Consider the following 111212-nt stretch of genomic DNA (forward strand, 5'->3'; position numbering starts at 1 on the left):
TTCAGCAAGGCGGTACCGGCAAGGCCGAACGAAAAGGCGCGCCGCGTGAACATGACCGTCCCCCTGGGCGAACAACTTTGGGGAGATTATAGCGCGAAGGGCGCACCGATTAAGTCAGGAAATCACGACCGTTGGGGGGGAGGGCGAAGTACAGCGGAAAGGCCCGGAACAAGGGGCATCAGCCCCGCCGGGCATCGCCAAAAGCCAGCAGAGCGATCTTTGCCTCGGCCTGCCCCATGGATAGGAATTCCCCAACAAAATGGACAATCTCCCGTCACTAATGGAAGATCTATCCGTCACTTTTCAGGGGTATGTTGGTGGAGCCAAGGGGAGTCGAACCCCTGACCTCTTGAATGCCATTCAAGCGCTCTCCCAACTGAGCTATGGCCCCACCGGAGGTCCGGGCGTCGCCGCCCGCGTGAGGGGCGATATAGGCAGAGGCGTCTGGGGGTGCAAGAGAAAAGTGCGCGGTATCGGGGGAATTCCGCGTGGCCCGTCCGCGCGGGGCTTCGCCAGACGAAAAGGGGCGCGGCCCGTTGGCCACGCCCCCCCGTCATCCCGCTGACCGCAAACCGGTCAGTCGTCGTCGTTGCTCGCCACGTCCGCGATTTCGTCCAGCGAGACATCGTCGTCGCTGTCGTCTTCCAGCAGATCGTCGTCGAGATCGGAATCGCTCGAATCGTCGTCGATGTCGTCGTCGTCGTTCAGGTCATCGACCTCGAGATCGGTTTCCTTGGTCGCGGTCTTTTCGCTGATAAGCGTGCGCCCACGGCCCGCCACAAGGCTTTCGGCCGTGAAGGTGTGGCCGCATTCCGGGCAGGTCATCGGGTCGCGCTGCAAGTCGTAGAACCGGCTGTTGCAATGCGGGCAAAGGCGTTTGGCGCCCCATTCGTCCTTGGGCATGGAACACTCCTTTAGTGCGCGTCTGTCTCAGAGTCGCAGCCAACTGCCACAAGAGGGCGGGGCTGTCAAAGGCTTTCGGGACCATCGCGCGCCGGGGACGGATTTGTGCATTCCGCCCGCGCCCGCGCTTTGCTAGATTGGGCCAAAGGCAGGCAGGATATGGTAGAGCGGACCCTTCCCGGCAATCCCCCGGTTCCCGTCACGCTGCGCCGCTCGGCGCGGGCGCGGCGGTTCTCGCTGCGCGTCTCGCGGCTGGACGGGCGGGTGACGCTGTCGATGCCCGCCCGCGCCTCCGAGGCCGAGGCGCTGGCCTTCGCGGGCAGCAAGGCCGACTGGGTCCGCGCGATCCTGGCGGAAACCGCGCCAAGGCAGGCGATCGGGCCGGGGGCGACGGTGCCGTTCGAGGGGCGGGCGCTGACCATCACCCCGGCCAGGGTGCGGGCGGTGCGGGTCGAGGGCGACGCCCTTCTGGTGCCGGGCGATCCGGCGCGCTTTGCCACCCGGATCGAGGCCTTCCTGAAACTCGCCGCGCGCCAGCGGCTTCAGGCGGAAAGCGAAGGTTTCGCCGCCGCGCTGGGCCGCAAGGTTCATGCCATCACGCTGCGCGACACCCGGTCCCGCTGGGGGTCCTGCACCCATGACGGGCGGCTGATGTATAGCTGGCGGCTGATCATGGCCCCGCCCGAGGTGCTGCGCTATGTCGCCGCCCATGAGGTCGCGCACCTGCGCGAGATGAACCATTCGCCCGCCTTCTGGGCGCATGTCGCCCGGCTGATGCCCGATTACGCCCGCCATCGCCGCTGGCTTCGGACCCACGGAAACGACCTTCACGCGCTCGATTTCAGCCGGATGGATTGACGCGGGCGCGGATTTGCGCCTTTCCTCAACCATGCTGATGCAGAACCGCCCCCTTGATGCCGGGATCGCCGCCCATGACCGGGTCTACCGGACGCTGCGCCAGCAGATCATGCATGGGGAACTTGCCCCCGCCCAGTCGCTGACGGTGCGCGGGCTGGCCAAGACCTTCGGCGTCTCCATGACACCGGCGCGCGAGGCGTTGCGGCGGCTGGCGGCGGAGGGGGCGCTGACGCTGTCGTCGTCGGGGCGGGTGACGACGCCGGACCTGTCGAACGAACGGATCGAGGAACTGGCGACGCTGCGCGCGCTGATCGAGACGGAGCTGGCCAGCCGCGCCCTGCCGCGCGCCCATTTGGCGTTGATCGAACGCTTGCAGGTCATCAACATGGCCAATGCCGAGGCGGCGGTGAAGCGCGACGCGGTGGGCTATATCCGCACCAACCTCGACTTTCACCGCACGCTTTACCTGCGCGCCCAGGCCCCGGCGATGCTGGCCATCGCCGAGACGGTCTGGCTGCAACTGGGGCCGACCATGCGGGCGGTCTATTCCCGGCTGAAACGCAGCGATCCGCCGCAGACCCATCGCATGATCCTGGCGGCGCTGAAGGCGGGCGACGAACCGGCGCTTCGGCTGGCGGTGCGCACCGATGTGACGCAGGGCCTGCGCCATCTTCTGACCTGATTTTTCCGCGCCGCGGCGACGGAACCCTGCCGGGCCTGCGTGTAGCGGGTATAGGTCCCCAGGGGCGGGACCGCTTGTTTTTGCAGGAGTTTCCGATGCCTTCCCTTGTTTCCCGCTACGCCACCCCGCTGATCACGGGGCTGTTCCTCGTTTCGCTCGTCTCCGGGATCGCGCTTTTCTTCCATGTCGGCGGGGCCGCTTTTCACGGCATGCATGAATGGCTGAGCATGGTGCTGATCGTTCCCTTCGCGCTGCATATCTGGAAGAACTGGAAGCCGATGACGGCCTATCTGAAACGGATGCCGATGGCGCTGTCGCTGGCGCTTTCGGTCGTGGCCGCGGCGGTGTTCTTCCTGCCGACCGGCGGTGAGGCCGGGCGCGGCGGGCCGCCGCAGTTCCGGCTGGCGCAGACGGTTCTGTCGGCCACGCCTGCCACCGCCGCGCCCCTTTTCGGGATGAGTGAGCCGGACTTCGTCGCCGGATTGAAGGATGCGGGGCTTGTCGCCACCGGCACGGGCCAGACGCTGCGCGACATGGCCACGGCGGCGGGCAAGACCGATGCGGAACTGGCGGCGACGCTCCTGCAATTTGGCTCGTGACACGAAAAGCGCCCCGCCGATCCGCGGGGCGCTTTCCTTTTATCTCAAAAGGTTAGGCGTGAATTGCGCCGTCGCCGCAGGCCAGAGCCGCCTCGCGCACCGCTTCCGAGAAGGTCGGGTGGGCGTGGCAGGTCAGCGCGATGTCCTCGGCGGCGGCGCCAAACTCCATGCCGACGCAGATCTCATGGATCAGCTCGCCCGCCGACGGGCCGATGATGTGGCAGCCAAGGATGCGGTCGGTTTCCTTGTCGGCAAGGATCTTCACAAAGCCCTCGCCCTGGAACACCGCCTTGGCGCGCCCGTTGCCCATGAAGGAAAACTTGCCGACCTTGTAGGCGCGGCCCTCTTCCTTCAACTGATCCTCGGTCTTGCCGACACTTGCCACCTCGGGCGTGGTGTAGATCACGCCGGGAATGACGCCGTAATTGACGTGGCCATGCTTGCCCGCGATGACCTCGGCCACCGCCATCCCCTCATCCTCGGCCTTGTGGGCGAGCATCGGGCCGGTGATGGCGTCGCCGATGGCATAGATGCCCTTGACGCTGGTCTGCCAGTGGTCGTCGGTCTTGACCTGGCCGCGCTTCTCCATCTCCACGCCCAAGGCTTCAAGGCCCAGCCCGTCGGTATAGGGCTTGCGGCCCGTGGCGACGAGGACGACCTCGGCCTCAACCGTCGCCTCGCTGTCGTCTTTCCGCAGCTTGTAGGTCACGGTGTTCTTGCCCTTGGCGGTCTTCACACCCTGAACGGCAGCGCCCATGATGAATTTAAGGCCTTGTTTGCCAAGGATTCTCTGGAAGGTCTTCTGCACCTCACCGTCCATGCCCGGCGTGATCGCGTCAAGGAATTCGACCACCGTCACCTCGGCCCCCAGACGGGCATAGACCGACCCCATCTCAAGCCCGATGACACCGGCGCCGATCACCACCATCGACTTCGGCACCTTCGGCAGCGCCAGCGCGCCGGTGGAGGTGACCACGGTCTTCTCGTCGATCTCGATCCCCGGCAGCGAGGACGGCTCTGACCCGGTGGCGATGACGATGGACCTGGCGTTATGGACCTCATCGCCGACCTTCACCTGCCCGGCGGCGGGGATCGACCCCCAGCCTTTCAGCCAGGTCACCTTGTTCTTCTTGAACAGGAATTCGATGCCCTTGGTGTTCTGGCCGATGACATCGTCCTTGTAGGCCAGCATCTGCGTCCAGTCGACCGAGGGGGATTTGCCCTTCAGACCCATCTTGGCGAAGTTATGTTCCGCCTCATGCAGCGAATGGGTCGCGTGTAGCAGCGCCTTCGACGGGATGCAGCCGACGTTCAGGCAGGTGCCGCCCAGCGTCTCGCGCCCCTCGACACAGGCGGTTTTCAGCCCCAGCTGCGCGCAGCGGATCGCGCAGACATAGCCACCGGGGCCGCCGCCGATCACGATCACATCAAAATCTGCCATGTCTTAACTCCTTCGGAAAGTCGTGTCGGCCCGGCGTCGGGCGGGCGTAGGTTTCTGTAGGGCATCTGTCGCGACAGATGCCGGTGCGGGTCAGGTCATCAGCGCCACGAGGTAAAGCGCCACGGTCGCGGCAAAGCCCGCAAGCCAGAGGAGCGTGCGCACCCCGGTCAGCTTCAGCGCATAGGCCGGGACATAGAGGATGCGGGCGATCAGGAAGGCCTGCGCGGCGGTCAGGGTCGTGGCGCTGAATTCCTCCTTCACGGCCAGGATCAGGATCGCGGGGGCGAACAGCGCCATCGCCGTGACGGCGTTCACCAGCGCCCGGTCGAGACGGCCGGTGATGCCGGTCAGCGTACGGTGTTCGTCGCGCGAGGACAGCAGGTACCCCATGCCGAGTTGCGACATCGCGCCGGTGACCTGCAAGAGAAGGATCAGCGCCGTGTAAAGCCCGTAAAGGGCAAGGATGTTCAGTTCGCTGGTCATTTGGCGTGCCTTTTGATGGCTGCGGCTGGGGGCAGGGTGCTATGGCAGGGCCGAAGGGTCAAGGTCGGGACCATGGTCGCGCGGATCACGCCGTCTTCACGAATTGCCCCGAGACGCCGCCCTTCAGCGCCGCCTGCTCGTGTAGCCATGCCTCGGCCCGCTTGCGGTCGCTGACCTCGAAAAGCACCACGGCGCGGTCCGCATCATCGGCATCGCGCCACATCTGAAGCATGGTCAGCCCGGCCGCGTCGCGGGTTTCGGCATGGGCATCATAACCGGCCTTCCAGGCGTCGAAACCGTTGGTGGAGAAGGTGGCGATGAGGTGCATGGGGGTTCTCCCGTAGGATGGGCAATGAATGCGCAGCCTATTGGTGGCGGCGAGATAGACGTTGTTCAATGGCAGATGAACGGGTCATTTGAGGCTTACATACTCAGCCAATTGTACACCCATCGCGACTTGGGGACCCCACTTGCCGATGCCGGATCTTTCGCAGATCGAGGCGATGGAGTGAGCCTTAAGCTCTTCGGCGTGCGTGACGCCGAAGAGAACGACGAAGGCGTGCTTTTTCCGATAAGGCGCGCTGTCGTAAGCTTTACGCAAGAGATCGGCGAGTTGTTGTTCGGTCATTTCGTATCTTACCCTATCGAGCGCACGCCACACCCCGCCCCGTAGGATGGGCAATATTGCCCATCCTACCAAAGGGTCACAGATCCATCAGCAGACGCCGCGGATCCTCCAGCGCCTCTTTCACGCGCACGAGGAAGGTCACCGCGCCCTTGCCGTCGACGATCCGGTGATCGTAGCTCAGCGCAAGATACATCATCGGGCGGATCACGATCTGGCCACCGACGACGACCGGGCGGTCCTGGATCTTGTGCATGCCAAGGATGCCCGACTGCGGGGGGTTCAGGATCGGCGACGACATGAGGCTGCCATAGACGCCGCCGTTCGAGATGGTGAAGGACCCGCCCTGCATTTCCGCCATGCTGAGCTTGCCGTCGCGGGCGCGGGTGCCAAGCTCGGCGATCTTCTTCTCGATCGCGGCAAAGCCCATCTGGTCGGCATCGCGCACCACCGGCACGACAAGGCCCGAGGGCGTGCCGACGGCCACGCCCATATGGACGAAGTTCTTGTAGACCACGTCGCCGCCGTCGATCTCGGCATTGACCTCCGGCACCTCTTTCAGCGCGTGGCAGCAGGCCTTCACGAAGAAGGACATGAAGCCAAGCTTGACCTTGTGCTTCTTCTCGAAGGCGTCCTTGTATTCGTTGCGCAGGTCCATGATGCCCTTCATGTCCACCTCGTTATAGGTGGTCAGCATCGCGGCGGTGTTCTGCGCGTCCTTGAGGCGGCGGGCGATGGTGGCGCGCAGCCGCGTCATCTTCACCCGCTCTTCCCGCGCCGCATCCTCGGCCGGGACAGGTGCGCGGGGGGCAGAGGCCGGGGCGGGCGCGGCCGAAGCCACGGGCGCGGCGGCGGGGGCAGGGGCGGCCGACGCCTTGGCAACGTCTTCCTTCATCACCCGTCCGTCGCGGCCAGAGCCTGTGACCTGATCGGAGGACAGGCCCTTTTCCGCCATCGCCTTCTTGGCCGAAGGCGCGTCTTCCACATCCTTGCGTTCGGTCAGCGTTTCGGGTCCGGCGCCGGGGGAATCGACGGCCTCCGCCCTGGCCGCTGCGGACGGGGCGGCGCCCGTGGCGCCTTCGGTCACGACGGCAAGGCGGGCCTTGGCATCGACCGTGCTGCCCTCGGGCGCGACGATCTCGGCCAGCACGCCGGCGACGGGCGAGGGGACCTCGACCGAGACCTTGTCGGTCTCAAGCTCACACAGCATCTCGTCCACGGCGACGGCGTCGCCCGGCTTCTTGAACCAGGTGGAGACGGTCGCCTCGGTCACGCTTTCGCCCAGCGTCGGGACCATCACGTCGATATTCTTGCCAGCCATCTTGCCCTCATCGGCTTGCGGCGCGGAAACGGCGCCTTTCTTGGGGGTTACATCTTCGGAACCGGATTTCCCGGCCTCGGTAATCTGCGCGAGCAGCGCGTTCACGCCGACGGTCGTGCCTTCGGCGGCGACGATCTCGGCCAGCTTTCCGGCGACGGGAGAGGGGACCTCGACCGTCACCTTGTCGGTCTCAAGCTCGCACAGCATTTCATCCACTGCGACGGTGTCGCCCGGTTTCTTGAACCAGGTGGCGACCGTCGCCTCGGTCACGCTTTCGCCCAGCGTGGGGACGCGAACCTCGACCGCCATCAGGCACCTCCCGCGACGCCGAGCGCGTCGGCGACAAGCGCCTCCTGCTCGGCCTTGTGGCGGCTGGCGAGGCCCGTCGCGGGCGACGCCGTGGCGGACCGTCCGGCATAGACCGGGCGCTGGGCCTTGGCCCCGATCCGGGTCAGGACCCATTCGAGGTTGGGTTCGACAAAGAACCAGGCCCCCTGGTTCTTCGGCTCTTCCTGGCACCAGATCACCTCGGCGCCCTTGAAGCGGTCCAGCTCCTTCACCAGCGACTGCGCCGGGAAGGGGTAGAACTGTTCAAGCCGCAGGAGGTAGACATCGGTCAGCCCGCGCTTGTCGCGTTCGGCCAGAAGGTCGAAATAGACCTTGCCGGAACAGATCACGACCCGCTTGATCTTCTTGTCCGCGACCAGCTTCGTGTCCGAATGCCCCTTCTGCGCGTCGTCCCAGAGGACGCGGTGGAAGGTCGACCCGGTGGTGAAATCCTCGGCATCCGAAACCGCGAGCGGGTGGCGCAGAAGCGATTTCGGCGTCATCAGCATAAGGGGCTTGCGGAAGCTGCGATGGATCTGGCGGCGCAGGATGTGGAAGTAGTTCGCGGGGGTGGAGCAGTTGGCGACGATCCAGTTGTCCTGGGCGCAAAGTTGCAGCCAGCGTTCCAGCCGGGCAGAGGAGTGCTCCGGCCCTTGCCCCTCGAACCCGTGCGGCATCAGGCAGACGAGGCCCGACATGCGCAGCCATTTGCTTTCGCCCGAGGAGATGAACTGGTCGAACATGATCTGCGCGCCGTTGGCGAAGTCGCCGAACTGCGCCTCCCACATGGTCAGCGCGTTGGGTTCGGCCAGCGAATAGCCGTATTCGAAGCCCAGCACCGCGTATTCGGAAAGCATCGAGTCGATGACCTCATACCGCGCCTGACCCGCCTTGATGTGGTTCAGCGGATAATGCCGTTCCTCGGTCGTCTGGTCGACGAAGGCGGAGTGACGCTGGCTGAATGTGCCGCGCGTGCAGTCCTGGCCGGACAGGCGCACCGGATAGCCCTCGGTCAGGAGCGAGCCGAAGGCCAGCGCCTCGGCCGTGGCCCAGTCGAACCCGGTGCCGGATTTGAACATCGCCGACTTGGCGTCCAGAAGCCGGGTCACGGTCTTGTGGATGTCGAACCCGTCGGGGACGCGGGTCAGCGCGGTCCCGATTTCGGCCATCAGCTTCTTGGTGATCGCGGTCTTGCCGGGCGAATATTCCTCCCCCTCGCGGTTGAGGTGTGACCAGCGCCCGTCAAGCCAGTCGGCCTTGTTCGGCTTGTAGCTTTTGCCGGTCTCGAATTCCTCGTTCAGATGCGCCTGGAAGGCGGCCTTCATGTCCTCGATCTCACCTTCCGGGATCAGGCCGTCCTTGACCAGACGCTCGGTATAAAGCTGAAGCGTGGTCTTGTGGGTCTTGATCGTCTTGTACATCGCCGGGTTGGTGAACATCGGCTCATCGCCTTCGTTGTGACCGAAGCGGCGATAGCAGAAGATGTCGATGACGGCGTCCTTGCCGAACATCTGCCGATACTCGGTCGCGACCTTGGCGGCGTGGACGACGGCCTCCGGGTCGTCGCCGTTGACGTGGAAGATCGGCGCCTCGACCATCAGCGCGATGTCGGTCGGGTAGGGCGAGGAGCGGCTGAAATGCGGCGCGGTGGTGAAACCGATCTGGTTGTTCACGACGATATGGATCGTGCCGCCGGTGCGGTGGCCGCGCAGGCCCGAGAGGCCAAAGCATTCGGCCACGACACCCTGACCGGCAAAGGCCGCGTCGCCGTGCAGCAGGATCGGCAGCACCGCGCGGCGCTCTGACTGGTCCGAGAGCTGGTCCTGCTTGGCGCGCACCTTGCCAAGGACGACCGGATCGACCGCCTCAAGATGCGAGGGGTTGGCGGTCAATGACAGGTGAACGGTGTTGCCGTCGAAGGTCCGGTCGGACGACGCGCCGAGGTGGTATTTCACGTCGCCGGAACCATCGACATCCTCGGGCTTGAAGCTGCCGCCCTGGAATTCGTTGAAGATGGCGCGGTAGGGCTTCATCAGCACATTGGCCAGAACCGACAGACGGCCCCGGTGCGGCATGCCGACGACGATCTCCTTGACGCCAAGATTGCCGCCGCGCTTGACGATCTGTTCCATCGCCGGGATCAGCGCCTCGCCCCCGTCAAGGCCAAAGCGCTTGGTCCCCATGTACTTGACATGCAGGAACTTTTCGAAGCCCTCCGCCTCGACCAGCTTGTTCAGGATCGCCTTGCGGCCCTCGCGGGTGAACTGGATTTCCTTGCCGAAACCTTCGATCCGCTCCTTCAGCCACGCGGCCTGGGCCGGGTCGGAGATATGCATGTATTGCAGCGCGAAGGTGCCGCAATAGGTGCGCTTCACGATCTCCATGATCTGCCGCATCGACGCGATTTCAAGGCCAAGCACGTTGTCGATGAAGATCGGCCGGTCCATGTCGGCCTCGGTGAAGCCGTAGGATTTCGGGTCAAGCTCAGGGTGCGGCGTCGTCTCACGCAGGCCGAGCGGGTCGAGATCGGCGATCAGGTGGCCCCGGATCCGGTAGGCGCGGATGATCATCAGCGCGCGGATACTGTCGAGAACGGCGCGCTTGACCTGATCATCGCTGACCGCGACGCCCTTTTCGGCGGCCTTGGCGCGGATCTTGTCGCCCGCGGCCTTGCCTTCGGCCACCTGCGGCCATTCGCCCGTCAGCGCCCCGGTCAGGTCGTCGGCGGGCACCGGCGGCCAGTCCGGCCGCTCCCACGAGGCGCCGCGCGCTTCCTTGCGCACATCGGTTTCGCTGTCGCCGAGCGAGCGGAAGAACGCGGCCCAGCTTTCATCGACCGCCGAAGGGTCGGCCGCGAAGCGGGCGTAAAGCTGTTCGACATATTCCGCGTTATGCCCTTGCAGGAACGAGGAAGCGTGGAACTGGTCGTTGGGGGACTGGTCGGTCATGGGGTCACCTCATGCGAGTTGAGACCGGGGTTGAAATGGTGGAGGGAAGCGGTGGTCATCCCCGCCTCCCGGTCAGCGCGCCGACAAGGCCCTTGAGGCCCGCGGGTTTCGCGGCGGGGGCCTTGGATTTCGGGATCTGGTCGATGGCATAGCCGAAGCGGGCGAAATCCTCGGCATAGGTCTCGGCCACCCGCGCCAGCGTCTCGGCCGAGGGCGTCATGCGCGGGTCGTCCTTCGACATCGCCTTCTTGCGCACATTCTCCGCCGCGATCTCACGCGGGCCGTCCTTGTTGCCCGCCAGCCGGTCAAGATGCGCGACAACGGGGGCAAGCCCGTCCTCCATGCGGAAGGCGGCCGCGTCCGCAGGCACAAGGTCGGCCATCGGGCGCAGGTGGTTGTCGTAAAGGAACGGCTCCGCCTCGCGCCGTTTCAGCCAGTCGTCGAACCATTCGTCGATGGACCAGAGCGGCGCCACGGTCTTTTCGACCTCCACCTGAAACTGGAAGGCTGAGGTGAGCCGCTTCAGCGGATGGCGCACGACGGCGAAGGAACTGGCGATCCAGCCTTCGGGGATCAGCTTGTGAAACGCGTCAAGCGGCAGGTGCTGCGGCGAGGATTTGGTCCAGCGCGACGGCTCGGGATCGCTGAGGAAGCGGCTGTTGACGAAGGCGAGCGCGCCGAAGCGCTTCTCAAGATAATGCTCCACAGATGTGCCGGCGCATTTCGGCACATGGGCGTAATAGTGCAACCTGTCACCGATACGGAAAATGGGCATCGCCGCCGTGTCCTCCCCTGGCGTCGTCGCGGCCCCGGTGGTTTTCGGGGCCGCGCCGGACGCTTACCCCTTGATCGCCTTCATCACCGCCTCGCCCAGCGTGGCGGGGCTGTCGGCGACGACGATCCCGGCGGCTTTCATCGCCTCAATCTTGCTCTCCGCGTCGCCCTTGCCGCCCGCGACGATGGCCCCGGCATGGCCCATCCGGCGGCCCTTCGGCGCGGTGCGACCGGCGATAAAGCCCGCGACCGGCTTCTTGCGGCCGCGCTTCGCCTCATCGGCCAGGAACTGCGCCGCCTCTTCCTCGGCCGAACCGCCGATCTCGCCGATCATGATGATCGACTGCGTTTCGTCATCGGCCAGGAACATCTCCAGCACGTCGATATGTTCCATCCCCTTGATCGGGTCGCCGCCGATGCCGACGGCCGAGGACTGGCCCAGACCCACGTCCGAGGTCTGCTTCACCGCCTCATAGGTCAGCGTGCCGGAGCGGCTGACGACGCCGACCGAGCCGCGCTTGAAGATATTGCCGGGCATGATGCCGATCTTGCATTCGTCCGGCGTCATGATGCCGGGGCAGTTCGGGCCGATGAGTTTGGATTTCGACCCGGAAAGCGCCCGCTTGACGCGCATCATGTCAAGAACCGGGATGCCTTCGGTGATGGCCACGATCAGCGGGATTTCGGCGTCGATCGCCTCAAGGATGCTGTCGGCGGCGAAGGGGGGCGGAACGTAGATCACGCTGGCATTTGCGCCGGTCCGCTCCACCGCCTCATGGACGGAATTGAAGACCGGCAGCCCGATATGTTCGGTCCCGCCTTTGCCGGGAGTCACACCACCGACCATCTTGGTGCCATAGGCGATGGCCTGTTCGGTGTGGAAGGTGCCTTGCGAGCCGGTGAGGCCCTGGCAGATGACTTTAGTGTTCTTGTCGATAAGGACGGACATGCGTCAGTTCCCTTGCTTTTCTATGGCTTGCGCTGCGTCGATCTGGTTCTTCGTGTAGTAGTAGTACCCACCTCCGGCTAAGCCGACGATTAGTACAATTACCCAAGTCGGTACGAACAATCGAAGAACCAGAAGGCTTCCTCCGATGAAGAGTGCGATTGAGAAGCCCATGGCTACCCCTTCACCGCCTTCACGATTTTCTGCGCGGCGTCGCTCAGGTCGTCGGCGGCGATGACGTTCAGGCCGGAGGTGTTGATGATCTCCTTGCCCTTCTCGACATTCGTCCCCTCAAGCCGGACGACCAGCGGCACTTTCAGGCCCACTTCCTTGACCGCGGCCACCACGCCCTCGGCGATGATGTCGCAGCGCATGATGCCGCCGAAGATGTTGACGAGGATGCCCTTCACGTTGGGGTCCGAGGTGATGATCTTGAAGGCCTCGGTCACCTTCTCCTTCGTGGCGCCGCCGCCGACGTCGAGGAAGTTGGCCGGTTCCGCGCCGTAAAGCTTGATGATGTCCATCGTCGCCATCGCGAGGCCCGCGCCGTTGACCATGCAGCCGATCTCGCCATCCAGCGCGATGTAGTTCAGGTCGAACTTGGAGGCGGCAAGCTCCTTCGGGTCCTCTTCCGTCTCATCGCGCAGCGCGGCAATGTCGGGGTGGCGGTAGATCGCGTTGCCGTCGAAACCCATCTTGGCGTCGAGGCATTTCAGGTCGCCCGCCGGCGTCACGATCAGCGGGTTGATCTCAAGCATCTCCATGTCTTTTTCGAGGAAAAGCTTGTAGAGTGTGCGGATCAGGCCCACGCATTGCTTGACCTGCGCGCCCTGAAGGCCAAGCGCGAAGGCCACGCGGCGGCCGTGGAAATCGGAAAGACCCGAGGCCGGATCGACGGAGAAGGTCAGGATCTTCTCGGGCGTCTTGGCGGCCACTTCCTCGATATCCATCCCGCCTTCGGTCGAGCAGACGAAGGCCACGCGGCTGGTCTGGCGATCGACCAGAAGGGCGAGGTAAAGCTCACGCGCGATGTCGCTGCCATCCTCGATATAGATCCGGTTGACCTGCTTGCCGGGGGCGCCTGTCTGATGGGTGATCAGGGTGCGGCCCAGCATCTGCTTGGCCAGCTGCGCGGCCTCTTCCACCGACTTGGCAAGGCGAACACCGCCCTTTTCACCGGCCTCGGGTTCCTTGAAGTGGCCCTTGCCGCGCCCGCCGGCGTGGATCTGCGCCTTCACGACCCAGAGCGGCCCGTCAAGCTCACCGGCCGCCGTCTTGGCCTCTTCCGCGCGCAACACGGGCCGGCCATCGGAAACCGGCGCGCCATATTGGCGCAGGAGAGCCTTGGCCTGGTATTCGTGGATGTTCATCGCCTCAGTCCCTGTCCATTAGGTTCGCCCCGGTGATGACACATAGGGGCGCAGGCATGAACGAATAATTACGTGAGGCGGGAAAGCGGCGCGGAAAACCCGCTTTTTGTGATCACGCGATTTGAGGGTGTGATCACATTTCCGGCCGGTCCTGCGCGAATCAGTCGCGGTTGACCTTGCTTGCGGGCAGATCATAACTGAGACGTCGGTTGAATGCGAAAGGGACGGCCTGTGGTTTTGCCGCGTTGGGGGATCGTGACGACGGCGGATGCGCCGGTGTCCCTGCTGATCGCCCATGCCGCCCATCACCTCGTCGCTGGGGCGGGGGAGGTTCACCTTTATCTCGACAACGCCCCGGAGGCGGCAGAGGATCTGGCCCCGTTGCGGTGCCTGCCCGGCGTCCGCGTGACCGTCGCCGACCGGGCCTGGTGGCGCGGCCAGGGGCGGCGGCGGCCGCGCCTGCACCAGGTGCGCCAGACCCACAACGCCACCGCCGCGCTGGCCGCGACCGGGATGGACTACCTCATCCACCTCGATATCGACGAATTCCTCTGGCAGTGGGAACCGCTGGCCGAGGAACTGTCGCTGCTGCCCGAGGGGCATTTCCTGAAGATCGGTAATATCGAGCGGGTCCATGCCGCGACGGACCCCGGCACAGACATCTTTTCCCCGCTCTTCCGCCTGCCCGAAGCCCTTGTCTCGGGGCGGGAGGCGGCGGAGGAGGATCTGCGGAACGGCGGCCTGACCCGGCAGGGCCTGACCGGGCATTCAAGCGGCAAGGCCGCAAGCCCGGCGGGCCTTGGCTATACCGCCGGTATCCACCGCCCGCGTCTTTCGGCCCGCCGTGGTGGCCTTTATCCGCGCCACCGCTTGTCCGAAAGCGCGACGATCCTGCATTTCGACGGCGTCACGCCGCGCGACTGGCTGCACAAGCTTTTGCGCAAGGGCGAGGCGCTTGAGCGTGACCCGCAAAGCCCTGCCGCAGAGGAACGCGCGCGACAGGTGGCGGCGCTGATGGCCTGCGGCCCCGATCTGGCGGCGGCGCTTGCGCTTTACGACCGGCTGAAACGGCTCGACCCGGCGCGCGAGGCGACATGGCGCGGCGAGGGCCGGGTGATCGAGGTTCCCTTCGACCCCGCCGGGGCCATTGCTGAACTGCTGCCGGGCCATGTCGCCGACTTGAGCCGCGATGGCTATGACCGCTGGCTGGCATCGACGAAGGGCGATGTGTTTGCCCGGTTCGGGATGCCTGTCGGCGGGTAGGTCTTCGGAAAAGGCGTGGAGCCGCGGCGGCGGATGACCGCGGGGGCGGCGGGGCCTGGGGTCCCTTGCTTACGGGCCGGTGAGGGACGCGCGGGCCGAGGTGGCGAGGCAGGTGAAGTTGGCAGCGTCCCGGGCTTGACCCGGGACCTCCGCCGCCGGAAGACGAGGTCCCGGATCGGGTCCGGGACGGCAAGGAATAGGCCTTCCTGCCCCGCTCCCAACCCCCGACAGCCAAATCTCCGTGCCAGGCGATGCGCGACGGCGCGGGCGCGCCGCTGTTTCGGGCGCAAGAGGTGAAGTTGGCAGCGTCCCGGGCTTGATCCGGGACCTCTGCCACCGGAAGAAGAGGTCCCGGATCAGGTCCGGGACGGGACAGCACGGGCCTTCCCGTCCCGCTCCCCAACGGCCGTCAGGACGCGCTGCCCATCCGCGCGTCACCCCCCAAACGTAAAAGGCGCGCCACCGGGACGGGGCGCGCCGTTCTGTCTCAAATCAACCCGGATCAGGCCAGCGTGGGGTCGATGCCCTTGCAGGCCTCCACAAGGCCCTTCACCGCATCGACCGACTTGTCGAACATCGCCTGTTCGTCCTTGGCCAGCTTGATGTCGACGATGCGTTCGATCCCGCCCGCGCCGATGATCGTCGGCACGCCGACATACATGCCGTTCAGGCCGAAGGCGCCGTCGACATAGGCGGCGCAGGGCAGAAGGCGCTTCTGGTCCTTCAGATAGGCCTCGGCCATCTCGATGGCGCTTGCCGCCGGGGCATAGAAGGCCGATCCGGTCTTCAGCAGGCCCACGATCTCCGCCCCGCCGTCGCGGGTACGCTGCACGATGGCGTCCAGCTTTTCCTGCGTCGTCCAGCCCATCGCGACCAGATCCGGCAGCGGAATACCGGCGACGGTGGAATAGCGGGTCAGCGGCACCATCGTGTCGCCATGGCCGCCCAGAACAAAGGCGGTGACGTCCTTCATGGAGACGTCGAACTCCACCGACAGGAAGTGGCGGAAGCGGCCGGCGTCCAGCACGCCCGCCATGCCGACCACCTTGTTCGCGGGCAGGCCGGAGAACTGCTGAAGCGCCCAGACCATCGCGTCAAGCGGGTTGGTGATGCAGATCACGAAGGCGTTCGGGGCGTGGGTCTTGATGCCCTCGCCGACCGATTTCATGACTTTCAGGTTGATGCCCAGAAGGTCATCGCGGCTCATCCCCGGCTTGCGGGGGACACCGGCGGTGACGATGCAGACATCCGCGCCCGCGATGTCGGCGTAGTCGTTCGCGCCCTTCAGGCTGGCGTCGAAACCTTCGACCGGCCCCGACTGGGCAATGTCGAGCGCCTTGCCCTGCGGGGTCCCTTCCGCGATGTCGAACAGAACGACGTCGCCAAGTTCCTTGATCGCGGCGAGATGGGCGAGCGTGCCGCCGATCTGTCCCGCGCCGATGAGGGCAATCTTGGGTCTGGCCATGATATGTCTCCGGCTCCTGATGAGTGACGGGCCTTGGGTTACTGCTTCGCGGCCCGTCGCGCAAGTCCGCTGCGATGCGGCAAGCGGGCGGGCCTTGTCTCTGCCGGTCAGGTTGATATGGCGTTAACGATAACGGTTTTGCGGGGCAGGGCGGGCATGGAAGGGGCGGTATTCTGGACCATCGCGGTGATCGCCTCGGCCCTTGTCGGCATGTCGAAGGGCGGGCTGCCGGTGGTGGCGATGCTGTCGGTGCCGCTTCTGGCGCTGGTGATGCCGCCGGTCGCGGCGGCGGGGCTTTTGCTGCCGGTCTATATCGTGTCGGACATGTTCGGGCTTTACGCCTATCGCCACGCCTTCGACCGGCGGGTGCTGGCGATCCTTGCGCCCGCCGCGACCGTCGGGGTCGGGATCGGCTGGGCCACGGCGGCCATGGTGCCGGAGCGGCTGGTGATCGGGCTTATCGGTCTGATCGGCACCGTCTTCGCGCTGCGCCTGCTGCTGCGGCGCGGGCCGCAAGGCCCCGCGAAGACGCCACAGGTCGCGCCCGGTCTTTTCTGGGGCGCCGCGGCCGGGTTCACCAGTTTCGTCAGCCATGCGGGCGGGCCGCCCTATCAGGTCTATGTCCTGCCCCTGCGCCTTGAAAAGGCGGTCTTTGCCGGGACCACCACGGTGCTGTTCGCCTATGTCAACGCGATCAAGCTGATCCCCTACTGGGCGCTTGGCACGCTGACCTTCGACGATCTGAAGATCGCGGCGGTGCTGATGGTGCCGGCTTCCATCTCGGTCTTCGCAGGCGTTGCGCTGGTGAAGATCCTGCCGGAGAAGCTTTTCTTCCAGATCGTCACCTGGGCGCTTCTGGCAGTATCGCTGCGATTGCTGTGGGAAGGGGCAATGGGCGCATAGCGCCGCGCCGGTCCGCGTGCGAGAGAAGCAGAATCAGCGCCGCGAAGCCAAGCGACAATCCGAACAGGTCCCGTGCCATCGTCATCCCCCTGAAACAGCGCACGGCCATCCTTTCCGTCTGCCCTGAACAAAGGGAAAAACCGGCGTTCGGTCAAAAATTGCTGCGGTGCGGAAATTTTTGGCTTGCCGAATATGCCGGAAATATGGTCATTGACGAAATATTGTTGCGAGGAGAGTCCGATGCTTGCCGAAACCCTGCGCCCCTGCCGCTCTGTCCTCTATATTCCGGGGTCGCGGGAACGTGCGCTGGAGAAGGCCCGCGACCTTCCCGCAGATGCGATCATCTTCGACCTCGAAGATGCCGTCGCGGCTGAAGAAAAACCCGCCGCGCGGGCGCTTTTGGCGCAGGTTCTGGGCGCGCATGACTATGGCGGGCGGATACGGATCGTGCGGATCAACGGGCTGGACACCGAATGGGGCCGCGCCGATGTCGCGGCTTTTGTCGGCGCGGGGATCGACGCGATCCTGATCCCCAAGGTCTCCTCCCCCGCCGATCTTGATGCGGTTGCCGCGCTGATCCCGGACACGCCCCTCTGGGCGATGATGGAGACGCCGCTGGGCATGTTGAATGCCGCCGCCATCGCCGCCCATCCGCGACTGGCCGGGATGGTCATGGGGACGAACGACCTTGCCAAGGACCTCAACACCCGCTTCCGCCCGGATCGGGAGCCGTTGTTGACCGGCCTTGGCCTTTGCCTTCTGGCCGCCAAGGCCTATGGGCGGATCATCGTCGATGGCGTCTACAACGCCTTCAAGGATGAGGAAGGGCTGCGCGGCGAATGCGCGCAAGGCCGCGACATGGGCTTTGACGGCAAGACCCTGATCCACCCCGCGCAACTGGCCATCGCCAACGACGCCTTCGCCCCGTCCGAGGCGGAAATCGACCTCGCCCGCCGCCAGATCGCGGCCTTTGAAGAGGCCGAGGCGGCCGGGCAGGGCGTGGCCGTCGTCGATGGCAGGATCGTCGAAAATCTCCATGTCGTGACCGCGCGCAAGACGATTGCCCGGTCCGAGGCTATTGCGGCCATGGCGAATTAGTCCAAACTCGCGCCGGTTCGCGACAGGAGGTTCGCCATGCAAGTTCTGATCCTGGGTCTCGTCCTCTGGACGGCTGCCCATCTGTTCCGCCGGGTGCTGCCGGGGCTGCGCGCAAGGCTGGGCGAAGGCCCCGGCAAGATGCTGGTCGCGGTCCTGTCGCTGGCGGCGGTCTTCCTGATGGTCATCGGCTATCGCCGGGCCGAGGTCGACCCGGTCTATACGCCGATGGACGGCATCGGCCATCTGAACAACCTGCTGATGCTGATCGCGCTGTTCCTCTTCGGCGTCTCGCACAGCAAGGGCCGCGTGAAGGCGATGGTCCGCCACCCGATGCTGTGGTCGGTCGTCATCTGGGCCGTCGCGCATCTGCTGGTGAACGGCGATCTGGCCTCGCTCGTCATGTTCGGCTGGCTCGGTCTCTGGGCGCTGGTGGAGATCGTCTTGATCAACGCGCAAGTGGAATGGAAACGCCCCGCGCCCGGCCCGCTGCGCAGCGACGCCATCGCGCTGGTGATCGCGCTGGTCCTCTACGGGCTGATCGCGGGGGTGCATATCTGGCTGGGCTACAACCCGTTTCTGGGAACCTATGGATGAAACTTTACCGTTTCCTCAGCGATGACGACAACGCCGCCTTCTGTCACAAGGTCACGGCGGCGCTGAACGCGGGCTGGGTGCTTCATGGCGGCCCGGCCTATGGTTTCGACGCCGCGCGCGGTGTGATGCGCTGCGGGCAGGCGGTGGTGAAGGAGGTGGCGGGCGATTACACGCCCGAGCTGCAACTGGGGGAACAATGAAGACCAATCCGGGCCGTTTCTTTGAGGATTACCGGCTGGGCGAGGTGATCGTCCATGCCGTGCCGCGCACCCTGTCGGGGGGGGAGCGGGCGCTGTACCACGCGCTCTACCCGGCGCGTCATGCGCTTTATTCCTCGGACGAGTTCGCGCGCGGATGCGGTCTGGCGGCGGCGCCGATGGACGACCTGATCGCCTTTCACACCGTCTTCGGCAAGACGGTGCCGGACATCAGCCTGAATGCGGTGGCCAATCTCGGCTATGCCGAGGGGCGCTGGCGGCACCCGGTCTGGCCCGGCGATACGCTGCGGTCGCAATCCGAGGTGATCGGGCTGAAGGAGAACTCCAACGGCAAGTCGGGCGTCGTCTATGTCCGCACGCGGGGCCTGAACCAGACGGGTGAGGTGGTGCTGGACTATGTCCGCTGGGTGATGGTGCGCAAGCGCAACCTCGACCTGCCCGCGCCCGCCCCGGTTGTTCCCGAATTGAAGAAATCCGTGGCGCCAGGCGATCTGATCGTGCCGGAAGGGTTGGATTTCTCCAACTACGATTTCGCGCTGGCGGGCGAGGGGCATCGCTGGGGCGACTATGCGTTGGGCGAGAAGATCGACCATGTCGACGGCGTCACGGTGGAAGAGGCCGAGCATATGCTGGCCACCCGCCTCTGGCAGAACACCGCCAAGGTCCACTTCGACGCCACCAACCGCGAGGACGGGCGGCGTCTGATCTATGGCGGGCATGTGATCTCTCTGGCGCGGGCGCTGTCCTTCAACGGGCTGGCCAACGCGCAGCTGATCGTGGCGCTGAACGCAGGCGCGCATGCCAACCCCTGCTTCTCTGGCGATACGGTGCGGGCATGGTCCGAGGTGCTGGACAAGGCCGAAACAGCGGCCCCCGGCGTCGGCGCGATCCGTCTGCGGCTGGTCGCGGTGAAGCAAGGGGGGGCGGAATTCGCGCTGAAGGGCGCGGATGGGAAATATCTGCCCGAGGTGCTTCTGGATCTCGACTACTGGGCGCTCATGCCCCTTTGACCCGGCAAGCGCGGTCCGCGTTCCCGCCTGCCGGCCGCGTACTGTGATCACGCCTTGAAAAATCGTGATCACAAACACCAGGTTTTTCGCTAACACGCGCCGAAACGACGAATTTATGCCAATCGCGGCGTGACATGGGCGTGATTTGGGTCCATGAAGAGGGCGACGGCGCCCCTGTGAGCCACCCGCTCGCCGGGGGCGCGGAAGCTTCAAGGGGAGAGACATGGCCGATGTGAACCGGGGCAAGCGCCCGCTATCGCCCTTTATGATCGGGCCTTACTACCGCCCGCAGCTGACCTCGATCACCTCGATCCTGACCCGGATTACCGGAAACGCCCTGATCGTTGCGGCGCTGCTGATCGTCTGGTGGCTGCTCGCCGCCGCGACCAGCGCCGAATATTTCGCGGTCGCCGACGGTGTCCTGCGCAGCTGGTTCGGCAAGCTTGTGCTGTTCGGATCGATCTGGGCCGTCTGGTACCACTTCCTCGCCGGGCTGCGGCACCTTTACTACGACAGCGGCCGCGGCCTTGATATTCCCACCGCCGAAAAGCTCGGCTGGGGCGTCATCTTCGGGTCGGTCATCCTGACCCTGTTCACCGTTACCATTCTCTGAAAGGGCCTCGCGATGCGTTACCTGACCGACCGCAAGCGCGCCGACGGCCTTGGCTCCGCCAAAAGCGGGACCGAGCATTTCTGGCACATGCAGGTCAGCGCCGTGGCGCTGGCGATCCTGATCCCGCTCTTCATCCTGACCTTCGGCCGCATCCTTGGCGCGCCCTATGAGGATGTCGTGGCCTATTACAGCCGTCCCTTCCCGGCGATCGTGGCCGGGCTGACGCTGATCGTGGGCATGACCCATTTCAAGAACGGCGCCCAGGTGATGATCGAGGACTATGTCCACGGGTTCGCCCGCAAGGCCCTGGTCGTCGGCACGGTCTGCCTGTCCTATGCCGTGATGGCAACCGGACTTTACGCCCTGATCCGGCTCGCGCTTTAAGGAACTCTCTCCATGACCGCTTATCCTTACGAAGTACACGAATACGATGTCGTCGTGGTGGGCGCGGGCGGATCGGGCCTGCGCGCGACGCTTGGCATGGCCGAGCAGGGGCTGAAGACGGCCTGCGTGACCAAGGTCTTCCCGACCCGCTCGCACACCGTCGCGGCGCAGGGCGGCATCGCGGCGTCACTGTCGAACATGGGGCCGGACCACTGGCAGTGGCACATGTATGACACGGTCAAGGGCTCGGACTGGCTGGGCGACACCGACGCGATGGAATACCTCGCGCGCGAGGCGCCGAAGGCGGTCTATGAGCTGGAACATTACGGCGTGCCGTTTTCGCGCACCGAAGAGGGCAAGATCTATCAGCGCCCCTTCGGCGGCCATACGACCGAATTCGGCGAAGGCCCCCCGGTGCAGCGCACCTGCGCCGCCGCCGACCGGACCGGCCACGCCATCCTGCACACGCTTTACGGCCAGTCCCTGAAGCAGCAGGCGGAATTCTATATCGAATACTTCGCCATCGACCTCATCATCACCGACGGCGCCTGCACCGGCGTTGTGGCGTGGAAGCTTGACGATGGCACGATGCATGTCTTCAACGCCAAGATGGTGGTGCTGGCGACGGGCGGCTATGGGCGCGCCTATTTCTCCGCCACCGGCGCCCATACCTGCACCGGCGACGGCGGCGGGATGGTCGCGCGCGCGGGCCTGCCGCTTCAGGATATGGAGTTCGTCCAGTTCCACCCGACCGGCATCTACGGCGCGGGCTGCCTGATTACCGAAGGCGCGCGGGGCGAGGGCGGCTATCTCACCAACTCCGAAGGCGAGCGGTTCATGGAACGCTATGCCCCCACCTACAAGGACCTTGCCAGCCGCGACGTCGTCAGCCGCTGCATGACGATCGAGATCCGCGAAGGGCGCGGCGTCGGCCCGAACAAGGACCATATCCACCTGCACCTGAACCACCTTCAGCCGGAAACACTGGCCGAACGGCTTCCCGGCATCTCGGAATCGGCGCGGATCTTCGCCGGTGTCGATGTCACCAAGGAACCGATCCCGGTCCTGCCAACGGTGCATTACAACATGGGCGGCATCCCGACCAACTATCATGGCGAGGTGCTGAACCCGACCAAGGACAATCCCGACGCCGTCTTCCCCGGCCTCATGGCGGTGGGTGAGGCGGGCTGCGCCAGCGTTCACGGCGCCAACCGTCTTGGCTCCAACTCGCTGATCGACCTTGTCGTCTTCGGCCGTGCCGCCGCCATCCGCGCGGGGGAGATCCTTGACCCCAAAGAGCGTAACCAGCCGGTCGACAAGGCGGGCGTCGAGAAGGCGCTGGACCGCTTCGACGGCCTGCGCAACGCCAATGGGTCCGTCCCCACCGCCGAACTCAGGCTTGAGATGCAGCAGACCATGCAGGCCGATGCCGCCGTCTTCCGCACCGACAAGTCGCTGGCCGAGGGCGTGGAGAAGATGGAGAAGGTCGCGGGCAAGATCGCCGACCTCAAGGTCACCGACCGCTCGCTGATCTGGAACTCCGACCTGATGGAGACGCTGGAACTGACCAACCTGATGCCGAACGCGCTGGCCACCATCGTGGCGGCCGAGGCGCGCAAGGAAAGCCGCGGCGCCCACGCGCATGAGGATTACCCCGACCGCGATGACAAGAACTGGCGCGTGCATTCGCTGTCCTGGGTCGATGGCAACAAGGTCCGCCTCGGCTCCCGTCCCGTTCACCTCGATCCGTTGACGACCGAGGAGAAGGGCGGCATTGATCTCAAGAGGATCGCGCCGAAAAAGAGGGTTTACTGATGCACACACTCGCCCGCACGACACTGCTTGCAGCCATGGCGCTTGCGCCGATGTCCGCTCCGGCCGTTGCGCGGGCGAAGGCGGATTACGCCCGCCAGTGCCAGATCGAGGTGAAGCCGAAGGGCTATTACAGCTATGACAGCAGCGCGGGTATCCCCGTCGTCCGGCCAGCCGAGGGCGGAACGGCAGAGGAAGCCGCACGGCTGAACGCCTGCATCCAGGCCAGGGCCGCCGGCCGCACGGCCCCGGCCTCTGCCGCGACCCCGGTACAGGAATACGGCGCCCAGGCGCCGACCTATACCAAGCGCCAGCGCGGCGCCGCGGCCCTGTCGGGCGGGGCGGGTTATCACGGCTCTTACCTCGAAGGCGGCACCGGGCAGGGCGCGTCGCTGACCGCGCCCGAGGGCCAGCGCAAGACCTGGTGGCAAAGGGTCTTCGGCGGCGTCGGCGGCAGAGGCGTGTCGCTGCCCGCGGGCTATCCGCTGATGCCGGGGGATGAGGCGCTTTGGAACTCGCTGACCGTGGCGCAGCAGGAACGCGCGCGGCGCTTCCTGGAAGACGGCTCCACGATCCGCTCGTCGCTGAAACCGGATTACTGATGCGCGCCGTGTTGACCCTTGCCGGCATCCTGCCCGCCCTTGCGGCCTGTGGCCCGGTCTCCGTCGAACAGGCGGAACGCGCCTGCGCCGAGCGCGCCCGCACCGCCGCCAGCCCGATCCGGCTGAGCGAGGCCGCCTTTGGCAGCGACGGGATGCATGCCGCGGTCGATATCGACGTCAACACCGACACCCTGTCCGGCAGGGACCCGTCGGCCCTCTACAACGCCTGCGTGCTGCGCAGGTCCGGCCAGCCACCCCGGCAGCCGCTTTATACCCGCCCCGACTGGAAGGGATAAGTCACATGGTTCAGTTCTCACTTCCCAAGAATTCGAAGGTCCGGGTCGGCAAGACCTGGCCGAAGCCCGAGGGGAAGACGATCCGCAAGTTCCAGATTTACCGCTGGGACCCCGACACGGGCGAAAACCCGCGTGTCGATACCTATTTCATCGACATGGACAAGTGCGGTCCGATGGTTCTGGACGCGCTGATCAAGATCAAGAATGAGATCGACCCGACGTTGACCTTCCGCCGGTCCTGCCGCGAGGGGATCTGCGGCTCCTGCGCGATGAACATCGACGGGATCAACACGCTGGCCTGTATCTATGGTCTGGATGAGATCAAGGGCGACGTGAAGATCTATCCGCTGCCGCATATGCCGGTCGTGCGCGACCTGATCCCGGACCTGACGCATTTCTACGCCCAGCACGCCTCGATCATGCCCTGGCTTGAGACGAAGACGAACCGCCCCGAAAAGGAATGGCGCCAGTCGATCGAGGATCGCAGGAAGCTTGACGGGCTTTATGAATGCGTGATGTGCGCGTCTTGCTCCACCTCCTGCCCGAGCTATTGGTGGAACGGCGACCGTTACCTTGGCCCGGCCGCGCTGCTGCACGCCTATCGCTGGATCGTCGACAGCCGCGACGAGGCGACGGGTGAGCGGCTGGATGAGCTTGAGGATCCGTTCAAGCTTTACCGCTGCCACACGATCATGAACTGCGCCAAGACCTGCCCCAAGGGCCTGAACCCGGCCAAGGCGATTGCCGAGATCAAGAAGATGATGGTCGAGCGGATCGTATGACGCCGCAGCACCGACCGGAACAGCAAACGGGCCGCTTTCGCGGCCCGTTTTCGTTTCGCGTGAGTGGTGTCACGTCCTTAGGACGCGGTAGACTGCCGGGATCACGAGGACCGTCAGCAGGGTCGAAGACGCCAGCCCGAAGAGGAGCGAGATGGCAAGCCCCTGGAAGATCGGGTCGGTCAGGATCACCGCCGCGCCGATCATGGCGGCCAGCGCCGTCAGCAGGATCGGTTTGAAGCGGATGGCGCCTGCCTCGATCAGCACCTCGGTCAGCGGCCGGTCCGGCCCCTTGGCATGGCGGATGAAGTCCACCAAGAGGATGGAGTTCCGCACGATGATGCCCGCCAGCGCGATGAAGCCGATCATCGACGTGGCCGAAAAGGGCGCCCCGAACAGCCAGTGGCCCCCAAGGATGCCGATGAAGGTCAAGGGGATCGGCGTCAGGATGACCAGCGGCACCTTGAACGATCCGAATTGCGCCACGACAAGGATATAGATCCCCAGAAGCGCCACGCCAAAGGCCGCGCCCATGTCGCGGAACGTGACCCAGGTCACCTCCCACTCGCCGTCCCACAGAAGCGTGGCGTGGCTTTCATCCTCGGGCTGGCCATGCAGGCTGATGACCGGCTTTTCCAGCCCGGTCCAGTCCATCGCGTCGATGGCGTCCTGCACCGCCAGCATCCCGTAAAGCGGCGCCTCGAAATCGCCCGCCAGTTCGGCGGTCACCATCTCGGCCGGGCGGCCATTGTGGCGGAAGATCGGGAAAGAGGTATCCTCTTCCGTCACGTCCACGACGTCGCCCAGTTCCACCACGCCGCGGCTGCCGGGCAGGACATTGGCGGGGATCGGGGTGGTCAGGAACGCTTCATCCAGCACCCGCTCGCCCTTCGGGCGCTCAACCCGGATCGGGATCGGCATCCGGCCCTCGCCGCGATGGGAATAGCCGATGGTCGTGCCGCCGTTGAGGATGCCGATCGTGTCGAAGACATCCGTTTCCTGCACCTGGAAGAACTCCGCCTTGTCGGTGGAGACGGTGGCGCGCAGCTTGCGCGCGGGCGTGCCGAAGGAATTGTCGACATCGACGATATAGGGGACCGAGCGGAACGCCTCTTCCACCTTGGCGGCAACCGCGCGGCGGGTGGCGCCGTCCGGCCCGTAGATCTCGGCCAGAAGGGTCGCCAGAACCGGCGGGCCGGGGGGCGGTTCGACGGTTTTCAGGCGCGTGCCCTCGGGGACGTTCAGTTTGGAAATCCGGTCGCGGATCTCCAGCGCGATCTGGTGGCTGGTGCGGTCACGTTCGCCCTTGGGCGTCAGGTTGATCGCGACCTCGCCCATTTCCGGCGCGGCGCGCAGGTAGTAATGGCGCACGAGGCCGTTGAAGTTGAAGGGCGAGGCGGTCCCCGCATGGGTCTGGACCGATACCACCTCGGGCAGGGCCAGCACCTCTTTCGTTACCGCCTGCGCCACGGCATCCGTCGCCTCAACCGACGACCCTTCGGGCAGGTCGATCACCACCGACAGCTCCGACTTGTTGTCGAAGGGCAGAAGCTTCACCGTCACATGCTTGGTGTAGAAAAGGCCGAGCGATCCGATGGTCAGCGCCAGCACGACCCCGATGAACAGCCAGCTGCGCGCTTTCGACTTCAGGATCGGCTTGGCGACCGAGGCATAGGCGCGGCCCAGAGCGCCGCCGGGATGGCCGCCATGGGCGTCGTCATGGCCATGGCCCGCCATCTTCGCGCGCCCGGCGATCTTCAGCATCAGCCAGGGCGTGACCATGACCGCGACGAAGAAGGAAAAGATCATCGCGGCCGAGGCATTGGCGGGAATGGGCGACATGTAAGGCCCCATCAGCCCCGAGACGAAAAGCATCGGCAAAAGTGCTGCAACCACGGTCAGCGTGGCGACGATGGTGGGGTTGCCAACCTCGGCCACCGCGTCGATGGCGGCTGTCTTGCGGTCGCGCTTGTCGCCCATGCCCCAGTGCCGGGCGATGTTCTCGATCACCACGATGGCGTCATCGACAAGGATCCCGATGGAGAAGATCAGCGCGAAAAGCGACACCCGGTTCAGCGTGTAGCCCATGACATATGAGGCGAAAAGCGTCAGCAGGATCGTCACCGGGATCACGACCGCCACGACGATCGCCTCGCGCCAGCCGATCGTGGCCCAGACCAGCGCGATGATCGACACGGTGGCAAGCGCGAGGTGATAGAGAAGCTCATTCGCCTTCTCATTGGCGCTTTCGCCATAGTCGCGGGTGACCTCGACCTTGACGCCCTCGGGGATCAGCGACCCTTCAAGGCTTTCGGTGCGGTGCAGGATCTCTTCCGCGACCGTGACCGCGTTCGACCCGGCGCGCTTCGCAATCGCCAGCGTCACGGCGGGGGCGCGCTCAACCGCGCCGTTTTCCAGCGTGACGTTCGACACCATCTGCCCCTCGGGCGTGTCGGCAAAGCCCACATCGGCCACGTCGCGGACATAGACGGGCCGCCCGTCGCGGGTGGTCAAAAGGAGGTTCCCGATCTCATCGGGGGACCGCAGGGTTTCCCCCACCACCAGCATGATCTGGTCGCCCTCATCGCGGACCAGCCCGGCGGGGAAGGCGGCATTGGCGCCCTGCACCTTGCCCGCCAGCTGTTGCAGCGTGACGCCGTAAAGCGCAAGTTTCGCCGGATCGGGCGCGATCCGCAGCCGCTCGGCGGTTTCGCCCACGATATAGGTCAGCCCGACATCGGGGATCTTCGTCACCTCGGTGCGCAATTCCCGCGCGATCCGGGTCAGGTCATTGGCACTGATCCGGCCCTTCGCCTCGGCCTTCGGGCTAAGCGTCAGGGACAGGATCGCCACGTCGTCGATGCCACGGCCCACGATCAGCGGTTCGGGAATGCCGACCGGGATGCGGTCCATATTGGCGCGGACCTTGTCATGCACGCGCAACACGGCGGCGTCCGAGGAGGTGCCGACAAGAAAGCGCGCCGTCACCATCACCCGGTCGTCATAGGTCTGGGAATAGACATGCTCGACCCCGTCGATGCCCTTGACGATGGTCTCCAGCGGTTCGGTGATCAGCTTTTCGGCGTCCCCGGCCTTCAGGCCATTGGCCTGCACGTGGATATCGACCATCGGGACGGAGATTTGCGGTTCTTCCTCGCGCGGGAGCGAGATCAGCGCGACGATCCCGAAGACGAAGGCCGCCATCAGGAACAATGGCGTCAGAGGCGAACGGATGAAGGCTTTCGTCAGCGCGCCCGCGATGCCGAGATGGGGGCCGGGATTGGAATTGTCCGTGCTCACTTCGTCACCACCTCGTCACCGGCTTGCAGCCCGGTCAGAACCTCGATCATCGCCGCGCCGTCGTGGGTGAAGGGATCGCCCGTCACCACCGTGCGCTCCACCTCGGCCCCGCCTTCGGTGACGGTCACGAAATCAAGCCCCGACCGCGTGGTCACCGCGCCCGCGGGAACCGCAAGAGCGGCGCGGCTGCCGACCGGCAGTTCGACCAGGACGCGGGCGTTTACATAGGCGGTGTCAAGGCCATCGACATTCACATCCGCCACCACGCGACCGTTTTCGATCAGCGGATAGATCTTGGCGATAGTCCCGCTGCCTTGTGTCCCGCTTGCGGTGATGCGGATCTCCGCCCCCTGTTTCAGCGCATCGGCAAAGCGTTCCGGCACCGCAAGGCGCAGGAAGAACCCGCCCTCACCGATGGTCGCGACCGGCTCCCCCGGCATCAGGACGGAACCGAGCGTCGCGGGTACGGTCAGAACGCGCCCGTCGCCGGGGGCAAGCACCTTGCCCTCATCCGCCTGCTGAAGGGAAATCTTGCGCTGCGCCTCGGTCGCGGTGATCTGGCCGGTGACCACATCGACCTGGGTGCGCAACTGATCCAGCCGCTGCGCCGTGGCGACGCCCCGATCGACAAGCGCCTGTCCCCGCTCAAGATCGGCCTTCGCCGTCTCAAGCTGGGATTGCAGCGCCTCGATCTGGGCGTCATAGGCGGCGATCTGGAAGGCGATCTTGTCGTCATGGATCAGGGCGATTTCCTGCCCCGCCCTGACCTGATCGCCCTCGGTCACCGACAGGCTTTGCACCGTGCCGCCGATCCGGGCGCGGGCTGGCACGGTTTCACGCGCCTCGACCGTGCCGTAGACGGATTTCCACTCCGTCACCGTGACCGGCTCAAGCTTGACCGTCCCGGCCAGCGCGGGGCTGGCGGCGAGAAGGCAGGTGGCAAGCATCAATGCACGCATGTCGGCGGCCTTTCTTCTGGTTCAGAACGCACAGCCCGGTTTGATGCCGAGCTTGCGGAAGATCATCGCGGCCGGACAAAATCCGGTAAACGCCGATTGCAGCATATTCAGACCGATGAAAACCGTGAACCAGATAAAGTAGGGCGAGACCCAGACGGTCAGCGCGACGGACAGCAGGACCATCACGCCGGCAAAGGCCAGAACGGTGCGATCGAGGGACATGGGGAACTCCTTGGCTTGGTTTCACATTCAAGATAGTGAATACATCTTCGCGATTGCAAGTGCCAGCCCCGAAATCGCTTTTCCCCTGCGGCAAATTTGCAGCGGGCAGGGCAGGGGGCGGAGGGGGATTCACAGGCGGGGCGCCGCCGTGCTACTTTGCCGCCAAAGGGCCGCAAAGGTCCGGGGGCAGGCGATGGGTACGGGCGGCAGATCGGTCAGCAGGCCGGGCGTGGGGCAGGGGATCTTCGCAATCCCGGCCGCGCACTGCGAAATCGACGGCGTGCGGGGCGCGCCTTGCGGGGACATCTTCATCGGCTCCACCTGGCGCTGGAAGGGCGGCGCGGCGCGGATCGACGGCCCCTCCGGCCTCTTGCGGCTGGACGGCGCGCTGGGCGCGGATGAGGTGCAGGAGGGCGCGCGCCGGGCGGTGCGAAAGTTGCTGGGCGACCTCGTCCCGCCGGTGTCCCTGCGCCCGCAGACGGATATGACGGCCCCGGTGGCAGGCTTCACCGTCACGGACGGGCAGGCGCGCTATGCCATCGGCTTTGCCGCCGGGGGGGCGCTCTTGACGGTCACCGGCGCGCTGCCGCCCCGCGACCGCGACCTGACCGTCATCGACCGGCAGGGCGCGCTGCCCGCCAGCCATCTCCCCGGCGCGGCGGGTGGGGCGATCTGTTTCACCCCCGGCACCCGCATCCTGACCCCCGACGGCACCTGCCCGGTCGAGGAGATCGCCCCCGGCCAGACCATCCTGACCCGCGACAACGGCCCGCAAGAGGTCCTCTGGACCGGCCAGCACCGTCTGGGCGGCGCGCGGCTTTTCGCGATGCCGCATCTGCGCCCGATCCGGCTGCGCGCCGGGGCGCTGGCGACCGGTATCCCCGACGGCGACCTGATCGTCTCACCGGAACATCGCCTGCTGGTCACCGGCGCCAGCGCCCGCGCGCTTTTCGGCGAAACCGAGGTGCTGGTCGAGGCGCGCGACCTGCTCGACGACCGCCGCGTCACGGTCGAACATGGGCTGACCGAGGTCCGCTATATCCACCTCCTGACCGCGCGGCATCAGGTGATCTGGGCCAATGGCGTCGCGACCGAGACCTTCCACCCCGCCCGCGCCGACCTGACCCTGATCGACCCGGCCGCGCGCGACGCCCTTCTGTCGGTCGCGCCGGGGATCGGGGCCGACCCCGCCGCCTATGGCGCCGATGCCCGCCGTTGCCTGACCCGGCCCGAGGCGGCGATCCTGACCCACAGGCCGTAAGGCGGGGCAAAGCCCGTTGACTCCGCCGCGATGCCCTGTATAAGCCGCCCGTCCCGGTGAAACGCCGGGGCATTTCATTTGGTGTTGGTGGACCCCGCAAGGGGGACCCTGTCGCCCCGGACCCGATCCGGGGAAAGGACAACGCCCTTCACAGCCGCCCCCTTGGCGGCGACCCATAGAAGGAGATCAGCGGTGACCAAACGCACCTCTGCCAAGTACAAGATCGACCGCCGGATGGGCGAAAACATCTGGGGCCGTCCGAAATCCCCGGTCAACAAGCGTGAATACGGCCCCGGCCAGCACGGCCAGCGCCGCAAGAACAAGCTTTCGGACTTCGGCACGCAGCTGCGCGCCAAGCAGAAGCTGAAGGGCTATTACGGCGACCTGACCGAAAAGCAGTTCCGCCGCATCTATGCGGAAGCGGAGCGTGTGAAGGGCGACACCGGCGAAAACCTGATCGGCCTCCTGGAGCGCCGTCTCGACGCCGTCGTCTACCGCGCGAAATTCGTGCCGACCGTCTTTGCCGCGCGCCAGTTCGTGAACCACGGCCATGTCACGGTGAACGGCAAGCGGGTGAACATCCCCTCCTACCGCGTCAAGGAAGGCGACGTGATCGCCGTCCGCGACAAGTCCCGCCAGCTTGCCCTCGTGCTTGAGGCCGTGGGTCTGGCCGAGCGTGACGTGCCGGACTATGTCGAGGCCGACCACTCGAAGATGACCGCGACCTTCGTGCGCACGCCCGCGCTGGGCGACGTGCCCTACGCGGTGCAGATGGAACCGCACCTCGTCGTCGAATATTACGCCAAGAACTGATCCTTCGGCGCAGACACAGAAAAACCGGGCCGCCCGCGCAAGCGAGGCGGCCTTTTTCTGCGCCGCCTGCCTGCGATTGCCTCAGTATCGTCACTTTTCTGGCGACAATCCCTGCCAGATCGCGCGCAAAGTCCCGTTTTGGGCCGCTGCGCCAAGGCAATTGAAAGGTTCGCGTTGCAGACCCCGTCCGTCGCCCCCCGTTTGCCCGGTTTGAACCCGTCGCTGGTACGGCGCGCGACGCTTGTCCTGTCGGTCTATCTCGCGGTGATGCTGATTGCGGTCCTGTACCACTTCTTGCAGAGCCGGGCCGAGGGGCAGGCCGGCTATGATTTCCGCTATTTCTGGGTCGCGGGACGGGTCTGGCTTGAGGGCCTGTCGCCCTACGGACCCGATCTTCCCCGTCTGTCGGCAGAGATGATCCCCGAAGGTCATGTCCCGCGGATCTGGCCCTATCCGCCGACGCTCTGGCTTCCGACGGCCTTTCCCGCCCTCTTCCCGTTCGAAACGGCCTGGAGAATTTGGCTGGGGTTGCACGGGGTGGCGATGATCCTGGCCAGCGCCGTGATCGCCGTCGGCTTGCCCGCGCTGCGCATTTCTCTTGGCGCAGGTGGTGAGTTTGCCGTGCCGCGTCCGCTTTTCTTCGCACTGCACCTGGGACTGATGGCCTATGGCGAGGCCAATCTGCTCAGCGCGAACAGCGGGCAGGTGACCGGGCTTCTCTATCTCGGTGCGGCGGTGATGATGGTCGGGCTCTATCACGACCGTGACAAGACAGCGATCGTCGGGCTGACGATCTTGCTGATGAAGCCGCATATCGGTGCGGCCGTCGCGCTTGGTCTTCTGATTTCCGGCGCGCGGGGCAGGCGGCTTGTCCTCTGGGCTGCGGTGGCATCGGTCGTCCTGATGCTGCCCGCCCTTGCCATCGCACCGACGGCGATTTTCGACTGGCTGCGGGGACTGGCCCGCTATGACGGAGAGAACAGCGCCAATCTGCCCGAGGCGATGACGGGGCTGCGCAACTTGCTGTGGGAGTTCGGCGGCCTGACGCTGGGCAATCTTGCCGCCTCGCTGGCCGGTCTGGCCGTGTCGGGCGTGATCGCGGTCTGGCTTTGCCGGAAGGATCGTCGCGGCGAGGCGCCCCTGACGGACGAAGGGCGGCTGACCCGACTGTCGGCGGCGATGATCCTGGCCGCCCTCGCCGCCGCGCCACTGCACCTTTACGATTTCGTTCTTCTCGGCGTCGCCCTACCGTTGTTGCCGCTTCTGGCGCCGACACGGGTGTGTGCCGCCCTGATCGCCATCCTCATGCTGACGCGACCCTGCTATCTTCATGTGCAGGTCACCGGCGAACTGCCCACCCAGATCTTCGTCGGCTCCACCTTCGCGACCCTGGGCGCGGCGGTCCTTCTGGCCGTCCTGCTCGTCCCCGCCCCTGTGGCCGGTCTGCGTCGGCCCGCGCCCCTCTGACCGCCCCGCCGCTTCCGTTCTGGCATTCCCATCCCGGCCTCGGTAGAAAACCGGGAATCTGCCGGAGTCACTGCCATGACCGAGTTCATCCGCCCCCAGCCGGGTATCCTTGAGATCGACCTCTATCAGGGCGGTGCCGCGCATGTCGCGGGGCGCAGCGACGCGATCAAGCTGTCGTCGAACGAAAACCCCTTCGGCCCCTCCGACAAGGCCAAGGAGGCGTTCCAGCGCGCGGTTCACAAGCTGCACCGCTACCCCTCGACCGACCATGCCGCGCTGCGTCAGGCGATCGGCGAGGTGCATCGCCTCGACCCGGCGCGGATCATCTGCGGTGTCGGCTCGGATGAGGTGATCGGCCTTCTTTGCAACGCCTATGCGGGCCGTGGGGATGAGGTGGTGTTCACCGAACACGGCTTCCTGATGTACCGCATCTACACGCTGGCCGCGGGCGCCAAGCCCGTGGTGGTGCGCGAACGCGACCGGACGACCGATGTCGACGCGATCCTTGCCGCCTGCACCGCCAGGACAAGGCTGGTCTTCATCGCCAACCCGAACAACCCCACCGGCACGATGATCGGCCCGGCCGAGGTCGAACGGCTGGCCGCCGGGCTGCCGAAACAGGCGATCCTCGTCCTCGACGGGGCCTATGCCGAATATGTCGAGGGCTTCGACGGCGGGGCCGAGATCGCGACCGCGCGGGAAAACGTCTTCATGACGCGCACGTTTTCCAAGATCTACGGGCTTGGCGGCCTCAGGATCGGCTGGGGCTATGGGCCGCAGGCGATCATCGACGTGCTGAACCGCATCCGGGGGCCGTTCAACCTGTCGAACGCGCAGCTTGAAACGGCCGAGGCCGCGATGCGCGATCAGGACCACGTCGCCCGCTGCCGGGCCGAAAATGCCCGGATGCGCGCCTGGCTGGCCGAGGCGCTGGCCGAACTTGGCGTGCCGTCGGACACCTCGACGGCGAATTTCATCCTCGCCCGTTTCGCGGATGAGGGCGAGGCGAACGCCTGCGACGACTTCCTGCAAGGGCAGGGCCTGATCGTGCGGCGCGTGGCGGGCTACGGCCTGCCCAACTGCCTGCGCATCACCATCGGGGATGAGGCCTCCTGCCGCCGCGTGGCCCATGCCATCGGCCAGTTCAAGGCCCGCGCATGACCGCTCCGTCCCAGTCCCCTATCTATGACCGCGTCGCCCTGATCGGGCTTGGCCTCATCGCCTCTTCCATGGGCCATGCGATGAAGAAATGGGGGCTGGCGCGCAGCGTCGCGGGCCATGCCCGCACCGCCGAAACCCGCGCCGCGGCCCTTGAGCTGGGCTTTTGCGACGAGGTCTTCGAAACCGCCGCCGAGGCCGCGAAGGGCGCCGATCTGGTCGTCCTTGCCGTGCCGGTGGGCAATATGGGCGCGCTCGCCGAAGAGATCGCGCCGGTCCTGAAGCCCGGTGCGACCGTCACCGATGTCGGTTCGGTCAAACAGGCGGTGATCGAGGCCGTCGCGCCGCATATTCCCAACGGTGTCAACTTCATCCCCGGACATCCTCTTGCCGGGACTGAACATTCCGGGCCAAGGTCCGGTTTTGCCACGCTTTTCGCAAACAGATGGGTCCTTCTGATCCCCGGCGAGGCCGCCCCCGACGCGGTCGCGAAACTGCGCGCCTATTGGGAAGCCATGGGCGCCTTTGTCGAAGAGATGGACGCGGCGCATCATGACCTTGTCCTTGCCGTGACCAGCCACACGCCGCACCTGATCGCCTACACGATGGTGGGCGTGGCCGATCACCTGCGCCGGGTGACGGAAAGCGAAGTCATCAAGTATTCCGCCGCCGGGTTTCGCGATTTCACCCGCATCGCGGCCTCGGACCCGACGATGTGGCGCGATGTCTTCCTGACCAACCGCGAGGCGACGCTGGACATCCTCGGCCGCTTCACCGAGGAGCTGTTCATGCTGCAACGCGCGATCCGCATGGGCGACGGCGACATGCTGCATGACTATTTCACCCGCACCCGCGCGATCCGGCGCGGCATTATCGAGGCCGGGCAGGATACCGCCGCGCCGGATTTCGGCCGTTCCGTCACCGGGGCGGGGGAATGAGGCGGGCTTTTTGCGCGCTGGTGCTGGCCCTGATGCCGGGGCTGGCGCTGGCGACGCCGCCGGAAACCTCTCCGCGTCCGATGGCGCGGCTGTCGCAGGGCGGGGCGGTGCCGGGGATCGTGCCGGTTACGCTGCCGATGGCGCCCCCGCCGGGGCTGACGGCTGTCGCGCCGGTCATCCGCGCCGTGCCGGGCGCACGGCCCGCGCCGCGCCCGATGCGGCAGGCGACGCCGCAGCCGCTGCGCCCCCGCACCCGGCCCGAGGGAACCCGCGCGACACCGACGCCCGGCCTGACCGTCAAGGCCCCGTCACACCTCGCCGTTCTGGTCGCGCTGCGCCCACCGATGCGCCCCGCCGGTCTGGCCCGCACGGCCCGCAAGGCCGCCTATATGGCCCAACCGCTGCCCGGTGCGATTGCCGGGCGGAAGGGCGCGGTCTGCGGCGATCCGGCGATCCGGGGCGTCGCCATCGCGCCCATCGCGGCGAAGGTAAAGGGCTGCGGGCTGAAGGAAGGGGTGCGCGTGACCTCGGTCGCGGGGGTGCGGCTGTCGACGCCTGCGAATATCGATTGCACCACCGCCAAGGCCCTGAAAACATGGGTCGAACGCAGCGCCATCCCGGCGGTCGGCAAGCGCGGCGGCGGCCTTGCCGCGCTGACCGTCGCGGCCAGCTATTCCTGCCGCACCCGCAACAACCAGCCGGGCGCGAAGGTCAGCGAGCATGGCAGGGGCCGGGCCATCGACATTTCCGGCTTTGTCCTTGCCAATGGCAAATCGGCCTCCGTCCTCAAGGGTTGGGGCAATGGCGCGGCGGGCAAGTCGCTGGCGGCGATGCGCAAGGGCGCCTGCGGGCCGTTCACGACCGTTCTGGGGCCGGGATCGGACCGCTTCCACCGCGATCACCTGCATCTGGATACGACGCGCGGGCGCGGGCCGTACTGCCGCTAACCCGAAACGCCATAGGCGTCAGAAGCGCGGCGCGGGGCCAAGGGGCAGGGGGCCAAGCGCCACCCAGCCGCCGGTGAACGAAAGCGGCAGCGACAGTTCCCCGGCCCCGCCGGACAGCAGCGCCAACTGCCCCATCGTGCGGGTCAGCGCCGGGGCCTCTGCCTCCGCGATCACGCCAAGGGCCACCAGAAGCGGCGGCAGATCGCGCCAGTTCGCAAGGCGAAGCTGGATCGTCCCTTCGGGCGTGCCATCCGCGCCGATGCGCAGATCGCCCGCGCCGCGCAGCGCCAGCCGCCCCCAGTCAAGCTCAAGCGAGCGGACCTTGAGCGCCGTCATCCGGGGCGGCACCTCTGCCGCGCTGCGGTCAAGCGCCCGGTCCAGCACCGCGTCGGCGTCAAGCCGCACACGGCCCGGCCCGTCGGCCAGCCCGGCCTTCGCAAGCATCACCGCCGGGGCGCCGGCCAGCGTCAGCGCCGTGGCCTCGGCCCCCAGCCGGTAGCGAAAGCCCTCGCCGTCTTCCTGCCGCGCCGCCAGCCGCAGCGCATCCATCGCCAGCGACCAGCCCTGATCGGACCGCGCGGTCAGGGGGCCGCTGACCGCCTCGGCATGGGTCAGCGGCACGGCGGAGGAAAGGCCAAAGGCGACGCTGGCGCGCATGTCCTTGGTCGTCACGGCAAAGGTTTCGCCCGCCACGCGCAACGTCTGCTCTGGCGGCAGGACGGCGATCACCCGGTTCGGGCTATAGGCCAGCGCGTGAACCGCGACCTGAGGCACTGACCAGGCCCATCCGGCGGCGGGGTCGCGGACCGACAGGTCCGCCAGATCCGCCTCGAACCGCGCGGGGAAGCCGCCGATGGAGAAGGCGCCATAGCCCAGCCGCCCGTCTTCCTGCATCTGGTCAAGCGCCGTGCGCCCTTCGCTTGTCAGGACCCGCGCGCCGACGAACCAGTAGCCGCACCAAAGGACGGTCAGAACCGCCACGATCCGCATCAAGGCCCGCATCCGCCACCCTTTCCCCATCCGTCGCGATGGTATTTAAGGTCCGGGCAAGGAAAGGACCAGTGAGGGGGCGCGTGATGTGGGTCTTCGGCTATGGATCGCTGTTGTGGGAGCCGGGCTTTGCCTTCACCGAACGGGTGATGGCGCGGCTGGACGGCTGGCACCGCAGTTTCTGCATGCGCTCGATCCACCATCGCGGGACTGAGGCCGAACCGGGGCTGGTCCTGGCCCTCGACGCCGCCCATGGCGCCGCCTGCGAAGGCGTGGCCTTCGCCGTCGCGCCGGACCATCAGGCGGAAACGCTGGCCTATCTGCGCGAACGCGAACTCATCTCCTCGGCCTATCTGGAAAAGGTCCTGCCCCTCAGGCTGGGTGACGGGCGGCAGGTGGAGGCGGTGACCTATGTCATCGACCCCGACCATGTGCAGTATTGCGGCGGGCTGCCGCTTGAGGAACAGGCGCAGATCATCGCCCGCGCCAGAGGCGGGCGGGGGGAGAACCGCGATTACCTCTGGAATACCGCCACGCATCTTCACGACCTTGGCATCGCCGACGCGGAACTCGACTGGCTTTCCGCAAGGGTGCGTGATCTGACACCCCCCGCCTGACCTTTGACCTTGAGCGGTCGCGGCCCGCCGCCTATTGTCCCGCCAGAGGCAAGGACAGGGGCGGCCGGCCAGATGGACAAATCCGTGCGCAGCGCGCAGCCGTTTTTCTCGCAGCCGGTGCGTCAGGTGCTGATGATGCTGATCGTGCTGGTGCTGGTGGGCGTCGGCGCCTATCTGACCTATGGCCGCATCCTGCCGATCTTCACCGCAAACCTTTGGCTGAACGGGATGATCCTCGCGGTCTTCCTTCTGGGCGTCCTGACCTGCTTCTGGCAGGTGGCGCAGCTTGTCCGCTCGGTCAGCTGGATCGAGGGCTTCGCCGCCCGGACGCCGGGGCATGAGATCACCATCGCGCCCCGGATGCTGGCCCCGCTGGCGGCCCTTCTACGCTCACGCGGGCCGCGCGGCGGGCAGATTTCATCGACCTCCGCGCGGTCGATCCTCGAATCCGTGGCGACCCGGATAGATGAGGCGCGCGACATCACGCGCTACCTGACCAGCCTGCTGATCTTCCTCGGCCTTCTTGGCACCTTCTACGGTCTTGCCACCACGGTCCCCGCCGTCGTCGACACGATCCGCGCCCTGGCCCCGCAGGAGGGCGAAAGCGGGTTGCAGGTCTTCGATAAGCTGATGAGCGGGCTTGAACGGCAGCTGGGCGGTATGGGAACGGCGTTTTCCTCCTCGCTCCTTGGCCTCGCCGGGTCGCTGGTGGTCGGCCTTCTGGAACTTTTCGCGGGCCATGGCCAGAACCGCTTTTACCGCGAGCTTGAGGAATGGCTGACCTCCTTCACCCGCCTCGGCTTCGCCGGCGGCGATGGGGAGGGCGGGGAAGGCGGACTGGATCAGGCGGCGGTCGCGGGCGTTCTGGACCACATGGCCGATCAGGTCGAAACGATGCAGGCGCTTCTGGAACGCTCCGACGCGGGCCGCACGGCGGTCAACGCCCGGCTTGAGACGCTGGCAGGATCGGTCGAGGCGCTGACGCGCGAGTTGCAGGGATCGGGCGGGTCGGCCGCGATCCTGACCCGGATCGCCGAGGGGCAGGACCGGATGGCCGCCGCCCTGACCGGCAGTGGGGAAGGGGAGGGCGCAGGCCCCGACGCCGAAAGCCGGATGCGGCTGCGCTCCATCGACATGCAGCTTCTCAGGCTGCTGGAAGAGGTCGCGGCGGGGCGGCAGGAAAGCATGGCCGACCTGCGCGGCGATCTGGCGCAACTGACCCGCGCGGTACGGGCGCTGGCCCGTCAGGCGCCACCGGGCGAGCGGGGCTGAGCCATGGCGCTGTCGCGCGGACGTGGCGGACAACGGTTCTCGGCCCTGATCTGGCCGGGCTTCGTCGACGCGATGACGACGCTGCTTTTGATCCTGATCTTCCTCGTCACCATCTTCATGGTGGTGCAATTCGCCCTGCGCGACGCGATTTCCACCAAGGACAACGAACTGAAGGACCTCTCGGCGCAGGTCTCTGACCTTGCCGATGCGCTGGGCCTTGAACGCAGCCGCAGCGCGTCGCTGTCCGACAACCTCAATGCCGCGCAGGCCGAGGCGGACCGCCAGTCTACCCTCATCGCCACGCTGAGGGGGCAGGTGGCGGAAGGGCAGCGCAACCTTGATCAGGCGCAGGCGCAGATCACGTCCTTTGAGGCGCAGGTCGCTTCGCTTCTGTCGGAACGCGATGCCGCGCGGGGGCAGGTCAGCGACCTGACGGCAGAGCGGGAGAAGCTGCTGTCGGATCAGGAGGCACTGAACCTCGCCGTCGCCAAGGCGCGGTCAGAGATCGACGCGCAGGAAGAGGCCGCAAGGCTCGCCGCCGCCCGGCGCGAGGCGCTTGAGGCGCTGGTGGCCGACCTCAAGGCCAAGGGCGAGGCGGCGGACCAGAAGCTGAGCGAGGCCGAGGCCGCAAGGCTGACCGAGGCCGCCGCCGCCGCGGCACTGCGCGACAAGCTGAAAGGCGCGGAGGATGAATTGACCGCCATGACCCTTGCGCTGGAGGATCAGCGCAAGAAGGCGGAGGATACGCTGACCCTTCTGGCCGCCGCCGAAGCGGCGAAGAAGCAGTTGGACGAAAGGCTTGCCACCCAGGCCGACCTTGCCGATCAGGCCGACCAGGCGCTCAGCGAGGCGGACAGGCAAAAGGCGCTGCTGGCCGTCGCGAATGATGCGCTGTCAAAGGAAAAGGCGGCCTCTGCGGCGTCCGAACGCAAGGTTGCGCTGCTGAACCAGCAGGTCGCGGCGCTGCGGGTGCAGCTTGGCTCGCTTCAGGATCTTCTCGATGCGTCCGAGGCGCGCGATGCCGACGCCAAGGTGCAGATCGACGCGCTGGGGACGCGGCTGAATTCGGCCCTTGCGCAGGTCGCCTCTGAACAGAAACGCCGCGCGGAACTGGAAGAGGCCGAACGCATAAGGCTGGAGGAAGAGGCGAAATCGCTGAAGGCGGAGACCAAGGAACTGGCCCGCTACCGTTCGGAGTTCTTTGGCAAGCTGTCGCAGATCCTTGCCGGGCGCGAAGGGGTGCGCGTGGTGGGGGACCGCTTCGTCTTCTCCTCCGAGGTGCTGTTCAATCCCGGCGCCGCCGACCTGTCGCCCGAAGGCAAGGCGCAGATCGCGCAGGTGGTCGCGACGCTCAGCGATGTCTCCGCCGAAATCCCGCCGGGCATCGACTGGATCATCCGCGTCGATGGCCATACCGACGACGTGCCGCTGTCGGGCTTTGGCGAATTCCGCGACAACTGGGAGCTTAGCCAGGCGCGCGCCCTGTCTGTGGTGCGCTACATGCAAGGCACACTGGGCTTCCCGCCGAACCGTCTGGCCGCTGCGGGCTTTGGTGAATATCAGCCCGTCGCCCCCGGCGACAGCGCCGAGGCGCGCGCGCAGAACCGCCGGATCGAGCTGAAGCTGACCGAACGCTGAGGCGGCGCTATTCCGCCGCCATCTGCGCGTAGGGTGTGGACAGGGACAGCGCGCGTTCCTCCTCCGTCATATCCTCGACGATCCCGTCGAAGAGCGGCGTGGAAAGGTAGCGCTCGCCGGTATCGGGCAGCATGGCAAGGATGACCGAGCCCTTGGGCGCCGTCTCTGCCACCTTCATCGCCACGGCAAAGGTCGCGCCGCCGGAGATGCCGGTAAAGATGCCCTCTTCGGCCGCCAGCCGTTTTGACCACTTGATGCCCTCGGGGCCGGGAATGGTGATGAGGTCGTCGTAGAAGGCCTTGTCCAGCGCTTCCTGCAACACCAGCGGGATGAAATCGGGCGTCCAGCCCTGAATCGGGTGCGGCTCAAACGCCGGGTGGCCGCCCGAGGGGCCGCCATCGGGCGCGCGGTCCTGCGGGGTGCCGGATTGCACAAGGGCCGCGTTGGCGGGTTCGGTCAGGATGATCTTCGTTTCCGGCCGTTCCTTCCGCAACACACGCGCGACGCCGGTCACGGTGCCGCCGGTGCCATAGCCCGAAACGAAGTAATCCAGCCGCTCGCCTTCGAAATCGGCCATGATCTCCCGCGCCGTGGTGGCTTCGTGGATATCGGCATTGGCCGAGGTTTCGAACTGACGGGCAAGGAACCAGCCATTCGCCTCGGCCAGTTCCTTGGCCTTGGCATACATGCCATAACCTTTCAGCGCGCGCGGCGTCAGCACCACCTTGGCGCCCAGAAACCGCATCAGCCGCCGCCGCTCGACCGAAAAGCTGTCGGCCATCGTCACCACCAGCGGATAGCCCTTGGCGGCGCAGACCATGGCAAGGCCGATGCCGGTATTGCCCGATGTCGCCTCGATCACCGTCTGGCCGGGGGTCAGCTTGCCGTCACGTTCCGCCGCCTCGATGATGTTCAGCGCCAGCCGGTCCTTGACCGAGGCGGCCGGGTTGAACGCCTCGGCCTTCACATAGACCGTGACGCCCGCGGGCGCGATCCGGTTGATGCGGATGACGGGCGTATCGCCCACGGTGTCGAGGATGGAGGCGTAGCGCTTGCCGCGCCCGTTGGTCGTGCGAATGCCCATGTCTCAAGTCCCCCCTGTGGACGGCAAACCGCTGTGTCGCGATCACTTTATAGCATTTCGGGTTTACACTGAATCAGAATTCGAACTTATTTCCTTCGAATTCTGATACTTACTTTCTCAACGTAAACCCGAAACGCTTTAGCACAGGTTTGGCGCGCGCCCTACTCGGCAGGGTTCGCCGCCGGTTTGCGCCGGAACCACCTGCGTTTCTCCGGCGCACCATGCTTCGGCGCATCCCGCGTGACCAGCATCAACAGCGAGGGCGTCACCACCAGCGTCAGAACGGTCGCGAAGGCCAGGCCGAAGACGATGGCCGAGGAAAGCGAGATCCACCACTGCGTCGAGGGCGCGCCATAGGTCGTTTCATGGTTCAGCAGTTCAAGGTTCAGGCCGAAGGCGATCGGCAGCACGCCCAGAATCGCGGTCAGCGCGGTCAGGACGACGGGCCGGGCGCGTTCGTGGCAGGTCTCAAGGATCGCCTCGACCTTCGGCATCCCTTCGCGGCGCAACGTGTCATAGGTGTCGATCAGCACGATGTTGTTGTTCACCACGACCCCGGCCAGCGCGATGATGCCGATGCCGGTCATCACGATGCCAAAGGGCTGGCCCATGATCATCAGCCCCAGGAGCACGCCGATGGTGGACATGACCACGGCCGAAAAGATCAGCCCGACGGAGATGAAGTTGTTGAACTGCGCCAGAAGCACCAGGAAGATCAGGAACAGCGCCGCGCCGAAGGCCTTGCCAAGGAAGGCGCCGGCGGCGGCCTGTTCCTCATCCGCGCCGGCCATTTTCCAGCGGATGCCCTTGCTTTCCAGATCGGCTTTGCCAAGCTCCTCCGCGATCACCTGACGGACCGGGTCGGCCTGCACGCCTTCGCGGATATTGGCCTGAACGGTTACGGTGCGCGCGCCGTCGATACGGCTGAGCGTGCCGGTCGTGGGGGCGGGGGTGCGGGTGACGAAGTTCGACAGCGGTACCGGCCCCTCGGGCGTTTCGATCCTGAGCTGGTCGAGTTGGGAGATGGTGCGCTGATCCGGCGGCAGGCGCAGGACGATGTCCACCGCATCATCCGATCCGGCGGGGCGGTAGTCGGACAGTTTCAGCCCGTTGGTCACAAGCTGCACCACAGCGCCCACGGCGGCGGGCGACAGGCCGTAACGCGCGGCGGCGGCGCGGTCGACCTTCAGTTCCCAGTCGACGCCGGGGGGCGGCAAGCCGTTGTCGATGTCGATCACGTCGGGCATCTTCTTCAACTCATCCGCGACGGTCCGGGCCACGGCGTTCAGCCCCGCGGGGTCGGCGGCCGAAAGCTGCACCTGGATCGCCTTGCCGGTCGGCGGACCGGCATCGGGTACGGAAACCTCCACATCGACGCCGGGAATGCCGGTCATGGCGATGCGCAGATCGGCGAGGATCGCGTTTGCATCCTTGCGTTCGCGCCAATCGACGAATTCATACTGAATCACCCCGATCACGTCGGCGGCCACCTCATTGCCACCGCCCCCGGCCTTGCCGGAACGGGTATAGACGGTCTTGATGCCGGGCCAGCCAAGGATGCGGTCCTCGGCCTGCTTGACCAGCGCGTCCTTCTCGTCAATCGACAGGTTGCCACGCGCATGGACGTACAGCAGGCCATAGTCCGGCTCGACACTGGGGAAGAACTCCACCCCCTTGCCGTAGGTGCCATAGGCGTAAGGCACCGCGACCAGCAGGGCGAGCGCGGTCAGCACGACGGTCCAGGGATGCCGGATCGCGCGCCCGACGAAGCGCATGTAAAGGCTGTCGCGCCCGTGATCCTCTTCCGGGACCGGGCGGGCGATGATGGCGCCGATGGTCGGCGCGAAGATCAGCGCATAGACGAGTGATGCCGACAGCGTGGAGATCAGCGTGATCGGCATGTATTTCATGAACTCGCCCACGACGCCGGGCCAGAAGAGAAGCGGCGAAAAGGCCGCGACCCGCGTTGCCGTCGCCGCCAGAACCGGCCCGGTCATTTTGTGCGAGGCCTGGGCAAAGGCGGTGCGCTTGTCCATCCCCTCGGCCATGCGGCGTTCGGCATATTCGGTGACGATGATCGCGTCATCGACCAGCATCCCGACGGCAAGGATCAGGCTGAACAGCACCACGATATTGACCGTCAGCCCGGCAAGTTGCAGCCCGAGGATACCGATCAGGAACGAGGCCGGGATGGCCAGCCCGATCAGGATCGAGGCACGGCCCGACAGCGCGAAGAGGATGACGATGAAGACAAGGATCACCGCCGTCAGGACCGAGTTCTGAAGGTCGCCCAGTAGTTGGCGGATCGTGGTGGACTTGTCCTGGCTGTAGGCGACCTCGGTCCCGGCGGGCAGCGTCTTCTGGAACGCCTCTGTCACCTGCTTTACCGCATCGACCGTATCGACAAGGTTGGCGCCGGTGCGCTTCGATACCTCGATGGCGATGGCGGGCTTGCCGTCAAGCCGGGTGATCGTCTCGGGGTCCTTGGCGGTGTTGCGGATCGCGGCGATATCGCGCACCCGCACGGTCGCGTTGCCACCCGACAGCACCGGCAGGTTGGCGACATCCTCGATGGTCTCGATCAGCGAGGGGACCTTGATCGCATAGCGCCCCTCGGCCCCTTCCAGCGCGCCTGCGGCGATCAGCTGGTTATTGGCCGTCACGCCCTGGATCATCGTATCAAGACGGATGCCGTATGATGTCAGCTTGGCCGGATCGACGATGATCTCCACCAGATCGTCGCGCACGCCCTGAAGGGCGGCGTCGAGGACGCCGGGGATCTCCTCGATCCGGTCGCGGAGTTCGCGCCCCGCCCTGGTCAGCACCCGTTCCGGCACATCGCCTGACAGCGTCACGACAAGGACCGGGAATTCCGAGATATTGACCTCGTTCACCGTCGGCTCATCCGTACCCTGCGGCAGGTCGCGCTTGGCCTCGGATACCTTGGTGCGCACATCGTCCAGCGCCTTGTTCAGGTCGGTGCCTGCCTGAAACTCCATCAACACGTTGCCGCCGCCCTGATAGGCGGTCGATTTCATTTCCTTGATCCCGGTGATGGTCTTCAGCGAGGTTTCCATGGGCCTGAGGAGCAGCCGCTCGCTATCCTCGGGCGAGATGCCCTGATAGGTCATGCTGACATAGATGATCGGGATCTGGACGTCCGGCTCGGCCTCTTTCGGGATCGTGACATAGGCCTGCGCCCCGGCGATCATCAGGAAGATGAGGACCGAGATCGTCAGCCGCGCGTTGCGGATGGCGGTTTCGACGATCTGCATGTCAGTTCGCCCCGGCGGCCGGCTCGATGGTCGTGGTCTGGACGTTCACCTTCTCGCCGTCGCGGACAAGGTCCTGCCCGGCGACGATGATCCGTGTTCCGGCATCGACCCCGGCAAGGACCAGCCCCTCGGGCGTGTCGTCGATCAATTCGACCGAGGCGAAATGCGCGACATTGTCGGCATCGAGGACGCGCAAGCCAAGCTCCCCCTCATCCGACAGCGTGATGACCGAGCGCGGCACCGTCACCGTCTTTACCGGCGCGGCGAAAAGCTTCAGTTCCGCTGTCATGCCCGCGGGGATCTGATGATCGGGGTTCGCCAGCACGACCTCGACCGGATAGGTGCGGGTGTTGCCGGTCGCGACGCGCGACAGGTGGCGCACGGTGCCTTCGGCCATGGCGCCGCTGACCAGCTTCACCTCGACCTTGTCGCCGACCTCGACATAGCCGACATCGACCTCGCTGACCTCCGCGCGCACGATGATCGGGTCAAGCGCCAGCAGCGTGGCGATCGGGGTGCCGGTCTGGACCCATTCGCCAAGCTCCACATCGACGCTGTCGATGACGCCCGCGAAAGGCGCGTTCAGCGCCAGCCGGTCGGCGGCGGCCTTGGCCTGGCTCAGCGCCGCCTCGGCGGCCGCAAGTGCCGCGCGCTGGCCTATCAGCTGCAACTCGGCGGTGTTGCCGCTGCGGTAAAGTTTCTCGGCCACGTCAAGCTCCTGCTTGCGCTGGGTCAGCGCGGCCTTGGCGGTTTCCACCCCGGCGGCAAGCTCCGGGCCTTCGATGGTCATCACCGCCTCACCGGCGGCGATATCCGCGCCCTCGGCAATCGGCAGCGACAGGATCACGCCGCTTGTCCGCGCGGCCAGGACCGAGCGCTTGTCGGCATCCGTCACGCCGGAAATGCGGATCGCGCGGGCGTGTTCCTTCACCTCCGGCGTGATCGCCGCGACGGTGCGCAGCGTTTCGGCCTTGCCTTCCGCCGCGTCGGGCGCTGTCTGTTCCTGCCCCGCCTCATCCCTTGCGGGGACGGCGGCATTCGCCTCCTCGCTGCCGACCGAGGCGAATTTTCCCGTGCCGACCCAGATCCCGGCCGCGACCAGCACGAGGATGGCGGAAAGGCGATGCGCCCTGAATCGAGATGACATGATACGAATCCTGCGGCTGCAACCAGTTCACCCGGGCCGGCCCGTCAAAACAGGCCCGGTGCGCGTTTCCAAATGTCCTTCGCCCTGCATATACAATCAAGTAAATGAACGCGAAAGTTCAATATCTCGGTCAACATTATCTCGGCCGGTTTTTCGCGGAAATATGCTGGACTAAGGGGGCAAAATCCGGTTCCAAGGGGTGAAACGGAGGGCAAACGTGGCTTTGGCGGGCGAAACGGGCGATCTGCCGCGGGTGGTGCCGATGGGGTTGGGCGGCATTCTGGTGCAGCTTTCCGACCGTCTCGACGATGCCGCGAACCGCCGCGCGCTGGCCCTTGCCGCCCGGATCGAGGCCGAGGTCGGGACCGGGGCGCTGGCGGGGGTGGAGGAGGCCGCGCCCTCGCTCGGTTCCGTCTTCCTGCGCCTTGACCCCTTGCGCGCCGACCGGGTGGCCATCACCGGCAGGATCGCGGAGCTTTTGAAGGATGCGGCAGGGCAGGGGACGGCGCCGTCGCGGCGCTGGACCATCCCGGTGGCCTTTGGCGGCGCGGGCGGGCCTGACCTTGATGCGGTGGCGGCCGAACTGGGCTGCTCGGCGCAGGCGGCGGTTGAGGATCTGACCGCCCAGGACCTGCGCGTCATGGCGATCGGCTTCGCGCCGGGGCTGCCCTATATGGGCATCCTGCCCGACCGCTGGGACATTCCGCGCAAGGCCGGGCTGACGCCGAATGTGCCCGCGGCGGGCATCGTCGTGGCCGTCCGGCAGGTGATCCTGTTCCCCGCCGACACGCCCACCGGCTGGTGGCATGTCGGACAGTCGGGCCTGCGCGCCTTCCGTCCCGGCGCGGCGGACCCCTTCGCCTTTCGCGCGGGCGACAGCGTCCGCCTGCGGGCCGTGGGACCGGACGAATTGCAGGCGCTTCGCGAGGCCGATCCCGAAGGCGGCGGGGCGCGGCTTGAGGTGCTGCCATGACCCGCGCGCTTCTCGTCCACCGCGCCGGTCCGGCGATCACCGTGCAGGACCTCGGCCGGCCCGGCTACCTTGCCCGTGGCCTGTCGCGCGGCGGGGCGGCGGACCGGCTTGCGCTGCGGCAGGGGGCGGCGCTTCTGGGGCAGGCGGCGGGGGCGGCGCTGGAAATGGCGGGCCTTGGCGGCAGTTTCACCGTCACCGCGCCGACCCGGATCGCCCTGACCGGCGCGCCCATGCGCGTCCGCCGCGACGGCACGGCGCTGGTCTGGGGCGCAAGCCACCTCCTTTCCCCCGGCGAACGGCTTGAGATCGGCGCGGTTGAGGCCGGGGTCTACGGCTACCTGACCCTGGGCGGCGGGATCGCGACGGACCCCGTCCTTGGCAGCCGCGCGGCCCACCTGACGGCGGCGATCGGGCGGCGGCTGGCCGATGGCGACCGGCTTCCCCTTGGCCCCGATCAGGGTGCCGGGACGGGGCTGGCGCTGACCGACCGGCCCCATACCGGCGGCGGCACGATCCGCATCCTGCCCACCGCCCAGACCGCCCTCTTCGCGCCCGAGGACCGCGCCCGGTTCGAAGCCACGGCCTTTCACCGCGACGGCCCCGGCAACCGGCAGGGCGTGAAACTGGCGGGCGGCGCGCCGATTGCGACGCAGGGCCAGCGCAGCCTCTTGTCGGAAACCGTGCAGCCGGGCGACATCCAGATGATCGGCGCGGGCGCGCCTTACGTCCTTTTGAGCGAATGCCAGACCATGGGCGGCTATCCCCGCATCGCGACCGTCCTGCCCGACGACCTGCCGCGCGTGGCGCAGGCCGCCCCCGGCGACCGGCTGCGCTTTCGCTTCGTCACGCTGGAGGAGGCGCTGGCCGACCACGCCCGCCAGCGGCCGGGCGGGCGGGTCAAGATCGGGACAAGGCGGCTCTTGCGGGACCCGGCGGAGATGGCCGATCTTCTGTCCCATCAACTGATCAGCGGCGTCACCGATGGACGCGGGGAGGGGGAGGAATGACCCGGATCGACCTGAACGCGGATATGGGCGAAGGCATGGGCGACGATGCCGCGATGCTGTCCATCGTCACCTCGGCCAATGTCGCCTGCGGGATGCATGCGGGCGACCCCGACACGATGGCGCGCACGATGCGCGCGGCAATCGAACGGGGCGTCGGCATCGGCGCCCATCCCGGCTTTGCCGACCGGGAGAATTTCGGCCGCCGCCGGACGGTTCTGCCACCAGAAAACCTTGCCACCCTGATCCGCTATCAGGTCGGGGCGGCGCAGGCGATCGTTCAGGCGGCGGGCGGACGGCTGAGGCACCTGAAACTGCACGGGGCGATGTCGAACATGGCCGCGACCGACCGCGCCATGGCGCTGACCTGCTATCGCGCCGCGCTGGAAGTGCAGGGCGACCTGATCCTGATGGTCCAGGCCGCGACCGAGATGGAGCGCGCGGCGGTTGAGCTTGGCGCGCCCTACGCCGCCGAGATCTTTGCCGACCGCGCCTATGAGGAGGACGGAACCCTTCTCGACCGCTCCAAACCCGGCGCGGTGCTGCATGACGCGGCTGAGGCGGCGGCGCGCATCGGCGCGATGATCGGCGAAGGCGCGATCATCACCGCCTCCGGGCGCCGCATCCCCTCGCGCATCGACACGGTCTGCGTCCACGGCGATACGCCGGGCGCGGTGGCCATGGCGCGGGAGTTGCGGGCGGCGCTTGAAGGGCAGGGGGTAGAGGTAGCGGGGCTGTGAGGGGGGAGAATGGCGGCTATGCGGGACAAATTGAGCTTTCGCTGAGGCTGCACCAATGGCCGCTATCGTTGCGATTGACTAGATAGCATCAACTGCTGCTCTATCAGGCGATGTGATAATTCGCTTGAGCAGCGGTCTGAGCGGCCAAAGAAGCATCCTGCCAATCAGCGTCAAGACTGGCCTCGAATTCCGCATCATTGTCCGAGCATATTCATCTGCTTCCTTTTCCTGTTCAGCCACCTGACCGCCCTCAATGTGACCAGATGCGTGATGCCCAACCTCATGGTAGAAGGTGAACTCCGCATCCAGACGGCACCACCAAAGCTTGATACCCTTGGGTGTGCTAGCAGGCCATGTCAGGATGATGCCGGAGAAGAACAAGTTATATTTGCCCAGATAATCAAGGCCGGGTTGGCGCGCGATTACATCTATGCGGGTAACGTTGTCTAGCGTCAGGCCTTTAGTCTTGCACCAAGTTTCTACATTTTTGACGACTACATCGCGATCCGCGATGTCAGAGGCAACAAACAAAGGTATTCTGTCGGTTATCAGCTTGGCGGGATTTTCGAGAACACGCCGTGAAAGAATATCCAACGTCTTAACATGCATGGGATGCAAGTTGCTCTTTCGTAGCCTTGCGATTTCCTGCTCAAATGCAGATGCGTCAAGCTCATCCAAGAGGGCAAGTAGTACGCCAAAGTACTTGGAAAGAGGTCCGCGAGGATTCTCAGACCATGCTGACGACGCCAGTTTTTCTTGAACCTGGCGGACTGACGCATCGCGGTCGTTTAAGGCTTCCCGCCATGCATCCCGAACGGTTTCGACATGATTCGTCGAAATCCCTCGCAACAGTTTCCCGATGGCTGGTTTGGATTTCTCAGTCATATAAGAACCATAGCAACAAGAAGAGGCGTTTTTCAGCCACGACTGAAGTGTCTGCAAAAGTAATTTTGTACTTATGCAATTAGCAGTCCTAGCAGAGAACAGCCATTCGGGCATAATGCAGCATCACGCACTCTGGGCTCAAACCGCACCCCCGCCCCCGAAACGCGAAAGCCCCGACCCGCGCGGCGGCTCCCCCCCCCGCCTTACTCCGCCGCGCTCAGATCCGGGTCGTCCGCAATCCGCGCCAGGTACTTGCCGTATTGCGTCTTCAGATAGGGCCGGGCCAATTCGCGCAACTGGTCGGCGTCGATCCAGCCATTGAGAAATGCGATCTCCTCCGGGCAGCCGACCTTCAGGTTCTGGCGGTCCTCGATCGTGCGGATGAAATCGGCGGCCTCAAGCAGGCTTTCATGCGTCCCGGTATCCAGCCAGGCAAAGCCCCGGCCCAGCGTTTCCACGTTCAGCCTGCCGTCGCGGTGGTAGTGGTTCAGCAGATCGGTGATCTCCAGTTCCCCCCTTGCCGAAGGCTTGATCGCCTTGGCCCGCGCGGGTGCTTCGGCGTCAAGGAAATAGATGCCGGTCACGGCATAGGAGCTTTTGGGATGCTCGGGCTTTTCCACGATGGACAGCACCTTGCCCGCGCGGTCGAATTCGACCACGCCGTAACGCTCCGGGTCCGACACGCGATAGCCAAAGACGGTGCCGCCCCCGGTCCGCGCATCGGCCGCGCGCAGCTTGGCCGACAGGCCCTCGCCGAAAAACACGTTGTCGCCCAGCACCATGGCCGAAGGCGCGCCGTCAAGGAAATCCTCGGCCAGAAGATAGGCCTGCGCCAGCCCGTCGGGCGAGGGTTGTTCGACATATTCGAACCGCATCCCCCAGGCCGCGCCATCGCCCAGAAGCGCCCTGAACTGCGGCAGATCGCGGGGGGTGGAGATGATGCAGACCTCGCGGATGCGCGACAGCATCAGCGCCGAAAGCGGGTAGTAGATCATCGGCTTGTCGTAAAGCGGCAGCATCTGTTTCGACACCGCATGGGTGATCGGGTAAAGCCGGGTCCCGGACCCGCCCGCCAGAATGATGCCCTTCCTGCCCGTCCCGCTCATGCCTCTGCCTCCAACTCACCAATGACGTCTGCCAGGCTTTTGCGCCAGTCGGGCTGGGTGATGCCATAGGTTTTTACAAGAAGCGAGCAGTCGAGCGCGGAATTGCCGGGCCGTTTCGCGGGCGTGGGGTAATCCGACGACGGAATGCGATTGACCACGGGTTTGCGCGGAAGGGACGAGGCGGCAAAGATCGCCTCGGCGAAATCGGCCCAGCTGACGGTGGGCGCGCCCGCGAAATGGTAGATGCCCGGCACGCCGCGCCCCTTGCCGAACGCGGCGGCGATGGTGAAAAGCGCGTCCGCAATGTCCGTCGCCGCCGTTGGCCCGCCGCGCTGGTCATCGACAACGCTCAGCACCTCGCGCTCCGCCCCCACCCGCAGCATCGTCTTGACGAAATTCTTGCCATGGGCGGAAAAGACCCAGGCCGTGCGCAGGATCACCGCTTGCCCGCCCGCCTCGGCCACCCGGTGTTCACCCAGAAGCTTCGATGCGCCATAGGCGCCCAAGGGCGCGACCGGATCGCCCTCGCTCCAGGGCCGGGTGCCAGAGCCGTCGAAGACATAGTCGGTTGAGACATGGAGGAACGGCAGCCCCCGCGCCGCCGCCGCGCGGGCCATCGCGCCGGGCGCCTCGCCATTGACCAGATCGGCCGTCGCGCGGTCGGTTTCGGCCTGATCGACGGCGGTATAGGCGGCGGCGTTGAGGATGAGGTCCGCATCGGTGGCGGCCACCGCGGCGGCGCAGGCGGCCGGGTCGGTCAGGTCGGCCGTATCGCGCCCGACGGCCTGAACCGCGACGCCCTCGGGCGCCCTGCGCAAAAGCTCCCGCGCGAGCTGCCCTGTCGTTCCGAAGACCAGAATTCGCATGAACCGTCCTTTCCGCCTTGACCCTGCCTTACCCTCTACGGCGCGAGTGATCGCGCAGCGCACACGGCGATTCAACCCCATGTGAGAGGGCTGACACATAGTTGGGTTCGGGCGGAAAAGCGACAATCTGTTGCCCGAGGGGCCGCGAGGAGGGGACGAAAACCGCGCCCCGCGCCGGTCCCGACCCCTGTCCGGCCAGCCCGGCAATGCACCGTCTCAGAACCGACACGGAAAGACCGATACCATGAAAACACCCACTCTTCCCTCGCGCGGCCGCAAGGTCCTTCTGGCGGGCGTTTCCGCCCTGTCGCTGATCGTCGCCGTCCAGATGCCCGTTCTGGGCCTTGACCCGTTCAACGGCGCGGCCATCGCCGCCACCACCACGACGATGAGCAATGCCGACATCGTCGCGCAGATGAAACCGGCCGTCGTCACCGTCCTGACCGAACTTTCGCCGCAGGCCGATCAGACCGGGGCCGGGCCGGATACTATGCCGCCCGACGAATTCTTCCGCCGCTTCTTCGGCGAGAACGGCCCCTTCGGCGGCATGCCCGGAATGCCGCAGATGCCGGGCGGCCGTCAGGCGCCGCAGCAGGGGGGGCATGCGCTCGGCTCCGGCTTCATCGTCTCGGCCGACGGCTATGTGGTCACGAACGCCCATGTCGTCGACAACGCGCAGAAGATCACCATCAAGACCGAAGACGGCCAGGAACTGCCCGCGACGCTGGTCGGCACCGATGCCAAGAACGACATCGCCGTCCTGAAGGTCGATGCCAAGGACAAGCTGCCGACGGTGCAATGGGGCAATTCCGACAGCCTGCGCGTCGGCGACCCGATCCTGGCCATCGGCGACCCCTTCGGCGTCGGCACCACGGTGACCTCGGGCATCGTTTCGGCCCGTGGGCGCGACCTGCATTCGGGGCCGTATGACGATTTCATCCAGATCGACGCGCCGATCAACCACGGCAACTCCGGCGGTCCGCTGGTGAATGGCGAAGGCAAGGTCGTCGGCATTAACTCGGCCATCTATTCGCCGAACGGCGGCAATGTGGGCCTTGGCTTCGCGATCCCCTCGGCGCAGGCCGAAAAGGTCGTGGGCCGGATCATCGAAAGCGGCTCGATCCAGCACGGGTTCATCGGCGTGACGATCCAGCCCGTCGATGACCAGATCGCGGGCACCATCGGGTTGAAGGAGGCCAAGGGCGCGCTGATCGCCTCGGTCCAGGACGGATCGCCCGCCGCCGCGGCAGAGCTGAAGCCGGGTGACGTGATCGTCAAGGTCAACGGCACCGCGGTGGAGACGCCGCGCAACGTCTCGCGCGCCATCGCCGACCTTGCGCCGGGCGACAAGGCGGAGCTGACGCTCTGGCGCGACGGGGCAGAGACGACGGCCACGCTGACGGTCGGCACGCTGGGCGGTGAGGATACCGCGCAAGGCACGCTGCCGGGCCAGGCCGGTCCGGGCGCCGAAGTGCCGGACCTTGGCCTGTCGGTCGAACCGCTGACGCCGGACCTTGCCGCCCGGATGGGCGTGCCGGAGGATACCGCAGGCGTCGTCGTGACCGGGGTGGACCCCAAGGGCGCCGCCGCCGACAAGGGGCTGCGCGAGGGCGATATCATCGTCTCTGTCAATCAGACACCGGTCGACAGCGCCAAGGCCGTCACCTCTGCCGTGGATGCGGCAAAGACCCAGAACCGCGACGGCGCGCTGCTGCTGGTCCAGCGCGGCGACGGCAAATCCTTCGTGGCGGTGCCGTTCGCGCATTCCTAAGACGCAGACGAAAGACGAAAAGGGGGGGCGGGCCCGTCCGGGCCGCCCCCTATGCCGCCTGCCGTCGCGGCCGGTTGATCCACAGCGTGACGGCCGCGACCCAGATCGAGGCTTCAAGCGCGAAACTCCAGTGCAGCAAGAAGGACCAGAGCCAGAAGTCGTGGCTGGGTGGTACGTCGAAGAAGGAGACGAGCCGGGTGCTGAACGGCGCGCCCCACATGATGTCGCCCACGACGGTGTCGAGGATCAGGTGCAGGAAGACCGACGCAAGGAAGGCCAGCGCGGGCAGGCGCGCGGCGGTCCGCCAGACTAGCGGCAGAATCACGGCGCTGAGGATCATCCAGAAGAACGGGACATGGACCCAGTAGCGGTGGTGGTGAACGCTCCAGTTGTCGATCAGGACGAAATAGGCAAGGTCGAAATCGGGAAAGACCGCCCCGGCAAGCGCGGCGGGCAGGACGAACCGCCCTGGCCGGTTGACCCCGCGCCCCAGAAGATAGCCGGCCGGAAGGTGGGCGGTGATCATGCCCTTACCCGGTTCCCAGCCGCTGTCCGACGCCGTCGCGGTCCTGAAGCGCGCGCCACCAGTCCTCATGCGCGAGATACCAGTCGATCGTCTTCTCCAGCCCCTCATCCAGCGTGACCGAGGGGCGCCAGCCCAGTTCCTCGCGGATGCGGGTCGGGTCGATGGCATAGCGCTGGTCATGGCCGGGGCGGTCGGCGACGAAGGTGATCTGCCCGGAATAGGGGGCGTTGCCGGGGCGTTTTTCATCAAGGATCGCGCAGATCTTCTGCACCAGCTCAAGGTTCGTGGCCTCGTTTTCCCCCCCGATATTGTAGCTGCGCCCAAGCGCCCCCTTCTGGACGACCAGCAGCAGCGCGTCGGCATGGTCCTCGACAAACAGCCAGTCGCGAATGTTGTCGCCCTTGCCGTAGATCGGGATCGGCGCGCCCGCTAAGGCCTTCAGGATCACCACCGGGATCAGCTTTTCGGGGAAGTGGTAGGGGCCATAATTGTTCGAACAGTTGGTCAGCACGACCGGCAGCCCGTAGGTTTCCGCCCAGGCCCGGACGAGGTGGTCCGACGACGCCTTGGATGCCGAGTAGGGGGAGCGGGGATCGTAAGGCGTGTCCTCGGTGAACTTCACCCCCGGATCGGCGGGGAGCGAGCCAAAGACCTCATCGGTGGAGATATGGTGGAAGCGAAAGCCCTGCGGCTTGCCCTGCGCGGTCCAGTAGGCGCGGGCGGCCTCAAGCATCGTGTAGGTGCCGATGATATTGGTTTCCATGAAGGCCGCGGGGCCGTCGATGGAGCGATCGACATGGCTTTCGGCGGCCAGATGCATGATCGCGTCGGGCTTGTGCCGGTCAAGGATCGCATCCACCGCCGCGCGGTCGCAGATGTCGGCCTTCTCGAACGCATAGGCGGGGCTGTCCGCGACCTCGGCCACATTGGTCAGCGACCCGGCATAGGTCAGCTTGTCGAGGTTGACGACCGAATGCCCGGCCCGGATCGCGCGGCGGATCACGGCCGAGCCGATGAACCCCGCGCCGCCTGTGACGAGAAGCTTCATGCCGTCACCTCATAGCGGAAGGGGCTTTGGAAATCCTTCAGGTAAGGCGCCTTGGCGTCCTTCTCCGACAGGACCGCGCCGGCGGTGTCGATGCCCCAGTCGATGCCGATCTGCGGATCGTCGAAGCGCACCGCGCCGTCGCAGTCGGGCGCGTAGACGTCGGAGCATTTGTAAAGCAGCTCGCTGTCTGGTTCCCGAGTGATGAAGCCATGCAGGAACCCGGCCGGGATCAGCAGTTGCCGCCCGTTGTCGGCCGACAGCTCCTCTCCCACCCACTGACCGTAGGTGGGGGAGCCGACGCGGATATCCACCGCCACGTCGAAGACCCGGCCCCGCCCGCAGCGCACCAGTTTTGTCTGCGCATGGGGCGGCGCCTGGAAATGCAGCCCCCGTACCGTGCCGACAGTGGCCGACATCGAATGGTTGTCCTGCACGAAATCGTACACGATCCCCTGACGCGCCAGCGTCTCCTTGTTCCAGACCTCGGAAAACCAGCCGCGCGCATCGCCGAAGCGGCGCGGCGTCAGGATCAGCACACCGGGGAGTTTTGTCTTGTCTATCTGCATGGAAACCTGGCCACTTGTCGTTGCGGCGGACCATATCGGGGCCGACGCGGTGGTGAAAGCGGAAATGGGGCGGGGTGCGGGCGGGCTGGCGAAACCTCGCGGCCGGGTGTAACTGACCGGTGGCATTGTTTCCGTTCCGTGGCCGATCACGGGCGTCTTCGACGGCCTTTCGCGGGGCTGAAACGTGGCTTGTCGCGGTTCGCCGGGAATCGTGCTATTTCTTGGCGGATGCAGAAAAACGCTGGCGGCTGCACGGCTGGCGAGAGATAAATGCAAGGTGACGGGCGGATTGGTTGAGTGATAGTCGACTGCGATTTCGATGCAGATGCGTGACGAAGGGGACGGCCCCGGCGGGCGCAGACCCCGAAAGATTGACTGACCGAGGATTTGAAGGCGCGATGCGGTATTTCGGAACGGCAGGCGTGACCATGCCCTGCCCTGATGCGTTGAGGGGGGCGGGCGATACAGGGCGCATCGTCATAATCCTGCCCCGGACATCTGGGATGAGGGGCCGCGCCGGGCAGGCGCGCGCAGGCGGAACGGACAGCGAAGGCAGCGCGGCATGAGCGTGATTTCCAAGCGGATTCTGGTGACGGGCGGTGCGGGCTTCCTTGGCTCCCACCTTTGCGAACGGCTGGTCGCGGCCGGGCATGACGTGCTGTGCGTCGACAACTACTTTACCGGCCGGCGCGAGAACGTGGCCCATCTGATCGGCCATCCCCGGTTCGAGATCATGCGCCATGACGTGACCTTCCCGCTTTATGTCGAGGTGGACGAGATCTACAACCTCGCCTGTCCCGCCAGCCCGATCCACTATCAGCACGACCCGGTGCAAACGACGAAGACCTCGGTCCATGGCGCCATCAACATGCTGGGTCTGGCCAAGCGTCTGCGCGCCAAGATCCTTCAGGCCTCCACCTCCGAGGTCTATGGCGACCCGCAGGTCCATCCGCAGCGCGAGGGCTACTGGGGCCATGTGAACCCGATCGGCTACCGGTCCTGCTATGACGAGGGCAAGCGCTGTGCCGAGACGCTGTTCTTCGACTACCACCGCCAGCACAGGCTGCGCATCAAGGTGGCGCGGATATTCAACACCTATGGCCCCCGGATGCACCCGCAGGACGGCCGCGTGGTGTCGAACTTCATCATGCAGGCGCTGGCGGGCGAGCCGATCACCATCTATGGCGATGGCAGCCAGACCCGGTCCTTCTGCTTTGTCGATGACCTGATCGAGGGGCTGATCCGCCTGATGGAAACCCCCGATGAGGTCACCGGGCCGATGAATATCGGCAACCCGGTGGAAATGACGATCAAGGAACTGGCCGAGGCGGTGATCGACCTCACCGGCTCCTCCTCGAAACTCGTCCACAAGGCGCTGCCGCAGGACGACCCGATCCAGCGCCAGCCCGATATCGGTCTTGCCCGCAGCGCGCTGGGCTGGGAGCCGCAGGTGGCGCTGCGCGACGGACTTTCCAAGACCATCAGCTATTTCAGGGCCTTGCGCGAAGAACTTGACGCGGCAGGGCGGGTGGAGGCATGACCGTCACAACGATGCAGACCCAGACGCGAAGCGGTAGCGCGGTTGGCAACGCGCTCTGGATCATCGCGGCCTTCGTCGCGATGTTCAGCGTCATGGTCATCAATGGCCGCCCGTTGTTCTATTTCGACACGATCGGTTATATCTCGCAGGGTCATAACGGCTTGCGGCAGTTGGGGTTTGAGGGCGAATCCCCGATCCAGGCGGAAAATGCCCAAGCCTGGGCGCAGCAGGAAGCAGGGGTGAATGGCGGCGAGACCACCGCGCCCCGGCCCGACCTGCCCCAGATCGACGCGAAGAACACGGTAGATGGCTCCCGCTCCGCGCCCTATGCGCTTCTGACCGGCCTGCTGGCGCGGCTTGGCCTGCTTGAAGGGCTGAACCTTCTGAACGCCCTGGCGGTGATGCTGGCGGTCTGGCTGCCGATGCGGATCGCGCAGCGCAAGATGGGTCTGCATGTCTCGCTGGCGCAGATGGTCTGCCTGCCGGTGATCGTCGCCTCGCTGGGCTCGCTGCCCTTCTTCGTGGCCTATCTGATGCCCGACACCTTCGCGCCGGTGCTTCTGCTTTGCATCGCCTCGCTGACGATCTTCGGGCGCGGGATGCGCTGGTGGGAGCTTTTGCTGACCATGGGCCTTGCCTCTTTCGCCGTGGTCTCGCACCTGTCGCATCTGGCCATCGCGGCGCTGATGGTCCCGGCCTCACTTCTCGTATCGCTCATCATCACGCGGCATCGCTGGTGGCTGCCGCCCGCGCTGGTGCTGGTCGTCCTCGGCATCGGCTTTGCCGAACAAAGCCTTCTGCGCACCGCCGCGAAAGAGGTCTCCGGCTCCGAGGTGGTGATCAAACCCTATATCACCGCGCGGCTGATCCAGGACGGGCCGGGCCTGCACTATCTGGAAACGCATTGCCCGAATGACGCGATCCCGACCTGCAAGCTTTATACCGCGCTGCAAATCTCGGACGATCCCTATCGCCTGACCGCGACGCATATCGTGTTCGAGACGAGCCAGCAGCTTGGCTCCTTCCGGCTGATGACGCCGGACGACCAGCGCGTCGTGGCCGAGGCGCAGATCGGCTTTTTCTTCGACGTTCTGGCCGATGCGCCCTTCGACACGACCTTTGCCTTCCTCAAGAACACCCTGATCCAGTCGCGTCTGGTCAGCGTCGACATGACCCTGCCGACCGAGGCCATCGTGGCGCAGAACGCCGCCGCGTCGGGGCTGATGACGGGGCCGTTCACGCATGGGCGGCTGACAGAGGACCTTGGCTGGTTCGGCCCGGTCAACGCGATGCAGGACATGCTCTACCTCGTGTCGCTGATCGTGGCGGCGGGGCTGCTTTTCTGGCCGAACCGGGTGCCGGGACGGATCAAGGGTTTTGTGGTGATGCTGCTTCTGGGCATCCTCGCCAATGCGCTGGTCTGTGGCGGCATCTCGCAGCCCGCGACGCGCTATGGCGCGCGGGTGATCTGGCTGCTGCCCCTGGGTGCGACGATCCTTGTCCTCTTCTTCCGCCGCGCGCGGCAGTTCGCCAACGGGGCGGGGGGGCAGATATGACGGCGGGTGGCCCGACAATCTCGGTCGTGATGCCCGCCTTCGGGGCCGAGCGGTTGATGCCGCGCGTTCTGGCGCCCCTGATGGCGATGCAGGCGCGGGGCGAGGTGACGGAGGTCATCGTGGTCGATGACCGCTCCCCCGACCGCACGGCCGAGGTCGCGCGCGGGATGGGCGCGCGGGTCCTGACCACACCGCAGAACGGCGGGCCGGGCCTGGCGCGCAACATGGCGGCGCAAGAGGCGGTGGGCGACATCCTGTGGTTCGTCGACAGCGACGTGATCGCCCATGACGACGGCGCCGGAAAGGTCCGCGCCGCCTTTGCCGACCCCGAGGTCGCGGCGGTCTTCGGGTCCTATGACAGCGCGCCCGACGGGCAGCACTGGTTTTCCCGCTACAAGAACCTGATGCACCGCTTCTACCACCAGACCGCGCAGCGCGACGCGCATACGTTCTGGGCCGGGTGCGGCGCGGTCAGGAAGGACATGTTCCTGAAGATCGGCGGCTTTGACGTGGAAACCTACCGCGTGCCGTCGATCGAGGACATCGAGCTTGGCTACCGCATCCGCCGCGCGGGCGGGCGCATCACCGTCGATCCGACGCTTCTGGGCAAGCACCTGAAGGTCTGGACGCCGAAGGGCGCCTTTCACACCGACATCTTCCGCCGCGCGCTGCCCTGGTCGCGGCTGATGATCGCGCGCGAGGGGGTGCATAACGACCTCAACACCAGCCATGGCGAAAAGGCCAAGGCGGTGCTGGCGGGGCTGCTGATCCTGTCGATCCTCGCGCTGCCCTTCGCGCCGGGGATCTGGCCCCTGACGCTGGCGCTGATCCTGCTGGCCATCCTCGCCAACGGGCGCTTCGTGCGCTTCATGTATGCCCATGGCGGCGCGGGCTTTGCCGCGGCGACGCTGGCCTGGCACCAGTTCTACTACGTCTACTCGGCCACGGCCTTTGCCTGGTGCCTGTTCGAATATCACGTCCTGGGCGTGAAGAACCGCCTGCATGTGCCGTAACGGGCCGCGAAGGTACAACAAACCCAACCGGAAGCGGGGAAGGGAATGAAGGATATGGATACCAAGACCGCCGGCAAGACGGCCGCGCAGAAGATCGCGTCCGAGCTTGACGGCATGACGCTCAGCATCGTGATCCCGGCCTATAATGAGGAAGGCGCGGTGCGTCACACGATCGAGGAAGTCCGCGCGGCGATGGACCCGCAGGGCATCCCCTATGAGATCATCGTCGTCGATGACGGGTCCGAGGACCGCACGCTTGAGATCGCGCGCGAAACCGGCGTGATCGTGGACAGCAATCAGGTCAATACCGGCTACGGCGCCAGCCTGAAGCGCGGGATCAAGAAGGCGCAATACGAATACGTCGCCATCATCGACGCCGACGGCACCTATCCGCCGCATTACCTGCCCTCGATGCTGGCCATGTGCCGCGATCAGGACATGGTGGTGGGCGACCGGGGGGCGGCGATGAAGAACGTCCCCTGGGTTCGCAAACCGGCGAAATGGGTGTTGAACACCTTCGCCTCCTTCCTGGCGGAGCGGAAGCTGAACGACCTCAATTCCGGCCTGCGGGTGTTCCGCAAGTCGGAGCTTGTCCCCTTCATCCCGCTCCTGCCGCAGAAGTTTTCCTTCACCACGACGATCACGCTTTGCATGTCGTGTAATGGCAAGCGGATGATGTATACGCCGATCGAATACGGCAAGCGGGTTGGAAAATCGAAAATCCGGCCGGTGGATTTCCTGAACTTCATCATCCTCGTCCTGCGCATGACGGTGCTGTTCAACCCGCTCAGGGTCTTCATCCCGCTGGGCCTTGCGCTGATGGGCGTGGGGGCGTTGAAATTCCTCTATGACATCTGGATGGACAACCTGTCGGAAACGACGATCTTCGCCTTCCTGTCGGCCCTCATCATCTGGTCGCTGGGCCTGATCGCCGACATGATCTCGCGCCTGCACCTGAGGCCCTGATCGTGGCCGTCGGGCGCAGCGCGATGCGGAAATGGCTGATCCGGGCATCCGGGTCGGCGGTCGTGCTTGGCTTCATCTTCTGGTTCTTGCCGAAGGAGGCGATCCTTCAGGGCTTCACCCGGCTCAGCTGGCCCCTGTTCCTGTCGGTTCTGGGGGCGTTCCTGCTGTGCCATGTCGCCACCGCGTCGAAATGGTGGCTGCTGATGGAGCGCGCGGTCAGCTTCCCGGTCGCGCTCAGGGCGCATTTCGCGGGGCTGGCGGCCAATCTCTGCCTGCCCGGCGCCGCCGGGGGCGATGCGGTGCGCGCGGGGCTGGCCCATGCGGCGCTGCGTGACGGGCCGAAGGTGGCGGCGGCGGCGGTGGGCGACCGGATGATCGACCTTGCCGCGCTGGCCTGCCTGATGCTGACCGGCTTCATGCTGCTGCCCGAGGCGGGTGAGCCGGGCGAACAGGGCATGGTGGTGCCGGTCGCGATGGCCGTGCTGGCGCTGGCGGCGGCGGCGCTTTTCGCCTTTCCGCCGGTGGCGCGGCTGGTCTGGACCCGCTGGCCCGGCCTGCCCGCGCGGGGCCTTGCGCTGCGCGTCGCGGAGGCCTTCGGCGCGCTGGCGAAACGGCCGGTCCTGCTGCTCTTCACGCTGGTCTATTCGGCGGCGATCCAGTCGGTGCTGATCTGGCTGTCGATCCGTCTGGCAGAGCCGGTGGGCGTCCATGTCCCCTTCGCTGCGTGGTTTTTCGCCTGGCCGCTGGCCAAGATCATCGCCACGCTGCCCCTGTCGCTGGGCGGGCTTGGCGTGCGCGAAGGCTCGCTTGCAGCCCTTCTGGTGCCGTTTGGCGCCGCCGCGCCCGATGTCGTGGCCTCGGGCCTTGCCTGGCAGGGCATTCTTTACCTCGCCGGCGCCATCGGTGCGCTGATCCTGGTGCTTTCGGGCGGGCGGCTGCAAACCCGCGCCACCACCCTCAAGGAGATTTCCGAATGACGAGTTCCAAGGGTGAAGGCCGCGCGAAACCGCGTGTGCTGGTGCTTGGCGCGGGCCCTGCGGGCATCGCCGCCGCCTACCGGCTGAGCAAGGGCAAGGCCGAGGCAGAGGTCTTTGAACGCGCGCCGGTCGCGGGGGGCAATTCGACCTCGTTCCAGATCGACGGCATCTGGTGCGACTATGGCTCGCACCGCTTTCACCCGGTGGCCGATCCGAATGTGATTGCCGATGTGAAGGGGCTTTTGGGCGATGATCTTCTGCTTCAGCCGCGCCATGGCCGTATCCGGCTGGGCGGGCGCTGGATCCACTTCCCGCTAAAGCTTCAGGACGCGCTTTTGAAACTGCCGCCGGCCTTTGCGGCCTCCCTGATCGGCGACATGGTGCTGAAGAAGTTCCGCAAGGCATCCACCGGGCCGCGCAGTTTCTCCTCCGTCCTTTACGACGGCCTCGGCCCGACGATTTCGGAAAATTTCTACTTCCCCTATGTCCGCAAGCTTTGGGGCCTTGACCCCGACAAGCTGGCCGTGACGCTGGCGGAACGCCGCGTCTCCGGATCGTCCATCGGCAAGATCCTTGGCAAGATGATGCGGATGATCCCCGGTCTCAGGGGCGAGACGACGGGAAGATTCTACTATCCGAAGAAGGGCTTCGGGCAGATTTCGAATGCGATGGTTGAAGCAGCGCGGGGGCAGGGTGCAGCCTTCCGCTTTGGCGCTGACATCGTGCGGATCGAACGGGACGGGAGCCGCGTCACGGGCATCGTCACCCGCGAGAATGGCGAAGAGGTGCTGCACAGCGCCGATCAGGTCTATTCGACGATCCCGCTGACGACCGTCGCCCGCCTGATGGACCCAGCCCCCCCGGCCGAGGTGATCGAGGCGGCCAAGGCAATCCGGTTTCGGGGCATGATCCTTGTCTACCTGATCCTGGAAACCGACCAGTTCACCGAATACGACGCGCATTACTTCCCCGAACTCTCGATCCCGATCAGCCGCATGTCGGAGCCGAAGAACTACAATTCCGCCACCGGGCCGAAGGGCAGGACGATCCTTTGCGCCGAACTGCCCTGCGATCCGGGTGAGAAGTGGTGGGACATGACGGATGAGGAGCTGGGGCGGCACTATTGCGACTGGCTCGGCAACCTCGGCCTGCCGGTCAAGGTGCCGGTGATACGGACCGAAACGCGCCGCATCGCCCATGCCTATCCGGTCTATGACCTTGACTATCAGCGCCATTTCGAAACCGTGGACAACTGGCTTTCGACGCTGGACGGCTTCCTCAGCTTCGGGCGGCAGGGGCTTTTTGCCCATGACAACACGCACCACGCCTTCGCCATGGCCTATGCGGCGGCCGATGTGCTGACGGCCGAAGGCGGGGTGGACCGCGCCCAATGGGCCGCGCATCGCAAGGATTTCGAACACCACCGCGTCGAGGACTGACATGGCGGGGCCGGTCGTCGATATCCTGATGTACCACTCGATCTCGGGGCAGGGCGGGCCGACGGCCATCGCGCCCGACGCCTTCGCCGCGCAGATGCGCGCGATCGCCGAGACGGGCGTGCCGGTCATCACGCTGGACGATTTCTGCGCGGCCAAGATCGGCGGCGCGGTGTTGCCGGACCGGTCGGTGATCCTGACCTTCGACGACGGCTTTCAGGATTTCGCCGATGCCGCCTGGCCGGTGATGAAGGACCTTGGGTTTCGCCCCATCGTCTATCTGCCGACCAACTATATCGGCGGTCGTGAGGGCTGGCGCGGGATCGCCGCGCAGCCCCGCAAGCTGATGGGCTGGGACACGATCCGCCGCCTTCAGGGCGAGGGCGTGATCTTCGGCAGCCATACCGAAAGCCACCCCGACCTCGACGCGCTTGAGGAGGCGGCGGTGGAGGCAGAGCTGATCCGCTCCCGCGACCGGATCGCGGCGGAACTGGGCGCCGCGCCCCTGCATTTCGCGCCGCCCTATGGCATCGCGGGCAAGGCCACGCAGGCGCGCATCGCGCACTATTACCGCAGCTCCGTCGGCACCCGTCTGGCCAGCGCCGGGCCTGCCTCGGAACGCTTCGACCTGCCGCGGCTTGAGATGTTCTATTTCACCGATCCGGCCCGCTGGCGCGCCCATCTGGCCGGGCGCGGCTCTGCCTATCTGGCGGCGCGGCGGGGGTTGCGCGCGGTCAAGGGCGCGGTGATGAAACCCTGGAAGGGCGTCGCGTGACCGTCGGCGCCAAGTTCATCCGGGGCGTCGCCTGGATGGCAGCGGGCGGCTGGACCGAACAGGCGATCAAGTTCGCCGTCTTCGCCGTTCTTGCCAATATCCTCGGGCCTGAGCTTTACGGGCTGATGGCGATGGCGGCGGTTTTCTCCGTCTCGGCGGAACAGCTTGTCCGCGAAAGCGTGTCGGAATACCTGATCGCCGCGCATGACCCGGATGAGGCGGACTATAACGCGACCTTCTGGCTGACGACCGGAATCGGCCTGACGCTGGCGGTCTTCCTGAACCTGATCTCCGGCCCCGTGGCACAGGTCTACGGTCAGGCCGAGGTGGGGGAGATGTTGCGCGTTCTGTCGGTCACCGTGCCGCTGATCGCCTTCACCGCCGTCCCCGTCGCGATCCTGCGGCGGGAGTTCAACTTTCGCGCCATGTCTCTGCGCGCCGTCGCGGGGGAGGTCGTCGGCGGCGCGGTTGGGATCGGCATGGCGCTGACCGGCTGGGGGGTGTGGAGCTATGTCGGCCACTGGGTCGCGCTGATTGCGACCAATGTCGTCCTTGCCTGGACGGCGGTCGACTGGCGGCCGGGCCTGCGCACGACCCCCGCCCATCTGCGCCGCGCCGGTGCCTTCGGCATCCGTGTCCTAGGCCTGCGCGCGGGCGAGGTCAGCCTTGTGCAACTGCCGGTCTTCCTGATCGGCGTCACGCTCGGCCCGCTCGCGACCGGCCTTTACGGCATCGCCTGGCGGCTTGTGGAACCCTTGTCGAACCTGATTTCCACCCCCTTGCGCATGGTGTCGCAGCCCGCCTTCGCAGAGATCAACCGCGCCGGCGGGCGGGCGGGCGACCTGCTTCTCGACATCGCGCGCATGTCGGGGCTGGCGGCGTTTCCCTTCTTCGCGGGTCTTGCCGTGCTGGCCCGCCCGATCCTGGGCGTGGTTTTCGGGCCGGAATGGCTGCCCGCCGCGCCGGTCTTGCAGGTGATGTCCTTCCTCGGCCTCTACATCTGCATCGCGATGGTGCAGCAAAGCTTTTGCCTTGCCGCCGGTCATGCGGGCGACATCACGATCCTGACCTGGGCCACGGTCGCGCTGGCCGCCGTCCTGATGCTGATCGCCGCCCCCTATGGTGTGGTCGCGATCACAGCGGGCTTTGTCGCCGCCTTCTACCTGCTTTGGGTCTTGCGCTTCCGCATCGTTTCGCGCCTCGGCGGCGGCGCGATCGGGCCGCTGATCGCCTGCAATGGGAAACCTGCCATCGCGGCGCTGGTCATGGCGGGGGCGGTGCATGTCATCCACGGCGCGCTGACCGGCGCGGGCTGGTCGGCGGGGCTGGCGCTGGGCGTCAGCATCCTTGCCGGGATCGCGGTCTTTGCCGCCCTTGCGATCCTGATGATGCGCGACCGGCTGGCCCTGTTCCTGAGCTATGTCGCGCCGGGGCGCTTCCCCGCGCCCGAGGTCTGAGAGGTTTCATGCGTTCGCTCTCCATCGTCATGTTCACCACCTTCTACCCGCCCCATTCCTTCGGCGGCGACGCCATCGGCGTGCAGCGGATGGCGCGTGCGCTGGCGGCGCGCGGCCATGACGTGACCGTGGTGCATGAGGAAGACAGCTACCGCATCCTCGGCGGCAAGGTGCAGGGCGAGGGCGCGCCGGATGGCGTCCGCCGCATCGGCCTTCGGGCGAAAAATCCGATGCTGTCGAACGTGCTGACCCAGCAGCTTGGCCGCCCCGTCATCCATGGCCCCCGCATCCGCGAGATACTGGAGGCGCGCAAGCCCGACATCATCTGGCACAACAACACCTCGCTGATCGGCGGTCCCGGCCTTCTGGGTATGGGCGACGCGCTGAAGATCTATGAGGCGCATGAACATTGGCTGGTCTGCCCGACCCATGTCCTCTGGCGCTATGGGCGGGAGCTTTGTGACGAACGCCACTGCCTGAAATGCCAACTGTCCTACAAACGCCCGCCGCAGCTTTGGCGCGCGACGGGGATGCTGGACCGGGCGCTGGCGGGCATGGACCTCATCATCGCCAAAAGCGAATTCAGCCGCGCGAAACATGCCGAATTCGGGCTGCGCCACGACATGACCGTGCTGCCCTATTTCCTGCCCGACCTGGCGCAGATGGCCGCGCCCTTCACCGGCCACCCGCGCCCCTATTTCCTGTTCGTGGGCCGTCTGGAGAAGATCAAGGGCCTGCAAGACGTCTTCCCGGCGATGGACCGCTACCCGGATGCCGACCTCATCATCCTTGGCGATGGCGACTATGCGGCGGAGCTGAAACGGCTGGCGGAGGGGCGGCGGAATATCCTTTTCCTCGGCCGCAAGAGCCCTGAGGAGCTGGACGCCTATTATCGCGGTGCGCAGGGCCTCATCGTGCCATCGGTCTGTTATGAGACCTTCGGGATCATCCTGATCGAAAGCTTCCGCCTTGGCACCCCGGTGATCGCCCGGCGGTTGGGGCCGTTCCCCGAGATTGTCGAGCGGTCGGGCGGGGGCGCGCTCTTTTCCACCGAGGATGATCTGGTCGCGGCGATGCGGGGGCTTCAGGGTGACCCGGCCCATCGCGCCCAGCAATCCGCCGCCGCGCGCAAGGCGTTCGAGACGGTCTGGCACGAAACGCCGGTGATGGCCGCCTATGGCGCGGCACTGGCCGGGGCGGCGCATCGCCGGGGCGACGCGGAGCTGGCCCGCGCGCTGGAGGGCGGGGCGTTCGAGAACGGCGCGGGTTAATCGCTTAGCGCGCCGATCCTGTGGGCGTTGGCCATCACCGAATAGGTGATCGTCGTCGCCGGGATCGCGGGCAGGCTGGTGGCGTCGATCAGGTGCAGCCTTTCCCAGCCAAGGGGGCGGCCCAGACGGTCGGACTGCCCCGCCTTCGGTTCTGCCGCCATCGGGACCGAGGCGCCGACATGAAAGCTCGACCCCGGCGCGCCGGGTCTGGTGGCGAAACTCAGGGGCAGCAGTCCGAGTTTCGACATCGCCCGCCCCATATGCCGGGCCGCGGCCTTCAGCGTCCCCTCCATCCCCTCATGCGTCTCAAGCCGGGCCGACAGGCGGCCATCGGCGGCAAGGCGCAGCGCGATGCGGTGGGAGTGGTCGGAATGCAGGAACATCTGCGCCACGATCAGCCGCCGCGCCAGCGCCGCGAAGAGGGGGGCGGAAAAGGGAATCTTGCTGGCGTAATTCCCGATCAGGTCGCGCGGGAAAAACTCGTTCCAGGTGTAAAGCTGGGAATGGACCAGATGGGGGGAAATGGCGGGGGCGGCGATCTCCACAAAGGCCTGCGGCAGGGTGTGGAAGCGGCCCCGGTCGGGCCGGGTGCGGTTGGCCCAGCGATGCAGCATCGGCAGGAAGGCATGCTGGCTGTCGCGCAGCGTCAGCTCCCCCAGGCCGGGCTGTGAGGCCAGAAGGATGCGCGCGGTTTCCAGCACTCCGGCGCCGAGATAGGCGCGCGCGCCCCTGATCGTGCCGCCGCCCTCAAGGTGCAGGGTCACGGCGCCGTCACCCTCATCAACCCGGGTCACGACGGCGCCGGGGCGGTAGCTGAAACCGGGGTGCTGGCGGAGATTCGCCAGCGTGTCGCCTGCCTTCCAGATCAGCCCGTAGGGGCAGCCATGCAGGCAAAGGCCACAAAGCCGACAGCCGCTATCGACCGCCTGCCTTGCCTGACCGGCGGTCACGCCCATCCGGGCCAGCGCGTCCCCCCGCCGCGCCATCCGCGACAGCAACTCGCGCGCCTGCGGCGACGGCTCAATCCCCCTCCGCCCCGCCATCGGCGGTTCGGGCAGCAGCGGCGCCAGCGCATCGGGGACGCCCGCGACCGGCAGGAACCCGGTGACCGCGCGGTAATGCGGCGCAAGATCGGCCGCCGTGACGGGCCAGTCCGCCATGTCGCGCGCGGCATAGGGCAGAACGGCCGCGCCCCACAGGTTCGACAGCCCCCCCGCCGCGCGGGATGCGCGGAGCGCAAACCAGCCGGGCAGGTCGGCCATCGTCTCCGCCCCCGGCTCCATCGCGAAATCGGACCCGTAGCGGCGCACCTGCCCCGGCAGGGTCGCGAATTGCGGCGCCATCCAGCCGTCCCGGTCCTGCGCCGTCCAGCCCCCCGGATCGTCCGCGGCCATGGCGTCACGGCGTCGGGCGGCGTCCCTGTCCAGCACCTTGCCGCCATCGACCATCACCACGGTCCGCCCGCGCGCCAGAAGGGCCATCGCGGCCGACACCCCGGCGGGGCCGGAGCCGATGACGATATGCGCGCCCTCAGTCACGCCTGAGAACGACCATGCCGCCATCCCCCAGCGTCCCGCTGAAACAGCGCAGCACCTTGAGGGGCAGGTCCGTCACGCGGTCGGGGTCGCACATATCGGTCCCGTCATCATAGCCCGCATCGGCGCCAAGCGCCGGGACATCGCGGAAGGACCGCGCCGGGAAACCGACGACAAGGATCACCGGCCCCGGTTCGGCCAGGGCGGCGCGGTATTCGTCGTCCGTGTAGATCTCCGGCCAGCCCGCCTTGTACCAGCTGTTCAGGTCGGGGCCGGTATGACCCACGGCAAGCACACGCTCGCCCGGCTGCTGAATCCCGGTCACATAGGCATAGGCCCCGGCGGTGTCCTGCTTCGGGAAATCGTAGTTCCGCTTCGCCAGATAGGCCGAGATCGCGACGACCCCGACGGTGCCGAGGATGAAAAGCCCCCGTCCCAGCGCCGCGCTGCCCGTCATGCGGCCGATGAGGTCGCAGAAAAACCGCCCCCCCAGCACGATCAGCAGCACCAGAAAGCCGATATCGACGAAGAAGAAACGCGGCCAGATGCGCATGCCCACCGTCATCAGAAGCGCCACGGTCAAAAGGATGTGCAGGACCGTGATCGGGGCGAAAAGCGGCTCCCTCCGCCGCAGCGAAAGGCTGCCGAGGCCAACGAGGGCCAGCACCGCCAGCCCGGTGACGGCCACCAGCGCGCCGCTTTGGCCGATGCCGGTGCGGATCGCCTCCATCGCCGTCCAGACCGGGTTCTGGTATTCCTTCATCACATCGACGGCAGAGGTTTCGGAGACGTTCGAAACCGTGGCGAGAAGGCTGGGCAGGATCGGCAGGTAAAGCAGGATCGTCAGCACACCGCCGATCACGAAGCCCATCAGTGGCAGCTTGACCAGCGCCCCGTCCAGCCGCCCGCGCGCCAGTCGCCAGAGGATGAGGCCAAGCCAGACCACCCCCTGCGCCATGAAGAAGAAGGCGCCCGTCAGATGGGTGAAGACCGCCGCCGCGAGGGTGACGCCAAAGGCGACCCATGTCCCCGTTGCCGGGCTTCGCAGCCCGCGCAGGAAGTAAAGCATCCCCAGCGTCGAGAAGAGCGCGAGGCCGGTGTAACCGCGCGCGTTCTGGGAAAACCAGATCTCGTGATACGAAAGCGCCAGCAGCAGCGCCGTCACATGGGCGATCGTCACGCCCGCCATCTCGCGCGCCAGAACCCAGGTCGCCCAGATCACGCCCAGCCCGAACAGCATCGCCGGCAGGCGGATCGCCCAGGGTTCGCGCCCGAACAGCTCCATCGTCGCCTTGGCCGCGATGTTGTGGAGGTAGTGGTGGTTCATCGAATAGTCGCGAAGCATGTCGCCCCAGGGCAGGTCGAGATGCGTGACGACGGTGTGGATCTCATCATGCCAGAGCGGCGCGTTCAGGCCCCAGATCCGCAGGACCGCCGCCAGCGCGAGGATCGCGGCAAGCCAGAAAGTGTCGCGCCTCGATGTCTCCGCCATGGTCAGGCCGCCATCGCCGCGCGTTTCTCGGCGACGATGTCGCGGATGATTTCGGCCAGCGGGCGGCGCGGGCGGAAGCCGATGGTGCGTTCCAGTTTCGAGACGTCGGGCAGGCGGCGGGCCATATCCTCGAACCCGACCGGATAGACGTCGGAATAGGGGATAAGCTGGATTTCCGAGGTGGACCCCGTCGCGGCGATCACCTGTTCGGCAAGGCCGCGGATCGACACTTCCTGATCGTTGGCGACGTTGAAGACCTCACCCTGCGCGGCGGGTGTGTCCATCAGCCGGACGAGCGATTCCACCACATCGGCGACATGGCCGAAGCAGCGGGTCTGTTCGCCCGTGCCGTGAACCATCAGCGGCAGCCCCTCCAGCGCGGATTGCACGAAATTGGGCAGGACCATGCCGTAACGCCCGGTCTGGCGCGGCCCGGTCGTGTTGAAGAAGCGCAGCACGATGGCGGGCAGGCCGACCTCGCGCACATAAGCCAGCGTCAGGAATTCGTCGAGCTGCTTGGCCGAGGCATAGGACCAGCGCAGGTTCTTCGTCGCGCCGATGGTCAGGTCGTCGTCTTCGGAGAACGGGAATTTCGTCGCCTTCCCATAGACTTCCGAGGTCGAGGCGACGAAGGTCAGCTTCTTGTCCTTCAGCGCCGCCTTCAGCACGTTTTCGGTGCCGTTGATATTGGTCAGGATCGAACGCGAGGGTTCGTCCATGATCAGCTTCACGCCGACCGCGGCGGCGAGGTGAAAGATTACCTCGGCCTCATCCACCAGCGCCTGCACGAGGCAGGGGTCGAGGATCGTCCCGGTGACGAGGCGAAAGCGGTTGCTGCCCTCAAGGCTTGCGAGGTTCTCGCGCCGCCCGGTCGACAGATCGTCCAGCGCACAGACGCTGTGACCCTCGGCCACAAGCCGTTCGGCCAGATGCGACCCGATGAACCCCGCGCCGCCGGTAATGAGAACCTTCATATCGCCTCGCTGAAACACGCCCCGATGAACGCCGCGATGCTAACACGCACCCCCGCGCCCCGCCATCGGCATCTGCGGACTTTGCTGCGAATGCGAAACAGTCGGGGGCGGCGCCTGCGGATGGTTGCCCGGCGCGACCCGCCCGACCGCGCGATGGCGCGAATCTGCTGCCACGTATTTGGGCATTCTCCGGGCGATCGGGGGTCAAAAACGCCTCGAAAGCGCCATTGTTCGCCACAAAGGTACAACATTCCCGACTGGTCGCGTTGTGGTTGCCTGCCTTATTGTGCAGGTGCAATAAGTCTCCGGGCTGTGATATTGATAACGTCTGCGGGCGGCCTGCATCTGGATTGAACATGACCAACGCATTTTCCCTGTTCTCGACCCTGAAGGATCGCATTTCCTCGCGCCAGGCGCGGATCGCGACGGTGGGTCTGGGCTATGTCGGGCTGCCGCTGGCGCTGACGATTTCCGAGGCCGGGTTCCCGACGACGGGCATCGACCTCAACCGCGCCCGCGTCGATGCGATCAACGCGGGGGAGCGCGTGATCTCCTACTTCGCCGAGGATCGGATCGCCAGGGCCATCGCGGGCGGCAAGTTCGGCGCGACCGCTGATTTCGCCGTGTTGCAGGAAATCGACGTCGTCCTGATCTGCGTACCGACGCCGCTGTCGCCCGCGCGCGAACCGGACCTCAGCTATGTCGTCCGCGCCGCCGAAGGCATCGCCAAATGGCTGCGGCCGGGGCAGCTTGTGGTGCTGGAAAGCACCGTCTGGCCGGGCGCGACCGCGACCGTGGTCAAGCCGATCCTTGAAGCGGGCGGGTTGCGCGCGGGGGAGGATTTCTTCCTTGCCTTCTCGCCCGAACGCGAGGACCCCGGCAACGACAAGTTCGACACCAAGTCGATCCCGAAGATCGTCGGCGCCGACGACGCGCGGTCGCGCGAGTTGATCGACATGTTCTATTCGCGCATCGTCGCGCGCACCGTGCCGGTCAGTTCGCTGGCCACGGCCGAGGCGGTGAAACTGGCCGAAAACAGCTTTCGCACCGTCAATATAGCCCTTGTCAACGAGATGAAGGTGGCGATGGAGGCGATGGGCGTCGATGTCTGGGAAGTCGTCCGCGCGGCGGCGACGAAGCCCTTCGGCTACATGCCTTTCTACCCCGGTCCCGGCATCGGAGGCGACTGTATCCCGGTGTCGCCGGTCTATCTGTCCTGGCGGGCGAAGGATGTGGGGTCTTGCCTGCCGATCATCGATCTGGCGCGCGGCAACAACGACAACGCCCCCGACATGATCGCGGGCCGTGTCGCGGTGGAACTGTCGAAGGACGGCGGCAAGCCGGTGAAGGGGGCGCGCGTGCTGATCCTTGGCGTTTCCTACAAGAAGGACATCGAGGACACGCGCGAAAGCCCCGCCCTCGCCATTCTCAACCGGCTGGAGGAGATGGGAGCGGCCTGCGACTATCACGATCCCTATTTCCCGGTGATGCCCCAGACGCGCGATCACCCCCGCCTTGCGGGCCGTGTGTCGGTGCCGCTGACGGCGGAGGCGCTGGGCGGATATGACGCCGTTCTGGTGACGACCGATCACACGTCGGTCGATTACCAACTGGTCGCCCGCGCCGCCCCACTTGTGCTGGATACGCGCAACGCATTTGACGGGCGCGGCATTCCGGTTCAGGGTCGTTATGTTAAGGTGTGACGGTGGGTCTTGCCTCCAATCAATTGTTTTCAATGGGTTATAATGAGTTTTGTTGGGTATGTGAAAGTCGGATCGGGGAAATGTGCCGATTCGAAGGCAGTTAAGCGTAGGGTTGTTGTGGCTTTCGGTTTTTCCATCAGGGGTAGAGATATGTATTTCCGTATCAAGGACTTGCTCTTCACGGCTCAACGAACCGGGTCAAACTTGCTTGATTGGTTCCAAAACGGCGGTCTGCACCATGGTTTTGGACGGACAGGGTTTGGCCCCGCCCTTATCCCGATATATACTCGGGACGTGAGGGTGGATTTCAGAAACGACGATTTTCGGGAACGGTGATGTCTAACATGCAGCAGGACGAGCGTAGCCCCGTCGTGGTGATCGGGGGCGGCCCGGCGGGCCTGACCGCAGCCTATGAGTTGCAAAAGCGCAGCTCCGGGTTCAAGCCCAAGGTCTATGAGGGCGGGACCATGGTTGGCGGCATCTCGCGGACCGAAACCAACAACGGCTACCGTTTCGACATCGGTGGCCACCGCTTCTTCACCAAGGTCTCCGAGGTGGAGGAGATGTGGCATGAGGTGTTGCAGGACGATTTCATCACCGTCCCGCGTCTCAGCCGGATCTACTACCGCGAAAAGTTCTTCGACTATCCGCTGAAGCTTTTCAACGCGCTGTGGAACATCGGCCCCTATGAATCGATGCGCATCCTCCTGTCCTACTTCAAGTGGCAGGTGCGGCCCTACCGCAATGAGGAAAGCTTTGAGGAGTGGGTCATCAACCGCTTTGGCGGCCGCCTCTACATGCACTTCTTCCGCAGTTACACGCAGAAGGTCTGGGGCATCAATCCGCGCGAGATCCGCGCCGACTGGGCCGCGCAGCGGATCAAGAACCTGTCGCTGTTCAAGGCGGTGTGGAACGCGATTTCCGGCGCCAACGACACCACCAGCCTGATCGAGGAATTCCAGTATCCGCGCCTTGGCCCCGGCATGATGTGGGAAAAGACCGCCGAACTGGTGAAGGAGAAGGGGGGCGAGGTCCACCTGCGCTCGGAAGTCGTGCGCGTCAACCGCGACGGCAACCGCGTCACCTCGGTCGATGTGAAACACTGGAACGAGGATGGCAGCGAGCCGGTGATGGAGCGGGTCGAGGGCGACCACTTCGTCAACACCATGGCGCTGCGCGACCTGATCCAGGCGATGGATCCGCCGCCGCCGCCCGCCGTGGTGGAGGCCGCGAACAAGCTGAAATACCGCGACTTCCTGATCGTGACGCTGGTTCTGGACCATGCCGACCCGTTCAAGGACAACTGGATCTACATCCATTCGCCCGCGGTGAAGGTCGGCCGGATCCAGAACTTCCGCGCCTGGTCGAAGGAAATGCTGCCCGACCAGAACACCGCCTCCATCGGCATGGAATATTTCTGCCAGAAGGGCGACGGGCTGTGGAACATGTCGGACGAGGACCTGCGCGAGCTTGCGGGCAAAGAGCTTGAACAGCTTGGCCTTGCCAAGGCCAGTGACGTCATCGGTGCCGCCATCATCCGCCAGCCCAAGGCCTATCCGGTCTATGACGGCGAATACCGCGCCGCGCTTGACGTGCTGGAAGAGTGGATCGTCTCGCTCGACAACTTCCAGACGGTCGGCCGCAACGGCCTGCACCGCTACAACAACCAGGACCATTCGATGCTGTCGGCGATGCTGGCCGCGCGCAACATCCTGGGCGAAGAGCATGATGTCTGGACCGTCAACGTCGAACGCTCCTACCACGAGGAATTCGAGGTGAAGAAGCCGACGCCGGAAATGAAGGCTGCCATCGCCGCCGAATAGGCGACCGATCTTCCCGTCCCCGGCCTGTCCGGGGGCGGCACCACGACCCCGAGGGCTGCAATGCGCCGTATTACCGATAACGTATACCTTTTCTGGGCTGTCCTGACACTTCCCGCGATCTGGTTCCTGCTTGAACGGCTGGTCTTGCACGGCAAGGTTCCCTACGTTCCCTGGACCGGCGTCCTGTCCTGCTGGCTTCTGATCGTGACCATGCTGGTGACGCCGCTTCAGCTTCTTTTCGGCCCCTTGCCCTGGCTGAAACAGCGCCGCCGCCACCTTGGCGTGGCGAGCTTCGGCTACGCGCTGCTGCACCTTCTCTTCTGGCTGATGAACGCCAACATGGGCGCGCTGATCCGGTCCTTCCTGCGGGTTGAGATCCTCGTCGGCTGGATTTCCTTCGCGATCATGATCCCGCTGCTGCTGACGTCGAACGACCAGTCGGTGCGCAAGATGGGGACGGACTGGAAACGGCTTCAGCGCTGGGTCTATCCGGCGGCCGTGCTGGCCTATATCCACTGGCTTATGACCACCCATGTCGTGATCGAGCCGGTTCTTTACGCCGCGCCCTTGATCGTGCTGACGATCTGGCGGATCATCCGCTACCGCAACCGGATGCGCCGGGTCTGAGGGCTTCGGCCCCGCGCAGGGGGCCAAGGGAGAGGCGATGACTTCCGAACCGACCGGCGCGCTGACGCTGCGCACGCTTGCCATGCCGCGCGACGTCAATGTCAACGGCGACATCTTCGGCGGCTGGGTCCTTAGCCAGATGGACATCGCCGCCGGGATGGTTGCCGGTGAACGGGCGCAGGGGCGCGTCACCACCGTTGCCGTCGATGCGATGAAGTTCATCCGCCCGGTCAAGGTCGGCGACGTGCTGTGCATCTATGTCGAGGTGACGCGCGTCGGCCGCACCTCCATGGCGCTGGGGGTGGAGGCCTGGGTGAAACGCGGCCGTATCGGCGACCGCGAGAAGGTGACAGAGGCGACATTCACCTTCGTCGCCATCGACGATGCCGGCCGGCCCCGCCCGGTCCCCGATCTGGCCCCCTGACACGCCGCGCTTCGACCTTGTCGTCGAAGCGGCAACCGACGATACTCACGCGATGAGTCTGCCCCCCGGTTTCCTTGATGAACTTCGCACCCGCGTGACGCTCTCCAGCGTCATCGGCCGCAAGGTGACGTGGGATCAGCGCAAGTCGAACGCGGCCAAGGGCGACCTCTGGGCGCCATGCCCCTTCCATCAGGAAAAGACGGCATCCTTCCACGTCGATGACCGCAAGGGCTATTACTACTGCTTCGGCTGCCATGCGAAGGGCGACGCGATTTCCTTCCTGAAGGAGGTCGAGAACATGTCCTTCATGGAGGCGGTGGAGGACCTGGCGCGCGAGGCCGGAATGCCGATGCCCGCCCGCGACCCGCGTGAGGCGCAAAAGGCCGACCGGCGGGGCGAGCTTGCCGCCGTCATGGAGGAAGCCGCGCGGCATTTCCGGCTGGCGTTGAAGACAGGCGCCGGGGCCGCCGCGCGCGATTACCTTGCGGGCCGCAAGCTGACCGGGGCGGCGCTGGACCGTTTCGAGATCGGCTTTGCGCCCGACGGCTGGCAGGGGCTTTGGGATCATCTGCGCCAGAAGGGTATCGCCGAGGACCTGATCCTGGGCGCGGGCCTCGCGCGCCCCTCGACCAAGGGCAAGCAGCCCTATGACGTCTTTCGCAACCGGATCATGTTCCCGATCCGCGACGCGCGCGGGCGCTGCATCGCCTTCGGCGGCCGGGCGATGGACCCGAACGACAGCGCGAAATACCTCAACTCGCCGGAAACCGAGCTGTTCGACAAGGGACGCAGCCTTTACAACCACGGCCCCGCGCGCGAGGCCGCCGCGAAGGGCCAGCCGCTGATCGTCGCCGAAGGCTACATGGATGTGATCGCGCTTGCCATGGCGGGGTTCGAGGCCGCAGTGGCCCCCCTTGGCACCGCCATCACCGAGGATCAACTGCGCCTGATCTGGCGGCTGCATCCCGAACCGCTGGTCATGCTGGATGGCGATACCGCCGGCATCCGCGCCGCGACCCGGCTGATCGACCTGGCGCTGCCGATGCTGGAGGCGGGGCAGGGGCTGCGCTTCGTGATCCTGCCCGAAGGCATGGACCCCGACGACATGATCCGCGCGCGCGGACGCGAGGCGATGGCCAAGGCGATCGAGGCCGCGCAACCGATGGTCAACCTGCTCTGGCGGCGCGAGACCGATGGCAAGGTCTTTGACAGCCCCGAGAGGAAGGCGGCGCTGGATAAATCGCTCCGCGCCGTGATCAAGGGCATCGCCGACCCCTCCATCCGCTCCCATTACGGGGAGGAGATCAACCGCCTGCGGCGTGAGTTGTTCGGCCCCGCGAAACCCACCTTCGTGCCGCGTGCGCCCGGACGGCAGCAGGGGCGGCGCTTTGGCGCGGCGGTGCCGGTCTCCCCGCTGCCTGCCACGCGCGGTTCGCTTCTGGCGGCGGCGCCGGGGCCGGAGGTGGAGGAATATCTGCATGAGGCGATGATCCTTGCCATCGCGCTCACCCATCCCGGCACGATCGAACGGTTCGAAAGCCAGATCGAAACGGTGGACATGCGCGACCCCGGCCATGACCGGCTGCGCCACGCCCTGCTGGCCGCCTTTCACGCCGCCCCGGTGGCCGACGCCGCCGCCTTTCGCGGGAAAATCGTGGCCGCGGCGGGCGAAGAGGTTGAAAAGCTGATGTCCCTTGCCCATGTCCGCATCGCGCCACCCGTCCGCAACGCGGAGGATGCGGACTTTGCCGTGATGTGTCTGGCCGAGGAATTCGCCCGGCTTGAGGCCCGCCGCGGCGCCGAGGCCGAGATCGAGGAAGCGATGGAGGACCTGACCGGCCTTGCCGACGAGGGCCTGACTTGGCGTCTGAGCCGGGCCGCCGAGGCCCGCCACCGGGCCGAACGATCGAAGCTGGATGAAATCTCGGAACAGGGCGAGGATCGGGCCGCGCTGTCCGCCGAATTGCAGCGGCTGATCGACGGTGCGGCCTGGATCAAGAAGAAACCCTGAACGTGGCGGACGGGGAGAATCGCCCCTCTGTGATTCGCTCTCATGATTCGCTACACAAATAAGACCGATTCGCACCGGCCCCGCCCGCCGGTCCCGACGAAGCAAGGAGCGCCCATGGCTGCCAAGGACACCGACGATCAGAAGACCGAGGACCGGGACAACGAGCATACGCTCGACATGAGCCAGGCCGCGGTCAAGAAGATGATCGCGGATGCGCGTGAGCGCGGCTACATCACCTACGACCAGCTCAACCAGGTGCTGCCGCCCGAACAGGTCTCGTCCGAGCAGATCGAGGACGTGATGTCGATGCTCTCTGAAATGGGCATCAACGTGATCGAGGATGACGAGGCGGGCGAGGAAACCGAAAGCGCGGGCGCGGTGGTCGAAACCTCCACCTCGCGCGAGGTGGCCATCGCGACCTCCAGCACCGAGACGCTGGACCGCACCGACGACCCGGTGCGCATGTACCTGCGCGAAATGGGCAGCGTCGAACTGCTCAGCCGCGAGGGCGAGATCGCCATCGCCAAGCGCATCGAGGCCGGCCGCAACACCATGATCGCCGGGCTGTGCGAAAGCCCGCTGACCTTTCAGGCCATCACGATCTGGCGCGATGAGCTTCTGAACGAAGACATCCTGCTGCGCGACGTGATCGACCTTGAGACGACCTTTGGCCGCTCGCTTGACGATGACGACGAAGAGGACACGCCCGCCGTCGCCGAGGGGACGGACGGCCAGTCCGCCGCGCGGCGCCGCGAGAGCGACGAGCCGGAGCTGGACGCCGACGGCAACCCGATCCAGCAGGCCGATGACGACGACGAGGATGAGGATGACGCCTCGAACATGTCGCTGGCCGCGATGGAATCGGCGCTGAAGCCGCGCGTGCTTGAGACGCTTGAGGTGATCGCGCGCGATTATGCCACGCTGGCCGCGATGCAGGATCAGCGGATGTCGGCCACGCTGAACGAGGATGGCACCTTCTCCCTCGCCGATGAGACGGCCTATCAGAAGCTGCGCGCAGAGATTGTGTTGCTGGTGAACGAACTGCACCTGCACAACAACCGGATCGAGGCGCTGATCGACCAGCTTTACGGCATCAACCGCAAGATCATGTCGATTGACTCGAACATGGTGAAGCTGGCCGATCAGGCCCGCATCAACCGGCGCGAATTCATCGACGAATATCGCGGCTATGAGCTTGACCCCACCTGGCTGGACCGCATGGCCGAGAAAGCGGGCCGTGGCTGGCAGGCGCTGATCGAGAAGAGCCAGAGCAAGGTGGAGGATCTGCGCGCCGAGATGGCGCAGGTCGGCCAGTATGTCGGCGTCGACATCTCTGAATTCCGCCGCATCGTGAACCAGGTCCAGAAGGGCGAGAAGGAAGCCCGGCAGGCCAAGAAGGAAATGGTCGAAGCGAACCTTCGCCTCGTTATCTCCATCGCCAAGAAATACACGAACCGCGGCCTGCAATTCCTTGATCTTATTCAGGAAGGCAACATCGGCCTGATGAAGGCCGTGGACAAGTTCGAATACCGGCGCGGCTACAAATTCAGCACTTATGCGACATGGTGGATCCGTCAGGCGATCACGCGCTCCATCGCCGATCAGGCCCGCACGATCCGCATCCCGGTCCATATGATCGAGACGATCAACAAGCTGGTGCGCACCGGCCGCCAGATGCTGCATGAGATCGGCCGCGAACCGACGCCCGAGGAATTGGCCGAAAAGCTGCAAATGCCGCTGGAAAAGGTTCGCAAGGTGATGAAGATCGCCAAGGAGCCGATTTCGCTGGAAACCCCCATAGGGGATGAGGAAGACAGCCAGCTTGGCGATTTCATCGAAGACAAGAACGCGATCCTGCCGCTGGATTCCGCCATTCAGGAGAACCTGAAGGAAACCACGACGCGGGTTCTGGCCTCCCTCACGCCGCGCGAGGAACGGGTGCTGCGGATGCGCTTTGGCATCGGCATGAACACCGACCACACGCTCGAAGAGGTCGGCCAGCAGTTCTCGGTTACCCGCGAACGCATCCGCCAGATCGAGGCCAAGGCGCTGAGGAAGCTGAAGCACCCGAGCCGGTCGCGGAAGCTCAGGAGTTTCCTCGACCAGTAGGATGGGCAATATTGCCCATCCTACAGCCGGGCCACCAGACGCCGTCTCCTCGCGCCCGCCCGTCCCCACCCTCGCACAATCTTGATCCCGCGCCCCGAGACTTCCCCGCGAAAACCGGCCATCATGCCGCGTCACCCGCAGGAGGCCCCATGCTCCGCTCGTTCCTCATCCTCGCCCTCGCGGCCCTTGCCGCCCCGTCCCAGGCCTTCACCGCGCAGAACGGGATGCGGGTCGATGCGACCGGCCCGCAGGGCTTCACCGTCCGTTTCCCCAGCCCGGCGGCCGAGACGCAGTATCTTTGCGCGGCGGGGGATTTCGTGATCCGGGGGCTGGGCCTGCCGGGGGCGACGCGGATCTACCGTGCCTCACCCCCGCCTCGCAAGCAGGGGCAGGGGATCGCCTTCACGCTGGATGCGGGGCAGAAGGTGAAGATGGCGCTTTTCACCTCGCTTGGCGCGAAGGACAATGACGGGGGCATTTCCGCCGCCGTCGCGCGGGGCAGCTATTGCACGATCCTGCGCATCTGGCCGGAGTGATCAGACCTCGGCCAGCACCGCCTCATCCAGCGCGATGTCATAGGGCTGCGGATAGATCGTCGGGATGCGCTGAAAGGCAAAGCCGACGCCGATGACCCTGGGGCGCAGCCCCTTTGCCCGCAGCCCGGCCAGCGTCCGGTCATAGAAACCGCCGCCATAGCCCAGCCGGTAGTTGCCGTCATCGAAGCCGACGACGGGGGAGATGACGATCTCCGGCACGACCTCAGGCGCCGTCTCGGGCGGGATGGGGATGTTCCAGACACCGCGTTCCAGCCTCTCCGCCCCGGTCCAGTCGCGGAAGATCAGGGGGGCGGCCTTCTGCACCACGACCGGCAGGCAGGTCCGCCCGCCGACAGCGCGCCATGCGCTTGCCCAGCCGCGCAGGTCGGGTTCGCCCTTGAAGGGCCAGTAAAGCGCTGCCATGCGGCCCTTCGCGTCACCGATCCGCCGCGTCAGTTCCGCCGCGATGGCCGCATCCGCCACGGCCCGCGCCGCGACCGGCACCGCCTGCCGCGCCCCGATCAGTCGCGCGCGTTCGGCCTTGCGCCAGCGGGCGACGTCGCGTTCGGTTTCCTCATCCGGGATGCCGCTGATCGCGGGGTCAAGTTCGTGCAGGAAGCAGGGCGGGGTGCCGCCGCTTTCCTCATCATCGGGCTTGGTCATGGCGCGTCCTCCTTTGCCCATGTCAGCACGGGGCGCGGGCGGGCGCACGTGGAAAATCGCCTACCTGGGTGCGGGAAACGCCACGCGGCCCCGGCGGCTGGTGCGGTGACGGGCCGCCCGGTACCGTCGGAAACGTCGCGTTATCAAGGCGTTGCCTGCCGCGTCGCGCCTGAAATCCCGCTTCCCAATCGCCGCGCCGCCTTTATACTCCGCGCCATGACCCTCGTCCTTTATTCCGCCCATTACGGCCAGGCCGACCCGATCAACCCCGACGTCTTCGGCGGCCATGAGACCTGCCGCCGGGTCCTGTTCACCGACCGACCCGACGTCACCCTGCCGGGGGTGGAGGTCATTCACGATCCGCTTGACGGGCTTGACCCCGCCCGCGCCTCGCGCCGCGCGAAACTGCGCCCGCACCTCTATTTCCCCGATGCCGACTGGTCGATCTGGATCGACAACAAATCCCGGCTGAAGCGCGACCCGGTCGAAATCCTCTCTGCCCTCCGCGCCCAGTCCGGGGCCGGGTTCTTTGCCTTTCCCCATTTCCGCCGCGACTGCGTCTATCAGGAAGGGCAAACGGTGCGCGAAATGGGCCTCGACGACCACCGCATCGTCCTTGAACGGATGCGCACCTACCGGGCCGAGGGGATGCCCGAACATGCCGGCCTGATCGAGGGGCATTTCATCACCCGCCGCCATCACGACCCCGACCTGATCCGCTTTGGCGAACGCTGGTTCGAACATGTGCTGCGCCATTCGCGGCGCGATCAGATTTCCTTCCCCTATCTGGCCTGGAAACTTGGCCTGAACTATGAGGTGATCCGCGCGCTCGACTGGAAAGAAACGGTCGACTTCACCGTCCATGACCGCAAGACGCGGGCGCCCGAATTCCCGCGCCACAACCTGCTCTACCAGAAGGCCCGCGCGCTCTATCACCGCATGAAACGCAAGGCCGGTTAGCAGGCGCCCCCGATCCCCTCGGCGGTATTCCGCCGCACTGTTCACCGTATACCATTGAAACTGCCGGGAAATGCGGCATTGTTAACGTGCGGGCTGTGACATGCGCGCCGGACCTTGTGGTGGGGCCGGTGCTGGGCCACTCTCGCGACGGGTGAAGACTTAAAGGGTGGGCAAGGTGGCTCTCAACGCAACGGTTGGGGTGTCCCGCGCGGTTTCGTGGGGGCAGTTTCGGTCCCTCGGCATCGTGTTGCTGTGTCTGCTGCCGGTCTTCGTGGCGCCGGTGATGCCGCTGATCGACTTCTACGCCCATGCGCTGCGCTACGACATCCTCGCGGGCGCCAGCGGCGATCCGTCTTTCGACGAAAACTACCGGGTCGCGTGGAAACTGGTCCCGAACCTCGGCTTCGATCTGCTCGGCGCGCTGGTGTTCCGGGTGCTGCCAGAGCTTGCGGCCGCGCGGGTCGTGCTGATCATGGTCATCTCTGCGCCGGTGATCGGGGTCATGATCCTCGGGCACTGCCTGCATGGGCGGGTTCCCGTGGTCTCGGCCGCGTTGGCGGGGATACTGGCGCAGAATTTCGTTCTGGGCTGGGGCTTTGCCAATTTCCTGCTGGGGCTTGGGGTCTCGCTCTCTGCGCTTGGCCTCTGGATCGCGACGGCGGATCGGCCGGGGCGGCAGCTTGGTATCGCGGTCCCCTTCGGGCTTGTGATCTTCCTCACCCATGGCTTCATGTTCGCGCTTTGGGGGCTTTTGCTTTTCTCGGTCGAGGTGATGGCGAGCGTAAGGGATGGCAGGCTTGAGGCTGGAACGCTGCTCCGCCGCGCGGCGCGGCTTCTGCTCGTGGCCGTCGGGCCGGTCCTGCTGTTCCTCGCCGCCGATACCTCGCAGGCCCAGGGTGGCGTGACCACGGCCTTTTCGAATGTTGCGGCCCATCTTGAGGCGGGCGATCTGATGCGCCGGATGGTGGTTGAGATCTGGCTGCGCCTCGACGCGGGCCTCAGGGTCGCTGACAGCAACTGGCCCGTCGCCGACCGCATTTTCGGGGCGGCGCTTTGGGCGGTGATCGGGCTTGGCCTCTGGTCCGGGCGGTTCCGGCTTGACCGGCGGCTTGCCCTTGCCGTGCCGCTGCTGGTCCTGCTTGCCATCGCCATCCCGCCCGCGATGTTCGGCGTCGGCCACCTGCCAGAGCGTTTGCCGCTTGTCCTTCTGGCGGTGCTGGCGGGCGGCATCGCATCGACGGGCGGCACGCCGGGTAAGCGGACCCTGACCCGGCTTGTCCTGCTGCTTTTGCCGCTGCATCTCTTCATGGTGACGCTTGGCTGGGCGCGGGAGCGGTCGTCCTACACTCATTTCCTTGACGTCGCCGGGGCCTTGCCCGCGCAGGGCATAGCGGTTTCGGCCTTCGCGCCGGGGGCCGAGGCGCGGGATCAGGCCCGTGGCTGCAAGCCGTTGCAGTTCCTTCTGGGCCTGACCGGCCGGATCGCCGTGCCGACCTTCGCCAATGCCACCCAGCAACCGCTTGAGATCGTCGGCCCGCTCGCCGCCGCGATGCGCGCCTACGATGACCATGAAGCCGCAACACCCGGCCTTGCGGGCGTCGATCAGGTCGCGGCGCAACTTGCCTCGGGCTTCGATTATGTCATCCTCTGCACCGGCCGCGATGGCATGGCCGCGACGGGGCAGGGCGGTGGCGCACCGGCCATCAAGGGCGCGGCGACGGTCGGGTCCGGGGCGGGCTGGATCCTCTACCGGGCCGTCGCGAACTGACCCGTCGCGGTCCTGTCCTTTCGCCATCTGGTGGCGTCATTTGACCCCTACCCAAACCCTAGCGGTGCGCCTATAGTGCCTGTGGATAATCGGAACCAAAGGCCGAGGGGAAGGGAATGCGCTGTCCGTTTTGCGGCAATGTCGATACGCAGGTGAAAGATTCGCGACCGGCGGAGGACCATGTCGCGATCCGGCGGCGGCGGTTCTGCCCGGCCTGCGGCGGCCGTTTCACCACCTATGAGCGCGTTCAACTGCGCGACCTTGTCGTCATCAAGACCAGCGGCAAGCGCGAGGATTTCGACCGCGACAAGCTTGAACGCTCCATCCGCATCGCGATGCAGAAACGCCCGATTGAACCGGAGCGCATCGACCAGATGATTTCCGGCATCGTGCGGCGGCTGGAAAGCATGGGGGAGACGGACATCCCCTCAAAGACCATCGGTGAGATCGTGATGGAAACGCTGGCCCGGATCGACACCGTCGCCTTCGTTCGTTTCGCCAGCGTTTACAAGAACTTCCAGGAGGCGGACGACTTCGACAAGTTCGTTTCCGAATTGCGGCCGAGCGTCCAGGCGGACGAGTGACCGCCGACGCCGACCGGCGTTTCATGCGCCATGCCCTTGGCCTGGCCCGTCGCGGGCTGGGCCGTGTCTGGCCGAACCCCGCCGTCGGTTGCGTGATCGTGCGGGACGGCCGTGTCGTCGGGCGCGGCTGGACGCAAGCTGGCGGGCGGCCCCATGCGGAAACCGTTGCCCTGGCGCAGGCTGGCGATACGGCGCGCGGGGCTGTGGCCTATGTCACGCTGGAACCCTGCGCCCATCACGGAAAGACGCCCCCCTGCGCCGAGGCGCTGATCGCCGCCGGTATCGCGCGCGTGGTGTCCGCGCTTGAGGACCCCGACGCCCGCGTCGCCGGGCGCGGCCATGCGATGCTGCGGGCGGCGGGCATCACGGTTGAAACCGGCATCATGGCGGCCGAGGCGGCGGCGCTGCAACAGGGGTTCCTCACCCGCATCGGGCAGGGCCGCCCGATGGTGACGCTGAAGCTCGCCACCAGTTTCGACGGCCGTATCGCCACGGCTTCGGGCGACAGCCAGTGGATCACCGGGGAGGGCGCGCGCCGCCGCGTCCATGCCATGCGCGCCGCCCATGACGCGGTGCTGGTCGGTGCCGGGACGGCGCGGGCCGATGATCCCTCGCTGACCGTGCGCGGGTTGGGCGTGGCGCATCAGCCGATCCGCATCGTCGCCGCGCGCTGGCTTGACCTGTCCTTGGTCGGCACGCTGGCCCGGACGGCCGCCGAGGTGCCGGTCTGGCTGTTGCACGGCCCCGCCGCGGCGGAGGAACGGCAGGAGGCCTGGACCGCGCTCGGCGCGCGGCTGATCGAGGTTGCGGAAACGGAGGGCGGGCTGGACCCGGCGGCGATGCTGGCGGCGCTGGGGTCGGCCGGGCTGACGCGCGTCTTCTGCGAAGGCGGCGGGCGTCTGGCCGCCGCGCTGATCCGCGCCAGGCTGGTGGATGAGCTTGCGGTCTTTTCCGCCGGGATCGGCATCGGCGGCGACGGACGAGCGGCGCTGGGGGCCTTCGGCCTGTCGCACCTTGCCGAGGCGCCGCGTTTTGCTCTGACCGGCGTCGAACAGATCGGCCCCGATGTGCTGACCCTCTGGTCGCGCGGCTGACTTACCGCCAAAGCCAGGACCGGCTCGCCAGCAGCCCCTGCACCTTCGACAGCATCCGGTTCGCGCGTCCCGGCACCGGCACCTCATGCCGCGCCAGCCGGGCGACGGCGACCTCGGGCGGGCAGGGCAGGCCGGAGACGGGGTCAAGATAGCGCGGATAGGCGATCAGCGCGGCATGGGCCAGCGCGGCAAGGCTGGGCCGCGCGGTACGGCGGGGCGGCGCGGGGAAAAGATCGCGGGTCAGGCCCCAGCCCGCGTAGAAGGGCATCCCGAGACAGGTCACCGGCTTGCCCCGCAACAGCGCCTCGAACCCCAGAAGCGAGGTGATGGTCCAGACCTCATCCACCGCCTCGATCAGGTCGGTGGGGCTGACATCGGTCAGGATCATATCGGCGTGGCGCATCGCCTCGCCCTTCGGGATCGCGCCGGGACGCAGGCCCGCCTCGACATCCGGGTGGGGCTTGTAGATCACCACCGCGTCGGGGTTTTCCGTCCGCACGCGGGCCAGAAGGGCAAGGTTGGTATGTTCCGCCCCGGCGCCAAGGCGGATCGAGGCGTCATCCTCCACCTGCCCCGGCACAAGGATGCGGTGGCCCGGCGGAAGATCGGGCAGGGCGGCGTGGTCGAGGTTGTATTTGCTCAAGCCCGCCCGCGTGATGCGGGCGATCAGCCGTTCGGCCCGGCGTTCGCCCCCCGGCGGCGGACCGGCGGCGATCACGCGTTCCAGATCGCTTTCGCGGGCCGGGTCGTAATAGATCCCGCTTGCGTCTGTCACCAGCGACAAGGGCGGCACCAGAGCCGCGCCAAGGCCGCGGGAGCGCAGGAACCCGTCCTCAACCCGCGCCACGGCGGTTTCCCCGGCCAGTTGCGAAAGACCCTCGCCCTCCTTCCCGGCCCAGACCAGAAGGCCGCGCCCCTCGGCCTTCGCGCGGTGTATGGCGCGGGCCGGGTCATCCTCGAAGCGCAGCCGCTTTTCCGCACCGAAGAAGCGTTGCAGATGCGGCCGCTTCCACAGGCGCATCCCCATCGCGACATGGCCCGCCCGGTCGGCGCGATGGGCGCGGAGCGTCGCCTCAAGATGGTCCACCGCCTCTTCGAACCTGCAAAGCCGGTCGCGGCAGGGGTCATACCATGTCGGCGCCAGGATCATCGCGGCGGCGAAAAGCTGCGGCCGGGTCAGGTGCCGTTCACGCCGGGGGACGGGGTTTTCATCTGCCGTCAGGCCCCAGCCGGAATAGAAGGGCTGACCAAAGACGCGGGGCTTGTGGCCAGCCATGATCGCCTCGAACCCCATGAGCGAAGAGACGGTGTAGACCGCCGTGGCACCCTCCAGCAGCGCCCAGGGGGAGACGGGATCGCGCAGGACGGAGATCAGGCCATGCGCGTGGCCGTCATTATAATGGCCGGGGCGCTGGCCCGCGATCGTCTCGGGGTGGCTTTTGATGACGATCCGGGCGCCGGGGTTTTCCTCCTGCGCGAAGACGAGCATCTCACGAAAGGTCGAGGGCGTCGCCTTGCCGTAAAGGATCGAGGCATCGCCCTGCGTCTGGTCGAGGACGAGGACATAGCCCGGTTCCGGCACCGCCGCGCTTGGATCGAAATCGTTGTATTTTGACAGGTGCAGGTGCTTCAGCCGCTCGATCCCGTCCCGCGCACGTTGCAAAACCGCAAAATCGTCAAGCGGGTCGTGCATCAGCATATGTTCAAGCGCCGAGGGCGCGGAACTGTCGAAATGCACCCCGCCCTTGCGGTCGATCATCAACCCGATGGGCGGCTCGCCCCCGTCGCGGCCGGGGCGGATGGAGCGCAAAAGCGCGTCCTCTACCCGCACGATGGCGGTGTCTGTCCGCTCTGCCACCGCCTCGCCGCGCGGCGCGGTGGGGCTGCGGCCCCAGACGCCGACACGATCCTCCGGCGCGCCGGGCTTGCCCAGCCGGATGTCATAGCCCGCAAGGTCGAGGATACGCCTGAGGCGCGGCTGGGTCAGGAAGCCGCCGTTATAGACATAAAGCGGGTCCTTCGCCGCGCCTTGCCCCTGCGGGCGGCCATGATCGCCCCCCGAAGGGTCGGCAGCCATCAGTTCCCGGCGGCGTTCGAAATGGCGTCAGCCGAGCTTGCGGTCCCGGTCAGCACCGAAAGCGTCTTTTGCCACTGAACATAGGGCGCCTCGGTGACATAGACGGTGTCGCCGTCGCGAATCATGAAGTCGCGCGCATTGAACAGGCCGTCCGCCTCGGTCAGGCTGATGATATAGGCGACGCGCTGCGACCCGCTGAGGTCGGGGCGGTTCAGCACCTGACGCGCGATGCCCTGATCTTCGTCGCGCAGGATGAAGACGCCGGTCGGGTCGGCGAAGTTGGTGGACAGGCCGCCGACCTGGGCGATGGCCTCGACCGCCGAAAGCTCTTGCGTTTCGAACGGGACGCGGGTCTGGGTGCCGGTCGCGCCAAGCGCGGTGAAGGTCCGCTGGTCCTTTTCGACCAGGATCACGTCGCCCGGACGCAGCGCGATGTCCATCTTCGGGTTGCTGTACAGCTCTTTCAGCCAGACCTTGCCGGAATGGCCGCCGCGCTTGACGGTGATCTGCGCGATCTCCGGCTCGATCGCGACGCCGCCGGCCTTGGCCAGCATCGCCGAAAGGGTCCGCGTCGGCTGGGTGATCGGGTAGACGCCCTGTCCGCCGACGCCGCCCATGACCGAGACGGTGGCCCCGTCGCCCGCGACCCGTGCCACCGTGACCTGCGGGTCCGGCGTCTGGGCGCTAAGCTTTTCGGTGATCACCTGGCGCAGCCCCTCGGGCGTGTTGCCGGCGGCCTTGATGCGGCCCGCATAGGGGACGAAGATGCTGCCAGAGCCATCGACCTGCACTTCGTTGAGAAGCGTGGCATTGGTCCCGGCACTGGCCAGAAGCCCGTTATCGACGTTTTCCCAGATCGTCAGGCTGAGGATGTCGCCCGAGTGAATCACGTCCGAACCGACAAGGCTGGCGGACATGAAGCCGTTGGTGAAGCCAAGCTTGGGGGTGACGTTGGTCAGCTTGGTGATGCGCTGATCGACGGGAACGATGAAGGTATTGCCGCTTTGTTCGACGGAACCCGAGAAAATCTCACGTTTATTGGGGCCTGAGCGCGGAAGGCCGCAGCCAGCAACACTGCCGACGAGCAGGGCGCAGACCAGAAGCCTGGCGCCACGACTGTTCACGATCATCACTCTTGTCCGCTCCCCTGGACGAAGCTGCCTCATATTCCGGGCTGGACCTTACTCCAGACCCCTGCCGTTTTTCCAGTTGGATCAGCCGGTTCCGGTCAACTGTTGCCGTGGCGCCGCTTTGCCGGAGATCAGCGCGTCATAGGGGTCCTCGGGCGACAGGATCATGTCGACGACCTGCCGCAACATCCGGCGGCGCCCGCGCGCGGCATAGAACCCGCCGGGAATCTGTGAGGTTTCAAGAAGATAGTGGCGATAGTCGCGATAGCCCCGGCTGTCCGGCCGGGTCGGCGCGGCGAAGAATTCCGCAAGCGTCTGGTCCGAGATGAACTCCGGCAGGCAATAGACCGCGCGTCCCAGCGCCTTGAGCGGCAGCCCGCGCCAAAGAACCTGTTGACCGGCGGTCGAATTGACCGTGACCGCGCTGCGGGCCGCGTCAAGAAGTCGCGCCAGCTTGCCGCCGCGCACGAAATGCACCCGCCCGGTCAGGCCAAGCCGCGCCGCCGTGGCCCGAATCGTCGGCGCGACGGCGCTGCGTTCATCTTCCAGCGGGTGGGCCTTGAAGACGATGTGATGATGCGCCGGCGCGCCCTGGGCAAAAGCGTCAAGGCAGGTCTCGATAAAGCCGGTGGTCGAGGTGAAGTCCGAATGCGCCCGAAAGCTCGCGTCATGGTCGAGTTGCAGCAGGACGAGGTGATAGGGGAACCCGCCCGCGCGGATGCGCAAGGTCGCCGCCCAGCGTTCCAGCCGGTGCCACGGCATCAGAAGAAGGCGGCGCAGGTGCAGGCGAAACTCTTGCGTGACGGTGATGCCGCGATGCGGGCGAAAGCCCTTGTAGCGGCCGTTCAGCGCCAGCACGCAGAAATGATAAAGCGCGCCGTAGAAGATATGTTCGCGCATGTCGCCCCAGGTTGCCGGGGCGGGCGGCATGTCCATCCCCGACCGGGCAAGCGCCGCGCGCATATCGTCAAGCGTCATCGACATCAGGCGCGAATTGCCGTTCGACCCGCCGCGTTCATAGCTCGCCCAATAGGGGCGCAGATAGCCTTCCTCGAAGACGTGGACGGTGATGCCGCGCGCTTTGGCGAGCCGGATCGCCTCGGCATGGATGGGGCGCGAATCGCCGTAAAGGACAAGGTCGGTCACGCCCAGATCGTCGAAAAGTGCCGCGCAATGGCGGGGCCAGTCCTGAACCGTGCCGGTATGGGCGATGTAATTGCCGCCGCCCCAGAAGACCTCATCCCCGCGGTTGAAGCCCACGCGCCACACCTCGGCCCCGGCCTGCCTGAGATGGCGGGCCAGTTGCCGGAAGAAGGGTCCGTGCGGCCCCTGAAGCATCAGAAGCCTGCGCGGGGTCTGGGTCTGTCCCTGCGGTATCATGCCGTTTGCCGGTGCGATCCCCTTCATCTGACGCCCCTATGCGCCCTTGTCATCATCAATCTGTCGTTTTCGGGGCGTCAGGGTTCAGGATGGATGCCCGGATGCGTCATCTTGCCAGCCGCGAGGCACCGCGCTAGGCAGGGTCCAAACGGAGGGCGCGACACATGTTCACCGGCATCGTGACGGATATGGGCGAGGTTCTGGCGGTAGAGCAGCAGGGCGACCTGCGCGCCCGCATCGCGACATCCTACCCGGTCGACACCATCGACATCGGCGCCTCGATCGCCTGCAACGGGGTCTGCCTGACCGTCATCGCCACCGGCACCACGCCGCGGGGCTGGTTCGACGTCGATATTTCGGCCGAGACGGTATCGAAGACCAATATCGGCCGGAACGGCTGGGCGCCCGGCAAGCGGATCAATCTGGAACGCGCGTTGAAGGTGGGTGACGAACTTGGCGGCCACATCGTTTCCGGCCATGTCGATGGCGTGGCGACGATCATCGAGATGCACGATGAAGGCGACAGCACCCGCTTCACCTTCCGCGCGCCGAAGGAACTGGCCGGGTTCATCGCGCCCAAGGGCTCCGTCGCGCTGAACGGCACCTCGCTGACGGTGAATGAGGTGAACGGCGCCGATTTTGGCGTCAACATCATCCCGCATACCAAGGAGGTCACCACCTGGGGCGGGGCGGCGGTGGGCGATGCCGTCAATCTTGAGATCGACACGCTGGCGCGATACGTCGCGCGGCTGCGCGACTGGGCGGCGCAATGACCGCGCCGGGGCCGGGCCACAACGGCGGGCCGGGCCTTGAGGGCGGGCGAAGCTGGCGCGTGCAATGCTGGCGGGCGGCGCGGGCGGACTTGCTGCCAAAGCTTCCCGTCGAGGTGGTGCGCCTGCGCGTCAAACGCGCGGCAGAGATCGGGCTGGACTACCGCACCTATGCCGGGGTTCGCGCGGCGACGGGGCATGACCTGATCGCCTTTCTCTTTTCGAACAACGCCTTGCGGCTTTTGCGCGACAGCGACCGGATGCAGGCGGCAGAGGCAGCGAAGCTTGCCGCGCTGACCGGCATCGCCCGCGCCCTTGCGGTTCACCCGCCGCTTGACCCCGCCCGGATGACAGCGGCGTTGGCGGGGCAGGGCGTCGCGCTTGATGCCGCCGCCCGCGCGCCGGGGCTGACCGATGGCTGGGGCGCGACGCGGGCGCGGCTGCGCGAGATTGCCGTTGCCCTGAAGGCGCCCACCGACCGCATCCTCGTCATCGGCGACACGATGATTGAGGGCGAATGGCCCGGCATCGCGCGGATGGCGGGCTACCTTCCCGCCGACCGTTTCTTTGCCGACCGGACGCCGCCTGCGCCCTCTGCGGGCTGGCATATCGGCGGGGCTTAGGCTATCGCGGCGCAAAGGAACAAAGGACCCTCGCCCATGACCAGCGAATTCTCCGGCGCCATCGCCTCGGCCGATGAGATCATCGAAGAAGCCCGCCAGGGGCGCATGTTCATCCTTGTGGATGAAGAGGATCGCGAGAATGAGGGCGACCTCTGCATCCCGGCCGAACATGCGACGGCCGAGGCGGTCAACTTCATGGCGACCTACGGCCGTGGCCTGATCTGCCTGACGCTGACGGGCGAACGGATCGACGCGCTGGGCCTGCCGATGATGGCGATGACCAATTCCTCGCGCCACGAAACCGCCTTCACCGTCTCCATCGAGGCGCGCGAGGGCGTGTCGACCGGCATTTCCGCCCAGGACCGCGCGCTGACCGTCGCCGTCGCCATCGACCCGAAAAGCGGGCCGCAGAACATCGCGACGCCCGGCCATATCTTCCCGCTGCGCGCGCGCGACGGCGGCGTTCTGGTCCGCGCCGGTCATACCGAGGCCGCGACCGATGTCAGCCGCCTTGCGGGCCTGAACCCGGCGGGCGTGATCTGCGAGATCATGAATGACGACGGCACCATGGCGCGGCTGCCCGAACTGGTGGAATTCGCCCGCAAGCACGGGCTGAAGATCGGCACCATCTCCGACCTCATCGCCTATCGCCGCCGCCACGACAATCTCGTCCGCGAAAGCCGCAGCGCAGAGGTCACCTCGGCCTATGGCGGCGCGTGGACCATGCGCGTCTTCACCGATGTGACCGAAGGGATCGAGCATGTCGTGCTGACCAAGGGTGACGTCACCACGGCCGAGCCGGTTCTGGTGCGCACCCATGCGCTGCATGAGCTTGAGGACGTTCTGGGCCTTGGCCCGGCGCCGGTGGGCGAATTGTCCCGCGCGATGGAGATCATCGCCGAGAAGGGCCGGGGGGCGGTCTGCCTCTTCCGCAACCCGCGCACCAAGCTGATGATGGAGGAAGAGGAAGGCCCGCGCACGGTCAAGAACACCGGCCTTGGTGCGCAGATCCTGTCCTCCATGGGGCTGCGCAAGCTGATCCTGCTGACCAACTCGCCCCAGACCCGCTACCTTGGCCTTGACGCCTATGATCTGGAAATCGTCGGCACCCATCCGATCACGAAAGGGTAAGGCCATGGCCGGGAACGAAACCCACTATACGCTCGACCTGCCGAAATTCGACCGGGCGGTGCGCCTGCTGATCGTCGTGGCGCCCTATTACAAGGACATCGCCGACGGGCTGATCGCGGGCGCGAAAGCGACGGCGGAAAAGGCCGGTGCCACGGTCGAGGTGATCGAGGTCCCCGGCGCGCTTGAGGTTCCCAGCGCCATCGGCATGGCCGCGCGGATGGCGGATTATGACGGTTTCGTCGCGCTGGGCTGCGTGATCCGCGGCGAGACGACGCATTACGACACGGTCTGCAATGACAGCTCGCGCGGGCTGACGCTTTTGGGCCTTCAGGGGGTCTGCATCGGCAACGGCATCCTGACGGTCGAAAACCGTGATCAGGCCGTCGTGCGCGCCGATCCCGAAGGTCAGGACAAGGGCGGCGGCGCGGCGGCTGCGGCCTTGCATCTGGTCGCGCTTTCCCGCAAATGGGCGCGCCAGACCAAGGGGATCGGGTTCAAGCCGCAGGGCGAGGAATTCCGCATCGCCGGGGAAACCGAAGGACCCACCCGCGCATGAGCGACGCCAAGCCGAAACCCACCGCCGCCGACAAACGCCAGAAGAAGGCGGCGGCCCGTCTTTACGCGGTGCAGGCGCTTTTTCAGATGGAGGCCTCGGGCCAGCCCGCCGACCGCGTCGCGCGGGAGTTCGAGACCTATCGCTTCGGCGCGGTCTATGATGAGGACGAGATGGCCGAGGGCGACCTCGACCTGTTCCGGCAGATCGTGGATGAGGCGGTGAACTGGCAGGCGAAGGTGGACCAGATGACCGACCGGGCGCTGGTCGCGAAATGGCCCATCGCCCGCATCGACCCGGTTTTGCGCGCGCTCTTCCGCGCCGCGGGGGCGGAACTTGTCGCCACGACCACGCCGCCCAAGGTCGTCATCACCGAATTCGTCGACATCGCGCGGGCCTTCTTCCCCGACGGGAAGGAGCCGAAATTCGTGAACGCGGTCCTTGACCACATGGCGCGCGAGGCCCGGCCCGAGGCGTTCTGACGCGCCTTATCGTGATCGCGGACCTATAGGCAGACGGCCCGCGCCGCGCTAGACTGGCCGGATAAGGGAGATATGCCAATGCCCGCGCTGGTCCGCCTCTATATCAAGAACGTCATCATCGGCTTTGCCCTGTCGGCGGCCTTTGTCGCGACGCTTCTGGTGCTGAATGTCGGCAATCTCTGGCACCTCGTCTCTGCCACGCAGGGCGGCTGGATCGCCGTCGTGATGCTCTTCGTCTTCAACGGCATCGTCTTTGCGGGCGTGCAATTCGCCATTGTCATCATGCGGATGGCCGACAAGGGCGGTCAGGGCGGCACCCGCCGTCCCGTGGGGCGCGTGGGCGCGCTGGCCCCGGTTCCGGCCAAGGCCAAGGTGCGGGCGCAGGACATGGAACACCGCTAGACCCACCCGGCGCGTGAACGGTGTTGTGTTAACTATGGCCGGACGTCAATGGACCTCGCCCTTCTGAAAACCTTCCTGTCTGTGGCTGAATCCGGCTCTTTCGCGGCGGCGTCAGAGCGGCTTTTCGTGACCCAGTCGGCGGTCAGCCTGCGCATCCAGCGCCTTGAAGATCAGCTTGGTAAACCGCTGTTCCTGAGGTCGAAGGCGGGGGCGGAACTGACGCCCTCGGGCCGCGAATTCGAAGGTTTCGCGCTGTCGCTGGTGCGCAACTGGGAAAAGGCCCGCCAGCAGGTCGCCGTGCCGGAGGGGTTCAAACGCTCGCTGACCATCGGGGCGCAAATCTCCCTCTGGCCCCGGCTTGGCTTTCGCTGGGTCGATGCGCTGCGGGCGGCGGAACCGCTTCTGGGCCTGCGCTGTGAGGTGGGCATGCCCGATCAGCTGACCCGCGCCATGTCCGAAGGCGTGATGCAGATCGCGCTGACCTATACGCCCACGCTGCGCCCCGGCACCGTCGTGGACAAGGTGCTTGAGGAAGAGATCGTGCTGGCGGCAAGCTGGGCGGACCCCAGGCTTGACGATCTGGCCGGGCGCTATGTCTATGTCGACTGGGGGCCGGATTTCTTCCAGTTCCACAACCAGACCCTGCCGGGCCTGTCCAATCCCGGCCTGACCCTGTCGATGGGGGCGCTGGCGGCGCGGTATCTGGTGGATCGGGAGTTCGCGGCCTTCCTTCCGGCGCGACTCGTGAAACGGTATATGGAGCGTGGAACGCTCTGGGTGGTGCCGGGCGCGCCGGTCTATACCCAGACCGTGTGGTCGGTCTGGCGCGACGACCTTGACGATGACCTCGCCGATGTTGCGCATGCGACACTGGCCAAGGTGGTGGACGGCGCCGAAACCGACATCGAAGAGATCCGCGACCTTATCTGAGCGGCCTTCACCCCCCGCTGGACCGCCCGCCACACCCCCGCGTGTATCCGCGCAAGAGGCTGATTCAACACATAAAACCGCCCGCCCGGCCCGCCGCCGCGCGGGCGGTTTCCGTTTTCGGCCCCCTCCGCCCGAGTTCAAGGGGTTCAAGCCCGAGTAATACTTGTCTCAACCCCGATTATTCTAAATTTCAGTTGTGGAAGGCGGTTCCTTACATCGGCGTCAAGGCAGACGACTGCCTGCTGACGGCTCCCTCATGGGGCCTTTCCGATGAAAGGAAGAAACATGAAAACCATATTCAGACCCGCCGCCTCGGTCCTCGTGCTGTCGCTTGGCGTTGGTGCGGCACCCGCCTTCGCGCAGACGACCCTGACCGGGATGCGCGCGATCAACGATCAGGTCCGCGACATCGAGCGTGACGTGCAGGACGATTTCGCCCGCTCCGACGATGACGCCCGTTTCGGCAATCCCGACACCAAGCTTGGCCTTTCGGGCAGCGTCGCGCTGACCTATTCGGGCATCACCGGCAACCAGGACACGCAGGACCTGAGCATCGGCGCCCGCGTGCGCCACAGCAACGGCACTTTCGTGCAGACCGTCGGCCTGGCCATTGAATTCTCCGAGGCCGCGGGAACCACGACCGAGAAAAGCGCCTTTGGCGTCTATGACGCGAACTACTACTTCAACGACAAGTTCTATGGCTTCGTTCTGGGGCGCCTGAACACCGATGGCCTTGCCGTCACCGCGACGGAATACAAGAACGACGGCTTCCTCGGCGTCGGTCCGGGTGTGCGGATCGTGAATACGCCGGACACGACCTGGCGCCTTCAGGCCGGTGTCGGCGCGAGCTATCTTGAGGATGGCCTTGGCGCGGAGACGACCGAGGTCGGCTATATCGCCTCCTCGCGTTTCTACCACCGCTTCACCGACACGATGTTCGCGACCATGGACACCGACGTCCTGACCTCGGACACCGCGACGCGGGTCAACAATGAGCTGGGGATGAACTTCAAGATGACCGACGCACTTTCGACGCGGGTCAGCTACATCACCGACTATAACGATGCCCGCGCGATCAAGACCGACAACAAGCTGGGCGTGTCTCTGGTGATCGGGTTCTAAGCCTGCCCGCGTTTGAAGGAGCTTGACCTGGGGGCGGATCATCCGCCCCCCTTTTTCATGGGCCGCGGGAAAGTGGCGGGAACCGCGGCAACCGTAGAGGCGTGTATTTCCCGAGAGCCTGGCTTAACCAGGTGGGCGCCAGATACCGGGACCACGGTCCCGGCAGAGCCAGCTCCCTCGGAAGAGATTATCGGCCACTGGAAAAGGGCCTGCTACGAGAGGGGCAGAACCCGCCAGCGGTTAATCTAGGCGCACGCTGTCCGCCCCGCAAGGGGGATGCGCGGATGTGCCGGGTTGCGGGCACCAGGCCGATTGTCTGCGTATGGGCGATGCCAGTTCGCGCGCCGACGGGACGCGCCGCATGCATGGGCTGGACATGTGTTCACTTTATGTTCATAGTCCGCCCATGCTTCCCGACCTCATGCCCGGCCAGCTTCTTGCACGCGGCGTCTGCCGCCACCTTCTTGACCATGGCTTCGCCACGGTCGAGGAACTGGTCCCCTGCGCGGGCCTGCGCGTCGATGTCATGGCGCTGGGGCCGAAGGGCGAAATCTGGATCGTGGAATGCAAGTCGAGCCGGACCGACTATATCTCGGACCGCAAGTGGCAGGGCTATCTGGAATGGGCGGACCGCTTCTTCTGGGCGGTCGATACCGAATTCCCGATCCATCTGCTGCCACCGGAGACGGGGCTGATCATGGCCGACGGGTACGGCGCGGAGATCCTTCGGATGGGGCCTGCGACCCCGCTGGCAGGCGCCCGGCGCAAGGTCATCACGCAGAAATTCGCCCGCCATGCCGCGCTGCGCCTTCAGGGCTTGCGCGATCCCGGCGTCACTTCCGTTGCCTAGGCCCCTTGGCACCGCCCATGTTGCGGGCAGCATCGGCGGCGGCGCGCAGTTCTTCGGCGATCTCCTCGGCCTCCTCGGGGTCGAAATCGAGCGGCAGTTCAAACCCCTCGGCCTCGACATAGATCCGCACCATGCCAAGCGAGGTGGGGCCGATCTGGAGATTGGCCGCGATGTCGCTTTCCTTGTCGATGCTCATCCTTCGGACCCCTTCGAAATCCCGATCCCCGTCCAATAGGACGCGCCGGGGAGAAGCGCAACGCCTTGCTCAGCGTGCCGCCTTTTCCGCGATGCCCGAGGTGCCTTCGCGCCGCGCCAGCTCCGCCTCCACGTCCGCCAGCGTCACGTCGCGGGCGGCGAGCATGACGAGCAGGTGGTAAAGCACGTCCGCCGCCTCGGCCGTCAGCCGCGCCCGGTCGCCCTTCACCGCCTCGATGATCGCCTCGACCGCCTCTTCCCCGAACTTCTCGGCGCATTTCTCCGGGCCCTTGGAGAGGAGCTTCGCGGTCCAGGAGGTCTCCGGGTCGGCCCCCTTGCGGGCGGCGATGGTGGCGGCGAGGGTGTGGAGGGTGGTCATGTCAACCTCATCGGAATGCCCGCGCGGGCCATATGTTCCTTGGCCTCGCGGATCGTGAAATCGCCAAAATGAAAGATCGAGGCGGCGAGGACGGCAGAGGCGTGGCCCATTGTGATCCCCTCGACGAGGTGGTCGAGCGTGCCGACGCCACCCGACGCGATGACGGGAATGTCGACCGCATCGGCGATGGCGCGGGTCAGGGGCAGGTTGAACCCCGCCCGCGTCCCGTCGCGGTCCATCGAGGTCAGAAGGATCTCTCCCGCGCCCTTGGCGGCGACGGTGCGGGCGAACTCCACCGCGTCGATGCCGGCGGATTTGCGCCCGCCATGGGTGAAGATCTCCCACCGGCCCGGTTCCACGGTCTTGGCGTCGATGGCCACCACGATGCACTGGCTGCCGAAACGGTCGGCGGCCCCGGCCACGACATCCGGGTCGGCGACGGCGGCGGAGTTGAAGCTGACCTTGTCGGCACCCGCAAGGAGAAGGGCGCGCACATCCTCATGGCTGCGCACCCCGCCGCCGACGGTGAGCGGGATGTAGCACTGTTCGGCGGTGCGGGTAACGAGATCATACATCGTGCTGCGGTTCTCATGCGTCGCGTGGATGTCGAGAAAGCAAAGCTCATCCGCGCCCGCCGCGTCATAGGCCTTGGCGGCCTCCACCGGGTCGCCCGCGTCGATCAGGTTGACGAAGTTCACGCCCTTGACCACGCGCCCGTCGGCGACGTCGAGGCAGGGGATGATGCGGGTTTTCAGCATGGGCGGCACCTTTCCTTGCGCGTTCCTAGCGCGGGACGTGCGGGCGGGGAAGGGGTTTCGGCCTCGGGCTTTGCCTCGGCCGACGCGCCAGGAGGGCGCTGCCCTCCCGGACCCTCCCGGAGTATTGGGACAACGAAGAAGATCAGGCGGCGAGGGCCTTGAGAGCCTCGGCCAGGTCAATCGCCCCGTCATAGAGCGCCCGGCCCGAGATCGCGCCCGCGATCACGCCGGTGTCGCGCAGCGCGGTGAGATCGGCGAGCGAGGCGACGCCGCCCGAGGCGATGACGGGGATGGTCACGGCGCGGGCCAGCGCCTCGGTCGCCTTGATGTTGGGCCCCTGCATCGCGCCGTCACGCAGGATGTCGGTATAGATGATCGCGGCGACGCCCGCATCCTCGAAGCTTTGCGCGAGGTCGGTGACGAGGATGTCGGTCTCCTCGGCCCAGCCCTTCGTGGCCACGCGGCCGTTCCGTGCGTCGATGCCGACCGCGACCTTGCCGGGGAAGGCGGCGGCGGCCTCGCGCACCAGCGCGGGATTTTCCACCGCGACAGTGCCGAGGATGACGCGGGAAAGGCCCTTGGACAGCCACCCCTCGATCGTCGCCATGTCGCGGATGCCGCCGCCGAGCTGGCAAGGCACGGTCACGCGCGACAGGATCGCCTCGACCGCGGCGGCGTTGACCGGGGCGCCGGCGAAGGCGCCGTTCAGGTCGACAAGGTGCAGCCAGTCGCAGCCCGCCGCCTGAAACTTTGCCGCCTGCGCTGCGGGGTCGTTGCCGAAGACGGTAGCCTTGTCCATCTCTCCGTGCAGAAGCCGAACGCACTGGCCGTCCTTGAGGTCGATGGCGGGGTAGAGGATCATGGGCGGGTCTCCGTTTGCGCGCCTCATGCCACAGGCGGGGGAGGAATGCAAAGGCGGGGCCAACGTCACGTCACGCTGGACGAAGGGGGGCCTTGTCGCGGATGATCCGGGCGAGATGTCAGGGAGGACATGACCAATGAAGACGATGCTTTTCGCGGCCGCTCTCGCGTTTGGCGCCACCGCCGCCATGGCCGATCCGATCGAAGGGGTCTGGAAGACGGAACCTGATGACGGCTCATACGCGCTGGTGAAGATGTCGCCTTGCGGCCCGAACTACTGCGGCGTCATCTCGAAGACCTTCAACGCCAGCGGGGAATACAAGTCCCCGAACCTTGGCAAGACGCTGGTGATCGACATGGCGCCCAAGGGTGACGGGGCCTATGCGGGCAAAGTCTGGCGGCCGTCGAACGACAAGATCTATACCGGGAAGATCCAGTTGAACGGCAATTCCATGAAACTGGCGGGCTGCGTGGCGGGCGGGCTTATCTGTTCGAAGCAGACCTGGCAGCGGGCGCAGTAGTCACGGCTTCCACGCCAGGAAGTTGGCGATGAGCTTCAGGCCCGTCGCCTGGCTTTTCTCGGGGTGGAACTGGGTGCCGACGATGTTGCCCTGCCCGACGATGGCGGTGATGTCGCCGCCATAGTCGCAATGCGCCAGCCGCTCGGCCGGGTCGGCGACGCGGAAATGGTAGGAATGCACGAAATAGGCATGCGCTCCGGTCTCGATGCCCAGAAGGACCGGGTGGGCATGGTCGATCACAAGGTCGTTCCACCCCATATGCGGCACTTTCAACGCCGGGTCGGCGGGGTCGATATGCACCACGTCGCCGCCGATCCAGCCAAAGCCGTCGGTGTCGCGGTATTCATGCCCGCGCGTGGCCAGCATCTGCATCCCGATGCAGATGCCAAGGAACGGCACCGCGCGGCGCGTCACTGCCTCGGCAATCGCCTCGGTCATGCCGGGCACGGCGTCAAGGGCGGCGCGGCAGGCAGGGAAGGCGCCGTCGCCGGGCAGCACGATCCGGTCGGCGCGCGCCACATCCTCGGCCCGCGAGGTCACGATGACCTTGCCCGCATCGGTTTCCGCCGCCATCCGCTGAAACGCCTTTTCGGCGGAATGCAGGTTACCGCTGTCGTAGTCGATCAGGACCGTCAGCATCGGATCAGAGCGCGCCCTTGGTCGAGGGCAGCGCATCGCTGCGGGGGTCGGGTTCGACGGCCATGCGCAGCGCCTTGGCCAGCGCCTTGAACGCGGCCTCGGCGATGTGGTGGCTGTTGAGGCCGTGGTTCAGGTCCACATGCAGCGTGATGCCGCCATGGGTCGACACGGCCTGAAAGAACTCCCGCACCAGCTCGGTGTCGAATGTGCCGATCTTGGCGGTCGGGAAAGCGAGGGTCCAGACAAGGTAGGGCCGCCCGGAGAGGTCGAGCGCGCAGGCCACCTGCGCGTCGTCCATCGCCAGCGTGAAATGGCCGTAGCGGCGGATGCCCTTCTTGTCGCCAAGCGCCTTCACCAGCGCCTGACCCAGCGCGATGCCGGTATCCTCGACCGTGTGGTGGTCGTCGATATGCAGGTCGCCCTTGGCGCGCACGGTCAGGTCGATCAGCGAATGGCGCGACAGCTGGTCAAGCATGTGGTCGAAGAAGCCGACGCCGGTTTCGTTCGAATAGCGGCCCGTCCCGTCGAGGTTGACCTCGACCGAGACGCTGGTTTCCGCGGTCTTCCGCTCGATCTTCGCCTTGCGCATGGGGCCATCCTTTCCGGCTCGCGCCGCCTTATAGGGCGCGGCGGGCGGCGGGCCAATATGGCATGCGCCGAATTTCCGGGGCTGTCGCAGAAAAGCGAAGGGGTCAGGCGGGGCTGGCCCCGGTCACAGATCCTCGATGATGTGGTCTTCCCAGTCTTCTTCCGGGATCTCGTATTCCGGCAGGGTCCAGCCGCGAATGGATTCCCCCGCCTCATGCACGCTTTCCGCGCGGCCGGAGATCAACGGATGCCAGTCGTAAAGCGGCCTGCCCTCATGGCGCAGCCGATAGGCGCAGGTGGAGGGCATCCAGTAGGCGACCTTGGCGATGGTCTTCGGCGTCAGCACGACGCATTCGGGGACGAAGCGCTTGCGTTCCTCATACTGGCCGCAGCGGCAGGTTTCGTCGTCGAGAAGCCGGCAGGCGATGCGGGTGAAGAAGACCTGACCCGTATCGGCATCCTCAAGCTTGTTCAGGCAGCATTTGCCGCAGCCGTCGCAAAGCGCCTCCCACTCACGCGGGGTCAGCGTGTTCAGCGGGCGCTTCCAGAAACCGGGCCTGAGGCCGTCGCGGGGGATCGGGTCTTTCATCGGCGGCGACATTGCCCCTGTGAGGGTGGAAAGGGAAGGGGGTCAAAGACCGGCGAGGATCGCCCGCGCCCGGTCGCAATCGGCGTTCATCTGGGCGACCAGCGCATCCAGCCCGTCGAACTTCATCTCTGGCCGCAGATAATCCACCAGCGCGACGGACAGGTGCTGGCCGTAAAGGTCGTCGCCAAAATCGAAGATATAGGTTTCGAGGTTGGGCTGGTTTTCCCCGAACATCGGCCTGACCCCAAGGCTGGCCGCGCCGTTATGCGTTCCCTTGTGCGGGCCGGTCAGGATATCGACCTTCACCGCGTAGACGCCAAGTTTCGGCAGGTGAAGCCCGCCGACGCCCATATTGGCGGTCGGAAAGCCAAGCCCCTTGCCGCGCTTGTCGCCATGCTGCACCGCGCCCTCGATCCGGTGCCAGTGGCCAAGCATATGCGCCGCGTCGCGCGGGCGGCCCTCGGCCAGCGCGGTGCGGATCGCGGTTGACGAAATCTCCGTCCCGTCAAGGGCGACAAGCTTTGCGATGGTGACGCCAAAGCCCAGATCGGCCCCCATCCGGCGCAGCGTGTCCACCGTACCCTTGCGGCCCTTGCCAAAGCAGAAATCCGCGCCGACGGTGACATGGGCGATGCCAAGGCCGCCGACCAGAACCTTGGCCACGAAATCCTCGGCCTCCATCCCGGCCAGCGCGGCGGTGAAGGGAAGCTCATAAAGCCGCTTCACCCCCAGCTTCTCAAGCCGGTGGGTGCGCGCCTCGGCGTTCATCAGGCGGAAGGGTGGCGCGTCGGGGGCGAAGAATTCGCGCGGATGGGGTTCGAACGTGATGATGCCAAGGGGTGCGTCCGGCTGACGGGCAAGGTCGATCACCGCCTGATGGCCAAGATGCACGCCATCGAAATTGCCCATCGCGACGGATGCGCCGCGATCCGCGGCCGTCAATCCCCGCCAGTCCCTGAAAATGCGCATCTGCCCCCGTCTGGCGGACGCCCCCGCCGAAGATCAGTCGAACTTGCGGCTGGGCGCCAGAACCAGCGCTTCGCCTTTCAGAACGACCGTATCGCCCACGGCGCAATGGGTTTCAAGGGTCACCCGGCGGCGGGCATGGTCGATGGCCGCGACCTTGACCTCGGCATAGACGGTATCGCCGGGGCGGACGGGGGCCATGAACTTGAGGCTTTGGCCCAGATAGACGGTGCCATGGCCCGGAAGCTGTTCGCCGATCACCGCCGAGATCAGCGCGGCGGTCAGCATCCCGTGGGCGATGCGGCCCTCGAAGATCGTGTCGCGGGCATAGTCGTCGTCCAGATGCACCGGATTGCGGTCGGTCGAGACCTCGGCGAACATCTCGATGTCGCGGTCGGTGATCGTCTTCTGGAGATAGCGGGTCATCCCCACTTCCAGATCCTCGATACAGATCGTTCCACGCGGCAGGTTGTCGAGCATCATCGCGAATCCATGGCAGTCATGTTGCAGTGCAGCATAACCCTTGAATCCGCTGCGCGCAATCGGGCGCGCAACTTATTTGCCGAATGGCTTCTCTTGTGGCAACAATATTGCCGGGATGTTTCGGCTATCTCAGCCGGCCGATGGCATAGGTCGGCGTGATCTGCCGGTCGTCCAGCCAGTCCCGCAGAAGCCCCGCTTCGGGCGCCTCGACATCCGGCCCGAACGCTTCGACCGCCAGCCCGCCGGTGACGAAAAGCGTGTCGATCCCTTCGCCCAGACCGCCCTGAATGTCGGTGCCGATACCGTCGCCCACCGCCAGCGTGCGGGCCGGGTCGAAATCGAACCCCGCCGCGATCACGCGCCGCCGGGCAAGGTCGTAGATCGGCGGATGCGGCTTGCCGAAATACAGGCTTTCGCCCCCCATCTCGTCGTAAAGCGCGGCCAGCGCGCCCGCGCAATAGATCCGGCGGTCGCCGTAATCGACGACCAGATCGGGGTTGGAGCAAAGCAGCTTCAACCCCTTGGCCTTGGCGTAAAGGAAGGTCGCCCGGTAATCCTCGGGCGTTTCGGTCAGATCGTCGAAGGGGCCGGTGCAGACGATGCCCTCGGCCTCTTCCAGCGGTACGCGGGTGATCGCCGGGGCATCGGCGAATTCTGCCGGAATGTCGGTGAAGAAGCCATCATCCTTCGCCGGGCCAAGGTGATAGACCCGCCGCCCGACCATGCCGCCGAAAAGCCCCGCCTGCGCGGCATCGCCCGACGACGCGATCAGGTCCCAGGCGTCCTGCGGCACGCCCAGCCGGTCAAGCTGCGCCCGCACGCCCGCCTGCGGACGCGGCGCGTTGGTCAGCAGAACCACCCGTCCGCCCTTGGCGCGAAACGCCTGAAGCGCCGCGACGGCGGCGGGGTAGGGGGCGCGACCGTTGTGAAGGCAGCCCCAGAGGTCGCAATAAAGCGTGTCGTAGGGGTCCGATATGTCGGCAAGCGACGGGATGATCCGGGTCATCGTTGGCCTCGTGCGGTCGGAAAAAAGCAAAGGCGCCCGAAGGCGCCTTGCGGGAAGCGGGGGACCGGATCAGAGCTTCAGCGCCGGGATGATCTGCTTCTTGCGGCTCATCACGCCCGGAAGGACGACGGTATCGCCGGTGACGGTCGCGCCGAACGAGGCCTCGGCCATCTGCTTGACCAGATCGTTCGGCACCAGCAGCGTCGCCTCTTCCTTCAGGATGTCCACGACGAAAAGAAGCACCTGATCGGCGCCGTCTTCTTTCGCCACGGCCTCCATCGACGTCATCAGGCTGTCCTTGCGATCAAGGATCAGCTTCGGCGCGGTGGTCTCCAGAACCGAGACGCGCAGCTCCTTGCCCGCGACGTTGTATTCCTTCGAATCCATCCGCAGCAGCTCCGCGTCGGAGAACGCGCCAACGTCCGACTTCGCCTCGAACAGCTCGGCGGCATAGGCCGCGACGTCGATGCCAAGGTCCCTGGCCAGGTCAAGCGCCAACGCCTTGTCCTGTTCGGTGGTCGTGGGCGAACGGAATTCCAGCGTGTCGGACAGGATGCAGGACAGCATCGCGCCCTTGATCCCGCGCGGCATCTTGGCGGCGTTCTCGCCCATCAGGTTGTGCATGATGGTCGCGGTGCAGGCCAGCGGCTTGATGGTGATGTCGATCGGCCCCTTGGTCTCGATCCCGCCGGTCAGCTTGTGGTGGTCGATGATCTGGATGATGTCGGCATCGTTGATACCGTCGGGCAGTTCGGCCGGGTTGTTGGTGTCGACGATGACGACCTTGTCGCCCGCCGCGATGCCGGAAATGATCTCGGGCTTCGGCAGGTCCCATTTCTTCAGGACAAAGGCCGCTTCGGTGTTCGGTTCTCCCAAGAGCTTCGCCTCGGCGGGCTGCTTGCGATGCTCGGTCAGGTACCAGGCCCAGATGATGGGCGAGCCGGTGGAATCGGTGTCGGGGGATTTGTGGCCAAAGACTTTGATCATGGGTCAGGGTTCCGCTGAACGAATTAAGGTCGCGGGCCTTATAATCAGGGCTTCGGGGAATGTCACCACGCCGCAGCGCGGAAACGCCCCACGCCCGGCCCGATCAGCGGAAGGGGATCGGTTCGACGCGGAACCCCTTGTCGCGCAAAAGCGCCAGCACGCCCTTTTCGCCCGACAGGTGCAGCGCGCCGAAGGCCACGAACAGGCGGCCGCGGTTCGTCGCCTCCTCGATCACCGGTATCCAGCTTTCGTTGCGCTGGATCATCAGCGTGTCCTCCATCATCGCATAGACCCGGTCGACCTGATCCTGATCGAGGCCGGGTGTCTTTTCCGCCATCATCCGGCCAAGGTCCCAGACCAGCCGCGCATCCTCGTCGAAATAGGCGCGCGACAGGGTGGCGAGCATATCCTCGGCGTCATCGTCCATCAGCAGCGACATGCGCAGCATCTCTACCTGAACTTCGGGCGCCATGGCGCGGAACCGTTCGAAGGCGGCGTCATAGGGTTCAAGCGCCAGGATCGGGATCTGACGGTCCAAAGCGCGCGAGATGACGCGGGCGTCAAGGCCGTTCGTCTCCCCCGTTTCCAGTTCCGGCATCATGCAGGGCGGCGCGGCCAGCAGCATGGTCGCATACCAGGGCTGAAGCTTGGCGGCGAAGATCGCGGGCATCCCGCGCTTGGCCAGCGCGCCCGACAGGTCCTGCCAGTCCGCCTCCGTCATCATCTCGGGCAGGGTGGCGCCTTTCATGACGAACATCAGCTCCGGCTTGGTCAGCATGTCGGATTTCAGTTCTTCCATCTCGCTCGGCCCGGCCTCGACCAGCACGGCGGCGGCGGTGTCGATCCGCGGGCGCAGCGCGGCCATCACCTCTTCATGGCGCGGGTCGTCGAAATGATAGGTCCCGACGATGTCCACCACGGCGGTGCCGCGCGTGGCGCGCCAGGCATTGCCGCGCCCGAAGGGTGTCGCGTCGATCTGCGCGTCAAGCGCCGCGCGGTCCCCGGCGGGCAGGCCCGGCACGATGTCCTGCCCGGTGCAGGCGGCCATGCCCGGCAGGGCGGGCCACAGCCACAGAAGGGCAATCGCGATCTTTTTCAGCATGACATCCTCCACCAGCGGCCGGAACGCTTGCCCTTTCTGCCCCCTCCGCCGCCTGCCGCCAAGGCGCGGGCGGGGCGATTTTGTGGCGGGCGGGGTGTTGACTCGGCTCTGCCCGCCCCCTAACTACCCTCCGTTAGCACTCGCCGCCAGTGAGTGCTAACGAGAGATAAACTGGATACCCATGGGAGTGAACCAGATGGCATTCAAACCGCTTCATGACCGCGTGCTGGTCAAGCGCGTGGAAAGCGACGAAAAGACCAAGGGCGGTCTGATCATCCCCGACAGCGCCAAGGAAAAGCCCGCCGAGGGCGAAGTCGTCGCGGTCGGTGAAGGCGCGCGGAAAGATTCCGGCGAGCTGATCGCGCCGTCGGTCAAGGCCGGCGACCGCATCCTCTTCGGCAAGTGGTCGGGCACGGAAGTGACCGTCGACGGCACCGAGATGCTGATCATGAAGGAAAGCGACATCCTCGGCATCATCGCCTGAGGCTGCCTTTTCCCTAACGAAACCAAGACATTCAGGAGAAGCCAACATGGCTGCTAAGGACGTCAAGTTCAACACCGATGCCCGTGACCGCATGCTGCGCGGCGTCAACATCCTCGCCGATGCGGTGAAGGTGACCCTCGGCCCGAAAGGCCGCAACGTCGTGATCGACAAGTCGTTCGGCGCCCCGCGCATCACCAAGGACGGCGTGACCGTCGCCAAGGAAATCGAGCTGGGCGACAAGTTCGAGAACATGGGCGCGCAGATGGTGAAGGAAGTCGCTTCCCGCACCAACGATGAGGCCGGTGACGGCACCACCACCGCGACGGTTCTGGCCCAGGCCATCGTCAAGGAAGGCATGAAGTCGGTTGCCGCCGGGATGAACCCGATGGACCTCAAGCGCGGCATCGACATGGCGACCGCCAAGGTCGTCGAGGCGATCAAGGCCGCCGCCCGCCCGGTCAACGACAGCGCCGAAGTTGCGCAGGTCGGCACCATTTCCGCCAATGGCGAGGCCGAGATCGGCCGCCAGATCGCCGATGCGATGCAGAAGGTCGGCAACGAAGGCGTTATCACCGTCGAAGAGAACAAGGGTCTTGAGACGGAAACCGAAGTCGTCGAAGGCATGCAGTTCGACCGCGGCTACCTGTCGCCCTACTTCGTGACCAACCCCGACAAGATGATCGCGGACCTCGAGGACTGCTACATCCTGCTGCACGAGAAGAAACTCTCCTCGCTTCAGCCGATGGTCCCGCTGCTGGAATCGGTGATCCAGTCGCAAAAACCGCTGCTGATCGTCGCCGAGGATGTGGAAGGCGAAGCCCTTGCCACGCTCGTCGTCAACAAGCTGCGCGGCGGCCTGAAGATCGCCGCCGTCAAGGCGCCGGGCTTCGGCGATCGCCGCAAGGCCATGCTTCAGGACATCGCGATCCTGACCGGCGGCCAGGTCATCTCCGAAGACCTCGGCATGAAGCTTGAGAATGTCGGCCTCGACATGCTCGGCCGCGCCAAGAAGGTTTCGATCAACAAGGACAACACCACCATCGTCGACGGCGCCGGTGAGAAGTCCGAGATCGAAGCCCGCGTTGGCCAGATCCGCACGCAGATCGAGGAAACCACCTCGGACTACGACCGCGAGAAGCTTCAGGAACGTGTCGCGAAACTGGCCGGCGGCGTTGCCGTCATCAAGGTCGGCGGCATGACCGAAGTGGAAGTGAAAGAGCGCAAGGACCGCGTCGACGACGCGCTGAACGCGACCCGTGCGGCGGTTCAGGAAGGCGTCATCGTCGGTGGCGGCGTTGCCCTCGTGCAGGCCGGCAAGGCGCTTGACGGCCTGACGGGTGCCAACTCCGACCAGGAAGCCGGGATCGCGATCGTCCGCAAGGCGCTGGAAGCGCCGCTGCGCCAGATCGCCGAGAACGCGGGCGTCGACGGCGCCGTCGTCGCGGGCAAGATCCGCGAGTCGAAGGACAAGAACTTCGGCTTCAACGCCCAGACCGAAGAATATGGCGACATGTTCAAGTTCGGCGTCATCGACCCGGCCAAGGTCACCCGGACCGCTCTGGAAGACGCGGCCTCGGTCGCCGGTCTGCTGATCACCACCGAAGCCATGGTTGCCGACAAGCCGGAGCCGAAGGGCGCGGCCGGTGGCGGCATGCCCGACATGGGCGGCATGGGTGGCATGGGCGGCATGATGTAATCACGCCGTTCCGCTAAAGCGTTTCGGGTTTGCGTCGAGAACGTAAGTATCAGAATTCGAACGAAATAAGTTCAAATTCTGATACAGCGTAAATCCGAAATGCTATAAGGAAACGGAAAGGGGCCTCGGCGACGGGGCCCCTTTTTCGTTGCCGGGCACTGCCCGACCGCGGGTGGGCGTAGGGCGGGCTGTTCGGCGGCGCGGGACGCGCCTTGGTTCCGGGCAGGGGGAGCGACCGCGAAGGGCTCTTTTCGGCCGCCCACCGCAATGCCGCCAGAAAATCATGGCGCAGAGTCATAAACCCCGGACGCCCGGCAAGGCCCTACCAGGTCAGCAGCAGGCGGTCCTGCACCACCTCGGCCTCGCAGCTTTGGCCCGCCATCTGGAACCGCCGCAGCATCGACCGGCCAAGCGTCAGCATGATTTCCCGCGCGAAAAGCCCGCTGGGCAGGGGGATGTCGCAGGGGCGAAGGCCGCTTTTCTTGCTGCCGTCGATGCTAAGCGCGACATGAACGCCGCGCGCCTTGCAGGCGGCGATGGTCTCCATCAACTCGGCCAGCGCGAACCCCTGCGCGCCGTAAAGGATGGATTGCGAATGCGCATAGGGCGGGTCGCAATAGATCAGGTCGCCCGGCCGGGCGCGGGCCATTGCCTCGCGGTAATCCAACTGCTCGAACCGGCAGCCCGCCAGCCGGGCGCGCCACTGATCGACGCGGCGGGCGAAGGCCTCGGGCCGGATCGGGGGATGGGCGCCGACCGGGGTGGACATATAGCCGTCCGACTTGCGGAACCGCACCACACCGCCATAGCAACTGCGCGTCAGGAACAGGAAATCCGCCCCGTTCGGCGCGGCGTTATAGGCGGCCTTGATCGCCTCATAGCCCGCGACGCGATCACCCGCGTGGAACAGGTGCCACCGCTCGGCATACCAGCGCTTCAGCAGCTCCGGCTCCGTCGCCAGCGCCTGCCATATCTCGATCAGCGGCGCGAAAGTGTCCGATCCGTAGCCCTCGCGCGGGGCCAGCACCGCCATCACCCCGGCAGACCCCAGGAAGGGTTCGTGATAGGCGCCGAAGCGGGGCGGGAAATGGCGGGCGATCTCATGCCCGATCTTCTGCTTGCTGCCGACCCATTTCAGAAGCTGGGTCTTGAAGGGGCGGGGCGCCTCCACCCGCCGTTCCGTGCCGCTGCCTGCGTCCACCGCCCCGATCCTTTCGCCGCCGCCCCCCTTCGATAGGCCGAACAGGCCCGCTTCGCAACGACCGGCCCCGGCGGCGCCCGAATGACCGGCAAAGCACGATCACTTTTCCCCGGTGGCGCGCATTGCCGCAGTCTGGCCCGTTGCCGTCACAATCTTTCTATGGCAAGAGGTTGCCAGCCCGGATTCAAACCCATGAGTTCAGACATGACCGACTTCGCCGCGCTGCGCACGATGATGGTGGACACGCAGGTCCGCCCCAACGACGTCACGAAATTCCCGATCATCGAGGCGATGCTGAGCGTCCAACGCGAAGCCTTCGTCCCCTCCGCCCTGCGCGCCGCCGCCTATGTCGGCGGAAATCTCGACCTTGGCCAGGGCCGGGTGATCCTTGAGGCGCGGACCCTGTCGAAGATGCTCGACGCGCTCGACATCCAGCCCACCGACCTTGTCCTCGATCTGGGCTGCGGGCTTGGCTATTCCTCCGCCGTGATCGCCCGGATGGCCGAAGCCGTCGTCGCGGTCGAGGAGGACGGCGATCTGGCCGCCCAGGCCGAGGCGCGTCTGGCGGGCGAGGATGTCCACAACGTCGCCGTGATCGAGGCGCCGCTGAACGAAGGCGCCGCCAAGCACGGCCCCTATGACGTGATCGTGGTCGAGGGCGCGGCCGAAGCCGTCCCGGCCGCTATCGAGGCGCAGTTGAAGGAAGGCGGCCGCATCGCCTGCCTGTTCATGGACGGCGCGCTGGGCGTCGCCCGCGTCGGCTACAAGATCGACGGCGTGGTGACCTGGCGCTATGCCTTCACCGCCTCGGCCCCGGTCCTGCCGGGCTTCGCCAAGGCCCCGGCCTTCGTCCTTTAGGAATTCAGAACGGTCGCGCCGAAACGGTCCGCGGCCAGAGTGAGGTACGCCAAGATGAAAACTGCGCCCGGAAAAAGACTTGTCGCCGCCGGTCTTCTTGCCCTGACGTGCCTTGCCCCGCTGACCGCCTCGGCCGAGACGCTGGCCGATGCGCTGATCTCTGCCTACAAGAACTCCAACCTGCTTGAGCAGAACCGCGCCGTGCTGCGCGCCGCGGATGAGGATGTGGCCTCCGCCGTGTCCGCCCTGCGCCCGGTTCTCGCCTTCGTTGCCAATGCGGGCTATACTGACCCGGTCGCCATGGGGCGCGATAATCTCAGCGCCACCATCGCGCTCAGCGCCTCGATGACGCTCTTTGACAGCGGTCGCAACCGGCTGGGCGTCGACATTGCCAAGGAAACCGTGCTTGCCACGCGCGAGGCGCTGGTCTCGGTCGAACAAAGCGTCCTTCTGGGCGCCGTGCAGGCCTATTTCGGCGTCCGTTCGGCGATCGAGAACGTGTCGATCAACGACAACTCCGTCCGCGTGCTGGAAGAAACGCTGAAGGCCACGCAGGACCAGTTCGACGTGGGCGAGGTGACGCGCACCGACGTCGCGCTGGCGCAGGCCCAGCTTGCCGCCGCGCGCGCCGGTCTTGCCGCCGCGCAGGGGCAGCTGGCGGCGGCGCGGGAAAGCTACAAGGCCGTGACCGGGCATTACCCCGGCGCGCTGGCCATCGCGCCGAAGGTCCCGCCGCTGCCGAAATCGGTCACCGAGGCGCAGGGCATCGCCATGCGCAGCCATCCCAGCATCCTTCAGGCGCAGCATCAGGTCGCCGCTGCCGATCTTGGCGTCGCGCTTGGCGCCGCGCAGCGGCTGCCGACGGTGTCCGCCGACGCCTCGCTGGCGCGCGATGACAACGGCATAAATGCGTCTTCCGTCGGCATCCAGTTGCAGCAGCCGATCTATGCCGGGGGCAAGCTGTCCTCGGTCCACCGCAAGGCCATCGCGCAGCGCGAACAGGCCCGCGCGGGCTTGCAGCAATCCAGCGTGATCATCGCCCAGAACGTCGCCAATTCCTGGGCCGACATCTCGGTCGCGCGGGCGCAGATTTCGGCCACCGATCGCCAGATCTCGGCCGCGACCATCGCCTATGACGGTGTGCGCGAAGAGGCGAAGCTGGGCGCGCGGACGACGCTGGATGTGCTGAACGCGGAACAGTCGCTTCTGGACGCGCGCTCCAGCCGGATCACGGCCGTCGCCAATCTTCAGGTAGCAAACTATTCACTTCTGGCCTCTATGGGTCTTCTGACTGTCGACCACCTGAACCTCGGCATTCCGGTCTACGACCCGGCGGCCTATTACAACGCCGTCAAAAGCGCGCCGCCGACCTCGGTCCAGGGCAAGAGCCTTGACCGTGTTCTGAAGGCCATCGGGAAGAACTGACCCCGCAGGGATCGGTTGTCGGAGGGAAAGCGGCGGGATATGGTACCCGTCGCCAGCCGATAAGGAATGCCCATGTCTGATCCCCTCTCGAATGCCGAGATCCAGGATGTCCTCTCGTCCATCCGCCGCCTCGTGTCGGAAGACCGCCGCCTGCGGACGCCGGTTCCGGTCGCGGAAGAGGAGGAGGGCGCGGGCAAGCTGCTTTTGACCGACGCCTTGCGGGTGGAGTCACCGGCGGCGGAGGTCGAAGAGACGCCGGAAGACGCGCCGGAGGAGGCATCGCTGGTCAACGTGGTCAGCGAAGAGGAACAGGACGCCCGCTGGCCGGTCCATGTGTCCGAAATCCCCGCAGCGCCCGCCATCCGGCCCGCATCGGCGCTTGAGGAAGACCTCGCCACGCTTGAAAGCACGATTGCAGAGCTTGAGGCCGCGGTGGCCGGGATCGGCGCGGAATTCGAACCCGACGGCAGCGAGGTGGCGAAGGATAGCGCCGACCCCTCGGCGCTGGCGCTGGAAGAGGCGTTCGACGACGGCTTCGTGGTCGATACCGGCGGGCCGGTGCCTGTGCGCCCCGACGACCCGTCAATCTCTGCCGGGGTGACGGAAGACACGGCCCTGGCGCCTGAGGCCGAAGAGGTGGCCGAAGCGGAAGAGGCCACGACCGAGGATGCCACGGCGGAGCCCGCCGAGGATCACGGCACGGATGAGATCACCTTCCTGCGCAGCGGCCCGGCCGGTCGGCGCAGCGACTGGCAGGTCATTTCCGGCGACATGGACGGGCAGGGCAACACCGGCCGCCTGCACCTGACCGCGAGCGACGCGGTGGAGGGTTCCGGCGAAGAT

108 protein-coding genes, 1 tRNA gene and 1 other RNA gene (2 of these 110 only partly in view) are annotated in these 111212 nt (G+C 66.1%); 63 read left to right on the forward strand and 47 right to left on the reverse strand.

Annotation, left to right across the window (positions count from 1 at the left end):
* The 3 genes from LX70_RS06025 to LX70_RS06035 all read right to left on the reverse strand — a co-directional run.
* A protein-coding gene (locus LX70_RS06025; protein WP_105513670.1) for an amidohydrolase family protein crosses the window boundary here: on the reverse strand, positions 1-53 show its 5' portion. It extends 1594 nt beyond the left edge of the window; only the first 53 of its 1647 coding nucleotides appear in the window; its start codon is at positions 51-53; its stop codon lies off the left edge, out of view.
* Positions 54-315: 262 nt separating this feature from the next.
* Positions 316-391, reverse strand: a tRNA-Ala gene (locus LX70_RS06030).
* A gap of 185 nt (positions 392-576) precedes the next feature.
* Positions 577-903 (reverse strand): TIGR02300 family protein, encoded by a 327-nt coding sequence (locus tag LX70_RS06035; protein WP_105513671.1) that lies wholly within the window; start codon positions 901-903, stop codon positions 577-579.
* A 159-nt stretch (positions 904-1062) separates the two neighbouring features.
* Here LX70_RS06035 and LX70_RS06040 point away from each other — a divergent pair, with 159 nt between their 5' ends.
* The 3 genes from LX70_RS06040 to LX70_RS06050 all read left to right on the forward strand — a co-directional run bounded on the left by LX70_RS06040 (position 1063) and on the right by LX70_RS06050 (position 3042).
* The gene (locus tag LX70_RS06040; protein ID WP_105513672.1) at positions 1063-1761 is read left to right on the forward strand and encodes a M48 family metallopeptidase; all 699 of its coding nucleotides are present in this window, start codon (positions 1063-1065) and stop codon (positions 1759-1761) included.
* A gap of 31 nt (positions 1762-1792) precedes the next feature.
* Positions 1793-2443 (forward strand): GntR family transcriptional regulator, encoded by a 651-nt coding sequence (locus tag LX70_RS06045; RefSeq protein WP_425430579.1) that lies wholly within the window; start codon positions 1793-1795, stop codon positions 2441-2443.
* A gap of 95 nt (positions 2444-2538) precedes the next feature.
* Complete coding sequence (locus LX70_RS06050; RefSeq protein WP_105513673.1) at positions 2539-3042, forward strand: DUF4405 domain-containing protein; 504 nt, start codon at positions 2539-2541, stop codon at positions 3040-3042.
* 52 nt (positions 3043-3094) lie between these two features.
* Here the strand turns inward: LX70_RS06050 and lpdA are convergent, their stop codons facing one another.
* The 9 genes from lpdA to sucC form a co-directional block, all read right to left on the reverse strand.
* Positions 3095-4483, reverse strand: coding sequence for a dihydrolipoyl dehydrogenase (gene lpdA / locus LX70_RS06055; protein ID WP_105513674.1), 1389 nt, complete (start codon positions 4481-4483; stop codon positions 3095-3097).
* Positions 4484-4573: 90 nt separating this feature from the next.
* Positions 4574-4966: an MAPEG family protein gene (locus tag LX70_RS06060; RefSeq protein ID WP_105513675.1), complete on the reverse strand. Its 393-nt coding sequence runs from the start codon at positions 4964-4966 to the stop codon at positions 4574-4576.
* An 85-nt stretch (positions 4967-5051) separates the two neighbouring features.
* Positions 5052-5294, reverse strand: coding sequence for a hypothetical protein (locus LX70_RS06065; RefSeq protein ID WP_105513676.1), 243 nt, complete (start codon positions 5292-5294; stop codon positions 5052-5054).
* 84 nt (positions 5295-5378) lie between these two features.
* Entirely contained in the window at positions 5379-5594 is a 216-nt protein-coding gene (locus tag LX70_RS20365) for an HTH-like domain-containing protein (RefSeq protein ID WP_146111552.1), read from the reverse strand.
* Between the two features lie 76 nt (positions 5595-5670).
* Positions 5671-7221 (reverse strand): 2-oxoglutarate dehydrogenase complex dihydrolipoyllysine-residue succinyltransferase, encoded by a 1551-nt coding sequence (gene odhB / locus LX70_RS06075; RefSeq protein WP_105513678.1) that lies wholly within the window; start codon positions 7219-7221, stop codon positions 5671-5673.
* Positions 7221-10187 (reverse strand): 2-oxoglutarate dehydrogenase E1 component, encoded by a 2967-nt coding sequence (locus LX70_RS06080; RefSeq protein ID WP_105513679.1) that lies wholly within the window; start codon positions 10185-10187, stop codon positions 7221-7223. Before LX70_RS06080 ends, odhB begins: the two co-directional genes overlap by 1 nt.
* A 55-nt stretch (positions 10188-10242) precedes the next feature.
* A complete protein-coding gene (locus LX70_RS06085; protein WP_105513680.1) occupies positions 10243-10962 on the reverse strand; it encodes a sulfotransferase family 2 domain-containing protein in 720 nt (239 codons plus the stop codon).
* Between the two features lie 63 nt (positions 10963-11025).
* A complete protein-coding gene (gene sucD, locus LX70_RS06090; protein ID WP_105513681.1) occupies positions 11026-11910 on the reverse strand; it encodes a succinate--CoA ligase subunit alpha in 885 nt (294 codons plus the stop codon).
* 173 nt (positions 11911-12083) lie between these two features.
* Complete coding sequence (gene sucC, locus LX70_RS06095) at positions 12084-13277, reverse strand: ADP-forming succinate--CoA ligase subunit beta (RefSeq protein WP_105513682.1); 1194 nt, start codon at positions 13275-13277, stop codon at positions 12084-12086.
* A gap of 231 nt (positions 13278-13508) precedes the next feature.
* On the opposite strand from sucC, the gene LX70_RS06100 reads away from it, so the two are divergent.
* Positions 13509-14540: a glycosyltransferase family protein gene (locus LX70_RS06100; RefSeq protein WP_211301675.1), complete on the forward strand. Its 1032-nt coding sequence runs from the start codon at positions 13509-13511 to the stop codon at positions 14538-14540.
* 502 nt (positions 14541-15042) lie between these two features.
* On the opposite strand, the gene mdh is transcribed toward LX70_RS06100, so the two are convergent.
* Positions 15043-16005 (reverse strand): malate dehydrogenase, encoded by a 963-nt coding sequence (gene mdh, locus LX70_RS06105; RefSeq protein WP_105513684.1) that lies wholly within the window; start codon positions 16003-16005, stop codon positions 15043-15045.
* A gap of 156 nt (positions 16006-16161) precedes the next feature.
* On the opposite strand from mdh, the gene LX70_RS06110 reads away from it, so the two are divergent.
* From LX70_RS06110 to LX70_RS06160, 11 genes are all read left to right on the forward strand, one after another.
* Positions 16162-16908 carry a sulfite exporter TauE/SafE family protein gene (locus tag LX70_RS06110; protein ID WP_105513685.1) on the forward strand — a complete coding sequence of 249 codons (747 nt, stop codon included), beginning with the start codon at positions 16162-16164 and terminating at the stop codon, positions 16906-16908.
* A gap of 240 nt (positions 16909-17148) precedes the next feature.
* Positions 17149-18006, forward strand: a complete 858-nt coding sequence (locus tag LX70_RS06115) for an HpcH/HpaI aldolase/citrate lyase family protein (RefSeq protein WP_105513686.1) — start codon at positions 17149-17151, stop codon at positions 18004-18006.
* 36 nt (positions 18007-18042) lie between these two features.
* Entirely contained in the window at positions 18043-18600 is a 558-nt protein-coding gene (locus LX70_RS06120; RefSeq protein ID WP_105513687.1) for an NnrU family protein, read from the forward strand.
* Positions 18597-18800, forward strand: a complete 204-nt coding sequence (locus tag LX70_RS06125; protein WP_105513688.1) for a DUF1737 domain-containing protein — start codon at positions 18597-18599, stop codon at positions 18798-18800. Before LX70_RS06120 ends, LX70_RS06125 begins: the two co-directional genes overlap by 4 nt.
* The gene (locus LX70_RS06130) at positions 18797-19828 is read left to right on the forward strand and encodes a MaoC family dehydratase (RefSeq protein WP_105513689.1); all 1032 of its coding nucleotides are present in this window, start codon (positions 18797-18799) and stop codon (positions 19826-19828) included. The genes LX70_RS06125 and LX70_RS06130 overlap by 4 nt, the downstream gene beginning before the upstream one ends.
* Positions 19829-20051: 223 nt before the next feature.
* Complete coding sequence (sdhC, locus tag LX70_RS06135) at positions 20052-20441, forward strand: succinate dehydrogenase, cytochrome b556 subunit (RefSeq protein ID WP_105513690.1); 390 nt, start codon at positions 20052-20054, stop codon at positions 20439-20441.
* 12 nt (positions 20442-20453) lie between these two features.
* Entirely contained in the window at positions 20454-20825 is a 372-nt protein-coding gene (sdhD, locus tag LX70_RS06140) for a succinate dehydrogenase, hydrophobic membrane anchor protein (protein ID WP_105513691.1), read from the forward strand.
* A gap of 12 nt (positions 20826-20837) precedes the next feature.
* Positions 20838-22640, forward strand: a complete 1803-nt coding sequence (sdhA, locus tag LX70_RS06145) for a succinate dehydrogenase flavoprotein subunit (RefSeq protein WP_105513692.1) — start codon at positions 20838-20840, stop codon at positions 22638-22640.
* The gene (locus LX70_RS06150) at positions 22640-23239 is read left to right on the forward strand and encodes a hypothetical protein (protein ID WP_146111554.1); all 600 of its coding nucleotides are present in this window, start codon (positions 22640-22642) and stop codon (positions 23237-23239) included. Before sdhA ends, LX70_RS06150 begins: the two co-directional genes overlap by 1 nt.
* Complete coding sequence (locus LX70_RS06155; protein WP_105513694.1) at positions 23239-23535, forward strand: hypothetical protein; 297 nt, start codon at positions 23239-23241, stop codon at positions 23533-23535. The genes LX70_RS06150 and LX70_RS06155 overlap by 1 nt, the downstream gene beginning before the upstream one ends.
* A gap of 5 nt (positions 23536-23540) precedes the next feature.
* Complete coding sequence (locus LX70_RS06160) at positions 23541-24317, forward strand: succinate dehydrogenase iron-sulfur subunit (protein ID WP_105513695.1); 777 nt, start codon at positions 23541-23543, stop codon at positions 24315-24317.
* Positions 24318-24386: 69 nt separating this feature from the next.
* Here the strand turns inward: LX70_RS06160 and LX70_RS06165 are convergent, their stop codons facing one another.
* From LX70_RS06165 to LX70_RS06175, 3 genes are read right to left on the reverse strand one after another with little or no spacing between them, the layout of a single operon-like run.
* Positions 24387-27614 carry an efflux RND transporter permease subunit gene (locus LX70_RS06165; protein ID WP_105513696.1) on the reverse strand — a complete coding sequence of 1076 codons (3228 nt, stop codon included), beginning with the start codon at positions 27612-27614 and terminating at the stop codon, positions 24387-24389.
* Entirely contained in the window at positions 27611-28573 is a 963-nt protein-coding gene (locus tag LX70_RS06170) for an efflux RND transporter periplasmic adaptor subunit (protein ID WP_105513697.1), read from the reverse strand. Before LX70_RS06170 ends, LX70_RS06165 begins: the two co-directional genes overlap by 4 nt.
* 21 nt (positions 28574-28594) lie before the next feature.
* The gene (locus LX70_RS06175) at positions 28595-28795 is read right to left on the reverse strand and encodes a YgaP family membrane protein (RefSeq protein ID WP_105513698.1); all 201 of its coding nucleotides are present in this window, start codon (positions 28793-28795) and stop codon (positions 28595-28597) included.
* 193 nt (positions 28796-28988) lie between these two features.
* Here LX70_RS06175 and LX70_RS06180 point away from each other — a divergent pair, with 193 nt between their 5' ends.
* The 6 genes from LX70_RS06180 to LX70_RS06205 all read left to right on the forward strand — a co-directional run bounded on the left by LX70_RS06180 (position 28989) and on the right by LX70_RS06205 (position 35379).
* Positions 28989-30056 (forward strand): Hint domain-containing protein, encoded by a 1068-nt coding sequence (locus LX70_RS06180; protein WP_105513699.1) that lies wholly within the window; start codon positions 28989-28991, stop codon positions 30054-30056.
* Positions 30057-30248: 192 nt separating this feature from the next.
* A complete protein-coding gene (gene rpsD / locus LX70_RS06185; RefSeq protein WP_105513700.1) occupies positions 30249-30869 on the forward strand; it encodes a 30S ribosomal protein S4 in 621 nt (206 codons plus the stop codon).
* A 174-nt stretch (positions 30870-31043) separates the two neighbouring features.
* Positions 31044-32336 (forward strand): glycosyltransferase family 87 protein, encoded by a 1293-nt coding sequence (locus tag LX70_RS06190; protein ID WP_211301676.1) that lies wholly within the window; start codon positions 31044-31046, stop codon positions 32334-32336.
* A gap of 75 nt (positions 32337-32411) precedes the next feature.
* Entirely contained in the window at positions 32412-33497 is a 1086-nt protein-coding gene (gene hisC, locus LX70_RS06195; RefSeq protein WP_105513702.1) for a histidinol-phosphate transaminase, read from the forward strand.
* Positions 33494-34432, forward strand: coding sequence for a prephenate/arogenate dehydrogenase family protein (locus tag LX70_RS06200; protein WP_105513703.1), 939 nt, complete (start codon positions 33494-33496; stop codon positions 34430-34432). Before hisC ends, LX70_RS06200 begins: the two co-directional genes overlap by 4 nt.
* Positions 34429-35379 (forward strand): extensin-like domain-containing protein, encoded by a 951-nt coding sequence (locus LX70_RS06205; protein ID WP_170076133.1) that lies wholly within the window; start codon positions 34429-34431, stop codon positions 35377-35379. Before LX70_RS06200 ends, LX70_RS06205 begins: the two co-directional genes overlap by 4 nt.
* 18 nt (positions 35380-35397) lie before the next feature.
* Here the strand turns inward: LX70_RS06205 and LX70_RS06210 are convergent, their stop codons facing one another.
* The gene (locus LX70_RS06210; RefSeq protein WP_211301677.1) at positions 35398-36381 is read right to left on the reverse strand and encodes a DUF2125 domain-containing protein; all 984 of its coding nucleotides are present in this window, start codon (positions 36379-36381) and stop codon (positions 35398-35400) included.
* Between the two features lie 74 nt (positions 36382-36455).
* Here LX70_RS06210 and LX70_RS06215 point away from each other — a divergent pair, with 74 nt between their 5' ends.
* The 3 genes from LX70_RS06215 (at position 36456) to LX70_RS06225 (ending at position 39896) form a co-directional block, all read left to right on the forward strand.
* Positions 36456-36986 carry a gamma-glutamylcyclotransferase gene (locus LX70_RS06215; protein ID WP_105513705.1) on the forward strand — a complete coding sequence of 177 codons (531 nt, stop codon included), beginning with the start codon at positions 36456-36458 and terminating at the stop codon, positions 36984-36986.
* A gap of 72 nt (positions 36987-37058) precedes the next feature.
* Complete coding sequence (locus LX70_RS06220) at positions 37059-38258, forward strand: biopolymer transporter ExbB (RefSeq protein ID WP_105513706.1); 1200 nt, start codon at positions 37059-37061, stop codon at positions 38256-38258.
* Between the two features lie 3 nt (positions 38259-38261).
* Positions 38262-39896 (forward strand): peptidoglycan -binding protein, encoded by a 1635-nt coding sequence (locus tag LX70_RS06225; RefSeq protein WP_105513707.1) that lies wholly within the window; start codon positions 38262-38264, stop codon positions 39894-39896.
* A gap of 7 nt (positions 39897-39903) precedes the next feature.
* On the opposite strand, the gene cysK is transcribed toward LX70_RS06225, so the two are convergent.
* From cysK to LX70_RS06240, 3 genes are all read right to left on the reverse strand, one after another.
* A complete protein-coding gene (gene cysK / locus LX70_RS06230; RefSeq protein ID WP_105513708.1) occupies positions 39904-40980 on the reverse strand; it encodes a cysteine synthase A in 1077 nt (358 codons plus the stop codon).
* Between the two features lie 161 nt (positions 40981-41141).
* Positions 41142-44255, reverse strand: coding sequence for an efflux RND transporter permease subunit (locus LX70_RS06235; protein ID WP_105513709.1), 3114 nt, complete (start codon positions 44253-44255; stop codon positions 41142-41144).
* A 1-nt stretch (position 44256) separates the two neighbouring features.
* A complete protein-coding gene (locus LX70_RS06240) occupies positions 44257-45402 on the reverse strand; it encodes an efflux RND transporter periplasmic adaptor subunit (RefSeq protein ID WP_105513710.1) in 1146 nt (381 codons plus the stop codon).
* Positions 45403-45619: 217 nt separating this feature from the next.
* Between LX70_RS06240 and LX70_RS06245 the strand changes: the two genes are divergently transcribed.
* Genes LX70_RS06245 through LX70_RS06255 form a run of 3 tightly spaced genes read left to right on the forward strand, consistent with a single transcriptional unit; the run spans position 45620 to position 48119 of the window.
* Positions 45620-46375, forward strand: coding sequence for a 5-oxoprolinase subunit B family protein (locus tag LX70_RS06245; protein WP_146111555.1), 756 nt, complete (start codon positions 45620-45622; stop codon positions 46373-46375).
* Positions 46372-47382 (forward strand): 5-oxoprolinase subunit C family protein, encoded by a 1011-nt coding sequence (locus LX70_RS06250; protein ID WP_105513712.1) that lies wholly within the window; start codon positions 46372-46374, stop codon positions 47380-47382. Before LX70_RS06245 ends, LX70_RS06250 begins: the two co-directional genes overlap by 4 nt.
* Positions 47379-48119: a LamB/YcsF family protein gene (locus LX70_RS06255; protein WP_105513713.1), complete on the forward strand. Its 741-nt coding sequence runs from the start codon at positions 47379-47381 to the stop codon at positions 48117-48119. Before LX70_RS06250 ends, LX70_RS06255 begins: the two co-directional genes overlap by 4 nt.
* A gap of 78 nt (positions 48120-48197) precedes the next feature.
* On the opposite strand, the gene LX70_RS20370 is transcribed toward LX70_RS06255, so the two are convergent.
* From LX70_RS20370 to rfbD, 3 genes are all read right to left on the reverse strand, one after another.
* Positions 48198-49004, reverse strand: coding sequence for a hypothetical protein (locus LX70_RS20370; protein ID WP_146111556.1), 807 nt, complete (start codon positions 49002-49004; stop codon positions 48198-48200).
* A 203-nt stretch (positions 49005-49207) separates the two neighbouring features.
* Positions 49208-50110, reverse strand: a complete 903-nt coding sequence (rfbA, locus tag LX70_RS06260; protein WP_105513714.1) for a glucose-1-phosphate thymidylyltransferase RfbA — start codon at positions 50108-50110, stop codon at positions 49208-49210.
* A complete protein-coding gene (rfbD, locus tag LX70_RS06265) occupies positions 50107-50976 on the reverse strand; it encodes a dTDP-4-dehydrorhamnose reductase (RefSeq protein WP_105513715.1) in 870 nt (289 codons plus the stop codon). Before rfbD ends, rfbA begins: the two co-directional genes overlap by 4 nt.
* Before the next feature lie 244 nt (positions 50977-51220).
* On the opposite strand from rfbD, the gene LX70_RS06270 reads away from it, so the two are divergent.
* Entirely contained in the window at positions 51221-52747 is a 1527-nt protein-coding gene (locus LX70_RS06270; RefSeq protein WP_105513716.1) for a DegQ family serine endoprotease, read from the forward strand.
* A gap of 49 nt (positions 52748-52796) precedes the next feature.
* Here LX70_RS06270 and LX70_RS06275 read toward each other — a convergent pair whose 3' ends face one another.
* The 3 genes from LX70_RS06275 to rfbC are packed head-to-tail and all read right to left on the reverse strand — an operon-like array spanning position 52797 to position 54887.
* Entirely contained in the window at positions 52797-53273 is a 477-nt protein-coding gene (locus LX70_RS06275) for a metal-dependent hydrolase (protein WP_105513717.1), read from the reverse strand.
* Between the two features lie 4 nt (positions 53274-53277).
* A complete protein-coding gene (rfbB, locus tag LX70_RS06280) occupies positions 53278-54321 on the reverse strand; it encodes a dTDP-glucose 4,6-dehydratase (RefSeq protein ID WP_105513718.1) in 1044 nt (347 codons plus the stop codon).
* Positions 54318-54887 carry a dTDP-4-dehydrorhamnose 3,5-epimerase gene (gene rfbC / locus LX70_RS06285; protein ID WP_105513719.1) on the reverse strand — a complete coding sequence of 190 codons (570 nt, stop codon included), beginning with the start codon at positions 54885-54887 and terminating at the stop codon, positions 54318-54320. The genes rfbB and rfbC overlap by 4 nt, the downstream gene beginning before the upstream one ends.
* A gap of 562 nt (positions 54888-55449) precedes the next feature.
* On the opposite strand from rfbC, the gene LX70_RS06290 reads away from it, so the two are divergent.
* From LX70_RS06290 to LX70_RS20375, 9 genes are read left to right on the forward strand one after another with little or no spacing between them, the layout of a single operon-like run.
* The gene (locus tag LX70_RS06290; protein WP_105513720.1) at positions 55450-56427 is read left to right on the forward strand and encodes a UDP-glucuronic acid decarboxylase family protein; all 978 of its coding nucleotides are present in this window, start codon (positions 55450-55452) and stop codon (positions 56425-56427) included.
* Positions 56424-57983: a hypothetical protein gene (locus tag LX70_RS06295; protein WP_105513721.1), complete on the forward strand. Its 1560-nt coding sequence runs from the start codon at positions 56424-56426 to the stop codon at positions 57981-57983. Before LX70_RS06290 ends, LX70_RS06295 begins: the two co-directional genes overlap by 4 nt.
* Positions 57980-58996, forward strand: a complete 1017-nt coding sequence (locus tag LX70_RS06300) for a glycosyltransferase family 2 protein (protein ID WP_105513722.1) — start codon at positions 57980-57982, stop codon at positions 58994-58996. The genes LX70_RS06295 and LX70_RS06300 overlap by 4 nt, the downstream gene beginning before the upstream one ends.
* Before the next feature lie 54 nt (positions 58997-59050).
* Positions 59051-59962, forward strand: a complete 912-nt coding sequence (locus LX70_RS06305) for a glycosyltransferase family 2 protein (protein ID WP_170076135.1) — start codon at positions 59051-59053, stop codon at positions 59960-59962.
* A 2-nt stretch (positions 59963-59964) separates the two neighbouring features.
* A complete protein-coding gene (locus LX70_RS06310) occupies positions 59965-60939 on the forward strand; it encodes a lysylphosphatidylglycerol synthase transmembrane domain-containing protein (RefSeq protein WP_105513724.1) in 975 nt (324 codons plus the stop codon).
* Complete coding sequence (locus LX70_RS06315) at positions 60936-62378, forward strand: protoporphyrinogen/coproporphyrinogen oxidase (RefSeq protein WP_105513725.1); 1443 nt, start codon at positions 60936-60938, stop codon at positions 62376-62378. The genes LX70_RS06310 and LX70_RS06315 overlap by 4 nt, the downstream gene beginning before the upstream one ends.
* A gap of 1 nt (position 62379) precedes the next feature.
* Positions 62380-63150 (forward strand): polysaccharide deacetylase family protein, encoded by a 771-nt coding sequence (locus LX70_RS06320; RefSeq protein ID WP_105513726.1) that lies wholly within the window; start codon positions 62380-62382, stop codon positions 63148-63150.
* Complete coding sequence (locus tag LX70_RS06325) at positions 63147-64607, forward strand: lipopolysaccharide biosynthesis protein (RefSeq protein WP_105513727.1); 1461 nt, start codon at positions 63147-63149, stop codon at positions 64605-64607. Before LX70_RS06320 ends, LX70_RS06325 begins: the two co-directional genes overlap by 4 nt.
* Before the next feature lie 8 nt (positions 64608-64615).
* A complete protein-coding gene (locus LX70_RS20375; RefSeq protein ID WP_146111558.1) occupies positions 64616-65878 on the forward strand; it encodes a glycosyltransferase family 4 protein in 1263 nt (420 codons plus the stop codon).
* Here LX70_RS20375 and LX70_RS06340 read toward each other — a convergent pair.
* From LX70_RS06340 to LX70_RS06350, 3 genes are read right to left on the reverse strand one after another with little or no spacing between them, the layout of a single operon-like run.
* Positions 65875-67440: a GMC family oxidoreductase gene (locus LX70_RS06340; protein WP_105513729.1), complete on the reverse strand. Its 1566-nt coding sequence runs from the start codon at positions 67438-67440 to the stop codon at positions 65875-65877. The two genes, LX70_RS20375 and LX70_RS06340, sit on opposite strands and share 4 nt — an antisense overlap.
* Positions 67409-68905, reverse strand: coding sequence for a glycosyltransferase family 39 protein (locus LX70_RS06345; RefSeq protein ID WP_105513730.1), 1497 nt, complete (start codon positions 68903-68905; stop codon positions 67409-67411). The genes LX70_RS06340 and LX70_RS06345 overlap by 32 nt, the downstream gene beginning before the upstream one ends.
* Before the next feature lie 2 nt (positions 68906-68907).
* Entirely contained in the window at positions 68908-69879 is a 972-nt protein-coding gene (locus LX70_RS06350) for an NAD-dependent epimerase/dehydratase family protein (RefSeq protein ID WP_105513731.1), read from the reverse strand.
* Positions 69880-70235: 356 nt separating this feature from the next.
* Between LX70_RS06350 and LX70_RS06355 the strand changes: the two genes are divergently transcribed.
* The 7 genes from LX70_RS06355 to LX70_RS06385 all read left to right on the forward strand — a co-directional run bounded on the left by LX70_RS06355 (position 70236) and on the right by LX70_RS06385 (position 79112).
* The gene (locus tag LX70_RS06355; RefSeq protein WP_105513732.1) at positions 70236-71582 is read left to right on the forward strand and encodes a nucleotide sugar dehydrogenase; all 1347 of its coding nucleotides are present in this window, start codon (positions 70236-70238) and stop codon (positions 71580-71582) included.
* A 335-nt stretch (positions 71583-71917) separates the two neighbouring features.
* Positions 71918-73405, forward strand: coding sequence for an NAD(P)/FAD-dependent oxidoreductase (locus LX70_RS06360; protein ID WP_211301678.1), 1488 nt, complete (start codon positions 71918-71920; stop codon positions 73403-73405).
* 60 nt (positions 73406-73465) lie between these two features.
* Entirely contained in the window at positions 73466-74032 is a 567-nt protein-coding gene (locus tag LX70_RS06365; protein WP_105513734.1) for a protein-methionine-sulfoxide reductase heme-binding subunit MsrQ, read from the forward strand.
* 37 nt (positions 74033-74069) lie between these two features.
* Positions 74070-74456, forward strand: a complete 387-nt coding sequence (locus tag LX70_RS06370; protein WP_105513735.1) for an acyl-CoA thioesterase — start codon at positions 74070-74072, stop codon at positions 74454-74456.
* 52 nt (positions 74457-74508) lie between these two features.
* The gene (gene dnaG / locus LX70_RS06375; RefSeq protein WP_105514144.1) at positions 74509-76467 is read left to right on the forward strand and encodes a DNA primase; all 1959 of its coding nucleotides are present in this window, start codon (positions 74509-74511) and stop codon (positions 76465-76467) included.
* Positions 76468-76581: 114 nt separating this feature from the next.
* Complete coding sequence (rpoD, locus tag LX70_RS06380) at positions 76582-78576, forward strand: RNA polymerase sigma factor RpoD (protein WP_105514145.1); 1995 nt, start codon at positions 76582-76584, stop codon at positions 78574-78576.
* A 149-nt stretch (positions 78577-78725) separates the two neighbouring features.
* On the forward strand, positions 78726-79112 hold the full coding sequence (locus tag LX70_RS06385; RefSeq protein WP_105513736.1) for a hypothetical protein: 387 nt from the start codon (positions 78726-78728) through the stop codon (positions 79110-79112).
* Here the strand turns inward: LX70_RS06385 and LX70_RS06390 are convergent, their stop codons facing one another.
* Positions 79113-79775: a 5-formyltetrahydrofolate cyclo-ligase gene (locus LX70_RS06390; RefSeq protein WP_105514146.1), complete on the reverse strand. Its 663-nt coding sequence runs from the start codon at positions 79773-79775 to the stop codon at positions 79113-79115.
* A 216-nt stretch (positions 79776-79991) separates the two neighbouring features.
* On the opposite strand from LX70_RS06390, the gene LX70_RS06395 reads away from it, so the two are divergent.
* From LX70_RS06395 to ribD, 4 genes are all read left to right on the forward strand, one after another.
* Complete coding sequence (locus LX70_RS06395; protein ID WP_105513737.1) at positions 79992-80735, forward strand: glycosyltransferase domain-containing protein; 744 nt, start codon at positions 79992-79994, stop codon at positions 80733-80735.
* Positions 80736-80910: 175 nt separating this feature from the next.
* Complete coding sequence (locus LX70_RS06400; RefSeq protein ID WP_211301679.1) at positions 80911-82503, forward strand: hypothetical protein; 1593 nt, start codon at positions 80911-80913, stop codon at positions 82501-82503.
* 116 nt (positions 82504-82619) lie between these two features.
* On the forward strand, positions 82620-83087 hold the full coding sequence (gene nrdR, locus LX70_RS06405; RefSeq protein WP_105513739.1) for a transcriptional regulator NrdR: 468 nt from the start codon (positions 82620-82622) through the stop codon (positions 83085-83087).
* Complete coding sequence (ribD, locus tag LX70_RS06410; protein ID WP_342747675.1) at positions 83084-84181, forward strand: bifunctional diaminohydroxyphosphoribosylaminopyrimidine deaminase/5-amino-6-(5-phosphoribosylamino)uracil reductase RibD; 1098 nt, start codon at positions 83084-83086, stop codon at positions 84179-84181. The genes nrdR and ribD overlap by 4 nt, the downstream gene beginning before the upstream one ends.
* A gap of 1 nt (position 84182) precedes the next feature.
* Here ribD and LX70_RS06415 read toward each other — a convergent pair whose 3' ends face one another.
* The 3 genes from LX70_RS06415 to LX70_RS06425 form a co-directional block, all read right to left on the reverse strand.
* The gene (locus LX70_RS06415; protein WP_105513740.1) at positions 84183-86258 is read right to left on the reverse strand and encodes a capsular polysaccharide biosynthesis protein; all 2076 of its coding nucleotides are present in this window, start codon (positions 86256-86258) and stop codon (positions 84183-84185) included.
* The gene (locus LX70_RS06420; protein ID WP_105513741.1) at positions 86258-87388 is read right to left on the reverse strand and encodes a polysaccharide biosynthesis/export family protein; all 1131 of its coding nucleotides are present in this window, start codon (positions 87386-87388) and stop codon (positions 86258-86260) included. Before LX70_RS06420 ends, LX70_RS06415 begins: the two co-directional genes overlap by 1 nt.
* Before the next feature lie 84 nt (positions 87389-87472).
* The gene (locus LX70_RS06425) at positions 87473-88795 is read right to left on the reverse strand and encodes a capsule biosynthesis protein (RefSeq protein WP_425430576.1); all 1323 of its coding nucleotides are present in this window, start codon (positions 88793-88795) and stop codon (positions 87473-87475) included.
* 137 nt (positions 88796-88932) lie between these two features.
* Between LX70_RS06425 and LX70_RS06430 the strand changes: the two genes are divergently transcribed.
* From LX70_RS06430 to LX70_RS06465, 8 genes are all read left to right on the forward strand, one after another.
* Positions 88933-89541, forward strand: coding sequence for a riboflavin synthase (locus tag LX70_RS06430; protein WP_105513742.1), 609 nt, complete (start codon positions 88933-88935; stop codon positions 89539-89541).
* Complete coding sequence (locus tag LX70_RS06435; RefSeq protein ID WP_105513743.1) at positions 89538-90161, forward strand: hypothetical protein; 624 nt, start codon at positions 89538-89540, stop codon at positions 90159-90161. Before LX70_RS06430 ends, LX70_RS06435 begins: the two co-directional genes overlap by 4 nt.
* A 36-nt stretch (positions 90162-90197) precedes the next feature.
* Positions 90198-91292 carry a 3,4-dihydroxy-2-butanone-4-phosphate synthase gene (ribB, locus tag LX70_RS06440; RefSeq protein ID WP_105513744.1) on the forward strand — a complete coding sequence of 365 codons (1095 nt, stop codon included), beginning with the start codon at positions 90198-90200 and terminating at the stop codon, positions 91290-91292.
* A gap of 4 nt (positions 91293-91296) precedes the next feature.
* Positions 91297-91848, forward strand: a complete 552-nt coding sequence (locus LX70_RS06445) for a 6,7-dimethyl-8-ribityllumazine synthase (protein WP_105513745.1) — start codon at positions 91297-91299, stop codon at positions 91846-91848.
* Positions 91845-92327 carry a transcription antitermination factor NusB gene (nusB, locus tag LX70_RS06450; RefSeq protein ID WP_105513746.1) on the forward strand — a complete coding sequence of 161 codons (483 nt, stop codon included), beginning with the start codon at positions 91845-91847 and terminating at the stop codon, positions 92325-92327. Before LX70_RS06445 ends, nusB begins: the two co-directional genes overlap by 4 nt.
* A 78-nt stretch (positions 92328-92405) precedes the next feature.
* The gene (locus tag LX70_RS06455; RefSeq protein ID WP_105513747.1) at positions 92406-92729 is read left to right on the forward strand and encodes a hypothetical protein; all 324 of its coding nucleotides are present in this window, start codon (positions 92406-92408) and stop codon (positions 92727-92729) included.
* Positions 92730-92777: 48 nt separating this feature from the next.
* A complete protein-coding gene (locus LX70_RS06460) occupies positions 92778-93659 on the forward strand; it encodes a LysR family transcriptional regulator (RefSeq protein ID WP_105513748.1) in 882 nt (293 codons plus the stop codon).
* Between the two features lie 285 nt (positions 93660-93944).
* The gene (locus LX70_RS06465) at positions 93945-94781 is read left to right on the forward strand and encodes a DUF481 domain-containing protein (RefSeq protein ID WP_105513749.1); all 837 of its coding nucleotides are present in this window, start codon (positions 93945-93947) and stop codon (positions 94779-94781) included.
* Between the two features lie 75 nt (positions 94782-94856).
* Here LX70_RS06465 and ssrS read toward each other — a convergent pair.
* Positions 94857-95014, reverse strand: a non-coding RNA gene (ssrS, locus tag LX70_RS06470) — 6S RNA.
* A 173-nt stretch (positions 95015-95187) separates the two neighbouring features.
* Here ssrS and LX70_RS06475 point away from each other — a divergent pair.
* Positions 95188-95631: an MmcB family DNA repair protein gene (locus LX70_RS06475; RefSeq protein WP_105514149.1), complete on the forward strand. Its 444-nt coding sequence runs from the start codon at positions 95188-95190 to the stop codon at positions 95629-95631.
* Here LX70_RS06475 and LX70_RS06480 read toward each other — a convergent pair.
* From LX70_RS06480 to hisA, 4 genes are all read right to left on the reverse strand, one after another.
* Complete coding sequence (locus LX70_RS06480) at positions 95615-95827, reverse strand: DUF6324 family protein (RefSeq protein ID WP_105513750.1); 213 nt, start codon at positions 95825-95827, stop codon at positions 95615-95617. The two genes, LX70_RS06475 and LX70_RS06480, sit on opposite strands and share 17 nt — an antisense overlap.
* Before the next feature lie 69 nt (positions 95828-95896).
* Positions 95897-96205 (reverse strand): phosphoribosyl-ATP diphosphatase, encoded by a 309-nt coding sequence (locus tag LX70_RS06485; RefSeq protein WP_105513751.1) that lies wholly within the window; start codon positions 96203-96205, stop codon positions 95897-95899.
* Positions 96202-96963: an imidazole glycerol phosphate synthase subunit HisF gene (gene hisF / locus LX70_RS06490; RefSeq protein WP_105513752.1), complete on the reverse strand. Its 762-nt coding sequence runs from the start codon at positions 96961-96963 to the stop codon at positions 96202-96204. The genes LX70_RS06485 and hisF overlap by 4 nt, the downstream gene beginning before the upstream one ends.
* A gap of 142 nt (positions 96964-97105) precedes the next feature.
* On the reverse strand, positions 97106-97825 hold the full coding sequence (hisA, locus tag LX70_RS06495; protein ID WP_105513753.1) for a 1-(5-phosphoribosyl)-5-[(5-phosphoribosylamino)methylideneamino]imidazole-4-carboxamide isomerase: 720 nt from the start codon (positions 97823-97825) through the stop codon (positions 97106-97108).
* Between the two features lie 136 nt (positions 97826-97961).
* On the opposite strand from hisA, the gene LX70_RS06500 reads away from it, so the two are divergent.
* Complete coding sequence (locus tag LX70_RS06500; protein ID WP_105513754.1) at positions 97962-98345, forward strand: DUF2147 domain-containing protein; 384 nt, start codon at positions 97962-97964, stop codon at positions 98343-98345.
* On the opposite strand, the gene hisH is transcribed toward LX70_RS06500, so the two are convergent.
* From hisH to LX70_RS06540, 8 genes are all read right to left on the reverse strand, one after another.
* Positions 98346-98984 carry an imidazole glycerol phosphate synthase subunit HisH gene (gene hisH / locus LX70_RS06505; RefSeq protein WP_105513755.1) on the reverse strand — a complete coding sequence of 213 codons (639 nt, stop codon included), beginning with the start codon at positions 98982-98984 and terminating at the stop codon, positions 98346-98348.
* 4 nt (positions 98985-98988) lie between these two features.
* Positions 98989-99573, reverse strand: a complete 585-nt coding sequence (gene hisB, locus LX70_RS06510; RefSeq protein ID WP_105513756.1) for an imidazoleglycerol-phosphate dehydratase HisB — start codon at positions 99571-99573, stop codon at positions 98989-98991.
* A gap of 123 nt (positions 99574-99696) precedes the next feature.
* Positions 99697-100161, reverse strand: a complete 465-nt coding sequence (locus LX70_RS06515) for a YcgN family cysteine cluster protein (RefSeq protein ID WP_105514150.1) — start codon at positions 100159-100161, stop codon at positions 99697-99699.
* Positions 100162-100203: 42 nt separating this feature from the next.
* A complete protein-coding gene (locus LX70_RS06520; RefSeq protein WP_105513757.1) occupies positions 100204-101130 on the reverse strand; it encodes a bifunctional riboflavin kinase/FAD synthetase in 927 nt (308 codons plus the stop codon).
* A 33-nt stretch (positions 101131-101163) separates the two neighbouring features.
* Entirely contained in the window at positions 101164-101607 is a 444-nt protein-coding gene (locus LX70_RS06525; RefSeq protein WP_105514151.1) for a MaoC family dehydratase, read from the reverse strand.
* 127 nt (positions 101608-101734) lie between these two features.
* Positions 101735-102616, reverse strand: coding sequence for a TIGR01459 family HAD-type hydrolase (locus tag LX70_RS06530; protein WP_105513758.1), 882 nt, complete (start codon positions 102614-102616; stop codon positions 101735-101737).
* A gap of 69 nt (positions 102617-102685) precedes the next feature.
* Positions 102686-103603 carry a manganese-dependent inorganic pyrophosphatase gene (locus LX70_RS06535; RefSeq protein WP_105513759.1) on the reverse strand — a complete coding sequence of 306 codons (918 nt, stop codon included), beginning with the start codon at positions 103601-103603 and terminating at the stop codon, positions 102686-102688.
* A 103-nt stretch (positions 103604-103706) separates the two neighbouring features.
* Positions 103707-104705 carry a TraB/GumN family protein gene (locus tag LX70_RS06540; protein ID WP_105513760.1) on the reverse strand — a complete coding sequence of 333 codons (999 nt, stop codon included), beginning with the start codon at positions 104703-104705 and terminating at the stop codon, positions 103707-103709.
* A gap of 196 nt (positions 104706-104901) precedes the next feature.
* On the opposite strand from LX70_RS06540, the gene groES reads away from it, so the two are divergent.
* Together groES and groL are read left to right on the forward strand one after the other, a co-directional pair.
* Positions 104902-105189: a co-chaperone GroES gene (groES, locus tag LX70_RS06545; protein ID WP_105513761.1), complete on the forward strand. Its 288-nt coding sequence runs from the start codon at positions 104902-104904 to the stop codon at positions 105187-105189.
* 46 nt (positions 105190-105235) lie between these two features.
* On the forward strand, positions 105236-106885 hold the full coding sequence (gene groL / locus LX70_RS06550) for a chaperonin GroEL (protein ID WP_105513762.1): 1650 nt from the start codon (positions 105236-105238) through the stop codon (positions 106883-106885).
* 322 nt (positions 106886-107207) lie between these two features.
* Here the strand turns inward: groL and LX70_RS06555 are convergent, their stop codons facing one another.
* Positions 107208-108086 carry a DNA adenine methylase gene (locus tag LX70_RS06555; protein ID WP_105513763.1) on the reverse strand — a complete coding sequence of 293 codons (879 nt, stop codon included), beginning with the start codon at positions 108084-108086 and terminating at the stop codon, positions 107208-107210.
* A gap of 204 nt (positions 108087-108290) precedes the next feature.
* On the opposite strand from LX70_RS06555, the gene LX70_RS06560 reads away from it, so the two are divergent.
* From LX70_RS06560 to LX70_RS06570, 3 genes are all read left to right on the forward strand, one after another.
* Positions 108291-108944 carry a protein-L-isoaspartate O-methyltransferase family protein gene (locus LX70_RS06560; RefSeq protein ID WP_105514152.1) on the forward strand — a complete coding sequence of 218 codons (654 nt, stop codon included), beginning with the start codon at positions 108291-108293 and terminating at the stop codon, positions 108942-108944.
* 54 nt (positions 108945-108998) lie between these two features.
* Positions 108999-110369, forward strand: a complete 1371-nt coding sequence (locus LX70_RS06565; protein ID WP_105513764.1) for a TolC family outer membrane protein — start codon at positions 108999-109001, stop codon at positions 110367-110369.
* 72 nt (positions 110370-110441) lie between these two features.
* On the forward strand, positions 110442-111212 hold the 5' portion of the coding sequence (locus LX70_RS06570) for a hypothetical protein (protein ID WP_105513765.1). 576 nt of this gene lie beyond the right edge of the window; only the first 771 of its 1347 coding nucleotides appear in the window; the start codon lies at positions 110442-110444; its stop codon lies off the right edge, out of view.

The sequence above is a fragment of the Albidovulum denitrificans genome, from assembly GCF_002973535.1.
GTDB lineage: Bacteria > Pseudomonadota > Alphaproteobacteria > Rhodobacterales > Rhodobacteraceae > Albidovulum > Albidovulum denitrificans.

Coding starts and splice junctions, on each gene's coding strand:
- LX70_RS06365 (WP_105513734.1), top strand. CDS start 73,466: ATGCGCCGTATTACCGATAACGTATACCTTTTCTGGGCTGTCCTGACA.
- LX70_RS06425 (WP_425430576.1), bottom strand. CDS start 88,795: ATGAAGGGGATCGCACCGGCAAACGGCATGATACCGCAGGGACAGACC.
- LX70_RS06110 (WP_105513685.1), top strand. CDS start 16,162: ATGGAAGGGGCGGTATTCTGGACCATCGCGGTGATCGCCTCGGCCCTT.
- LX70_RS06340 (WP_105513729.1), bottom strand. CDS start 67,440: ATGGCGGCATGGTCGTTCTCAGGCGTGACTGAGGGCGCGCATATCGTC.
- LX70_RS06270 (WP_105513716.1), top strand. CDS start 51,221: ATGAAAACACCCACTCTTCCCTCGCGCGGCCGCAAGGTCCTTCTGGCG.
- LX70_RS06420 (WP_105513741.1), bottom strand. CDS start 87,388: ATGATCGTGAACAGTCGTGGCGCCAGGCTTCTGGTCTGCGCCCTGCTC.
- LX70_RS06525 (WP_105514151.1), bottom strand. CDS start 101,607: ATGCTCGACAACCTGCCGCGTGGAACGATCTGTATCGAGGATCTGGAA.
- sucD (WP_105513681.1), bottom strand. CDS start 11,910: ATGTCCGTCCTTATCGACAAGAACACTAAAGTCATCTGCCAGGGCCTC.
- LX70_RS06320 (WP_105513726.1), top strand. CDS start 62,380: ATGGCGGGGCCGGTCGTCGATATCCTGATGTACCACTCGATCTCGGGG.
- LX70_RS06170 (WP_105513697.1), bottom strand. CDS start 28,573: ATGCGTGCATTGATGCTTGCCACCTGCCTTCTCGCCGCCAGCCCCGCG.
- hisB (WP_105513756.1), bottom strand. CDS start 99,573: ATGCGCAAGGCGAAGATCGAGCGGAAGACCGCGGAAACCAGCGTCTCG.
- LX70_RS06205 (WP_170076133.1), top strand. CDS start 34,429: ATGAGGCGGGCTTTTTGCGCGCTGGTGCTGGCCCTGATGCCGGGGCTG.
- groL (WP_105513762.1), top strand. CDS start 105,236: ATGGCTGCTAAGGACGTCAAGTTCAACACCGATGCCCGTGACCGCATG.
- LX70_RS06085 (WP_105513680.1), bottom strand. CDS start 10,962: ATGCCCATTTTCCGTATCGGTGACAGGTTGCACTATTACGCCCATGTG.
- LX70_RS06220 (WP_105513706.1), top strand. CDS start 37,059: ATGGACAAATCCGTGCGCAGCGCGCAGCCGTTTTTCTCGCAGCCGGTG.
- LX70_RS06180 (WP_105513699.1), top strand. CDS start 28,989: ATGGGTACGGGCGGCAGATCGGTCAGCAGGCCGGGCGTGGGGCAGGGG.
- LX70_RS06210 (WP_211301677.1), bottom strand. CDS start 36,381: ATGCGGGCCTTGATGCGGATCGTGGCGGTTCTGACCGTCCTTTGGTGC.
- LX70_RS06390 (WP_105514146.1), bottom strand. CDS start 79,775: ATGACCAAGCCCGATGATGAGGAAAGCGGCGGCACCCCGCCCTGCTTC.
- LX70_RS06255 (WP_105513713.1), top strand. CDS start 47,379: ATGACCCGGATCGACCTGAACGCGGATATGGGCGAAGGCATGGGCGAC.
- LX70_RS06160 (WP_105513695.1), top strand. CDS start 23,541: ATGGTTCAGTTCTCACTTCCCAAGAATTCGAAGGTCCGGGTCGGCAAG.
- groES (WP_105513761.1), top strand. CDS start 104,902: ATGGCATTCAAACCGCTTCATGACCGCGTGCTGGTCAAGCGCGTGGAA.
- hisC (WP_105513702.1), top strand. CDS start 32,412: ATGACCGAGTTCATCCGCCCCCAGCCGGGTATCCTTGAGATCGACCTC.
- LX70_RS06080 (WP_105513679.1), bottom strand. CDS start 10,187: ATGACCGACCAGTCCCCCAACGACCAGTTCCACGCTTCCTCGTTCCTG.
- sdhC (WP_105513690.1), top strand. CDS start 20,052: ATGGCCGATGTGAACCGGGGCAAGCGCCCGCTATCGCCCTTTATGATC.
- rpoD (WP_105514145.1), top strand. CDS start 76,582: ATGGCTGCCAAGGACACCGACGATCAGAAGACCGAGGACCGGGACAAC.
- nrdR (WP_105513739.1), top strand. CDS start 82,620: ATGCGCTGTCCGTTTTGCGGCAATGTCGATACGCAGGTGAAAGATTCG.
- LX70_RS06350 (WP_105513731.1), bottom strand. CDS start 69,879: ATGAAGGTTCTCATTACCGGCGGCGCGGGGTTCATCGGGTCGCATCTG.
- LX70_RS06150 (WP_146111554.1), top strand. CDS start 22,640: ATGCACACACTCGCCCGCACGACACTGCTTGCAGCCATGGCGCTTGCG.
- LX70_RS06040 (WP_105513672.1), top strand. CDS start 1,063: ATGGTAGAGCGGACCCTTCCCGGCAATCCCCCGGTTCCCGTCACGCTG.
- sdhD (WP_105513691.1), top strand. CDS start 20,454: ATGCGTTACCTGACCGACCGCAAGCGCGCCGACGGCCTTGGCTCCGCC.
- sucC (WP_105513682.1), bottom strand. CDS start 13,277: ATGAACATCCACGAATACCAGGCCAAGGCTCTCCTGCGCCAATATGGC.
- LX70_RS06225 (WP_105513707.1), top strand. CDS start 38,262: ATGGCGCTGTCGCGCGGACGTGGCGGACAACGGTTCTCGGCCCTGATC.
- sdhA (WP_105513692.1), top strand. CDS start 20,838: ATGACCGCTTATCCTTACGAAGTACACGAATACGATGTCGTCGTGGTG.
- LX70_RS06240 (WP_105513710.1), bottom strand. CDS start 45,402: ATGTCATCTCGATTCAGGGCGCATCGCCTTTCCGCCATCCTCGTGCTG.
- LX70_RS06565 (WP_105513764.1), top strand. CDS start 108,999: ATGAAAACTGCGCCCGGAAAAAGACTTGTCGCCGCCGGTCTTCTTGCC.
- mdh (WP_105513684.1), bottom strand. CDS start 16,005: ATGGCCAGACCCAAGATTGCCCTCATCGGCGCGGGACAGATCGGCGGC.
- rfbB (WP_105513718.1), bottom strand. CDS start 54,321: ATGAAGCTTCTCGTCACAGGCGGCGCGGGGTTCATCGGCTCGGCCGTG.
- LX70_RS06460 (WP_105513748.1), top strand. CDS start 92,778: ATGGACCTCGCCCTTCTGAAAACCTTCCTGTCTGTGGCTGAATCCGGC.
- LX70_RS06130 (WP_105513689.1), top strand. CDS start 18,797: ATGAAGACCAATCCGGGCCGTTTCTTTGAGGATTACCGGCTGGGCGAG.
- cysK (WP_105513708.1), bottom strand. CDS start 40,980: ATGGGCATTCGCACGACCAACGGGCGCGGCAAGCGCTACGCCTCCATC.
- LX70_RS06155 (WP_105513694.1), top strand. CDS start 23,239: ATGCGCGCCGTGTTGACCCTTGCCGGCATCCTGCCCGCCCTTGCGGCC.
- LX70_RS06465 (WP_105513749.1), top strand. CDS start 93,945: ATGAAAACCATATTCAGACCCGCCGCCTCGGTCCTCGTGCTGTCGCTT.
- LX70_RS20365 (WP_146111552.1), bottom strand. CDS start 5,594: ATGACCGAACAACAACTCGCCGATCTCTTGCGTAAAGCTTACGACAGC.
- nusB (WP_105513746.1), top strand. CDS start 91,845: ATGAGCGACGCCAAGCCGAAACCCACCGCCGCCGACAAACGCCAGAAG.
- LX70_RS06535 (WP_105513759.1), bottom strand. CDS start 103,603: ATGATCAAAGTCTTTGGCCACAAATCCCCCGACACCGATTCCACCGGC.
- rfbC (WP_105513719.1), bottom strand. CDS start 54,887: ATGCAGATAGACAAGACAAAACTCCCCGGTGTGCTGATCCTGACGCCG.
- LX70_RS06065 (WP_105513676.1), bottom strand. CDS start 5,294: ATGCACCTCATCGCCACCTTCTCCACCAACGGTTTCGACGCCTGGAAG.
- LX70_RS06530 (WP_105513758.1), bottom strand. CDS start 102,616: ATGACCCGGATCATCCCGTCGCTTGCCGACATATCGGACCCCTACGAC.
- LX70_RS06500 (WP_105513754.1), top strand. CDS start 97,962: ATGAAGACGATGCTTTTCGCGGCCGCTCTCGCGTTTGGCGCCACCGCC.
- LX70_RS06115 (WP_105513686.1), top strand. CDS start 17,149: ATGCTTGCCGAAACCCTGCGCCCCTGCCGCTCTGTCCTCTATATTCCG.
- LX70_RS06455 (WP_105513747.1), top strand. CDS start 92,406: ATGCCCGCGCTGGTCCGCCTCTATATCAAGAACGTCATCATCGGCTTT.
- LX70_RS06385 (WP_105513736.1), top strand. CDS start 78,726: ATGCTCCGCTCGTTCCTCATCCTCGCCCTCGCGGCCCTTGCCGCCCCG.
- lpdA (WP_105513674.1), bottom strand. CDS start 4,483: ATGGCAGATTTTGATGTGATCGTGATCGGCGGCGGCCCCGGTGGCTAT.
- LX70_RS06035 (WP_105513671.1), bottom strand. CDS start 903: ATGCCCAAGGACGAATGGGGCGCCAAACGCCTTTGCCCGCATTGCAAC.
- LX70_RS06125 (WP_105513688.1), top strand. CDS start 18,597: ATGAAACTTTACCGTTTCCTCAGCGATGACGACAACGCCGCCTTCTGT.
- LX70_RS06435 (WP_105513743.1), top strand. CDS start 89,538: ATGACCGCGCCGGGGCCGGGCCACAACGGCGGGCCGGGCCTTGAGGGC.
- LX70_RS06415 (WP_105513740.1), bottom strand. CDS start 86,258: ATGGCTGCCGACCCTTCGGGGGGCGATCATGGCCGCCCGCAGGGGCAA.
- LX70_RS06290 (WP_105513720.1), top strand. CDS start 55,450: ATGAGCGTGATTTCCAAGCGGATTCTGGTGACGGGCGGTGCGGGCTTC.
- LX70_RS06300 (WP_105513722.1), top strand. CDS start 57,980: ATGACGGCGGGTGGCCCGACAATCTCGGTCGTGATGCCCGCCTTCGGG.
- ribB (WP_105513744.1), top strand. CDS start 90,198: ATGACCAGCGAATTCTCCGGCGCCATCGCCTCGGCCGATGAGATCATC.
- LX70_RS06370 (WP_105513735.1), top strand. CDS start 74,070: ATGACTTCCGAACCGACCGGCGCGCTGACGCTGCGCACGCTTGCCATG.
- LX70_RS06540 (WP_105513760.1), bottom strand. CDS start 104,705: ATGCTGAAAAAGATCGCGATTGCCCTTCTGTGGCTGTGGCCCGCCCTG.
- LX70_RS06175 (WP_105513698.1), bottom strand. CDS start 28,795: ATGTCCCTCGATCGCACCGTTCTGGCCTTTGCCGGCGTGATGGTCCTG.
- LX70_RS06445 (WP_105513745.1), top strand. CDS start 91,297: ATGGCCGGGAACGAAACCCACTATACGCTCGACCTGCCGAAATTCGAC.
- dnaG (WP_105514144.1), top strand. CDS start 74,509: ATGAGTCTGCCCCCCGGTTTCCTTGATGAACTTCGCACCCGCGTGACG.
- LX70_RS06520 (WP_105513757.1), bottom strand. CDS start 101,130: ATGCGCATTTTCAGGGACTGGCGGGGATTGACGGCCGCGGATCGCGGC.
- LX70_RS06395 (WP_105513737.1), top strand. CDS start 79,992: ATGACCCTCGTCCTTTATTCCGCCCATTACGGCCAGGCCGACCCGATC.
- LX70_RS06360 (WP_211301678.1), top strand. CDS start 71,918: ATGTCTAACATGCAGCAGGACGAGCGTAGCCCCGTCGTGGTGATCGGG.
- hisA (WP_105513753.1), bottom strand. CDS start 97,825: ATGATCCTCTACCCCGCCATCGACCTCAAGGACGGCCAGTGCGTTCGG.
- rfbA (WP_105513714.1), bottom strand. CDS start 50,110: ATGAGCGGGACGGGCAGGAAGGGCATCATTCTGGCGGGCGGGTCCGGG.
- LX70_RS06200 (WP_105513703.1), top strand. CDS start 33,494: ATGACCGCTCCGTCCCAGTCCCCTATCTATGACCGCGTCGCCCTGATC.
- LX70_RS06050 (WP_105513673.1), top strand. CDS start 2,539: ATGCCTTCCCTTGTTTCCCGCTACGCCACCCCGCTGATCACGGGGCTG.
- LX70_RS06560 (WP_105514152.1), top strand. CDS start 108,291: ATGACCGACTTCGCCGCGCTGCGCACGATGATGGTGGACACGCAGGTC.
- LX70_RS06345 (WP_105513730.1), bottom strand. CDS start 68,905: ATGGCGGAGACATCGAGGCGCGACACTTTCTGGCTTGCCGCGATCCTC.
- LX70_RS06305 (WP_170076135.1), top strand. CDS start 59,051: ATGGATACCAAGACCGCCGGCAAGACGGCCGCGCAGAAGATCGCGTCC.
- LX70_RS06475 (WP_105514149.1), top strand. CDS start 95,188: ATGCTTCCCGACCTCATGCCCGGCCAGCTTCTTGCACGCGGCGTCTGC.
- LX70_RS06120 (WP_105513687.1), top strand. CDS start 18,043: ATGCAAGTTCTGATCCTGGGTCTCGTCCTCTGGACGGCTGCCCATCTG.
- LX70_RS06250 (WP_105513712.1), top strand. CDS start 46,372: ATGACCCGCGCGCTTCTCGTCCACCGCGCCGGTCCGGCGATCACCGTG.
- LX70_RS20370 (WP_146111556.1), bottom strand. CDS start 49,004: ATGACTGAGAAATCCAAACCAGCCATCGGGAAACTGTTGCGAGGGATT.
- LX70_RS06430 (WP_105513742.1), top strand. CDS start 88,933: ATGTTCACCGGCATCGTGACGGATATGGGCGAGGTTCTGGCGGTAGAG.
- LX70_RS06315 (WP_105513725.1), top strand. CDS start 60,936: ATGACGAGTTCCAAGGGTGAAGGCCGCGCGAAACCGCGTGTGCTGGTG.
- LX70_RS06485 (WP_105513751.1), bottom strand. CDS start 96,205: ATGACCACCCTCCACACCCTCGCCGCCACCATCGCCGCCCGCAAGGGG.
- hisF (WP_105513752.1), bottom strand. CDS start 96,963: ATGCTGAAAACCCGCATCATCCCCTGCCTCGACGTCGCCGACGGGCGC.
- LX70_RS06235 (WP_105513709.1), bottom strand. CDS start 44,255: ATGCAGATCGTCGAAACCGCCATCCGCAACGCGCGGCTGACGATCTCG.
- LX70_RS06480 (WP_105513750.1), bottom strand. CDS start 95,827: ATGAGCATCGACAAGGAAAGCGACATCGCGGCCAATCTCCAGATCGGC.
- LX70_RS06275 (WP_105513717.1), bottom strand. CDS start 53,273: ATGATCACCGCCCACCTTCCGGCCGGCTATCTTCTGGGGCGCGGGGTC.
- LX70_RS20375 (WP_146111558.1), top strand. CDS start 64,616: ATGCGTTCGCTCTCCATCGTCATGTTCACCACCTTCTACCCGCCCCAT.
- hisH (WP_105513755.1), bottom strand. CDS start 98,984: ATGCTGACGGTCCTGATCGACTACGACAGCGGTAACCTGCATTCCGCC.
- odhB (WP_105513678.1), bottom strand. CDS start 7,221: ATGGCGGTCGAGGTTCGCGTCCCCACGCTGGGCGAAAGCGTGACCGAG.
- LX70_RS06355 (WP_105513732.1), top strand. CDS start 70,236: ATGACCAACGCATTTTCCCTGTTCTCGACCCTGAAGGATCGCATTTCC.
- LX70_RS06215 (WP_105513705.1), top strand. CDS start 36,456: ATGTGGGTCTTCGGCTATGGATCGCTGTTGTGGGAGCCGGGCTTTGCC.
- LX70_RS06515 (WP_105514150.1), bottom strand. CDS start 100,161: ATGAAAGACCCGATCCCCCGCGACGGCCTCAGGCCCGGTTTCTGGAAG.
- rfbD (WP_105513715.1), bottom strand. CDS start 50,976: ATGCGAATTCTGGTCTTCGGAACGACAGGGCAGCTCGCGCGGGAGCTT.
- LX70_RS06060 (WP_105513675.1), bottom strand. CDS start 4,966: ATGACCAGCGAACTGAACATCCTTGCCCTTTACGGGCTTTACACGGCG.
- LX70_RS06045 (WP_425430579.1), top strand. CDS start 1,793: ATGCTGATGCAGAACCGCCCCCTTGATGCCGGGATCGCCGCCCATGAC.
- LX70_RS06295 (WP_105513721.1), top strand. CDS start 56,424: ATGACCGTCACAACGATGCAGACCCAGACGCGAAGCGGTAGCGCGGTT.